Raw genomic sequence first — 113,047 nt, 5'->3', positions numbered from 1 at the left:
ACGAGCAGCGTGGTGTCGCGGCCGAGGGAGTCCACCTGGGCCTGGAAGGCGTCCCGCTCGCGGTCGTGCAGAAGGGTGAAGGCGTGGGCGCTGGTGCCGACCGTCGGGATTCCGTAGCGGAAACCGGCGGCCAGGTCGGAGGTGGAGGTGAAGCCGCCGACGTACGCGGCGCGCGAGGCGGCCACGGCGGCCAGCTCGTGCGTGCGCCGGGCGCCCATCTCGATCAGCGGGCGCTCCCCGGCGGCGCTGGCCATCCTGGAGGCGGCGGCCGCGATCGCCGAGTCGTGGTTGAGGATGGAGAGGATCACGGTCTCCAGGAGGACGCACTCGGCGAAGGTGCCCTCGACCCGCATGATCGGCGAGCCGGGGAAGTACACCTCGCCCTCCTGGTAGCCCCACACGTCCCCGCTGAAGCGGTAGCCGGCGAGCCAGTCGAGGGTCTCCGCGTTGACGACGGAGCGCTCGCGCAGGAAGCTCAGGACGCCCGGGTCGAAACGGAAGTTCTCGACCGCGTCCAGTACCCGGCCGGTGCCGGCGACCACGCCGTACCGGCGCCCCTCCGGCAACCGCCGTGTGAAGACCTCGAACACCGAACGCCGCTCGGCCGTGCCCGCCTTCAGAGCGGCCTGCAGCATCGTGAGTTCGTAGTGGTCCGTGAAGAGCGCGGTCGAGGGGACGTCGACCGGCAAACCCAGGTCCGCTGTGTTCATGGCAAGGGATCGTACTCCCATCTCGTCAATCTGACGATTTCTGGGTCGGTGATTCTCGTCTGCCCTGGTCGCGGGGGCGCATTTGTGCGGGCACCCCCCTGTGGTGGCAGCATGGGCCGTGTGACGGCAGCCGCACCCATCGAGATCGAGAAGACCGAGTCGGCGGAGGAGGTCTTCGCCGTACCCGAACCCGACGTCCCATGGGTCACGATCGTTCACAACGACCCGGTCAACCTCATGAGCTATGTGACCTATGTGTTCCAGACGTACTTCGGGTACTCGAAGGACAAGGCCACCAAACTCATGCTCGACGTCCACCACAAGGGCCGCGCGGTCGTCTCCAGCGGAACACGCGAGGAGATGGAACGCGACGTACAGGCCATGCACGGCTACGGTCTGTGGGCCACCCTCCAGCAGGACCGGAAGTAACGACGCACCTGATGCCAGGACAATTCGAACCGCTCCCCGGCGGCGGCGCGGCCGTCGCGCTCGACGAGGTCGAGATCTCCATCATCCGCTCGCTGGCGGTGCAGCTCCTGGAGCTGATCGGTCCGGGCCCCGCCGAGGACGCCTCCGCCGACCCGCTCGCCGAACTCTTCGCCGAAGGTCCGAGCGAGCCCCCCAAGGACCCCGTCCTGCTCCGCCTCTTCCCGGACGCCTACAGCGATCCCGAGGGCACCCCGACGGCCCAGGAGGCGGAGGAGCAGCGGGCGTACTCCTCGGAGTTCCGCCGCTTCACCGAGAACGACCTGCGGGCCGGCAAACGCGACAGCGCCCTCGCCGTCATCCACTCCCTGGACGGGCTGGCGGCGACCGGTGAGGGCGGGGCCGTGCTGAAGCTGTCGGCGGACGACTCCCGGCAGTGGCTCGGCTGCCTCAACGACCTGCGCCTCGCCATCGGCTCCCGGCTCGACGTCGTCGACGAGGAGGACGCCGACCTCCTCTACCGCCTCCCGGACGAGGACCCCCGCAAGCCGATGGTCATGGCCTATCTGTGGCTGGGCGGCCTCCAGGACTCGCTCGTCACGACGCTGATGTCCTGAGGCGCGAGTTCTTCGCAGTACCTCTCCGGATTCGTTTCACGTTCGCTCAGAGGACACTCAAATCCGGATAACGATCGTGTCACCGCACCCGTGAGGGATGCCCTCGCGGGTGTTCTTTGTCCACTTCTTCTTGTGCCGTGAGCCACAAAGTGGCAAGTGGATCAATGTTGCGGCCGTGTTAAATCTTCACGACCGCCCGACGGACGACACCCATGTCCGCTCGGGTGCGCCACCGAGCCGATGACCGTCGGCCAGGCACGAGCGGGCCCGCGAGGCCCGCTCAGCTCCATCACATCCGGGGGGATCGGAACCCGATCCCGGGTCGACGAACGGCTCGGATCGGCTCAGCGTGGAGAAAGGCGCACCACACATGACCTCCGCTCAGGTCAACAAGAACGGCGACGAAGCCGTGCGCGGCGAGGCTCCCGAAGAGGGGTACGAGCGCGGGCTCGGCAGCCGCCAGGTCCAGATGATCGCCATCGGCGGCGCCATCGGCGTCGGCCTCTTCCTCAACGCCGGGGCGAACATCGCCAAGGCGGGCCCCAGCCTCATCCTGATGTACGCCCTCGCCGGCGTCATCATCTTCTTCATCATGCGGGCGCTCGGCGAGCTGCTGCTCTACCGCCCCGTCTCCGGCTCCTTCGCCGAGTACTCCCGTGAGTTCCTCGGCCCGTTCTTCGGCTACTTCACCGGCTGGACCTACTGGCTGCTGTGGGTCGTCACCGGAATGGCGGAACTGACCGCCGCCGCGATCTACATCAACTACTGGTTCCCGGACGTCCCGCAGTGGGTGTCGGCCCTGGTCTTCCTGGTCGTCCTGTTCGTGGCCAACCTGATCTCGGTGAAGCTGTTCGGCGAGATCGAGTTCTGGTTCTCCATGATCAAGGTCACCGCCATCATCGGCATGATCGTGATCGGCCTCGGTGTCCTCACCTTCGGCTTCAGCGCCGCCGGCGACACCGCCGCCGTCTCCAACCTCTGGGCCTACGACGGCTTCTTCCCCAAGGGCATCGGCTCCTCCCTGATGACCCTCCAGGGCGTGATGTTCGCCTACCTCGCCGTCGAACTCGTCGGTGTCACCGCCGGTGAGTCCGAGAACCCGGAGAAGACCCTCCCCAAGGCGATCAACACCCTGCCCTGGCGCATCGCGCTGTTCTACGTCGGCGCGCTCACCGTCATCCTCTGCGTGGTGAAGTGGACCGAGTTCGCGCCCGGCGTCAGCCCCTTCGTCGCCGCCTTCGCGAAGATCGGCATCCCGGCGGGCGCCGCGATCGTCAACTTCGTGGTCCTGACCGCCGCCCTGTCCTCCTGCAACTCCGGTATGTACTCCACGGGCCGCATGCTGCGCACCCTTGCCGACAGCGGCGAGGCGCCCGGCGCGTTCAACAAGCTGTCCGCCACCAAGACGCCGGCCTTCGCCATCTCCGTCTCCGTGCTCTTCATGGGCATCGGCGTGGTCCTGAACTACATCGTCCCGGACAAGGCCTTCGAGTACGTCGTCTCCGTCGCCACCGGCGCCGGCATCTGGACCTGGCTGATGATCCTGATCAGCCACGTCCGCTACCGCCGCGCCGTCGACGCCGGCCGGCTGCCCGCCTCCTCCTTCCCGGCGCCCGGCGGCGCGGTGGGAAGCTGGATCGCCATCGTGTTCCTGCTCTTCGTCACCTGCCTCATCGCCTACGACCACGAGGCCCGCGTCAGCCTCTACGTCATGGCCGGCTGGGCGGCGGCCCTCGCCGTCGGCTGGGCCGTCCTGAAGGCCCGCAATCCGGAGGTCACCGAGCGCCGTGACCCGGAGATGGAGAAGGTCGGCTGACCGGGCGACACAAAGGCATCAAGGGCCGCAAGGGCCACAAGGCCCCTCGTCCCAGCATGTGGGCTGTTCCGTACCACCCCCCGGTACGGAACAGCCCTTCTGCTTTCCCGCCCGTCTCCCACCACCACCCCGAACGAGTGCCTCGCGCGCCTGCTTATTCTTGCGAGCATGCTGACCATCACCCAGGCCCTCGTCGACCAGATCGTCGCCCACGCGCGCAAGGACCACCCCGACGAGGCGTGCGGCGTCGTCGCGGGACCGGCGGGTTCGGACCGCCCCGAGCGCTTCATCCCGATGCTGAACGCGGCCATGTCGCCCACGTTCTACGAGTTCGACTCGGGCGACCTGCTCAAGCTCTACCGCGAGATGGACGACCGCGACGAGGAACCGGTGGTCATCTACCACTCCCACACCGCCACCGAGGCCTACCCCTCCCGCACCGACATCTCCTACGCCAACGAGCCGGGCGCCCACTACGTCCTCGTCTCCACCGCCGACACCGACGCACTCGGCGACTTCCAGTTCCGCTCGTACCGGATCGTCGAGGGCGAGGTCACCGAGGAGGAGGTACGGATCGTGGAGGCGTACTGACACATACCGGCCCCTGGGCGAGCGGCACTCGGGGCTACGGTGTCCGTGAGCCCGCGCACATACCCAACTGCCCGCGACGGAGACGGTGTTGACACGACAGACGCGACGACTGCCCGGCAGGCGCCCCACCCTCGACGACGTAGCACGCGGCTCGGGCGTGTCCAAGTCCACCGTGTCACGGGTCATCAACGGCGAGGACAAGGTGCGCGCCGAGGTCGTCGAACGCGTCCGGGAAGTGATCGCCGAGTTGGGGTACGTGCCGAACTCGGCCGCCCGCCAGCTCGTCACCCGCCGCAACAACGCCATCGCCGTCGTGGCCAGCCAGCCGCAGAACCGCCTCTTCATCGACCCCTTCTTCGACCTCCACCTCCGGGGCATCCGCAAGGAACTGGTGGCCCACGGCGCCCAGCCCGTCCTCCTCTTCCTGGAGGAGCCCGAGGAGTACCCGCGCGTCGGCGACTTCCTGGGCGGCGGCCACGTCGACGGGGCCCTGCTCTTCTCCTTACGCGCCGACGACCCGCTGCCCGGCATGATCGAACGCATCGGTCTGCCCGCCGTCTTCGGCGGCCGGCCACTGCTCCGCGCGGGCGAGCCCGTACGCGACTGCGTGTACGTCGACGCCGACAACCGGGGCGGGGCCCGCGAGGCCGTCCGCCACCTGGTCTCGCTCGGCCGGGAACGCATCGCGACGATCACCGGCCCGTGCGACCAGGAGGCCTCCGCCGTCGACCGCCTGGACGGCTACCGGGACATACTGCTCGACGCCTCGCCCGATCTCGTCGAACACTCCGACTACACCCGTCATGGCGGCGCCCACGCCATGACCGCCCTCCTCGACCGCCGCCCCGACCTGGATGCCGTCTTCGTCGCCTCCGACCTGATGGCCTCCGGCGCCCTGGAGGTGCTGCGTGAGCAGGGGCGCCGGGTACCGGACGACGTGGCCGTCGTCGGCTTCGACGACCTCGCGCCCCTCGCCGAGCACACCGACCCACCGCTGACCACCGTCCACCAGGACATCGAGGGCATGGGCCGTCTGATGGCCCGGCTGCTGTTCAGCCGTACGGAGGGGCCGGTGGGCGGCGCGACCGGCGGCGCCGCGCAGGCCGGGTCCCTGTCGTCGGTGGTCACGCCCACCCGGCTGGTGGTGCGGAAGTCGGCCTGAGCGCCGGTGCCGGAACCGGTAGTGGTGCCGGAACCGGCGGTGGCGCCGAGGGTCATCGGTGGCGCCAGGCGCCAGGCGCCAAGCGCCGGACGCAAAGGAGCCAGACGCCCAGGCATGCGGCAGCGGCTCCGGGGCGTGGGGGCCGGCAGGCCTCCCCACGTGGCCACCGGGCACGCGTCCGACCTGTGCCGTCTCACCTCCCGGCCCTCATCCGTCCGACATGTGGGATCACATTCCGGGACCCGGACCGGGAATCGATACGATGAGCGCATGGTTCTTGACGACGTGAGCGAGAAGACGCCGGGCGTACTGCTCGTGGCGCGGCTGCACGTCGACCTGTGCAGGCTTGCCAGCGCCATCTGTTGACGCCGACCCCTGCCGCCGTACGGCCGTGAGCCGCGGCGCCACCCCGTGTGTGACCCAGCACTTCGCGCTGCCGCGCGCCCACCGACCCGACCACTCCCGACAGGAGCCGCACACCATGGCCATCGAGGTCCGCATCCCCACCATCCTCCGCCAGTACACCGACGGTCAGAAGGCGGTGGAGGGAGCCGGTGACACCCTCGCCGACCTGTTCACCGACCTCGAGACCCGGCACGCCGGCATCCACGCCCGCATCGTGGACGGCGGTGAACTGCGCCGCTTCGTCAACGTCTACCTGAACGACGAGGACGTCCGCTTCCTGGAGGGCATCAACACCAAGCTGTCCGACGGCGACAACGTGACCATCCTGCCGGCCGTTGCCGGCGGCATGGCCTGACAGGTCACCGACCCCATGCGCTACGACTCCCCGCTGGCCGCGGTGGGCAACACCCCCCTGGTGTGCCTGCCGCGGCTCTCGCCGTCCGCCGACGTCCGCATCTGGGCCAAGCTGGAGGACCGCAACCCGACGGGTTCGGTCAAGGACCGCCCCGCCCTGCACATGATCGAACAGGCGGAGAAGGACGGCCGTCTGACACCCGGCTGCACGATCCTGGAGCCCACCTCCGGCAACACGGGCATCTCCCTCGCCATGGCGGCCAAGCTCAAGGGCTATCGCATCGTCTGCGTCATGCCCGAGAACACCTCCCAGGAGCGGCGCGACCTGCTCGGCATGTGGGGCGCCGAGATCATCTCCTCCCCGGCCGCAGGCGGCTCCAACACGGCCGTACGAGTGGCGAAGGAACTCTCCGCCGAGCACCCCGACTGGGTGATGCTCTACCAGTACGGCAACCCCGACAACGCGGGCGCCCACTACGCCACGACCGGCCCCGAGATCCTCGCGGACCTCCCCTCCATCACCCACTTCGTCGCCGGCCTCGGCACCACCGGCACCCTGATGGGCGTGGGCCGGTTCCTGCGCGAACAGAAGCCGGACGTCAAGATCGTCGCCGCGGAGCCCCGCTACGACGACCTCGTCTACGGCCTCCGCAACCTCGACGAGGGCTTCGTCCCCGAGCTCTACGACGCGTCGGTGCTGACGACCCGTTTCTCGGTCGGCTCGGCCGACGCGGTCACCCGCACCCGCGAGCTGCTCCAACAGGAGGGCATCTTCGCCGGCGTCTCCACCGGCGCGGCCCTCCACGCGGCGATCGGCGTCGGCAACAAGGCGGTGAAGTCCGGCGAGCCGGCCGACATCGTGTTCGTCGTCGCCGACGGCGGCTGGAAGTACCTCTCGACGGGCGTCTACACCGCCGCGACGACGCAGGAGGCCATCGAGACACTGCAGGGCCAGCTCTGGGCGTAAGGGCGCGGATGGGGGCGCCTCATGGGGTGGGGGCGCCCCATGGGGTGGGGGTGCCCCATGAGGTGGGGGCGCCTGTGCGTAGGCGAGTGCGGGTGGTGCGTGGTTGCTCGCGCAGTTCCCCGCGCCCCTCAAAAAAGCAGGGCTGCGCCCCGTGCTTTGTGCTGTTGGAGGCGCAGCCCCTCGGATGGGACGGGTAGGGGCGGCGGGGGGCGAACACCATCCGGTCACTTCGACAGATGGCGGACCTGGTCCCACAGGATCGGGTCGGCCACGCCGGCCTTACGGCGGAAGTCCCGCACCGGCACCTCCCGCAACTCCCCCGTCTCCAGAAAACTGGGCCGCCCCCGGGCGTCACCGACGGTCCCCGGCGGCAACGGGATCACCCCCGCCCTCTCGTCACGGTACCGACTGGTGATCTTGGCCACGCGCACCCGGTCCCCCCGGACGGCAAGCACGAGACACGGTCGATCCTTACCCCCGGGCCCGTCTTCGAACGGCACACTGGCCCACCAGATCTCGGACGGCCGGGGCCGAGGCACAGGCCCTCGCCCCCGCTCGGGCCGCCCCGGCGGCCGCGTACGGCCACCCGGACGCCCAGAGCGACGCGGCGGCCGCCGAGACCGCCCCCACCCGTCGACGACCGTCGCGACCAGCGCCAGCGACACCACCGCGGCGAGTGCCAACCACCAGGACGTGTCCATGGCCACGACGGTACCGGCGCACACCCCACAACGCCCGCCCCCTCGCACGCCCTCGCGCCCTTCTCCACCACCTCACCCCGGCACACACGCGCCCCGACGGCCCCACCACCAGCCGAACCGGTGACAGCACAGGTGAGTTCGCCCACAACGGCCCCTGGCGGAGGAGCGACCTACCCTTTTGCGCCTTACGCTCAACGGACCGCACCAACCCCGTTGCACGCACGTCCGTCCTTCGCAACCCCGCTGACTGCAAAACGCTCCGCAATCCGTAACGCAATCCGTAACGCACTCGCAGTCCGCGACCCGTCCGCACGTCACGACCGACCACATGACACGACTGTCACGACTTCACGCCAGCGCGGAGGTTCCAGCTCTCATGAAGCTCACCGTCGTCGGCTGCTCGGGGTCGTTCCCGTCCGCGGAATCGGCCTGCTCGAGCTACCTCGTAGAGGCCGACGGCTTCCGGCTGCTCCTCGACATGGGCAACGGTGCCCTCGGCGAGCTGCAGCGCCACTGCGGTCTCTACGACCTCGACGCGATCTTCCTCAGCCATCTGCACGCCGACCACTGCATCGACATGTGCGCGTACTTCGTCGCACGCTACTACCGCCATGACGGCGGCCGCTGCGCCCCCCTCCCGGTCTACGGACCGGAAGGCACCGAGCAGCGTCTCACCACGGCCTACGCCGACACCCCGTCGGCCTCCTCCATGAGCGAGGTCTTCGACTTCCACACGGTCAAGCCGAGCACGTTCGAGATCGGCCCCTTCACCGTCCACACCGAACGGGTCGCCCACCCCGTCGAGGCGTACGGCATCCGCATCGAGCACGGCGGCCGGGTGCTGACGTACTCCGGGGACACCGGTGTCACCGACACCCTGGACGAACTGGCCCGCGACAGCGACCTGTTCCTGTGTGAGGCCGCGTTCACCCACGGCAAGGAGAACATCCCGGACCTGCACCTCAACGGCCGCGAGGCCGGGGAGACCGCCGCGCGGGCGGGCGCCCGCCGACTGGTCCTCACCCACATCCCGCCGTGGACCGACCCGCAGATCAACCTGGCCCACGCCCGCGAGGTGTACGACGGCCCGGTGGAGCTGGCGGTGCCCAGGACGTCGTACGAGATCTGAGCCCGTACGGACGAGAAGGCCCCGGAGAACACTCCGGGGCCTTCTCCCGTGCGGGGCGGGGCGGGGCGGGGCGGGGTCGGGCGGTCCTACTTGGCCTCCGCCTTCTGCAGCTCCGCCAGCTCCTCGTCCGACTCCCGCCCGGGGGTCGGGAGGTTGAAGCGGACGATCGCGAAGCGGAAGATCACGTAGTACAGGGCGCCGAAACAGAGACCGAGCAGGAGCAGGCCCCACGGGTTGGTGGCGATGCCGAGGTTGAGGGCGAAGTCGATCGCGCCGGCCGAGAAACCGAAGCCGTCCTTCATGCCAAGTGCCCAGGTCAGGGCCATGGAGACACCGGTGAGCACAGCGTGGACCGCGTACAGGACCGGGGCGATGAACATGAACGTGAACTCGATCGGCTCCGTGACACCGGTCACGAACGAGGTCGCCGCGAGGGAGAACATCATGCCGCCGACCACCGCGCGGCGCTCGGGGCGGGCCGTGTGGTAGATCGCGAGACAGACGGCCGGCAGACCGAACATCATGATCGGGAAGAAGCCGGTCATGAACTGTCCGGCGGTCGGGTCACCGGCCAGGAAGCGCGCGATGTCACCGCTCTTGCCCTCGTACGAACCGGCCTGGAGCCACGGGAAGGAGTTGAGCAGGTGGTGCATGCCGACCGGGATCAGCGCACGGTTGGCGACACCGAAGATGCCTGCGCCGGCCGCGCCCGAACCGACCAGCCACTCACCGAAGTTGTGCAGACCCGCGCCCAGGACCGGCCAGATGTAGCCGAAGACGATGCCGATGAACAGGCCCGCGAACGCGGCCAGGATGGGCACCAGACGGCGACCGCCGAAGAAGCCGGCCCAGTCGGGCAGCTTGGTTCGGTAGAAGCGCTGGTAGAGCAGGGCGACGACCAAACCCATCACCACACCGCCGAGGACACCGGCGTTGACCGCCGCGTCCACCATCACGACCTTGCCGTCGACGACCGTGGCCACCTGGGGGAGGTGGGAGTCGGTGAAGGTGGCCAGCACCTTCTGGAAGACGAGGTAGCCGACGACCGCGGCGAGTGCGGTCGAGCCGTCCGACTTCTTCGCGAAGCCGATCGCGATACCCACCGCGAACAGCAGCGGCATGTTGTCGAGGATCGCCCCGCCACCGGCCGCCATGAAGCTCGCGAACTTGGTGATGAACCCGGGGAGCGACTCGTGCCCGAGCATGTCGTCGTTGCCGAGGCGGACGAGCAGGGCGGCCGCCGGCAGAACGGCGACCGGCAACATCAGGCTGCGGCCGATACGCTGCAGCACCGCCATCGTGCGGGAGCCCCAGCCGGGCCCCTTGTTGTCTGCGGCCGCGGGAGCGGCGCTGGCCGTTGTCACGACTTCCTCCAGTGGGCAGGGCGCCGCCCGGGACAAAGAGTGGGGGAGGGGCAGCACGGAGAGGTCTACACCAATCAGTGGTGTAGACCTGTTGTAGCACGTGGAGGGTCGGGCAAGGAACCCGCGATTTCCCGTTTTACGCCTTCGTGACGCCCGCACCCCTCTCCCTCACCGTTCCCCCGCGTTTCCGGGGTTGGCTACCGTTCACGGGGTGGTGTAGACCAGTCACGGGCAGGCCCGCGACCAAGCGGCTCGGATCAGGGAAACAGGAGAACGACCATGGCCAGCAAGGCTGAAAAGATCGTCGCCGCACTCGGCGGCCTCGACAACATCGAAGAGATCGAGGGCTGCATCACACGCCTGCGCACCGAAGTCAACGACCCCTCCCTCGTGAACGAAACCGCCCTCAAAGCCGCCGGCGCCCACGGCGTCGTCAAGATGGGCACCGCCATCCAGGTCGTCATCGGCACCGACGCCGACCCCATCGCCGCGGAGATCGAGGACATGATGTAACCGCACCCGCTCCCGGCCGGGGCTCTCTCCCAGCGCGGGAAGGGCCCCCTCCGTATGTGCCGATAGGCTCAGCGCCATGTCTCGAATCGACGGCCGCACCCCCGAACAGCTCCGCCCCGTCACCATCGAACGCGGGTGGAGCAAGCACGCCGAGGGCTCCGTCCTCGTCTCCTTCGGCGACACCAAGGTCTTCTGCACCGCCTCCGTCACCGAAGGCGTCCCCCGCTGGCGCAAAGGCAGCGGCGAGGGCTGGGTCACCGCCGAGTACTCCATGCTTCCCCGCGCCACCAACACCCGCGGCGACCGTGAATCCGTACGCGGCAAGATCGGCGGCCGCACCCACGAGATCTCCCGCCTCATCGGCCGCTCCCTGCGCGCCGTCATCGACTACAAGGCGCTCGGCGAGAACACGATCGTCCTCGACTGCGACGTCCTCCAGGCCGACGGAGGCACCCGCACCGCGGCCATCACCGGCGCCTACGTCGCCCTGGCCGACGCCGTCTCCTGGGCCCAGGGCAGGAAGCTGATCAGGGCCAACCGCCAGCCCCTCACCGGCACCGTCTCCGCGGTCTCCGTCGGGATCGTGGGTGGCGTCCCCCTCCTCGACCTCTGCTACGAGGAGGACGTCAAGGCCGACACCGACATGAACGTCGTCTGCACCGGCGACGGCCGCTTCGTCGAGGTCCAGGGCACCGCCGAGGCCGAACCGTTCGCCCGCGAGGAACTCGACTCACTGCTCGACCTCGCCGTCTCCGGCTGCACCGAGCTGGCCCTCCTGCAGCGCAAGGCACTTGATACGGTCCTCGAAAGGTAAAGGGCACCCCAAGAACGGTGATCGCCGACAGCAACCACGGCGGCCCCACCCGCGTCCTTGCACATACGGGCGCACGGCACACCACCGTGCGCCCGGCCAACACCGCAGTAGCCGTTCCAGCACGTCACCTGGGGGCCGTCAGGCCTGCAACCAGTCCAGTAGGAGGACCGTCCATGGCCGCGAGCCGCCGACGCCGTATGACCACCATCGCCGGAGCCGTAGCTGCCGTCGCCCTCACGGCCGGACTCACCACCGGCTGCGACGCCGTGAGCAAGGCCCTGGACTGCGTCCAGACCGCCGAGGCCATCGCCCAGAGCGTGGGCGACCTCCAGCAGGCCGTCGAGAACGCCGCGAACGACCCGACGCAGCTGGAGGAGTCCCTCGACTCCATCGACAAGAACCTGAACGAGATCGGCGACAAGACCGACAACACCGACGTCAACAAGGCCGTCGACGACCTCCAGAAGGCCGTCACGGACACGCGTACGGCCGTGGAGAACGGCGACGCCACCCCCGACATCAGCGGCATCACCGACGCGGCGGGCGAACTGACCAAGGTCTGCACCCCGTAACCCGCAGGAGGCGGGCGGCGGGGATCGCGATACTGGTGGGCATGACCCGCCTGATCCTCGCCACCCGCAACGCCGGCAAACTCACCGAACTCAAGGCGATCCTCGCCGACGCGGGCCTCGCCCACGAGCTCGTCGGCGCGGACGCCTACCCCGACGTCCCCGACGTCAAGGAAACCGGCGTCACCTTCGCCGAGAACGCCCTGCTGAAGGCCCACACCCTCGCCCAGGCCACGGGCTTGCCCGCCATCGCCGACGACTCCGGCCTCTGCGTCGACGTCCTCAACGGCGCCCCCGGCATCTTCTCCGCCCGCTGGGCCGGCCGCCACGGCGACGACAAGGCCAACCTGGAGCTACTGCTGGCCCAGCTCGGCGACATCGCCGACGAACACCGGGGCGCCCACTTCACCTGCGCCGCGGCCCTGGCTCTCCCGGACGGCACGGAACGCGTGGTCGAGGGCCGACTGAGAGGCACCCTCCGCCACACCCCCACCGGCACAAACGGCTTCGGCTACGACCCCGTGCTCCAGCCGGACGGAGAGTCACGAACCTGCGCCGAGCTGACAGCGGAGGAGAAGAACGCGATCAGCCACCGGGGAAAGGCGTTCCGGGCGTTGGTGCCGGTGGTGCGGGAGTTGGTGGGCTGAGGCATGTGCACGAGGAAGGTCCGGCTTGCGGAAGCCGCAAGCCGGACCCTGGAAATGAAGGTGAGTGCGGCCTGAGGGACTCGAACCCTCACGGGATTGCTCCCATCGCACCCTAAATGCGAGGCGTCTGCCCAATTCCGCCAAGGCCGCCCTGCCGCCCGTCGTCGAGCATGACGGGCGGCTGCAAGTGTACGGTGATCGGTGCCTATCCGGCGAGCGGCGTTCTGGATCTCGTTCAGATACCCAGGTCCTTGATGATCTTTGCTACGTGGCCTGTCGCGCGGACGTTGTAGAGGGCCCGTTCGACCTTGCCCTCCTCGTCGACGACGATCGTGGAGCGGATGACGCCCATGTATGTCTTGCCGTAGTTCTTCTTCTCGCCGAAGGCGCCGTACGCGTCGAGGACCGTCTTGTCGGGGTCGCCGAGGAGGGTGACCTTCAGCGACTCCTTCTCGCGGAACTTGGCCAGTTTCTCCGGGGCGTCGGGGGAGATGCCGAGGACGTCGTACCCGGCGTCCGTGAGGAGCTCCAGGTTGTCGGTGAAGTCGCAGGCCTGCTTGGTGCAGCCGGGGGTCAGGGCGGCCGGGTAGAAGTAGACGATGACCTTGCGGCCCTTGTGGTCGGACAGGGACACCTCGTTGCCGTCGGCGTCCGGGAGGGTGAAGGCGGGGGCCACATCCCCGGGCTGGAGTCGCTCGCTCATCGTTCCAGCGTAATGGCGGGGCCTGGGAGTACGGCGCCGGGTGGAGCTGACAGACTGTCCGGAGCAGAAGACTTTTGACGACGACGGAGGCAGCGCGGTGGCGGAGACCTCGGACACCAGGACCCCGGCCGAGATCGAGGCGGACATCAAGCGCCGCCGCGACACGCTCGCCGAGACGCTCGACGAGATCGGCGTCCGGGTGCACCCCAAGACCATCGTGGGCGACGCCCGGGCCAAGGTCGTCTCCAACCTCGACCACACGCTCGGCAGGGCGTATGTCTCGGTCAACCGTGTGGTCGGTGACGTCCGGGGGCAGTTCGTGACCGAGGACGGGGCGCCCAGGGTGGAGCGGATCGTGCCGGTCGCCCTGGTGGTCGTCGGGGTCGTCGGGCTCCTGGCCCTCGGGACTCGGCGTCGTAGGGCCTGACGAGGACAGGTAGGTTCGGGGCGTGAGCGAGAAGACCCAGCACGACAAGTTGCCCATCCGGATGCTGCACGACCGTGTGCTCGTGCGCCAGGACACCGCCGAGGGCGAGCGGCGTTCCGGTGGCGGCATCCTGATTCCCGCGACGGCGGCCGTCGGCCGACGCCTCGCCTGGGCCGAGGTCGTCGCGGTCGGCCAGAACGTCCGCACCGTCGAGACCGGTGACCGTGTCCTGTACGACCCCGAGGACCGCGCCGAGGTCGAGGTGCGCGGTGTGGCGTACGTCCTGATGCGTGAGCGTGATCTGCACGCCGTGGCCGCGGACCGGTTCGAGGGGGCCGAGGACTCCACGGGGCTGTATCTCTGATTCCGCGCGGAGCGCGCGGAAGGGGCTGGTGACCGTCGCGGTCACCAGCCCCTTCCACGTCAGGCCGGGCAGTCGAACAGCCGGGCGGCCAGCCGACCGCCCCGCTGTCCGGGCGCTAGGGGAACGTTCCCTCCGTTGTTCCGCCGCCTGTGGTGGCTCCGCCGTCCGTCGTGCCTCCGTCGGTCGTCGGGCCGCCGCCGGTCGATGCGGCTCCTCCGTCGGTCGTCGGGCCGCCGCCGGTCGATGCGGCTCCTCCGTCGGTCGTCGGGCCGCCGCCGGTCGATGCGGCTCCGCCGTCGGTCGTGGGGCCGCCCGTGGATGTCGTACCGCCGCCGTCGGTCGCCGCGCCGCCGGTCGTGGTCGTGGCGCCGCCGTTCGTCGGGGTGCCGCCGGTGGTGGTGCCTCCGTCGGTGCCGCCGTCCGCCGGGCCGTCGGTCTCCTCCCCGCCCGTGGTGCCGCCGCTCTCCTCGTCGCCGGTGGCGCCGGGCTCGTCGGCGGGGGTGCTGGGCGGGGTGTAGACGACATCGGCGCCGACCTGGAGGTCGAGGTCGAAGTCCTTGACCTTCTTGCCCTTCAGGGCGGCCTTGGTGAACTGGGCCCAGATCTCGGTGGGCGCACCACCGCCGTTGACGCGCTGCAGTCCCATGGCGCCGTAGAGCGGCTTGTGGGCGCCCGTCTTGGGGTCCTGGCCCATGACGGAGACCACGGTGGCGAGGTCGGGGGTGTAGCCCGCGAACCAGGCGGCCTTGTCCTCCTCGGCGGTACCGGTCTTGCCGGCGGCCGGGTGGCCGGATGCCTGCGCGGCGGTGGCGGTGCCGCCCTCGACGACGCTGCGCAGGATGGAGGTGGTGGTGTCGGCGGCCTTGCGGCTGACGGCCTGCGTGGACTGCGTGGAGGGGAGCTTGATCGCCTCGCCGTCCTTGCTGATCTTCTCGATCATCGTGTACGTGCCGTGCCTGCCGTGGTTGGCGAGCGTGGCGTAGGCCTCGGCCATGTCGAGGACGCTCGCGGTGGCGGTGCCCAGGGCGATGGACGGGTAGGGGTTCATGTCCGGGGTGTTCTTGGGCAGGCCGAGGTCGATCGCGGTCTTCTCGACCTTCTCGGGGCCGACGTCCACGGCCATCTGCGCGTACACCGAGTTCACGGAGCTGTTGGTGGCCTGGCGGACGGTGATGTTGCCGTAGTTGACGTAGTCCTCGTTCTCGGGGTCGTACGTCTCGCCGGGCCAGCCGACCACGGGGCGCTTGTTGGTGCCGTCGTAGACGGTGTTCGGGGTGATCGCCTGGCCGCTCTGGGTGTTGGAGGCGTTCTCCACGGCGGAGGTGAACACGAACGGCTTGAAGGTCGAGCCGACCTGGAAGTCGCGGCGGGTCGCGTTGTTCACGTACTGCTTGGTGTAGTCGATGCCGCCGTACATCGCGATGACCTTGCCGGACTTGGGGTCGATGGAGACGCCGCCGGCGCGGACGTAGTTGTCGACCTTGCGGTTCTTCTTGTCGAGTTTGTCCATCAGCTGGTCGTCGACGGCCTTGATGAACGCGTTCTGCATCTTGGGCTGGATGGTGGTGGTGATGCGGTAGCCGCCGCCGTTCTCCAGCGCCTCCTCATCGATGATCTTGTTGGTGATGAGGTACGACTTTATGGCCTCGACGAGATAGCCGCGCTGGCCGGAGAACGCGGTGGACGTGGTGGTCTGCTTCGGCGTCGGGAACTTCATGCCGGTGCGTTCGGACTGCTTGAGCCAGCCCTCCTTGACCATGCCGTCGAGGACGTAGTTCCAGCGGGCGACGGCCGCCTTCGTGTTCTCGGGGTGGGCGACGACGTCGTACATGCTGGGCGCGTTGACCAGCGCGGCGAGGTAGGCGCCCTGTCCGGCGGTGAGTTCGTCGGCGTCGACTCCGTAGTAGGCCTGGGCGGCGGCCTGGATGCCGTAGGCGTTGCGGCCGAAGAAGCTGGTGTTGAGGTAGCCCTCCAGGATCTCGTCCTTGGAGACCTCCCGGCCCAGCTTGATGGAGATGAAGAACTCCTTCGCCTTGCGGGTGACGGTCTGGTCCTGGGCCAGGTAGTAGTTCTTCACGTACTGCTGGGTGATCGTGGAGCCGGACTGCTTGCCCTTGCCGGTCGCGGTGTTCCAGGCGGCGCGGACCATGGCCTTGGCGTCGATGGCCGGCTCGGAGTAGAAGTCGCGGTCCTCGGCGGCCAGTACGGCGTGCTGGGCGGCCTTGGAGACCTTCGACAGGGGGACGTTCTCGCGGTTGACCTCGCCGTCGCGGGCGATCTGGGAGCCGTCCGAGTACAGGTAGACGTTGCTCTGCTTGGTCGCGATCGCGTTCGCCTTGGGGATGTGGACCAGGTTGTAGCCCAGTACGAAGGCGCCGATGATCAACATGGTCCCGATGAGGAAGGTGCCGAGCATCATGCGCCAGGTCGGGACGGCCCGCTTCCACCCGGTGCGCTTGGGCCGCTTGCCCTTCTTGCCCTTGCCGCCCTTGCCGGCCGGGTCGGGGGTGATGTCGGGCACCTCGGAGAGCGCGGCGGTGGCGGCGGCGCCGCCACCGGCGGCGGGCGTCCCGCCGGGCGTGCTCGCGCCGGTCTTCCCGGCCCGGGTGACGCCGAGCGTCATGGTGTGCTCCACGTCGGGCACCTGGCCGCCTGCCCCACCGGCCGCCGCGCCGGCGGCCGTCCGGCCGGTCCCCACGGGGGGCTTCCCGGCAGCCGCCGCACCGCCCGTTCCATCGGCCGCCGTTCCGGCGGACTTGCCGGCGGGGGTGATACCGAGCGTCATGGTGTGCTCGGCGTCCTGCATGGGCGCGGGCGCCGCAGAGCCGGGGCCGCCGTCGGGTCTGCTTCCGGCCGCCGCGCCGGGCTGTCCGCCGCGTGCGGAGCCGGAAGGCCCACCCGGTGTCGAGCCCGAAGGCCGGGCCGGTGCCGTGCCGGAAGGGCCGTCGGGCGTCGTGCGGGATGTTCCGCCGGAGGCCGCGCGGGGGGTTCCGCCGGGCGTTGCACCGGGCTGTCCGGCGGGCTTGTCGGCACGTGGGCCCCGGGGAGTGGTGGCAGGGGAGCCCTCGGGCTCGCCCCCACGGGGTCCTTCGGCCTTGCCCGCACGTGCTCCCTCGGATTTGGCCACACGTGTTCCGTCGGAGTTGGGCGTACGTGGTCGCTCGGAGTTGGCCACACGTGCTCCCTCGGGCCCGGCGGCTGGCGAGCTGTCGGCCTTGCCGGGGGCGGTGGGCCTCTCGGGCTTGCCCGTGGACGCCGAGCCGGGCCTGTTGTCGGGCGCCGAGCCGGGCCTGTCGCCGGGTGTCGCGCCCGGGGTTCCGGTGGGCCTGTCGGCGGACGCGGGCTCGGGCCTGTCGTCCGGCGTGGGCTCGGGACCTCCGGTGGTGGCCTCGGCCGCGTCTCCCGGCTTCCTCTGGGCGGCGTTGTCGCCGGGCCCGGGAGGCGCGCCCGGAGTGCGGCGCTCCGGTTCTCTCGGTGCCCAGCCCGGGCTGTTCCGCTTCGGCTGCGGCTCGTCGCTCATCGTGCTGCCGTGCTCCTGTTTTCGCGTCGTACGTTCATTTCCGTACGGCCTCGTACGCTTTGCGCCCACTCCGGGCAGGTTCTGCACCCCTGACTAAAGACTCTCGTATCGGCCAATCCGTTCCCGGTAACCGGCACGCGCCCCGCACGCCCCCCGGAGCCCCCCTCGCACCACCCCAAAACGCATGGCGCACCGTTCCGGCCGCGGACTAGGCTCGGGAGCTTCGGCCCGGATCGGGCTCGGCCTCGGCGTCTCGCCTGACTCTTCGCAGCGAATGGGGGTTTCCTCGTGGGCACAGGGCGGTTGTACGCCGCCGTCGCCGCCGGTGGTTTCAGGCGGTACGCGACATATCGGGTGGCCACCGCGGCGGGGGTGTTCACCAACACCGTCTTCGGCTTCATCCTCGCATACACCTACACGGCCCTCTGGCAGGAGAAGCCCCACCTCGGCGGCTACGACCAGGCGCAGGCCCTCACCTATGTCTGGGTCGGCCAGGCGATGTTCGCGGTGATGGTACTGGGCAGCGTCGGCTTCGAGGAGGAGCTGATCGAGCGGATCCGTACGGGCGACATCGCGGTTGACCTGTACCGGCCCGTCGACCTCCAGCTGTGGTGGCTGGCCGCCGACATGGGCCGGGCCCTGTTCCAATTGCTGGGACGGGGTGTCGCCCCCATGGTGTGCGGCGCCCTCTTCTTCGATCTGGCGCTGCCCCCGAGCCCGCTGCCCTGGCTCGCCTGCCTCGTCGCGGTCGCCCTCGGCGCCCTCGTGAGTTTCGCGATCCGCTACATCGTCGCCCTGTGGGCGTTCTGGCTCCTCGACGGCGCGGGAGCGATGCAGATCACCTGGCTCACCGGAGTCTTCTTCTCCGGGATGCTGCTCCCCCTCAACGTCTTCCCCGGCGCGCTCGGCGACCTCGCCCGCGTCCTGCCCTGGTCCGCGCTGCTCCAGGCCCCGGCGGACGTCCTGCTGGGCGAGGCCGACCCGTGGGGGACGTACGCCTTCCAGCTGGCCTGGGCGGCGGCGCTGTTGGCGGTCGGGCGGCTGATCCAGTCGGCGGCGACGCGGAAGGTGGTGGTCCAGGGTGGCTGATGTCGACGAGCGTCCGGTCGTACGGGTGAGGGAGGAGGACCCGTTCGGCGCGTACGGTCCGGTGAGCCGTGTACGGGACGGTCTGCGGGCCTACCGCATGATCGCCGCCATGTGGATCCGCTCCACGATGGCCTACCGCGCCTCCTTCGCGATGACGACCTTCGGGAACTTCGCGGCCACCTCCTTCGACTTCGTCGCGATCCTGCTGATGTTCTCGCAGGTGGACGAGTTGGGCGGCTTCTCCCTGCCCGAGATCGCCCTGCTGTACGGCACCTCCGGTGTCGCCTTCGGTCTCGCGGATCTGATGATCGGATCGATGGACCGGCTGGGGCGGCGGGTGCGCGACGGCACGCTGGACACCCTGCTCGTGCGCCCCGTCCCCGTGCTCGCCCAGGTCGCCGCCGACAAGTTCGCGCTGCGCCGCCTGGGCCGGATCACCCAGGGCCTGTTCGTCCTCGGGTACGCCCTCGTCACGCTCGACATCACCTGGACACCGGACAAGGTGTTGATGATCCCGTTGATGGTGGGCAGCGGCGGGCTGATCTTCGCGGCGGTGTTCGTCGGGGGTGCGGCCTTCCAGTTCGTGGCGCAGGACGCCTCCGAGGTGCAGAACGCCTTCACGTACGGCGGCGCGACCCTCCTGCAGTACCCGCCGGCCCTCTTCGCCAAGGACCTGCTGCGCGGTGTGACCTTCGTCCTGCCGCTCGCCTTCGTCAACTGGGTGCCCGGACTGTACGTCCTGGGCCGCCCCTATCCGCTCGACCTGCCGGCCTGGCTGGCTTTCGCGCCACCGCTGGTCGGTGTGGGCTGCTGCGCGCTGGCCGGGGTGGCGTGGCGGGCGGGGCTGCGTTCGTATCGGAGTACAGGGAGCTAGGGGAGTCTGGCGTGGCAGACGACAGTGTGTTCATCGAGCTCGACCGGGTCGAGAAGGTCTTCGACGTCCGCAAGAAGACCGGTTTCCTGCGCCGGGAGCGGCGTGAGGTGCGGGCCGTCGACTCGATCTCCTTCACCGTGGCGCGCGGTGAGATGGTCGGTTACATCGGGCCGAACGGCGCGGGGAAGTCCACCACCATCAAGATGCTGACCGGCATCCTGACCCCGAGCGGGGGCCGGTTGCGGGTCGCGGGCATCGACCCGTCCCGGGAGCGGACGCGGCTGGCCCGTCGTATCGGGGTGGTGTTCGGGCAGCGTACGACGCTGTGGTGGGACCTCCCGCTGATCGACTCGTACCGGCTGATGCACCGTATGTATCGCATCCCCGACGCCCGTTACCGCGAGAACCTCGACCGCTGTGTCGAACTCCTCGAACTGGGCGACCTGCTGGATGTTCCCGTACGGCAGCTGTCGCTCGGGCAGCGCATGCGCGGCGACATCGCGGCGGCGCTGCTGCACGATCCCGAGGTGCTGTACCTGGACGAGCCGACGATCGGGCTCGACGTCATCAGCAAGGCCAGGGTCCGCGAGTTCCTCAAGGACCTCAACACCGAGCGGGGCACCACCGTGCTCCTCACCACGCACGACCTCCAGGACATCGAGCAGTTGTGCCGCCGGGTGATGGTCATCGACCATGGGCGCCTGATGTACGACGGGCCGCTGAGCGGGCTGCACGAGGTGGGCGAGAGCGAGCGCACCCTCGTCGTCGACCTGGAGCGTGAGCTGCCCCCGATCGACGCGGCGCCCGCCCGGGTCGTACGGGTCGAGGGGCCGCGGCAGTGGCTGGCGTTCCCGGCGTCGGAGTCGGCGGCGCCGCTGGTGGCGCGGATCGCGTCGGAGTATCCGCTGGTGGATCTGTCGGTGCGGGAGCCGGACATCGAGGCCGTGATCGCCCAGATGTACGCCCAACAGGCGGAGCGGGTGGGGGAGTCGGGGCAGACCGTTCCGTAGCGTGTGCGGCGAGACGGGGCGGGCCGTTCTCGTAGCCCGGCGTGGAGGTTCCTCGTACGCTGATTCGTATGACGGACGACCTGCCGGATCTTCCGGCCGCTGCGGATCTTCGTGCCTCCGACGCCGATCGTGAACGAGTTTCCGAGCAGTTGCGGGACGCCCTCGCTGAGGGGCGGCTCGACATGGAGGAGTTCGAGGAGCGGCTGGACGCGACGTACAAGGCACGGACGTACGGCGAACTGGCGCCGATCACCCGTGACCTGCCCGGCGCGGGGGCGGTGGCGCCGCCGACCGTCTCCCTGGTGAAGAGGTCGTCGGGCGACGTCGATTGGCCGGAGCGGATCGTCGGCGGCGAGGGGTCGTCCACGTGGGGCGTGGCGGTGATGTCCGGCGTCGAGCGCAAGGGCTCCTGGACCGTGCCGAAGCGGTTCGACTGCCTCGCGTTCTGGGGCGGTGTGGAACTGGATCTGCGCGACGCGTACTTCGCCGAGCGTGAGGTCGTCATCAACTGTGTGGCCGTCATGGGCGGGGTGGACATCATCGTGCCGCCGGGCGTCGAGGTCGTCGTCCGCGGGGTCGGCATCATGGGCGGCTTCGACTTCACGGAGGACGGTGTGCCGGGTGACCCCGGGGCCCCGCGTGTCGTGGTGACCGGCTTCGCCTTCTGGGGCGGGGTGGGGGTCACCCGGAAGTTGCCGAAGGCCGAGCGGCAGCGGTTGAAGGAGGAGCGGCGGAAAGAGCGGCTGGAACGCCGTGAGGCACGACGCGAACTGCACGCGTCCCACCGTGACCACGCGCATGAGATGCGTGAGGCGCATCGGGACGCGATGGAGCAGGTGCGGGAGGCGATGCGGTCGGAGCGGGAGCGGCGGCGCAAGCGGGAGCATTAGGCCGCTTGGGTAGACCGCTTGGGCCTACGTGGGCCGACTTACGGGCGCGGGGGCGGGCCGGGGCGGGTGCCGGGATGGGCGCGGGGACGGATCGGGGCGGGCGCCGGGATGGGCGCGGGGACGGGGATGTACGGGCGCGTCGTGGTCGCTGGTTCCGCGCCCGCGTGGCGGGACCGCGGGATCGATGCGGGACCGCGGATCGATGCGGCCCCGCCCCTGGAAGTCCTACAGCTCTGCCGGAACGGCGCCCTTCAGTTCGTCCAGGTCGAAGACCTCGGCCATCCGTTCGTAGCCCTTGTCACTCGGGTGGAGGTGGTCGCCCGAGTCGTAGTCGGAGCGGAGGCGGCGGGGGTCGTAGGGGTCGCGCAGGGCCTTGTCGAAGTCGACGTAGGCGTCGAAGACGGTGCCGGAGCGGATCTGGCCGTTGATGACCTGGCGGACGGTTTCTCGCTGGTCGGAGTAGCCGCGGTGACCGTGGAAGGGCATGAGGGTGGCACCCACGACGCGCAGGCCCCGGGAGTGGGCCCGGTCGACGAGTTGGCGCAGACCGGCGGTGATGGCGTCGGGGTCGGCCCGGCCGGGGTTGCGGAGGATGTCGTTGACGCCGAGGTCGATGACGACGGCCTTGACGCCCGTACGGCCGAGCACGTCGCGCTGGAAGCGGGAGAGGCCGCTGGGGTTCTCGGCGGGGCGGCCGCGGCCGTTGTCGAGGACCCGGTTGCCGCTGATGCCCTCGTTGACGACGCTGTAGCGGGGCGTGTCCGAGGTGTCGGCGGCGGCGCGCAGGCGGCCCGCGAGGACGTCCGTCCAGCGCCGGTTCTCGCCGACCGTGGAGGAGACGCCGTCGGTGAGGGAGTCGCCGAGGACCACGACCGTGCCGTCGGACTCGTTGCTGAGGACGTCCAGGGCGGTGACGTAGCGCCAGTGCAGTGACTGTGTGGTGTACGGCTCTCCGGTGACGTCCGCCGTCCGGTCGCCCTCGGCGGTGTACGAGATCTGCCGGGCCTGCGCGTGGTAGGTCGCGGGACCCGACGGCGTGGGGGAGTAGGTGGTGATGAGGACGTCGCTGTCGTGGGGGATCGTCACCCGTACGGCGTCACTGACCACTTGCCCGCCGGCGGCGATGACGACCGTCGGGTTGCCGGCGAAGGTGAGGCGGCGCATGGTGTCGGCCGCGGCGGCCGGGCTGTTCGCCACGGCGGCGACCGCGAGCGAGGCGTGGGTGATGGTCAGCGGCTGCTGGCCGTAGAGGTTGGACAGCGTGACGCGGGCACTCGTCCCGGCGGCGGTCGTGTGCACGACGTTGCGGACCGAGCGGCCCGCGAAGCCGTTCGCCTCGGTCCCCGGCTCGGAACCGCTCGGCGAGGCGGCCCAGGCGCCGACCCACAGGCCCGTGGAGGCGGGGGCGGCCTTGTTCTGGTGCGAGCGGGCGAAGGTCTCCTGGCGCCGGGTGCCGTCGTCGATGCCGACGCCGACGTATATCGCGGCCGAGATCGTCACGATCAGGGCGGCGATGGCAGCCAAGAGTGCATAACCGTGATGCTTGGTCATGCGGGTGTTACTCCTTGGGCAATGGAGCCTCGAGGCTCCGATGTGATCACCCCATGATGCGTCATGGGATGGGGGTTGCTAGTGAGAACCCCCATCGGTTCCCCCGCCCGGACAGACGCGGGGAACTTCTGTTCCGTTCCCGGAGTAGGTGTCAGTAGGTCTATGGAGTACGTCACCAAGTGTCGAAGAGCTGAAAAGCGGACAATGTGTACGGGGGACAGGAACGGGTGGAGTGAATGGACCGTACGAGAGCGGCAGCGGCGAAAACGGCGGAAACGGCGAGGGCGGCGGACGAGCGCGCCGAGCCGAGGGTGTCGCACCGCACCATGACCACCTTCAGCGCCGCCGACGAGGAGAAGCAGCGCGGCGTCCGCCAGATGAAGCTCATCGCGGCCGGGCTGCTGCTCTTCGTGGCGCTGGTGTACGTGCTGGCCGAGTGGGCCTCGCACGAGGGCGCCGGCGCCTGGGCGGGCTATGTCGCGGCGGCCGCCGAGGCCGGCATGGTGGGCGCGCTGGCGGACTGGTTCGCCGTGACCGCCCTGTTCCGGCATCCGCTCGGGCTGCCCATCCCGCACACCGCGATCATCCCCACCAAGAAGGACCAACTGGGCGTCTCACTCGGCGAGTTCGTCGGTGAGAACTTCCTCTCCCAGGACGTCGTACGGCAGCGGCTGCGCGCCGTCGGCATCGGCAGCCGGCTCGGCGCGTGGCTCGCCGAGCCGCAGAACGCCGACCGGGTGACGGCCGAACTGGCGACCGCGCTGCGAGGCGCGCTGACGGTGCTGCGCGACTCGGACGTCCAGGCCGTGGTCGGGGAGGCGATCACCAGGCGGGCCAACGCCCAGGAGATCGCGCCCGGCATAGGAAAGATGCTGGAGAGGATCGTCACTGACGGCGGCCACAGGCGGGCCGTCGACCTGATCTGTGCCCGTGCCCACGACTGGCTGGTCCTCCACGACGCGCAGGTCATGAACGCCGTCGAGGGCGGCGCCCCCGGCTGGACCCCCCGGTTCGTGGACCGGAAGGTCGGCGAGCGGGTCTACAAGGAGCTGCTCCGCTTCACCACCGAGATGCGCGACTCGCCCACCCACCCGGCGCGCGGCGCCCTCGACCGCTTCCTCACCGACTTCGCCACCGACCTGCAGTCCGACTCCGACACCCGGGCGCGGGTGGAGCGGTTGAAGGGTGAGGTGCTCGGCCGGGGTGAGGTCCAGGACCTCATCGCCTCCGCCTGGACGGCCGTACGGTCGATGATCGTTTCCGCCGCCGAGGACGAGCGCAGCGAGCTGCGGCTGCGCGTGCGGGCCTCCCTGCTGTCGCTGGGCACCCGGATGGCCACCGAGCCGAGCGCGCAGGCCAAGGTCGACAAGTGGATCGAGGGCGCGGCCGTGCATGTCGTGACCACCTACCGCCAGGAGATCACCTCCCTGATCACCGAGACCGTCGCGAGCTGGGACGCCGAGCACACCACGAAGAAGATCGAGGCCAACATCGGCCGGGACCTGCAGTTCATCCGGATCAACGGCACGGTGGTGGGTTCACTGGCGGGGCTGCTGATCTACACGGTGTCGCGGGCGCTGGGGGCGTAGGCGGCAGTCGCGGGCGCTGCGGGCGTAGGCAGCCGGGCCGTCGGGCGTAGGCAGCCGGGTCGTCGGCGTAGGGCCGTCGGGCGTAGGCAGCCGGGTCGTCACCCGTGTGGTGTACGGGTGTTGTGGGCGGTGGCCAGGCGTAGTCGCTGCCCGGTAGGGCACTCGGGTGCGGTTCGCTCGATGTGGAGGGAGCCCCAGCCCATGGCCGTCACCGCCCCGAAGTCACCCGGATCTCCGGGATCGCAGGGACCCTCGGGATCCCGCGGACCCTCGGGATCACCCGGTGTGATCACCACCGCCGTTCCGGCGCGTCTGGACCGTCTGCCCTGGTCGCGCTGGCACTGGACGATCGTGATCGGACTCGGAACCGTGTGGATCCTCGACGGTCTGGAAGTGACCGTCGTCGGCAACATCGCGGGACGGCTCTCCGAGCAGGGCAGCGGTCTGCCGATCTCGTCCGCGCAGGTCACGGGGATCGCGGCCGCGCTGTATGTGGCGGGCGCCTGTGCGGGGGCCCTCTTCTTCGGCCATATGACCGACCGGTTCGGCCGCAAGAAGCTGTTCATGGTGACGCTGGTGGTCTATCTGGCGGCGACCGCGCTGACGGCCGTCTCCTTCTCCTCCTGGTGGTTCTTCCTCTTCCGCTTCCTGACCGGCTTCGGTATCGGCGGCGAGTACGCGGCCATCAACTCCGCGATCGACGAGCTGATCCCCTCCAAGTACCGGGGGCGCGTCGACATCGTCATCAACGGCAGCTTCTGGCTCGGCGCGATCGGTGGCTCGTTGCTGTCGATCGTGGCCCTGAACACCGACCTCTTCCCGGCGAACGTCGGCTGGCGGCTGACCTTCGCCCTCGGTGTGGTGCTGGGTCTGGTGATCCTGCTGGTCCGCCGGAACGTGCCCGAGAGCCCTCGCTGGCTGCTGATCCACGGCAGGGAACAGGAGGCCGAACGGCTGGTGGGGGAGGTGGAGGAGCAGGTCCGGGCGGAGCAGGGCCGTCCGCTGCCGTCGGCCGACCAGGAGATGACGATCCATCAGCGGGCGAGCGTCGGCTTCGGCACGATCGCCCGTACGGTCTTCTCCCGCTACCGCCGCCGCGCCGCCCTCGGCTTCTCCCTCTTCATCGGCCAGGCCTTCCTCTACAACGCGATCACCTTCGGCTTCGGCGCGATCCTCACCACGTTCTACGACGTCCCGACCTCCGACACCGGCTACTACTTCGCCTTCATCGCCGCCGGCAACTTCCTCGGCCCGCTGCTGCTCGGCAAGCTCTTCGACACCGTCGGACGCCGGATCATGATCTCGGGGACGTATCTGCTGTCCGGTGTGCTGCTCTTCGGTACGGCCTGGCTGTTCGACCGGGGCTCGCTCGACGCGGTGACCCTCACGATCTGCTGGTGCGTGGTGCTGTTCTTCGCCTCGGCCGGCGCGAGCAGCGCCTATCTGACGGTCTCCGAGGTCTTCCCCATGGAGACCCGGGCCATGGCCATCGCTTTCTTCTACGCCATCGGCACCGCCGCCGGCGGCATCAGCGGCCCGCTGATCTTCGCCAAGCTGACGGAGTCCGGCGTCGTCGCCGACACCGTCCTCGCCTTCCAGATCGGTGCGGGCCTGATGTGCGCGGCGGGGCTGGTGGCCGCGTTCCTCGCCGTGCGCGCGGAACGCCGCTCGCTGGAGGACATCGCCGAGCCGCTGTCGGCCAAGGCGGCGACCCAGGTCCCTTGACACCACCGGGAACCCCGGGCTCCGCGCGCCTGCGTGACCACACGTAACAGCCGTTGAGTACGCGGTACCGGCCCTTGAGTACGCGTACTCATGGTGGCCCGCCGCCGACCCCGGAACCCTCGTACGCATGACCGAGAAGCTGCTCCGCCCCCTGCGCACGCGCCCCTGGCCGGAACGCTGGCTGACCCGCCTGCTCGGCGCCGCCCTCGCCGCGGCCGTGTACCGCCTCTGTCTCCCGTGGGACCTGCGCAACCGTCCCGAACTGGAGGGTGCCCTCACGGAGACGACCCCCGTGACGGTCACGGGCGTCGTCGTCCTCGCCCTCGTCCTGCTGCTCCTCGCCGCGTACTTCGGTCACCGTGACGCCCTCGCCTGGCCCTTGCTCCTGGCCGCCGCCCCGCCCTCGGCCCTGATGTACGCCGCCTTCCACACCCACCCCGAGCCCTTGGACGCGGACGTCTGGCCCCTGTCCTGGGCCTTCTTCACCCTGGTCCTCGGGGCGTGGGTACTGGTGGCGGCGTCGGTGGGACGGCGGTTCAGGAAGGAGACGGCCGACGAGGAGTGGCTGATCCACAGCGCGCGTGGTGGGCCGGGAGGACGTAGCGGTCACCGAGGCCACGGAGGGCACGGCTATCAAGGCGGTTACGGGGGCCACGGCGGCCATGGCGGTTACGGCGGCCATGGCGGTCACAGCAGGGCTTAGGGCCGCTCAGCCGTGGAAGTACCGGTGTGCCTTCTGCTCGAGGTACGAGGAGAAGGCGAGGCCGATGACCGGGGTGCCCCGGTACGTGCCCACGTACTGCTGGGCGGTGTCGACCACGACAGGGCGGGACATACCGGCCCACTTCTGGCGCTGCTGGGCCTCCGCCCATCGGACGGCGGCCGGGTCCACCCGGTCGCTGACCAGCACGGGGAAGGAGGCGAGCCCGTTCTGCAGGCCGGCCGGCAGCCCGCCCTTGGTCTTCTTCGCGTACGTCATCACCTGGTCGGTGAAGGTCTCGATGGTCGGGATGGTTATCTCCGGGACCGCCGCCGCCACCGTGAACAGGTGCAGCTTCGTCGCCATCCAGCTCCACCTGAACTCGGCCCGGCGCCCGACGAGTACGGGTACTCCGGCCCAGTCCTCCCACCAGGTACGGCATTCGTCGGCGGCGAGACGGGCGGCTACGGAGGCGAGGTAGGCCTGCGAGGGCGACTGCTGTGCGTACATGGCCGGATCATGCACCCACGTGAGCGCCACTGGGAAGTCAGGCCCGCGTAACGGAACCGGGCGGGACGGTCATCAGGATCGTGACCGTCGCGCACAACGGATCGAACACGCCGACGAGCAGGGCGAGTTGTGCCAGATCCGGGACTGGCGGGGCGAGTTCGGCCAGATCCGGGACTAGCAGGGCGAGTCCGGCCAGATCCGGGACTGGCAGGGCGAGTCGGGCCAGATCCCCGACAGGCAGGGCGGGTTGGGCCAGATCCTGGACCGGCGACCGTCCGTACTCCCCGGCGGACGGCGCGAGCCCCGGAACTCCGCTACCCCTTCCGGTCGGCCACCACCCAGGAGGCGAGCGCGACGACCCCGGCAACCCCGAACACCGCAGGCCAGGCCCCCACCTTCTTCGCCAACGGATGAGACCCGGCGAACGCGGCCACATACCCCGCGGTCAGCGCCCCCGCGGCCTTCCCCCCGGCCGCCCGCTGCCACTGCTGGGCCGCCACACCCCCGGCGACGGCCAGCACCGCCCCGCCCAGCTGCCGCTTCTTCGTCCAGCGAGCCACCCCGTACCCGCCGATGAGCCCGCTCGCGGCCACCGCCGCCGTGGGAACCTTCGCCATCGCTGCCTCCTGCCGCTCCTGACCGGCGCGGACGCTCCCGACCGGTGCCCGGTCGAGGCTAGCCCCCTGACGGAACGCGTGGCCGGACTTGAGTCGCGGGTTGTCAAGTTCCCTCGTCCGCTTCGGCCTCCCGGGAGTGAACCCGCAGACCCGCACGGCCCGCGGCACCCGGCTGCACGAGGCACGCCTCACCCGCCGGGTGCCCCGAGGCCCCGAGGACTCCGACGACTCCGAGGATTCCAAGGCCCCCGAGGCCCCCGAGGCCCCCGAGTCCCCCCAGGCCCCCGTACGGCCATCGCCAGCAGCGACGCGACGAGGCAGACCGCACCGAGCGCGGCCCAGACGACGTCGTACGCGCCGAAGAGATCGCGGGCGGTGGCGCCGAGGAACGCCGATGCCCCCGCTCCGAGTTGGTGGGCGGAGTTGACCCAGCCGAAGACGATCGGCCCACGCTCCCCGTACACGCGGTCGCCGAGGGCGATGACGGGCGGGACGGTGGCGACGTCGACGAGGCCGTAGACCGCGACGAAGGCGACCATGACCAGGGTGACGTCGGCCGAGAACGCCATCGGCAGCGCCAGCAGGGTGAGCGCGCGGATCGCGAAGTACACGGTCAGCAGGCGGCTCGGGTCGAAACGGTCGGTGAGCCAGCCGGAGAGGACCGCGCCCACCGCCGAGAACACGCCGATCAGCGAGAGCAGTGACGCGGCGGCGGTGGCGCGCATGCCGTGATCGTGTGCGGCGGGTGCCCAGTTGCTCCACATGATGCCGTTGGTGGAGGCGCCGCAGATGACGAACATCCCGGCCAGCACCCAGAACGGCCCGGTGCGCGCGGCCTCGAACAGCACCTTCAGGGCGCGCCCCGCCGCCCCTGAGGCCGGCGGTGGCTTCGGCACGAACTCCGGGGCGCCGTACGGCCTCGCGCCCACGTCCGCCGGGTGGTCGCGCAGCAGGAGCAGTACGAGGGCGGCCACCGCGAGCGCCACGAACGCCAGCGTCACCACCGGCGGGCGCCAGCCATGACGGTCGATGGCCCAGGCGAGCAGCGGCAGGAAGAGCAACTGGCCCAGATGGCTGGAGGAGCTGAGCACACCGGTCACCAGCCCGCGCCGTAGCTGGAACCAGCTCCGGGTGACCCCGGCCGCGAACGTCATGGTCAGACAGCCGCTGCCGAGGCCGATCAACACCCCCCAGTACGCGGTCAGTTGCCACGGTCGCACCATCACGCTGGTCAGCAGCGCGCCGACGGTGACGAGCATCAGGGCGCCCACGACCACGCGCCGGGTGCCGACCCGGTCCATCAGGGCGGCGGCGAAGGGCGCCGTGAGACCGAACAGCACCATGTTCACCGAGACGGCGAGGGCGATCTGCCCCCGGTCCCAGGAGTAGCTCTCGTGCAGCGGGGTCACCAGCAGCCCGGGGACGGTGGTGAAGGCCCCGGCCGTGACGATGGCCGCACCGGCGGCGAGGGCGACGGCCCAGGCGCGGTGGGGGCGGCGGGGGCGGCGGGGGTGGCGGAGGCGGTTCGGCGCCGGGGGTGTCCGCTGCTCACTGCCCGGTGCGTGGGATGCCCGGTGGTCACTGCTCGGTGCGTGGGGCGCCTGACGCTCGTGGGGCGCGTGGCGCTCACTGGTCGGTGCGGTGGTGCGGGTGAACTCGGCCATGTCTTCAGCCTGGTGACCGGGTCCCGCCCCCACGAGTGGCCAGACGGACCACATGCGCAAGTATGTGGCCATGCCTGTCTTCACCCACTCCGAAGGCGACACCGGACGGCACCGCGTCGCCGTACTCGCCCGCCCACTCCTCCTTCCCCTCGAACTCGGCATCGTGCACCAGCTCTTCGGGCAGGCCAGAGAGGGCGCGACGGCGGAAGGCGAGCCGCTGTACGAGGTCGTGACGTGCGGGCTGCGGGCCGGTGCCACGCCCACGGACGGCGACTTCACGGTCAACGTCCCCTACGGCCCGGAGGCGTTGGCCGAGGCCGACACCGTCATCGTCCTCTCCTCCCACGAGGACTACGTCCAGGACACCCCCGCCCTCACGCCCCCGCTCGCGGACGCCTTCGCCCGCATCCGCCCCGGCACCCGTGTGGCCTCCATCTGCACGGGCGCCTTCGTCCTCGCCTCCGCCGGACTCCTCGACGGGCACACGGCCACCACCCACTGGCGCTACACCGACCTCTTCGCCAAGCTGTTCCCTCAGGTCGAGCTCGACCCGGACGTCCTCTACACCGACGGCCAAGACATCCTGACCTCGGCCGGCTGCGCCGCCGGCATCGACCTGTGCCTCCACATGATCCGCCGCGACCACGGCACGGCGGTGGCCGGCGACGTGGCCCGCCGCACCGTCGTACCCCCGCACCGCGAGGGCGGCCAGGTCCAGTACGTACGCCACCCCGTCCCCGCCCCCTCTGCCCCGGCCACCTCCGCCGCCCGCGACTGGGCACTGCGCCACCTCCACGAGCCCCTCACCCTGGGGCAGCTCGCGGCCAAGGAGGCGATGAGCGTGCGCAACTTCAACCGCCGCTTCCGCGACGAGGTCGGCACGACCCCGATGAACTGGCTCACCCAGCAACGCGTAGAACGTGCACGGGAGTTGCTGGAGGAGTCCGATCTGCCCGTCGACCAGATCGCGTCCCGCACGGGCCTGGGCACGGCGGCGAATCTCCGGCGCCATTTCCAAGCCGCGTTGGGAACTTCACCGAGTGCCTATCGGGTGACGTTCCGGGGGGTGTCTCGCGGGGTGCCTCGCGGGACGTTTCGCGGGACCTGTCGAGGGGGGTCTCGCGGGACGTGAGCACGGCCGCGCACCAGCGGGTGAGGAACCGGATGCCATCATCGGCTGATGGCCCCCGTCACCGGCACACTCACGACCCCGGACGGCATCCGACTCGCCTGGCACGACCACACACCGGGCCGGGGCGATGGCCGTACTCCGGGCGGCGGCCCCACTCCGCGTCGCACGCTGCTCCTCCTCCACGGCCTCGCCGGTCACCAGGGGGAGTGGGACGATCTACTGTCCCCGCTCCTCGCGGACGGCCACCGCGTCGTGACGTACGACGCCCGGGGCCACGGCGCGAGCACCCGCCGCCCGGCGGACATGAGCCGGGCGGCCTGTGTACGGGACGTGGTGACGGTGGTCCAAGGGCTCGGCCTGACCGCCCAGGAGGGGCGGCTCGGCCTGGCCGCCAAGGAGCGGCGGCAGTCACCGCTGACCCTCGTGGGCCAGTCCCTCGGCGGCCACACGGCCTTCCTCGCCGCGGCCGCCCACCCGGAACTGGTCTCCGCCCTGATCCTGATCGAGGCGGGTCCGAGCGCCCCCGACCCCACGCTGCCCGCCCACATCGCCGCGTGGATGGACAGCTGGCCCACCCCCTTCGACTCCCCCTCCCGGGCAACCGAGTTCTTCGGCCACCGGAGCTGGTCCCACAACCTCGAACAACGCCACGACGGCTGGCACCCCCGCCCCGACCGCGCCACGATGCTCGCCGCGATCGAGGAGCTCGCCCAGACGCCGTACGCCCCCGAATGGGCCTCCACCACCTGCCCCACCCTGGTCGTACGCGGCGCCCACGGCACCATGCCGGAGGCCGACGCCGTCCGGATGCCGACCAGCCGCCCCCCTGGCACCAGAACCGACCTCACCGTCATCGAGGACGCCGGCCACGACGTACACCTGGACCAGCCGCACCGTTTGCACTCGGCGATGGCCGACTTCCTCGACTCCCTCGACTCCCTCGCCGACGGCCTCCCCCGGGCAGAGCCCCCAGCAGACGCGAGGGGATGACCCCATCCCCCTCTCTCCCCGCCCGCTCTCTCTGCCGTGCCCGCTCTCTCTGCCGTGCCCGCCCGCCCGTGGTGCTGGCCCCTCACCGAAGCGGGAGAATCGCGCCATGGGGACCCCGAAGCAGCTCACCGCCCGCGCCCTCAACCGCGCCACCCTCGCCCGCCAACTGCTCCTGGCCCGGGAGCCGTTGGAGGTCACCGAGGCGGTACGTCGAGTCGTGGCGCTGCAGGCCCAGCAGCCGGCCTCCCCGTACATCGCCCTGTGGAACCGCCTGGCCCCCTTCGACCCGAGCGACCTGGACACGGCCCTCGCCGACCACCGCCTGGTGAGATCGACCCTGATGCGGATCACCGTCCACACCGTGCACGCCGACGACTACGCCCCCTTCCGCGAGGCGATGGAACCCACCCTCCGCAGCTCCCGCCTCGGCGACCCCCGCTTCAGGGCCTCCGGCCTGACCCCGTCCGACGCCGACACCTTCCTCCCACCCCTCCTGCGGTACGCCGACGGCCCCCCACGCACCGCCGCCGACCTCAGAACCTGGCTGGAGAACCACCTCGGCACGACCGCACCGAACTCCGACGCACACCGCATGCTCCGCCACTACGCCCCGCTCTGGCACGCCCCCACCGGCGGCCCGTGGTCCTTCGACACCCGCCAGTCGTACGTGGCGGCCTCCCCCCGCCCCGCACTCACCGACCCGGACGCGGCCACCGACGGACTACGCCACCTGATCCGCCGCTACCTCCAGGGCTTCGGCCCGGCGTCGGTGGCGGACATGGCCCGGTTCGCACTCGTCCAGCAGGGACGGATCAAGAAGGCGCTTGATCCACTGGCCGAGGAACTCGACGTACTCACCGCCCCCGACGGCAAGCGGATCCTCTACGACCTCCCGGACGCCCCCCGCCCCGCCGAGGACACCCCCGCCCCACCCCGCCTGATGGCGATGTGGGACAGCACCCTCCTCTCCTACGCCGACCCGGGCCGCGTCGTCCCGCCCGAGTACCGCACGTACGTCACCCGCGTGAACGGCGACGTACTCCCCACCCTCCTGGTGGACGGCCACGTCGCGGGCATCTGGCGCCCGGCCGCCGACGCGATCGAGGCCACGGCCTTCCATCCCCTGCCCGAGGACACCTGGAACGCCCTGGCGGCGGAGGCGGCGGCCCTCGCGACCTTCCTGGCCACCCGGGACCCGGCCCCCTACCGCCGCTACGACCACTGGTGGACCAAGCCCCTCCCCGCCACGGCGGAGACCCGTCCGCTCGCCGCCGGTTGAGCGGAGGACCGGCCTACAGGCCGCCAAGGTGACGCCCCGGCCGCTCAAGTACCGCCCAGGACAAGGACATCGGAGTTGGCGCCGGTCAGGGAATGAGCAAGTACGCCTTGCAGTCCGCGCACCCCTTGTGCTCACTCAGCTCGATGTCCCCGGCGTCGTTGTTCAGGGTCATTTTGCCGCTGGCGTGGTACCACTTGGTCCAACTGCCGTTGACCTTGACGCGTACCCAGGCGTGCCCCGAACACGAGCCACCCGAGTACTTCTTGGTCCAGGCGGTCCAATTGTCGGCGAAGGCGTAGTACTTGGTCCCACAACTACGCGTCCAGAAGTGGTCGTCGGAGGCCGCCGCCGGGCTCCCCGTGGCGATGACCGCACCAAAAGCAGCCGCGAGCGCGACCGCCCCGAACCTCAGTCGATTACCCATGATCTTCCGTTCCCCCTGCTTCGATTGCCTCGCTTGCTTCGACGCGATGCCACAGACAGTGGGCATGGCCGGCTTCAACGCCCTGTTACAGGGCCGCCGTCCACGGTGGCTCATTTCGGCGTCAGCCGCTCCTGGAAGGTTGCAGGTTGCGTCGATGTACTGGTTCAGGTACGCGGCCGGAGGGGACGACGACCAACGCTGGAGCGGCAGCCTGCCGCCTCTCCCCGCCGATGAGCAGAACGCTCTGCTACCCGCCGCAAGAGGTGTCGCAGCTCGGAGACTCTCCGCCGCGAAGGTCGGTGACGAGGCGGAAGCGCTCCAGGACCACGGGCGTCGCGTCGTCCACGGTGAACCCGGGGTCCCCCAGAGCCGCCCGCATCTCCTCGCTGTGCCAGAACCGCTCGTGCCCCTCCCGCCACTCGGCCACCCCGGCGTGCCCCTCCCCTTCGTCCACCACATGGGCGAGATCCACCTCCCCCAGCGGGACGACACGCACACCGGTCACCTCGATGACCGCGACCGGCCGATCGTCCGAGTCGACGACCACCGAACGGTTCCCGACCTCCGGCAGCGGCTCCCCCTCCAACTCGTAATCGACGACGAGCCCCGTCGTGGAGGTCTTGGAACCGTCCAGAATCGCCGCGACGAGCCGGTCCCGCAGCGGTCCGGGGAAGGCGAACTCCGTCCGGGGGAGCGAGGTGAGGTCCGTGGGCGCTGAGGAACTGTCAGACGTCATATGACCACGCTAACGCCCTCACTTTCCTTCGTCCGCTCGGCCGCATGCCGTGAGCCTTGGCACAACCTGCAAGGTCATAGGAACCTCTCCCGCCATTGCCTTCCAGTCTCACTGCCATCGGCTTTTCGCCTCATGAGGACGGACGAACAACTCCCGACGCAAGGTCTGCTTCTACCCGAGCTCGAGCTCGTCGTACTGCCAGCGCGACTACACGACGGTGTACGGCGGGAGCTGGGCGGTTGTCGGCGGGGAATTACCACCTGTCCAGACTCCGTTGGTGCCAGGAGCGACGGCACTTGCGACGGCGCCGCAATGCCCGGCTTCACGCCGCCGAACTCTTGTGACCAAGTCAGCACACCGGCCCTTTGCCGCCCAAGGACCGCAGGAAGGAACGCCATGTGTCACTTCGAACGGTGACCAGAGGCCCTCCTGCGATCTTGGAGTCGCGTACAAGAGCGTGGTCGCCGGTTATCGTGCACTCGACACACTCGCCTCCGGCGCCGTTGCTGTATGACGACGTGAACCATTCGAGACGGCCAGCGTTGCTGGACTCTGCCATGCTCACCTTGCGTATTCCTTCAGAACGGACTTGATCAACTGGGTGGAACGCTGAGGACTCAGGGCCGCGGCTCGCAGGCCGTCGAACGCCCTGGTGTACTCACGAACATGATGCTCGCCTTCGAGATAGACAGCATCGGTGATGCCGTCCCGGTACACCAGGTCCGGGTCTTCCGGGGCGGGGAAACCGAGCATCGTGAACGAGCCGGTGGCTGGACAGGTGCCTGAGTCGAAGGGTAGGACCTGCAGGGTTACAGAGGGCAACCGGGTCGAATCCAGGACGAGTTCAAGCTGCTCCCGCATCAGTGCCCGGTCTCCGACGACGTTGCGAACGGCACCCTCGTTCACGATGAACCAGGCATCGGGGGCGTCGGGTCGAGCCAGCATGGCCTGTCGCTCCATACGAACGCGTACGGCTCTGTCGATGTCCTGGGCGGACATGTGCGCACCCGTGGTATGGAGTTCGCGGGCGTACCCCTCGGTCTGCATGAGGCCGGGCAGCAACTCGCACTGGTACTGGCGGAGTGTGGAGGCGTCCTGCTCCAGGCCGATGTAGATGTTGAACCATTCCGGGACGCCGGCGCCGTGCACCTGCCACCAACCGCGCGTCTTGGCCTGCCGAGCCAGCGACATGAGGAATTCGCGCAGGTCGTCGCTAGTGCCGTAGAACCGGCACAGGGCATCGATGTCGGACGGCTGGACCCTGCCGCTGCCCGTCTCCATCCGGTTGACCTTGGAGCCGCTCCAGTCCAGCGCTTCGCCGACCTGGGCGCAGGTGAGCGCGCTCTTCTCGCGGAGCTTCTTCAGCTCGATCGAGAGACGGCGACGGCGCGCCGTCGGTGAACCGGCCACTTCAACCTTCTTTCAGATAGCGGACGTTCAGTCTTGCGCCAAGGGGCTGGCTTGCCAATCACTCGGAAGTGGGGATCCCGCTGTGCACATTGCATGAAGGGATGCGCGCAGTCCATCCTTCCAGTGGCGCAACTCTCTGTGAGTGCGGGCAACGCTCCGCTGATCATTGGGGTCAGGGGAGGCGAGCGACGAGAGGGGTCTTCGTGATCCGGGAAGCTTGTATGTCACGAGAGCCGTGGGATCTTCACTTTCTGGCGGAGCCCGAGAAAGTGGCAGACCTGCGGCGTGTATTGCGGATCCACCTTGGACTCTGGGGCTTGGACGAGATCGTCGACGCCGCCCAACTCTGCGTCAGCGAACTCGTCTCCAACGTGATCGCTCATGTCGGTCCCGGCACCCCCACCACCCTCGCGATCTCGATGAAGGGCACGCGTCTTCGGATCGAGGTCCATGACCCCGACACACGCGCTCTGCCCAAGCTTCTCCATGAGGACGTCAGCTCTGAATCGGGGCGAGGTATGGAGCTCATCACCTTCACTGCGGATCGTTGGGGCGTGCAAACTCCTCGCTGACCGGAAGGTGACGTGGTGCGAGCTGTCGACGAAGCCCACGTCGTCGAACGGCCATGTCGCGACACCTGATGTCATGCGAGCTGCGGCCCTGCTTGACTTCTGCCCAATGTCGGAGAGGGTGCGTGTGCCGAGCCCGGACAAGTTGAGCGTAGCGATGGCTCAGGATGCCATGGTCGGTGTCATCTCGGACTTCCTGCTCTGGCTGCGAGCGCACGGCTGTGATCCGGAGGACGTTCTGGACCAAGCTCAGAGTCACTATGAGGCACAGCTTCGTGCACGTCAGTGATCTGAGCCGATTCGGCGGCCGGCTTACGTGCCGGCCAGAGCGTCAGCGAGTGAAGAAGCCTGGCACTTGACCGTCCGGTGTCCCGACGAGGGCTGCCCGGTCGAGCAGGATGTTGTTGTTCTCGCAGCTCGTCTCGGGGAGCAGCAGACAGGCATGGCAGGCGGCCACGTTCAGGCTGTCCGCGCCGCTCGCCTCGGACTCCATGCACAGGGGGTCGTTCGAGCACCAGCTCGCTCTGTGCAGGGCGGCCCGGAGAGAGGCTTCGAGCCGGTCCGGTTCACCCTGGGCGACGACGCCACCGAGACTGCCGGCGGAGTCGCTGGTGGCCGTGTAGACGAGTACTCCCGCCATGTCACCCTCGCCGTAGATCCGCTCGCGTAGGGAGGCAGCCGGGTAGCCGCCGTCCAGGCTCCATTCGTTGATCAGTACGTGAGCCAGGGCATGCAGTAGGAGGAAGCGGGGCGTAGCGGGCGAGGGCGGAATCGGCTTGTCCGAGTCGCCGACACGTGCTGACAGCAGCCTCTCGTGATTTTCCTGGATCCGGGCGGCGCGAGCGACTTGCCCCGGTTCCTGCTCCCAGACTCGCAGCCGCTCCGGGTCGAGACGAACGAACACCCCCTCACCGCTCACTTCGAAAGCCGGCAGCCAACTCGGCTTGGCCAGCGAGATCGCGGCCTCGCGCAGAGGGGAGTCCGCCGGACTCGGTTCTTCCACGCGCCGGAACGACTGCAGTGCCCGCACCTCGCGCAGCCGCTTGACCAGCATCACCTGCGCCAGGCCATGGGACGAGCGCAGGGTTCCGATCGGGGTCGTGGGGGGCTCGCAGACAAACTCCTGGTCCTGGTCCGCGACCTCGGGATGCGGCGTGGACAAGCTCTGGTACTCGCCCTCGTAGATCTCCTGCCGGTAGTTGCGTGCGCGCTGGGCAATCTCAGTACCATCGGCCGGCTCCATCGCGGCAGCCTCCGCCGCGCGCCTCCGCTCGACCTCGGCCACCACGTCGTCCCCGGTGTACTCGGGGTGGTGACGCAGCAGCCTCTGCATGCGCACGTACGCCTTTATGGAGGGGGCGTCCTCATGTTTGAAGACTTCGTAGTACGGCGCGACGAGCTTGGCGATGCCCTGGCTCCACGGCGGGATGGAAAGAGCCGAGTACATGACCGGGAACCACATCGACGAGGAACCGCGCTGGAGGGTACGTGGTGGCTCCTGGCAACTCTCAGCCGGTCCGTCCTTCAGCCAGGGGCGACGGCCGGCGCACCGGATGCCGAGGTCCTTGAGGGCCTGCCGCCGGAACGACCCCTCCATGGACACCTCCTGCACCCCACAACTGCAACCGATCAACACGGCACGCAGTGATGCTGTCGAGCCGTCGGCCCGGAACGTCAGTTGCCCCCCGCAGGCCCCGAAGGTCGTCCGGTTGCCTCGGTGAACCCACTTCCAGTAGGGGAAGTCCTCCAGGTGGCCGTGCGTGCACGCCATCACGAAGCGGGACGGGACCAAATTCTCCTGACAGGTCGAGCACTCGGCCCGACCGGCGGGCGAGTTGAACTTGCGAAAGTGCTGCAGTTGATGGCAGTGCGGGCATGAGTACATCTCCGGGAAGCGCACTGCCCGTACGCCGTCCCGGACCTTCTCGGGATCGGGCGCCGGTGGCATCCGGAAGCCGGAGACGCCCAACTGCCGGGCCAAGCGGGGCTCTGAGATGAACGGCGCCTCGGAGATGTCCCACGAGTCGATGCCGCGAACCAGGAAGGACTCGTTCTCCACCGCGATCACGGCTCCGACACCATACGTCGTGATGAGCTGGGCCCGCCGGATCTCTCCGAGCCGGCGGACGGTACGTGCTGGTGCCGACGGGAGGCCGCGGCGACGGGTGCGGGGCGGGACGGGGCTCATGGTTCAGCGCTCCTCGAAGAAGGTTGACGAGGCGTCGACGTCTCGCAGACTCCACAGTGTCTTCCACGGAGCGGCGTCGGCCGACTCGTCGTCGAAGTTGGCCAACAAGGCGGGCACGCGAGAGCCACGCGGAGCCTCGTACACAAGGTTCGGGCTGTCCAGCGCCTCGTCCTGCCACCATCCGACGAAGTCCTCAAAGGCCGCTGTGGTGGACTCGAGTTCGGCCGGCTCGACCGCCGCCACCCGGTCCAGCAGGAGGGTACCGACCGTCTCGCGGAGGTCGATCACGAAGTCCTCCACACGTGCTGCCGCGTTGTTGTCGCGGGCGGCCGGCAGCATCAACCGAGCCAGAGCCACCACGACGGCGTGCAGCCCTCGGTCGCGGGCCCGCGCGGAGAAGGGGGTCACGCTGGTGGACTCCACCTCGCGGTACAGGGCGGAGTGGAAGCTCTGGAAGTCTTCGTAGTGTGAACGGTCCCGGGATCGCGCGGAGTTGAGCATGACCGCCACGAGACCGGGGTGTTGTCGGCCGACCCGACTCGTCGCCTGGATGTATTCGGCAGTGGTCTGCGGCTGACCCATCACTGCCATCAGGCCCAGCCGGTCGACATCGACTCCCACAGAGATCATGTTGGTGGCGAGCAGCACGTCCAGTACGTCCGGCATCGGGAGTTGTCGTTCCACGGCCTTGAGCCGACGGGAGACGTCGCTGGAATTCGCCCGGCTACTCAACTCCGTGAGGGCATCGGCGCGGCGCGCCTTGACCCCGTCCCGCACCGCGAGATGCCCCAGGCGCTCCTGGACGTCGTCGAGGACCTGGAGCTCCGCTGCCGAAAGCAGACGCAGGCTGTTGAAGTAGCCGACCAGGGTCCAATACGCGTCCTTCACTTCAGGCGGAGCGTCATGGGTGTGAGCCCGATGGAGCAGCGACGCGTAGGCCCGGATCAGCAACGTGGCCTGGCTGGTGCTGGAGGTCAGCAAACCGACGTAGCGGCGGGCCGCCTTCCGCTCCCGTGGCGTCTCCACGGCGAACCAGGAATCCCGGGAGTCGAGGCCCGCAGGCGGAAACTGCTCCACCGAACGGGCGAACAGTCGGGTGCCCTGCTCCTCGGCACGTCGGATGGTCGCGGTCGAGGCGATGACCTTGGGGCGATCCGCCAAGGCGTCCACGGCCGTCTCGTACAGGCCGGTCAGTGTGCCGAGCGGGCCCGAGATCAGATGGAGTTCATCCTGGATGATGAGCTCGGGCGGACGCACTCCGTCCACGTCCCGGTTGAACAGAGCCGCCGAAGCGGGTCGCCACGGCATCGAGGCGAACTTGTCGACCGTTGCGATGACCAAGGTCGGACGATGGGCGTAGACGGCTTCGTCGATGAGGTGTACCGGCAGTCCCCAGCGGAAGTCACACGTGTAGGACGGGCAATTGACGGTCATGCGTACGGCGCTCTCATCGACCGAGTAGTCCGCCGCGCGCAACGATTCACCGCACCAAGGGCAGTTGCGCAGTTGGACCGGGTTCTCCGTCTCCAACTGGAAACTCTCGTTGCGCGCGAGATCGGCCAGCTTGCTCGCGGCGACCGCCAGCGTGTTGGGGGTCGCCGAACGACCCACCCACATGCCGATGGAGATTTCCTCGCGCCCCAGACGTCCCGGATCGGCTGCCCTCAGGAGTTCCATCGCGCAGATGAGCGCCGCGGCGCGCTCGAACTGTTGGAGGGTGAGCAGGCGGAGCGTGTACCGCATGAGCACCGTGACGCCGCCCCCGGCCTCTCCGTCCCGTAGGCGTCTCAGGAAGGTGGTGAAGGCGATCAGTCCGAGGTATGCCTCCGTCTTGCCGCCACCCGTGGGGAACCACAGCAGGTCGGAGACCTTTCGGTCCTCGTGGTCCGGAGTGACGATCCCGGTCAGACAGAGCAGGATGAAGGAGATTTGGAAGGGCCGCCACCGCCCAGCCTGGCTATCCGGTTCGCCCGACCTGCCGCCTTTGATCCACGAGGTACGCGCCCGCTGGTCGGCCATCGCGAGGTTCGCCAGCTGGAACGCGCGCAGAATCTCCGGCCGATCGGGGTCCTCCAGCAGATCCACGCCGTCATGCATTCGACGCAGTGCTCGCTTGCAGAGCTGTACCTGATCGACCGCGATTTCGCCGTACTCCGTGCCGTGCAGCAGGCGGGCCTGACCCTCCTGGGCCTCGATCCACTGCTCGTACCCGCTGAGCAAGGTGCGAAGGGCCGATACGACATCGTGGGCCGGGTCGGTTCCCAGCTGGTACATGGTCAGTGCTGTGGCGTCGATCTCCGGGTTGGAGTCCGTCAGCAACACCTCGTGGGACGGGACGAACTCGGTTCGCAGGGCGGTGACGGTCGGAGGTTCGGTTGATACGGACCCCACTGGAGGTGGCGTCCAGTCCCAATGCGCCGCACAGCCATGGCCGGTGGCGAAGCTCGGCGCATGGCGGTACAGGAGGCGGCTCAGCGCATGTTCCGAGTCGACCGCGTCCAGAGCGGTCGGCCGTGCCACGAACACCGGACTGCTGCCGTCCTCAGCGGTGACGATCAGCTCCGGTTGGTAGAAGCAGTGCGCGTCCCGAAGGTCGAACTGGCCGACCTTCAGATTGTTGACGACCGTGGCCGTCACGGTCACCGTCCCGTCCGACTCGGACCGGGGGCGGACCAGCACACGCAGTTCCAGCCCGGGATGGAGGTCGAAGGGGTCGAGCAGACCGGGCTGTGTGACATCCACGTCGACCGGCTCGATCCGCAGGGCGGAACGACGCCAATGCTCCCGCTGTGCCTTCGTGCTTCGTGCCTCGGTCCGCTTCGCGGACACCGGATTTCCCTCGGCGTCCTCGGGATTGTAGACGGCAGTGTGTACGGTCAACCGAATCCGCGTGGACATGGTCGGGTCCACGGCGAATGTCAGACCGATGGACGACGGCATCCGGACGTTGGCCAGCGAGACGCCCAGATCACCGGGTCCTTCCTCGACGTCCCGACGGGTGCCGAGCGACACCGCGTCGAGCCCGTCCCGCTCGGACTCCAGCTCACCCCGCTCGGCCGGGCCACTCTGGGGCAGGGCACCGGACCGGTCCGGCCGCGAGCGCGGGAAGAGCACACCGACCGGGTACATGGTGATCGGCGCATCGTCGGTGAGAACCTCGTCCACACCGCCCACGGGACCGAGGAGGTCCTGCCGCAGGGCGTCGAGGAGCGAGTCGCATACCTCGTAATGCGCCTGGTGAGTCGACCCGCTCATCCTTCGGCCCCTTCCGGTTCGTCCGCGTTCCATTGGAAACGCCCCAGACCACACAACCGGGGTGCGACCCACGCGCCGTGCGTACCCAGTCCGGCGGCCTCGGTCGCCGCTGGACTGCCCGCCACGCTTTCGACGCATTCGACTCGCAGACCGGTGATCAGCGGCGGCCAGCGATCGACGCCCGAGTGCGCGGTGCGGCGCAGCATTCGGTGCAGGTCAGTGCGGAAGCGCTCCGACACCACCGCGATCCGCCGCCCGCCGACCACCACCGCGTACGGCGGGGACTGGTCGGCGGCGACGGGGATGCCGTGCAGCAGCACGAGCTCCGCCTCGGCACCGGCGGCGACGTCGGCCCGCAGGCACCGCGACACCTCCGCGGCGTCCTGGTGAATTCCCTCAGTGCCCGGAGGCTGCTCGTGGGACACGTCCGAGCCGATCAGCTCGATGCCGTTGCGGGCCCAGGTGCTGCGACCACCCAGGTACCAACGGTCGATCCTCTTGTCCTTGCGGAGGAGCCACGAGTTGGGGGCGTCCAGGACGTACAGGTCATCCCGGGCCCGGGTCATGGCCACATACAGCAGCCGGGCTTCCGCCGCCGGGTCGTAGTCGTACTTCTTCTTCCGGACTTTGGTCGGCTCCTTCAGCACGCGTGGTTCGACGATCAGGACCCGGTCGAACTCCAGGCCCTTGGCACGGTGCACGGTCGAGATCACGAGCGAGGACGGCTGCGCCGCGGTGAGCTCGTCAGGCAGCCGGCCATCGGCGAGCGCCCGGTGCAGCCCGACGACATCGACGGTGCCGCGACCGCTGCCCCGCGCTACCTTGCGCACCGACCGCCACAGCGCCTCCGGTGTGCTGCCGTCAGGGACCCGCAGGTCGACCAGCAGCTCTTCGAAGCGCTCCCGGCTCAGAGTGGACGCGCCGGTCGAGGCGAGGAGTTCGGCTATCCACATAGGGGCCGAGCGCTCGCGTGCCGATCGCTGCAGTGTGTGGTGGACATCGGCGTCGGCCAACATGCCGGACAACGTCAGTGCCTGGCCGTTGTCGCGGCAGAGGATGGTGGTGGTGTCGGGATAGTCACGCAGCGCCGCCCGCACGAACTCGTCCTCCAGGCTGCCGAAGTTCGGTGCCGAGAGCAGCAGAGCACGCAGGTCACCGTGGATACGTTCTGCCTCGGCGGCGGCCTCGGCCCGATCGCGGGGCAGCCGCTGCAACTGGGCACCGTAGGGCAGGGCCATCCGCGCGGCCTCGCTGCGGGCCCGGAAGTTGTCGCCCAGGTGGAGTTCCACGAGGTCCTCACCGAAAGTGGCACGCACCCAGGCCAGGAAACGGTCGGTCTCCTCGGCTCGCTGATCCGGATCGGACACCTGGAATCCGTACACGGCCTGAGCCGAATCACCCACCACGGTGAAGCCGCTGTTCTCCTGAAATCGGTCGAGCAGTGCCTCGACCATCTCCCGACGGACACCCACGAGGTCCTGAACCTCATCGATCACCACATGAGCGGGCAGGTACTCGCCGCCCTCGACCGCCCCCTTGTCGATCGCCTCGGTGGCGGCCTCGATGCGCTCGTCGAAGGTGTACGTCCCCCAGTCCGCGTCCGGGTAGGCGCGGTTGAGCAGGGCTGCGGCCCAGGCGTCGAAGGTCTGCACGCGAATCCGCTGCGCGGCGGCGGCATGCCGCTCGATCCGCTCGGTGAGTTCGCGCACGGCGGCACGGGAGAAGCTGAGCACCAGGATCTCCCCGGCCTCCAGTTCCTCGCGCTCCACCAACACGTCGAGCCGCCGTACGAGGGTGTGCGTCTTGCCGGAGCCGGCTCCGGCCGTGACCAGCACCCGGGCGTCCCAGGGCTGGTCCACCACAGCCTGCTGTGCGGCGGTGAGCCGATGCTCGGTAAGCGGAGTGACGGTCACTGGCCCTCGTTCCACAGGTACTCGAACTCGGTGAAGGCGAGTTCCTCACCGAAGTTCGTGATGTTGTCCCGCACGTTCAGGATCAGGCAGCTCTCCTTGCCACCGTTCTTCGGGCCGCGGAGACCGCGTCCGATCATCTGCTGATAGATGTTCGGGCTGTACGTCGGGCGGGCCACGACCACGACGCGGGTGGCCGGAGCGTCGAAGCCCTGGGTGAGCACGCCGTAGTTGGTCAGGACCTGGATACTGCCCTTGCGAAAGTCGTCGATCTGCTTACGACGTTCATTGGGGGGCGTGGTCGAGTCGATCGCGGCGGCCTTGATCTCCCGGTCACCGAGCTTCGCGGCCAGTAGCTTCGCGTGGGCCACGGAGGTGGCGAACACCAGCACCGGCCAGTCGGAGGGCATGGCGGCGATCTCGTCGACGATGCGCTGGCTGCGTCCGTGGTCCTCGGCCAGCCGCTGCTCGGCGCCCTTGGGGAGGGTAGAGAATTTCTCGGACTGGGCACGCTCGTCCGCCGTCAGCGCGATGTCGGCGCCCACCAGCTCTCGGTGCTTGACCTGGGCCAGAACACCGATCTGTTGCAATCCCTTGATGGCGACGGACAGATCGCCGTCGAAGACGCCGGTGTCGAGGCGGTTGCCGAACCGTTGCACCAGCAGCCGGGTCAGTTCTTCGTTGTTCCGGTACGGGGTCGCGGTGAGTCCGACCAGGTGACGACTGGTACGGCGGTGCGTGAGGTCAAGCTGTTCGAGCAGCCGTGTGTAGCGCGGGGACATCGCGGTGTGCGCCTCGTCGATGATGACGAGGTCGGCAGTTTCCCTCAGCCAGGCGTAGTCCTCCTTTTCCAGGCAGCTGTCCAGTTTGGCGTCGGTGGCGACGACCAGGTGCGGGCGTCCGTCGACGGGAGTCGCCTCGTTCGAGGCCCAGAGCCGGCTGATGACCAGGGGAAGCTCGGGACCCACCTTCGACCAGACGAATTTCCAGCTCTGCACGGCCTGCTCGCACAGCTCTTCGGTCTGGGCGATCCACAGGACCGGACCGGGCAGATCCTCCCGATCACGGATCCACCGGATCACTCCCTCGGCTGTGACTCGTGTCTTGCCGGATCCGGTCGGCAGGCTGAGCATGCCGCGCTGCGGCATCGAGTTCTCCAGCAGAGCGAGCAGCGCCTGCGCGAGCTCTTCCTGGTAAGGGTGCAGGGAAGGGAACTCGGACGGACCGTCGACCTCGAGGCGGGGCTCCAGCGACGGCGCCTGAGCGCCCGCGAAGGAGTCCGGGAACCCGAGGTCGGTGACGAAGCGCAAGGCCTTCGTGCTCCCGGTGAAAGAGCTGGGAGCGCGGGTGGGGAAGTCCAGAGCGAGATCCCGGGAGTGGACCCGAAGGATCGCTTCGCCGTGGGCGTTGAAGGCCATCTCGGCGATGCGCCGAAGGTTCGGTTCGGCGCCCTGCTCCTGGATCTCGCTCTCCATGAGGCCGGGCGGAAGTTCGCCACGCAGGGCCTCCTCACCGATCAGCAGAGCGATCTTGTCGATGACGCTCTCGCTCTCCCGCACAGCGCGCAGCCGCCCCAGCAGTGCCTGGTCGTGCTCCTGCCTGTCCTGGAGAGCGAGAGCCTGACTGCAGCCGGCCGCGCCGAAGCCCCACTTGAATTCCTCATCGGCGGCCTGCAGAACCTGCAGCCGGTCGAGGGAGTCCAGTACGAAAAGGGTCTGGCCCTTCCTCGCGAACTTGAGCGACTTCCGCTTGCTGCCCATGGGCGTGCGCACCACTTGCTCAAGCTCGGAACAGCGCTGGATCTTGTAGCTGCTGCCTGCCTGACCGAGACGCGCCTTGACCGTCGTGAACTCCTCGAACAGGGACACGGCCCGCCCGGTCTTGACAGGCTCGATCTCTCTGCTGATGACGTCGGAGACCTTGAGCATGCCCCATTCCTCGATCATCTCCTTCGCCGTGGCCACGTCCGCCTTGTCGGTGACCAGGAGCGCGGGGAGTCGCTCACGGACGAGTTCCTTGAACTCCAGCGCGTTCATCGCGACGGCGATCTCGTTGTCGGGGCGTCCTTCCCAGGAGGAACCGACGCGGCATCGAGTGGGAACGCCTTCGGGGAACTCGAAGCCGACCCTGTGCAGGAGGGCGTACGCGCGACCGATGAACGCGTCGTCCTCGCTCTGGAGCACGAGGTCCAGCAGCTTGCCCCAGCGCCGGGTGGGCACCTCGTCGGAGGTCGTGGGCATGTTGAGCCTTCGCGCCGCCTCCTCCGAGATCTCGGCGACAGGGAGAACAGCGCGGAACGCCTTGAGCTGCGGACCAACGGCCTCGGACACCCGGGTCAGTCCCAAGGAGGTCTTCACGAGGCCATGCTTGGAGATCATCCAGCGCAGCGGGGATATGACCGCCTTGCGGGTGCTGGCGGTGGTTCCGTACTGCATCTGCCAGTGCTGTGAGATGTCGGATGCCGGCAGAGCCGCCACGAAGGCAGCGCGGCCCTCCTCGGACAGCGCGGGCAGCAGGTGCAGCGGTCCCAACGTCGGAGCACCTTCGACGGAGAGGCGCGAGATGCTGGGGCGGGGGGCGGAGCTCGGCAAACTGCGGAGGTACTGCTCGTGAACGACCCGATGGAATTCCTCGAACCACGTCTCCTCTTGAGGCCGGTATCCGCCGGTGGGACGGTCGAACAGCCCGAGGTCGCGGAAGACAGGTCTATCGCTCTCGTGGAAATCCAGGTCGACGGCGATGGCCTTGTCGCGGCTTCCGTCGCCGGGCACCACCGGTCCGGGCAGGAGACAGTCGCGCATCGGCCTATAACGACCGTCCACGGTACGGACGCGCAGCGTCTTCAGCGGGCTGGGCACCTTGGCGCGAATGCGATCGACGTTCGCGCTACCGCCTGCGCTGCGCAGCAGGATCCAGAAGTTCGACCATGCGTTGCTGTCGTAGTTGTCGAATCCCTGATCGAGGACGCCCTCGAACCGTCCCTGTGCATCGGCGACCCTGATGCCGATGTTGTGCAGATGCCGCGCCATTTCGGGGCGCTCGGAGATCGACGGGTGGACGTAGACCATGTCATCGCGGAGGGTGTCGGCGGAGGTTCGGTGGAAGATCTCACCGGCTACGGGGGCGACGACCCCGTGCTCCTCGGTCAGCACGATCCTGGCCCTACGGGCCTCGGCGGTGAGAGCGGAGTCCCCGCGCAAGCGCGCGGCCTGATCCTTGAGCACCATCAGCGACAGGATCTCGATGGCGTGGCACGAGGCCTCCGCGGAGCCGTCGGCGACGAGTGCCTCGAGCCAGTCCTTGACGTTCTCGGGTGTCTTCCCCGCCGCGTCCAGGATGTGCATCATCTTGCCGCGGCGGAGGGCGGTGTCGGACGCGTCGACGGATGCGTGCACCCAGTTGGTGGGGCGGCCGCTGTACTCCGACCAGATCCGGACCCATTCCTTGTCAAGACCCGATGGCGTGATGAACAGGTCCCGCGGGACCTGGAGTTCGCCGTTCTGGTCAGGCAGGGAGGGGCGCTGGGCAGTCATCTCCCAGAACTGCCGGAGGAAATGCTCGTCCGCCCAGTTGAGCTTCTCCTTGGTACGGCCCGGCAGCAGCGGAAGGTATGCGGCAGGGTCCTCGGCGGGCACGAGCCGAGGCAGGGTATCGATCACCAATCGGGCCGCGACCTGCAGCAGTTCCCGGTTGAAGGGGCTGCCGTCGAGAAGGTGCTGGCGGTCCTCGTTTGTCTTCCACGGGGCATTCAGAATGCCGGTCAGGGACACCTCGTACTTCGTCGGGAAGAACGCCCAGAACGACCCCCTGCCGCCGGGCGTCGTGTACAGGCCGTTGCGGACGGTGTATTCGGGCACCGCCCAAGAGATATCGAGCACCGGCCGATTGTGCAGCTCGCCGGCACCGTCAGCGACCTCGTCGGTGGGAGAGTGGGCGACAGAGAAAACCTTCCACTGCTCGGTTGTCTGTTTGGCGCCCCGTGCCACCTCTTTGAGGGTGCGGTGGATGTTGTTGGATTCGACCGAGATCTCCCGGCGAGTGGGGGGCATGGTGCGCTCGTCGTGCAGGAGTACCTGGCCGACGTGGGAGGAGAACAGTTGGAAGTGGGCAGGGAAAGCTTCCGTCACCCGCCCGCTGCGACTCCTGTACCCGCTGATGTCCCGTCCGAGACGCTCTGCGGCACCGGGCATCAGGGGCAGGCGGACGACAGTGGTGGCCCAGCGCAGGAGCTTGTCCAGCACGTTGTCGTCGGCACGCTCCTGTTCGACATCGAGGGGCCGGGCCATACGGAGCACCGGAGTGTCCATTCCGATGTCGCCCTGTCGGCCGATGGCCTGGGCGATCTCGGCGGCGGACCAGTCCCGGTCGAAGCCGAAACCGAAGGCACCGTTCCCGCTGAAGAACTGGGGCGAGTCGCTCACGGAGAGCACGGACTTGACGCCGACGCCGAAGCGGCCGATCTGACCGCCACGCTTGCGCGAGACACTCATGCGCAGGATGGTCTCGGCGCCCTCCGGCGTGACCGGAGTGCCTTCGTTCGCGCAGTAGAGGTGGGTTTCGGTCAGGACGACGTGCAGTTTGCCGCCGGGTGATGCCGCGATCTCGTCCGCCGCGTTCTGGACGAGTTCGAGCAACTGCCTTTCGCCGTAGCCGCCCTGGGTGATACGGCGCTCACCGTTGGCGTGCTCCTGTATCAGCCCCGGGTCGACCTGATACGTCTTCAGGACCGTCGAGGACTGTCGGATCACGGTGTCGATCACGGGCGGGAGCGAGGGGTCGGCCAACTGCCGGTCGGTCATGAGGCACCTGTCTCGAACGAGAGAAACGAACCGAGGACACCGTGGGGGGAGGGGGGCGCCGGTGTGAAGCCGGCGCCCCCGGCTGAAGCAAATCAGGACAGCTTATGAGAAATGAGGGGGATCAGCTGTCGATGGTGGTGACCGTGGTGACGGTCGTGATCGTGGTGACGGTCGTCGTCACGGTCACGACCGTCGCAGTCCGCTTGGCCGAGCGGATCCTCTTGGTGCGGGTGACCTTGATCTGGTAGGTGCGGGGGCTACCGGCGCGCCGGGGGGTGGTGGGGCGACGGGTGGCACGGGACCTGCGGGGCACGGGCGGGACGAAGGGGGTGGTCGTCTGCTCCGTGGGCTTGCTCTGCGCGCGGCGGGCGAGACGCCGCCGTTCCGACGCGAGGACCTGGGGGTGGATACCGTGACACATGAGGAGCTCTGCGCGGAGATCGGGGTCCTCCGTGTTGTCGTACTCCCTGATGAACCAGGCCATCCAGGTCTCATCGTCGTTCATGTGGGTCCCCTCCCTGTGGGCGCGCGCCAACGAGCGCCCGCGACTGGATGACGCAATGCAAAGACAGCTGTAACTGGTCTGAGGACATAGCTCCGCCCCCGGAGTAAGCGCACCCTCAACGGCCGTGGCCACGTGGGGAGTCGACAGAACCGTAGCACGCAGCTTGTGTGCCGATCTGAAGATCGGAAGAAAATTCAAGCCGCCCTGCTGGCGCTCGAATCGATGGCGCACGTCTAATGAAATTTGACAGTGCCGTTTACGTCAATCTCGATGCTATGGTGACGCTGCCCGGAACCGATGGGGAAGTGGGGCTATGGAGGACGACACCGAGGACTTCGGCCTGTGGCTTGGGCGCCAGCTGCGCCGCAGCGGGATGTCGCAGGCGGAGTTCGCCAAGCGGCTGGACCTGACGCGCGCAGCGGTGTCGGCGTGGGTCACCGGCAGGGCCCAGCCGCGCGCGGAGATGATGGTCAGGATCGCCGAGATCCTGGAGACGGACGTCGCCACCCTGGTCACCAGGGACGCCGACGCCGGATCGGCCCGACCCATCGGCTGGTATCACCGGATCGCCCACCACGACGGCGGTCGGGAGTACGGCAACGCGGCTGCTTTCGCCTTCGACGCGAACCTGGCCGTGCTGGCCCGGGAGGTCACACAGAACTCCCTGGACGAGCGACTGGACCCGCGACGCCCGGTGCGGGTGCGCTTCACCCTGCACGAACTGACCGGTGAACATCTGCACTCCTTCCTCTCCGCGCTGAAGTGGGACGAGCTGGAGCCCCACTACACAGCGGCAGCACGGTCCCGGCAGAAGGTCGGCCGGGTCCTCGCCGAGGGGCTTCGGGCCTTGCGTGAGGATTCCTCTCTTCTGCTTCTCCGGGTGGACGACTACAACGCCTCGGGGCTGACCGGCCCCGAGTACGGGGACGGCCGGTACGCCGCTGTGGTTCGCCGGCAGCTCGACAGTCACAAAAGCAACGACCGGGCCGGTGGTTCGTACGGGCTGGGGAAGGCCACCCTGTGGGCAGCGAGTCGGTTGGGTCTGGTGCTGATCAACAGCACCCTGTCCGAGACGCATGAGGGGCGGACAGCCCGCCGAGTGGTCGGACGTCTCGACCTTCCCTGGCGAGAGGTCGACGGAATCGCCTACGCCGGACCTGCCTGGCTCGGTGAGTCGGACACGGAGAAAGAGCACGAAGGTGTCTCCCGCTCCTGGTGGGCGGACGAGCGTGTGGTCGCCGATCTGCGACTCGATCGGGACAGCGACGATCCGGGAACATCCTTCCTCGTCGTCGGCGCTCACGACGCGGCCGGTAACAACGACACCCTGGAGGACCTGCACGAGGCCCTCAGTCGGGCGCTGGCCGACAATTTCTGGGCCGCCATGACCTCCGGCCGTTCGACGTCGGCCATGCTGGAAGCATCGGTCCGCGCTCTTCGCAATGGTGAATTCGTGGTGCCGGAGAAGCGGGTCGATCCGCTCGATCGGCACCCGGCGCTGGCCCACGCGCTCCGGGCGTACATCGATGGCGAGACGGTCGACGAGCTCACGGCCACCGGACAGGTCGCCGCCGTGGAGGTCGCCCTTGCCGTCCCGCCGCTGCGGGCCGCCGGGCGTAGGGCTGAAGGACACAGCCACCGTGCCGTACTCCTGGTCACTCCTGCCGCCGACAAGGACGAGGAGCACAGCCGTATCACCTGCATGCGCGGGACCCGAATGACTGTTACGACCCGTCGTCCTCGCGGCTTGCGGCCCGGAGTGGATCCCTTCCAGGCCGTCCTGCTCGCCGGTTTCGCCACTGGCGACGACGGCGCGGCGACCCATGCCGCCGAGGCGTTCCTACGAGCCGCCGAGCCGCCGGAGCACGACAGGTGGGGGGCGACAGAGGAACTCACCGCCGCCTATGCCAACGCACCTCGGCGATTGACCGAGTTCAACGCGGCCATGGACGCGGCTTTGCGGGGCGTGATCGGCCGGCGGACTGCCGGTCAAGATTCGACCGGACCCGAGGTCCTTCGGAAGCTGCTGCGCCTTGACACGCCCGCCGCGGTGAGTGGTCGTCGTGGCCAGGGACACCCGTTCGTCGACCGAGTCGTCGGGAAGGTGGACCGGGACGGGGCCTGGACCTTGGACGTGACGCTGACCGTCCCGCAGCGCGACAACCGCTGGCACCTACTGCCGGTCGTCAAATTCGATGTGCGATCAGGGGGGCGTCCTTCATTGGAGTGGGCGGAGCTGTCCGCGAAGGAGAACTGCGAAATCGTCGACGGCAGGCTGCTCGTCGATCCGGACGTACGGTCGGCGCGCTTCGGCGGCGTCACGGCTGTAGGCAGCCACCCGGTCGCCGCCGCCATGGCCGGAGTGATCGTGGACATCCAGCAGGCACGGGAGGCTTCGGCGTGAGCCCCGTGTACGCGTATCCGACATTGGTAGGGAAGATCGAGGTCACCGTCCGGCGGGCGAGCATAGACGGGAAGCCGCTGCAGCTCTCGCTGATCTCCCAACGCGACCAGGTCGTCGCCCTCCATCAGATCGAGCGGGACGACTGGACCGAAGGCGTACTCGATCTCGAAGTCTCCCTGCCCATGGACGAATTGGCCGACGGCCCGTGGTCCGGAGTCACCTGCGTCGCCGTACTCTCGGAGGGAGCCACCAACACCCGCAGGGTGAGTCGTCTGGAACGCCGTCGTGACGACACCCACTGGCGAGGTGAGGTCCGAGTACGCCGCTCCACTCACGTGGCGCGCGCCGTTCTGGACGTGAGTGTGGTCGGCAGTCACGGTGGAGTCGACGGGCGGGTCCTCGGTACCAGCGATACACCCTGGATCGTGGATTTCCTTGCCCGTACTCCTACCAGACAACGCGATCTGGAGATCCTGGAGGAGGATTTCCGAGACGGTCCGCAGGAGTGGCTGCGTCCGTTCATGGATGCGCCTTGGTTGATCGACACCACCGGAGACGTGCCGGCTGTCCTGCTCAACACGTCCTTCGAGGGTCTTCCCGAGCTGCTGTCCGGTGCTCGTGGCCCGTTGGAGAAGGCGACCGCGGGACTGGTGGCCGCGCAGATCGCGGGAGAGGCCTGGGCGACGATGTTCCACTCCGCGCTGAGCGACCTCGAATTCGACGAGGACGGCACCCCGCGCCTTCCTGGTGGATGGCGGGAGTCAGTGCTGCGCTCCATGCTTCCTGAGGTGTTTCCCGGGCTGCCTCTCTCCGAGGCCCTGGGGGAGGCCCACAGCCGTCGAGGCGACGGCCGAGGGTGGGCGGAAGTCCAGTCGCGGATTCAGTTCGCAGCCGGAAGGCGCGGCCAGGTGCCCAAGAATCTGACAGCGGCCATCCGTGCCGTAACCCGTACCCAGGAAGTTAGCCGATGAGCCGACACCGCATCGAGCCCCCCGATCGGCTCGCGCTGCTCCCCGGGCACCTCGCCATGGCCTTCCTCACCCATGGGGTACGCACGGGGCAGGACGGCCTGCCGCAAGTGGCCATTCTCCGGGCGAGTACGCCGATCGAGAGCGACTCCGTCCGGTGGAGCGCGGCCCCGGTGCGGGAGATCCTCGATGAGGCGATGCACAGGTTCGATACGGCGCGGACCGACGCCGATGCCTGGCTGGCGCCTCGGCTGCACGCGACCCTGCGGATGACCCGTGCTGAGGCGGCGGCCCCCGAGCTGTGGAATTTCCTGGCGCTGGCCGTGGCACCGGACTTTGTCTTGTGGCGGCACATGCCATCCGGGGAGGCCGGTGACGGTGCGCAAAGGAAGGTCAACAGCGCCAGATTCGTAGGCACCCACTACAGTCAGGCCTTCGCCCGACTGTGGTGGGCCGCCGAGATGTTCCGCGACGGGCCCGACTACACCCCCGCGGAGATCGCCTGCCGCAATCAGGACATGACCAACACTGCGCTCCGGCTCGCTGTCATCGATCACAAACCCACCGCACTGGCCCTGGTGCGGGTCCTCAAAGGGCTGGCCGACGAGGGAGCCACGCGACTCGGGGATCGGGTCAACGCGCTCTGTACGGCAGTCAATACGGCTGGCAGCACGCTCATGTACGAGGTGATCGCTCCGGACGAGGCGCCCGACCACCACGCGCTCACCGACTGGATCGACGATGCGGAATCAGCCCCGGCTGTTCCGTGGGACCGGCTTCCCGTAGGGCCGGATGACGGCACCGCCCGGCGTTCCTCCTGCGAGGTCCTGTCGCGGATGTTCGAGCGATTCGCCGCAGAGGCGCCGTTGCGTGACCGGGCTCGGTCCGGGGTGGCGCACGCTTAGCGGGCGGTGGGCGCGATTCGATGTGCGCTCCGGCCCGCCTCCCACCATTGCGTGGGCCGAACTCGTCGGAGTGGACGGGGAGCACGCCCCGAGGATTCGGTTGAGCGCCTGACGGACCAATTCGCGGAGCTGTTCGCGGACGCGCCCGTGCGGGGAAAAGCGAGCGAGGAGGGCTCGGAGGAGGACTGATCTGAGCCCTCCGTCCTATTGGTGGGGAGGGCGCCAGGACTTCAGCGCCTTGATGGCTCGTTCCTTGCGGCTCTCGTCCAGTTCCAGTGCCATACACAGGACGTGCACGGCCAGGAGCGGCGGGATCGCGTTGCCGATCTGCTGCGCGACGTCGGTGCCTCGCCAGGGATACTCGGCCGGGAAGGTCTGCAGCAGTCCGGCCTCGCGGAACGTGAAACGGTCCTGCTCCGGACCCAGTTCAGGATCACCGTTCGCGTCGAAGCCCTTGAGGTCGTGCACCGTGTTGCGGCGCACCTTGCCGGTGACGGTGGCCGCAGGCGCGTCCGAGGCGCGGAGTCCCCGCTTCTTGGGGTCACCCCCCGACCCGTAGTTGGAGCGGACTACGAAGTCCGCGGAGCGCGAGTCCTTGAGCGCGTCGCCCATGGAAACCCATGGCTTCACTGACGGGGAGGCCTGGGCGCCGAAGAGCGGGCTCTGCCGGAGGGCGGGGATCGGGGCCTTGGGTTTCTGCGCTGCGGAGTGGCGCTTCGCCCCCTTGCGATAGCGCTGATGCGTCACCGGCGGGAACTCGACACCTCGGCCTCTGCCGTCCCCCTGGTAGCGAGCGATCAGCACCGCGCGGCGCCGTGTCTGTGGCACCCCGTACTCCTCGGTGCGCAGAATCTCGCACTCCGCGTCGTACCCGAGCTCGCGAAGGATCTCGCGGTACTTCTTCCACACGGGGAGGACGGTGGGGACCTGCTCCAGTACCACTACCTCGTAGGGATCGGACTTGAGCTTCTTCTCGACGATCCACCGAAGGGGTTGGAGAACGAGACCGGTGCGCTCGTCGGCCCATTCCAGTTCGACGGCTCTCCGCTCCACCTCCGCCCAAGCCTTCTCCAGCTTCCCGACGGTCGTGCTGTCTCCCACGAGCTGAGCCAGGTCCGTCACCTCGTCGAGGGCTTTGTGTCCCTCCCGGTTACCCGCCACCGAGTAGGTCTGGCAGGGCGGACCTCCGGTGAGAACGCGGGCAGAGCACAACTCGGGGTCGAGCGGGTTCAGTTTCGCCACGTCGCCCACCTCGGTGGTGCGGAGACCGGCGGCGTACCGGGTCGCGCGGGTTGATTTCTCCCACTCCACACCGATTGCGGGTTCACCGAGCACCTCGGCCGCGATGTCCAGGCCGCCCGGTCCCGCGAAGAGATCGACGATCACGGGTGGATCCTGGTTTGCGTTCGGGTGAGGTGCTCGGGTCATGAGATGGAAGTGTAGCCGGCCCGGGTGGCGTGTACCGTCCGTGTCAGGAGGCCCTTCGAGAGCCCGCTATTGCTGCCCTGACCAGGAAGTTTCGGTCAGGAACGGAGCGCGTGGGCGATGGCCAGGCCGAGTGCCTCGCCCACCGGCGGCGGGGAGGCGTGGCCGATCTGCCGGTAGCGGGCTGTCTTCTTTCCGGTGATCTCCCAGTCCTTCGGGAAGCTCTGGAGCATGGCTGTCTGATCCACCGTGAGCCGCACCATGCCGTCCTTGCCGAGTTCCGGCGCCCACGCGAAGTCTCGTCCGGGGATCTCGTCGCCCAGCGAGTGGGCGTTCACCCCCAGCTTCTCCCACTTCCGCTTGGTTCCGGCCGGGCCCAGGTCGGCCCCACCTCGGTTCTTCGACCCGCCGACCAGTGTCGGAGCCACGGTGGCCGCCTGGGCGGCCCAGCGGTCGGCATCCTTCCAGCCACGCGACCGCATGGAGGGCGCCAGGGCTTCGCCGGCCGACACATGATCCGTCACTGTCGGGGAGGGCGACCGAAAGGCCGAGAACCACCGCTTCTTGAGCGCCACCAGCACCCCCTGCTTGCGGTCCTGCGGCACTCCGAAATCGGCGGCGTTGAGGACGAACCAGCCGAACTCGTAACCTAGATGCTCCAGTTCGGCACGGGTGAATGCGTGGAAGTCGTGGAATCTGTCCGAGTCCGCGAGGGCGGGCACATTCTCGACGAGCATGGCCCGAGGCCTGACCGCATGGGCGAGGTAGACGGCGGCCTTCAGTAGCCGCTCCTCCTCGCCCGACTCGGCCCGGGCGGCCGTGGCGTTGGACTTCACCCGCGGTAGTCCCGCGGACAGCAGATCCACGTCGTAACTCTCCGGGTGCTCGCTAGGGTCGAAATCCAGAAGGTCCCCTTGCAGTACGTTCCAGTGCGGTCGGTTGGACCGTAGGGTTCGGCAGGCATCAGCGTCCTCGTCCAGGAGCAGCGTCGGCTCGAAGCCGGCCCGCTCCAGTCCCAGGGCCAGCCCACCGGCCCCGGAGCACACGTCCACAAAGGTCAGCCCGTTCATCGATTCGTCCCCCGTCCCCGTTGGGTCCTCCGTCGCGTCACCGCCGTTGCGACGCGCAGGGCCACATCCTCCGCCGATTCATGCTCCCAGAACCGCAGGACCTCCCACCCGGCGGCCACGAGGTGCTCGGTGGTCTCCGCGTCACGCGCCATGTTGCGGTCCAGCTTCTGGCGCCACCACTCTGCGTTCGACTTCGGCTGCGTCGCGTGTTGGGGGCAGCCGTGCCAGAAACACCCGTCGATCAGGACTGCCACCTTGACCGATGTGAAGGCCACGTCGATCCGGCGCCGGGCCATGCCCGGCACCGGGAACTCCACGCGGTAGCGCAACCCGGCAGCGTGGAGCAGACGACGAACCGCCAGCTCGGCGGCCGTGTCCTTGCTGGCTTGCCTGCTCATGCGTGCCGAGACGGCAGGCGACAACGGCTTCATCGTGCTCAAGGCGTCTGTGCCTCACGATCGTGCTCGGTCCGGTCGATTGACTGCCGAGTCCGTCCGGCCCGAGTCAATCACGGAGAGCTGCTCCGGGCTCGCTCTGGGCGCCCCGGCCCGGTGCACGTGGCGAGGTCGAACGCATCAGGGAATGGCATGGATCGATCGAGCCGTTGGACTACGGCTGCGGTTCGATTCCATCACAGGGGCGGAGGCGACCGCACCGGGTCCCGGTGACCGGGTGGCACTGGTGAATGGGGGCCACCGTTCCCGGGGGCGCCGTAGGGGCCGCCCGTTTCTTTGCAGTGGTGCTTTCACGGCCCGCGTCAAGGGTCTTCGCGTATCGCCTTCGGCGACGGCCCTGCAGGCCACCCTTGACCCGGGCCGCTCCAGGTGCGGGGGAGAAACGAGCGAGCGGCCCGGAAGGGTGGGCGGCCAGGTGGGTTCGGGTAGAGGTCGGCTGGGTTGTGGGTCGGGGCGCGGTCTCGGCTCGCGGGCACGCCGGGTTTGCTTAGCGGCTTGCGGTGGGTGGGGCCCTGCCGGGTGCTGCGGGGCTACGCGCCGTGGCACCCTTCGTACGCCTGTCCCGACCCGCACCAGCACGCCGCCCCCCGCTGCGGTGGCCAAGCCACGGCCAGCCCCCGCGCCGCCAGCGTCGTCGCGTACTGCGGCAGCAGTGTCGTGTCGTCCGGCGATGAGCCCTCCGAGGCCGCGAACGCCTCGTAAGACGGGACCGTGCCCGTGACGATGCCCAGGTTCGGGGTGCCCGAGGACGCCAGTTCGCGCAGGGAGGCCTCTATCGTCGCGAGGTGTTCCTCGTGGGAGGGGTATTCGGCGGTCAGGCCGGGGTACGCCGCCACCAGCTCCGACAGTTCGGGGGCCGGCCAGTGCAGGACCGCCACCGGGAACGGGCGGGACAGGGCCTCTCGGTACGCGCCCAACTCTGCCCGGAGGCGGGAGATTTCGGCCTGGAGTTCCGCCGGGTTGTCCGACCCCAGGGACCACACCCGCTTCGGGTCGTGCAGCTCGTCCAACGACACCGAGGAGGAGTGGAGGGTGTCGGCCACCGCGTCCCACTCGTCGTGGACCGCGCCCAGCATGCGGCGGACCCGGTGGCGGCCGAAGAGCAGCGCGCGGGTCGCGTACGGGGGCTCCGACACGTCGGTCAGGAGCAGGGTCACGGCCGACGTGAACGTGTCCTGGGCCGCTTGCAGCTCGTCGTGGGCCTCCAGGGCCTCGGCGACGATCACCCAGGGGGCCGGGTCTCGGGGGGCCGCGGCGCGGACTCCGTCGATGATCGCGCGGGCTTCGGCCTCGTGGCCGTACTCCCAGAGGTTGGAGGCCTTGAGGGCCCGTACCAGGTGGGGGTTGTCGAGAGGGGTGGAGGACGACAGGAGGCGGTCGTAGAGGGCGGTCGCGGTGGGGCGGTCGCCGGAGAGTTCCCGGTGGGCGGCTGCCTGCAGGAGCAGGTGCTCGGCGTCCTCGGGGTAGAGGTCGGCGGTCCGCTCCAGGCGTGCCGCTTCGGCGTTGTGGTCGACGTTCTCGGCAGGCGTGTCGGGGCGCATGGACGACACCGTACTGCCGATGGGGGCCGAGGTGAGGTACGGGTTGAGGTATGGGTGGGAGTGCGGGCGGGCGTGCGGGTGGCAGGGCGGAGGTGGCTTCCGCATCCGCTCGGCTCACCCGCCGTCGCGTCCTCACAGCGGGGACCCGCCCCCTCCAACGGGTGCGGGCCGAGGGGCACCCCGGCCCGCACCCTGAAGGGCTACGACCGGTGGGCGCCTAGATCGTCACCCCGTCGATCTGCAGCGTCTGCACCGCCCCCGCCGCGAACGGCACAGCCACCGACTTGCCGTTCAGGCGGGTGTCCGAGTAGGCGCGGTAGCGGTCGGTGCCGCCGGAGGTGTGGGTGTTCCAGCGGGGGACCGCGCCGTTCGTGCCGCCCGTCACCGTGGTGAAGCGGGAGAGGTCGAACGTGAAGGTCTGCGCCGAGGTGGAGGTGTTGATCGCGACGATCACGAGGCGGCGGGCCGACGCGTCGTAGGCCGCCGCCGTGTAGCTGGAGCCCGTGTCCAGGATGGTCATGCCGGGGCGGATGTGACGGCTGAACTGGGCCATGACGTAGTACTTCGTCTGGACCGTGGTCGGCTGGAGGGTGTTCTTGTCGTAGGCGATCATCGCCCAGCCCGTCGTCGGGTCCATCACCTGCCAGTAGCACCAGGCGGTGGGGTGGAGCCAGCGGAAGTCGTAGCAGAGGCTGCGGGCGAGGGTCCAGCCGCTGGCGTCGCTGTCGCCCGTCTCCGAGTTCCAGAGCTTCTTGCCGGAGGTGGTCACCACGTCTGTGTAGAGGAGGTCCCTGCGGCCGCCCGCGCCCTGGTAGCCGTGCACGTTCACCTGGCTGACCAGGGCCTTCGTGGAGGAGTTGAAGGCGCCCCAGGTGGAGCGGGCCGTGTCGTAGTTCGTCTCGTCGGAGGCCGCGATGCGGATGCTGTTCAGGCCCCGCTTGTCCAGCTCGCTGCGCATGTAGGGGAGTACGGCGGCCTGGACCGCCGGGTCCATGTGGCAGCCCTCCTGGGTGCCGGTCGCCGTCCACCACGACGACGCCGGCTCGTTGAAGGGGTCGACCGTTGCGAAGTTCACGCCCCAGTTGTTCTTGGCGCGCAGCGCCGTCGCCGCCAGGTGGGAGGCGTGCTGGCGGTAGTTCCAGGTCTGGAGGTTGTTGCCGCCGCCGGAGGCGCCCGAGGGGTTGTGGTTCTGGCACATCCACCACATCGGGGAGTTCGCGAAGAGTTCGGTGGTCGCGCCGCGCGCCACCGCCTTCGTCAGGGCCGCGCGCTGGTTCGCGTCCGCGTTCCAGTTCCAGGCGGAGGAGTTCGGGTCCTCGTTGTTCCAGTCCTGCCAGAAGCCCTCGATCTGCTTGAAATCGGGGATGTTCGGGGACTCGACCATGGTCTCGCCGCCCACGCTGTTCCAGCTGCACGCGCCGAGGTTGTAGCGGGCGATGTTCATGCCCAGGCCGGGCAGGGCCGTGCCGTTGTACGTCGTCGTCTTGGTGGTGAACCAGAGGTCGGCGAAGTCGTCCCGGGCGCCGAAGACGTTGGCCCACCAGGCGAGCGAGGTGCCCCAGCCCTCCCACGTGCCGAACTTGGTCGCGGGGTTGACGGCGACGGTCGCGTCCGCGTGGGCGGTGCCGGTGCCCAGGGCGGTGCCGACGACGGCGCCGCCGGCCGCGGCCAGGAGGGCTCTGCGGCCGAAGGCGGCCGGGCGGTGGCCGGGTGCGGCGGACGGTGTGGCTTCCGAGGTCTCTGCCGTCGGTCTCGGCCGGTCGTCGTGCGGGTTGGGGAATGGGGTCATGTCAGCTCCGGGGGATGCGGGGGCCGAGGGGAGGGAAAGGTGGGGTTGGGGAGCCGCCACCTTCCGCACTGCCAGTACTGCCAGCACTGCCAGCACTGCCAGCACTGCCAGCACTGCCAGCACTGCCAGCACTGCCAGTACTGCCAGTACTCAGTAGGGACATCGGAAGAGTCAGGGGTGAACGGTGGGGTTGTCGATAGGTATGACAGCGCTTTCTTGGATTTCTTCCAACGGTTATGAGAAGGGGAGATGAAAGGGGACACAGGGAGAGGGGCGGGCGGAGTGGGGCGCGGGCGGGGCGCCCGCGCGCTCTGGACGGCCGCCGAGTGCGCCGTCACCCTCGGCCTCGTCCTCCTCCTCTTCGTCGCCCACCAGCTCTGGTGGACCAACCGGCAGGCCCAGTCGGGCGCCGCCCGGCAGGTCGCGGAGCTGGAGAGGGAATGGGCGGTCACCACCGGGGTGCGTCCGGGGCCACGGTCGGCACCGGGACCGGGACCGGGACCGGCATCTGGACCGGCACCGGGACCTGGACTGGGACCTGGACCGGCACCGGCACCGGTACCACGCGCCGCCGCATCGCCGTCGCCGTCGCGGTCGCCGTCGCCCCGCGCCGGCCAGGCCTACGCCGTCCTCGTCGTCCCCCGTCTCCACCTCCGCGTGCCCGTCGCCGAGGGGGTCGGTCGGGCGGACGTCCTCGACAAGGGGTACGTCGGCCACTACCCGGGGACCGCGCAGCCAGGGCGGCCCGGAAACTTCGCGCTCGCCGGGCACCGCAACACCCACGGCGAGCCCTTCCGGAACCTCGACCGGCTCGAACCCGGCGACGAGGTCCGAGTCGAGACCCGGGACGCCGTCCTCACCTACGTCGTCGACCGCACGCTGCCGCAGACCACCCCCGGCGACGGCGGGGTCCTGCGGCCCGTCCCGCGCAGCGAGGTGCGGCCGTCGTACGGGTACGGCGAGCCCGGCCACTACCTCACGCTCACCACCTGCACTCCCGAGTACACCTCCACGTACCGTCTCGTGATCTGGGGGAAGCTGCGCTCGGTGCGGCTCAGATGAGAGCATGTGTGCGAGCGAGCCACACCGGAGCGAGCAGAGGGGGGATCATGGTGTTCCGCAACTGGGCCAACCCGCGTCCCGCCGCGATGCTTCTGCTGCTGCTCTTCGAGGTCGCCGTCCTCGACACCGGCACGCTCTCCGCGGCCGTCGCCTTCGCCGCGACCGCCGCGGCCGGTTCCGCGTTCGCCGCCTGCGCGCTGATCGCCTCACGCTGCGCACCCGTCGTACCCCGTACGCGGGTACGGACGGCCATCCGGGACCGTGAACGCCGTACGGCCTTCCTGCCCCAACGCGATCCCGACGCACGCGGCCGTACGCGGCCCCGGGCGCCCGGCCGTGCCCTCCTGACGGCCACCGCGTAGGGCACGCCCCCACCTGTTCCACGGCACGTGCCCCTCGCGCGGGCCGTCGCGCCGAGTCCCGTCACGGGACGCCTCTTCCCGGCACGACGAACCCCAGGAGGGCTCACACCCATGTCCGTTTTCGCCGACCTGGTCGCGCACCTCGCCGATCTGCTCCAGCCGCTGTTCCACGCCTCCGCGACGGCCGTCGCGATCGTCCTGTTCACGGCCCTCGTACGCCTGCTAGTGCACCCCCTGTCGCGGGCGGCGGCGCGGGGGCAGCGGGCGCGGATCGCGTTGCAGCCCCAGATCGCCGAGCTGCGGAAGAAGCACGCGAAGAACCCGGAGAAGCTGCAGAAGGCGGTGCTGGAGCTGCACACGAAGGAGAAGGTGTCGCCGCTGTCCGGCTGCCTGCCCAGCCTCCTCCAACTCCCAGCCTTCTTCCTCCTCTACCACCTGTTCTCCAACACGACGATCGGTGGCGAGGCCAACGCCCTCCTCACCCACCAGCTGTTCGCGGCCCCGCTCGGTGACCGCTGGGCCGACGCGCTGGGCGAGGGCGGGATGTTCGGGGCGCAGGGGCTCGTCTACGTGGCGCTGTTCGTGATCGTCGCTGGGGTCGCCGTCTTCAACTTCCGGCGGACGAAGCGGATGATGGCCGCCGGTACGGCCGGGATGCCGGCCGTGTCCGACGAGCAGGTGCCCGGGATGGCGGCGAGCATGGGGGCCGTCAGCAAGTTCATGCCGTTCATGTCCTTCTTCACGCTGATCACCGTGGCGGTGGTGCCGCTCGCGGCGGCGTTGTACGTGGTGACCAGTACGACGTGGAGCGCGGTGGAGCGGGCGGCGCTGTATCCGGTGACCCCGGCCCCGGCGGTTCCCGCCGCCACGTGACGCGGTGCCTGCCGCCGGCGCGGGGCCGTGCCCGCCGTCGGCGCGGGACCGTGCCCACGGTCGGCGCGGGCCGGTTCCACCGTCGCGCGGGGCCGTGCCCGCCGTCGGCGCGGGGGCGGTCCACTCCGTGAACGGGGTGTTGCGGAGTGGACGGTGACCTTGGAGGATCGACCAGTCCTCCGATGGCCGCACCCATCGGTCGGGCGGCGGACGATCGAGGGAGATGGACGGCCATGAAGCTGCTGCGAGTCGGTACGGCGGGCGCGGAGCGGCCCGCGCTGCTCGACGCCGAGGGGGTTCTGCGGGACCTGTCGGGGATCGTGCCGGACATCGACGGCGCGCTGCTCGCGGACGACGCGGCGCTCGCGCGGGTCAGGGAGGTGGCCGGGAGCGGTGAGCTGCCAGTCCTGGACGCGGCCGGGCTGCGGATCGGGCCGCCGCTCGCCCGTATCGGCAAGATCGTCTGCATCGGGCTCAACTACCACGACCATGCCCGCGAGACGGGGGCCGAGCCGCCGTCCGAGCCGGTGATCTTCTTCAAGGCGGCGGACACGGTCGTCGGGCCCCACGACACCGTGCTCGTGCCGCGCGGGTCGACCAAGACCGACTGGGAGGTCGAGCTCGCGGTCGTCATCGGGCGTACGGCCCGGTACGTCGAGTCGCGTGAGGCGGCGCTCGCGCATGTCGCCGGGTACGCCGTGTCGCACGACGTGTCCGAGCGGGAGTTCCAGCTCGAGCGCGGCGGGACGTGGGACAAGGGCAAGAACTGCGAGACGTTCAACCCGCTGGGGCCGTGGCTGGTGACGGCGGACGAGGTGCCGGACCCGCAGAAGCTGGGGCTCCGGCTGTGGGTCAACGGGGAGTTGAAGCAGGACGGGACGACCGCCGAGCAGATCTTCGCGGTGAGTGAGGTCGTGCGATACGTCAGCCAGTTCATGACGCTCTACCCCGGTGATGTCATCAACACGGGGACTCCCGCCGGGGTGGCGTTGGGGGAGCCGGATCCCAAGCCGTTCCTTCGAGCCGGGGACGTGGTGGAGCTGGAGATCGAGGGGCTGGGGCGGCAGCGGCAGGAGTTCAAGAACGCGTAGGCGCTCCGCTCGGGGTGCCAGGCGCCTGAAGAAGTGCGGCGTGGCTCGGCCGAAGCCGTGGAACGTCGATGACGAGCTGTGGACGGTGATCGAACCGCTGCCGTCGAAGATGGTTCGCCGAATCGCCGAAGCGCCGAGCCGCGGGGCTTGGTCACGCCCGCGCAGGAGGATGTAGGACGGCAGTGGCAGCCACAGGGCGTCCCGCACTTTTCAAGATCACCTCGAGAGCGGGTGCCGGCCCCTTCGTCGCCCGTGCGGTGGGTTCTTCCCTCCTCGCCCTCATAAGCGCTCACCTGCGTAAATGATCAAAGCGGTGCGGTCGCTGGGCTTGGCCGGATGGCCCATCTGTCCGTATGCGTGTTGCAGCCCTGACTGTCTGTCGGTTTCCTCATGAGCAGCACAACAAGGCGCCGCGCGCTCCGGCCGGCCACTGCTTCTCGGAGGAACTTCATGCGTATCAAGTGTGCGGGCGCCGGCATCGGCATCGGCATCGGTTTCGTTCTCGGTACCGTCGGCCTCTCGAGCCCAGCCGCGGCAGCCACGAACGAGCCCACCGGTGATCCGGGTATGCACATCAGCCCGAGCCACGCCACCCCAGGCTCCACCGTCACGGTCAGCACCAGGGCCTGTGGCTCGGAGATCTATGGGAAGGGCGAGTCTGAGGCAGGAGGCAAGTTCCACCTCCTCCCAGGCGACGGGGAGGGTGTACTGACCGGCGAGTTCAAGGTGCCGGACGGCACCGCGGCCGGCGGTTACACCATCACCCTGAAGTGCCCGCCGCGAGTCAAGATCACGGGCACACACTGGGTCGGCACCGGCAACCCCAGCGGCGCGGTCGACGCTGGTTTCGGGGCGGCGAACGACAAGGGCACGCAACTCGCCCTCGGTACGGTGCTGCTCGCCGGAGCCGCCGTCGGCGGCGCGATCAAGATGCGCCGCCGCCCGGTTGGCGCCCGCGTCTGACGCTCTGCCCTGCCGGCCCAGGCCCCAGGCCCCAGGCCTCAGGCCCAGGCCCAGGCCCAGCCCCAGGCCCAGGCCTAGGCCCAGCCCCAGGCCTCAGGCCCAGGCCGTGTCCGGGGCAGGGGGGCATCCCGCCTTCACTCACTTCGGCCGCGACGCGGAGGCTCCACTGCGATGGAACCGAGGTACGAGCCCGTCGATCCTTCTCCCCCGTCCGCCCCCTCCGCCAAATTTCTCGCCTACGCTCTACTGGCGGGCCTGGTGCTGGTGATCACGGCGCTCCGGGGCGAACAGCCTCCGCAACCTCCGACCGCGCAGTCCTTCTCCTCCTCCGTGCCACCCGGCCCCAGCAGCGCCGCCTCGACCCGGGATCCCTCCGGGCCGACGCTGCCCCCGTCGGCTCCGGTCCGGATGCGAATCCCCGCCATCGGCGTGAACGCCCCCATGACGGAACTGAGCCTCGACGAAACAGGAGCACTGCGCCCGCCATCGGCTGGTCTGCCCGGCTTTGCCGGGTGGTACGGCGCCGGTACACCTCCTGGCTCAGTCGGGACAGCCGTCACTGCGGGACATGTCGACACGCCGCAAGGCCCCGGAGTCTTCCACCGCCTCGGAGCACTGGCCAAGGGCGACACCATCGAGATCATCAGGGCGGACCGGCGGACAGCCGTCTTCACGGTCGACGCAGTGGAGCTCTACGACAAGGAGGCGTTTCCGGATGAGAAGGTCTACGGCAGCTCCCACCGGCCCGAACTGCGCGTGATCACCTGTGGGGGGCCATACGCCGAAGAAACCGGCTACCAGGGAAATGTCGTGGTCTACGCGACGTTGACCGCGGTGTAGAACGACGGCGGTGCCGCTGAGCAGGCCGAGGTCCGTCCGGCCTGCCTCCGACCGCACGAGCCCCTTCGACTTTGGGTCAGGCGTCGGTTGTCACAGTCGCACCGTCACGCCCTCGGCCGCCGACCTGCGCGCCGCCTCCAGTACCTCCAGCGCGGCGGCGGCCTCGTGCGCGGTCACCGGGTTGTCGCCGGTGCCGTGCAGGGCGGCGGCCACGGCGGCGTAGTACGCGGGGTAGTCGCCCGGGAGGGTCGGGACGGGGCGGCCTCCGCCGGTCAGCGGGGAGTCGCCGGCGCCGACGCGACCCCAGAGGTCCTCGGGCTCCACGCCCCAGGACGCGCCGGGCGCCGGGCGCTCGCCCTCGCGCAGGGCCGCTTCCTGGGGATCGAGGCCGTACTTCACGTAACCCGCCTCGGAGCCCAAGACCCGGAAGCGCGGGCCCAGTTGGGGGGTGACTGCGGAGGCGTAGAAGTGGGAGCGGACGCCGCTCGCGTGGGTGACGGCGATGAACGTGTCGTCGTCCGTCTCGGCACCGGGGCGGCGCAGGTCGGACTCGGCGTACACGAGGGTGGCGGGGCCGAAGAGGGTGAGGGCCTGGTCGACGACATGGCTGCCGAGGTCGTAGAGGAGACCTCCGATCTCCGCGGGGTCGCCGGACTCGCGCCAGCCGCCCTTGAGCGCGGGGCGCCAGCGTTCGAAACGGGACTCGAAGCGGCGGACCTCGCCCAGCTCGCCGGTGGCGAGGAGCTGCCGAAGGGTCAGGAAGTCGTTGTCCCAGCGGCGGTTCTGGAAGACGGAGAGGAACAGGCCCCGGGACTCGGCGAGAGCGGCCAGCTCGCGCGCCTCGGCCGCCGTACCGGCGACGGGCTTGTCGACGACGACCGCGAGACCGGCCTCCAGGGCGGCCGTCGCGAGCGGGACATGTGTCCTGTTCGGGGAGGCGACGACGACCAGGTCCAACTCCTCGGCCCGGGACCACAGCTCGTCCGCCGTGTCCGCGAACAGCGCCTGCGGGAACTCGGCGCGGGCCTGCGCCCGCCGCTCCGGGTTCGATGTGACGACCGTGTCGAGGGTCATGCCCTCGGTCGCGGCGATCAGCGGGGCGTGGAAGACGGAGCCGGCGAGGCCGTAGCCGACGACGGCGACACGGAGGGTCCTACCTGTGCTGGTGCCTGTCATTCCCCCACTTAAGCAACGCTGTTGCCAAAGTGCAAGCGCGAGGGACAATGGAGGCGTGAACGGCAACGGGATGGGCAACGGCGGCGGGCGTACCGCGGGAGTGACCGGCGTGAACCTGCTCGCCCTGCGCAGCCACAACGGGGCGCTGGTCCTCGACCTGCTGCGTATCGCCGGGGCAGCAGGGATAAGCCGCCTCGAACTGGCCGAGCGGACGGGGCTCACCCCGCAGGCCGTCAGCAAGATCACCGCCCGGCTGCGGGCGGACGGTCTCGTGACCGAGGCGGGATACCGGGCGTCCACCGGGGGCAAGCCGCGGACCGTACTGCGGCTCGTGCCCGACGCCGGGCACGCGGTCGGCCTCCACCTCGACCGCGACGAACTGACGGCCGTGCTCTGCGATCTGACCGGCGCGGTGGTGGGGGAGCGGCGGACGCCGCTGTACCTGGGCGCCGGGGCGGATGCCGTGGTCGAGGGGGCGGCGCGGGAGGTGGAGGCGCTGCTGGCGGAAGCGAGTGAGGGGCGCGGCGCCGTCACCACCGACCCCCGTGCCGCTCTCCTTCCCGTCCTGGGTGTCGGGGTCGCCCTCCCCGGCCCTCTCGATCATCTGCACGGGGTGCTGCACCGGGTGACCGGGTTCCCGGAGTGGGACGGCTTTCCGCTGCGGGCGGCGTTGGCGCGGCGGCTGGGGATGCCGGTGGTGGTGGACAAGGACACCAACGCGGCGGCGCTGGGGCTCGCGGCGGTCGCCGAGGGGCATGTCTCCTTCGCGTACCTCCATCTCGGTACGGGGCTGGGGGCCGGGCTCGTGATCGACGGCGCGGTGCACCGGGGCGCGCGGACGCGGGCCGGGGAGTTCGGGCATCAGGTCGTCCAACTCGACGGGCCGTTGTGCGAGTGCGGCAGCCGTGGGTGCATCGAGGCGTTGTGCCTCGCGGCGGTGGCGCGGGGGGACGTGGACGAGGCGGCGAGGGTGCTCGGGGCCGGGGCCGCGAACCTCGTGGGGCTGCTCGACATCGAGTTGGTGCTGCTGGGAGGGCGGACGATCGAGGCACATCCCGACGCGTTCCTGCGGGGGGTGGGGTTCGTGCTGGACGACTGGGCCCGGCGGCAGGGGGAGGACCCGGCGGTGCCGGTGAGAGTGGCCGGGGGCGGGGAGGCCGGGGTCGCGGAGGGCGCGGCGCAGTTGTTGCTGGCGCCGTTGTTCGGGCGGGAGGACGGGTGAGCGGGAGGACGGGGTGACCGGGGAGGGGCGGGTGAGCGGGAGGACGGGGTGAGCTGGGGGCGGGGTGAGTCGGGGGATGGGGTGAGCGGGAGGGCGGGTGAGAGGCCGCGTGAGAGCTCGTCGTTCCGCTGATCGAGCGGATTTGCTTGCTCTGTTCCGGTTGGCCGGGGCGTTGCGGGGTGTCTTGTCGTGGACAGATGGCTAGGTCATGTGTTCATGCGACTGTGTACGCGCCTGACCCTTGTCCTCGGCTCCACAGCCGCCCTTGTCGGTGGTCCCGCCGTGGCGCTCGGCAGTGGCGCGGTGCCCGCGCTCGCGGCGGACGATCGTCGGCCCACCTGCGCCGGTGCCGACAGCGGTGACTTCCCCATCCGGACCCGTATCCATGGCGGGCCCACCGCCTATGTCGCCGGCGGTGGCTTCCACACCTGGGCGTTGGACCTCACCAACACCACCTCCCGGACCTGCGCGAACATCCACCCGGTGGTCGTACTGGTCGACTCCGAGCGGACGCTGAGGCGGAGCCAGCCCCAGTTGGAGTTCTACGAGGACGCCAAGGGCACCACGTCCCGGCCGGTGACCTTCGAACGCACCGACTCGGACGAGCTGGTCGGCGTACTCGGCGGCGACGGGGACGGGGGTGGCACCGGATTCACGGTGCCGCCCGGCCGCACTCTCACCGTCAGGGTCCGCCTCTCCGTCACCTCCGACGCGGCAGTGCCGAACGATGTCGTGGCGAACGCGGCCGTCGTCGAGCGGCGCGGAGACGACAGCGAGTGGGTGGGCGAGTCGAACGACTACCGCTTCCGGATCACCGGCGACGAGGAGACGGAAGAAAGGGGAGAGGGGGAGGCGGAAGGCGAGGGCGAGGGCTCGGGCGAGAGCGAGGGCGCGGGCGACGGCCCTGGTGAGGGTGAGGGTGCGGGTGAGGTAGGGAAAGAGGACCCGGGCGGCAAGCGGGACAGGGGCGACGCGGAGGCCGGCGGCGACGGTGCCCGTGAAGCCGTGCCGGACGAGCGGCCGCACGCCGACGAACTGGCCGAAACGGGTATGCGGGAGGCACTGCCGTACGTCACCGGCCTCCTCCTCATGGCCGCCGGCGGCCTACTGATGGCAGCCGTCCGCGGACGCCTGAGCTGACCCGCCTCGGACCCGCCGCCCGCCCCGGGCCTGCCTGTCTGCCCCGCCCCCTCCCCGCCCTGCTCAGCGGCGGTCTCAGCGGCCAAGATCGGCCTGCTTTTTTCGGCCAGGGCTCACTAGGGTGGGGGCGGACCCGGACGTACGGCAGGAGATCGCACATGGCAGAGCGCAAGCCCATCGAGTCGTGGCTCACCGACATGGATGGTGTGCTCATCCACGAGGGCGTGCCGATCCCCGGGGCCGACGCCTTCATAAAGAAGCTGCGGGAGTCCGGGCGCCCCTTCCTCGTGCTCACCAACAACTCGATCTACACGGCACGAGACCTGCACGCCCGCCTCTCCCGCATGGGCCTGGACGTGCCGGTGGAGAACATCTGGACCTCGGCCCTCGCGACCGCCCAGTTCCTGGACGACCAGCGGCCCGGCGGCACGGCGTACGTCATCGGCGAGGCAGGGCTGACGACCGCGCTGCACGACATCGGGTACGTGCTCACCGACCACCAGCCCGACTACGTGGTCCTCGGCGAGACCCGCACGTACTCCTTCGAGGCCATGACGAAGGCGGTACGGCTGATCAACGGCGGCGCCCGGTTCATCGCCACCAACCCGGACGAGACCGGCCCCTCCACCGAGGGCCCGCTGCCCGCGACCGGCGCCGTGGCCGCGCTGATCACCAAGGCCACCGGACAGAAGCCGTACTTCGCCGGCAAGCCGAACCCGCTGATGATGCGCACGGGCCTGAACGCGATCGGCGCGCACTCCGAGACCAGTGCGATGATCGGCGACCGCATGGACACGGACGTCCTCGCCGGGATCGAGGCCGGCATGGAGACCTTCCTCGTCCTCACCGGCCTGACCACCCCCGAACAGATCGAGAAGTTCCCGTACCGCCCGTCGAAGGTCGTGAACTCGATCGCGGACCTGGTCGACCGCATCTGACCCACCGCGCCCCGGGCACAGCCCCCGAGCCTCGCGGAAACTCCTTAGAACCCTCAACACTTCTAAACCCTCCGGCACCCGAACGGAGCAGTCCAGGCCGCTCCCCGGATGCGCCCCGGCACCCGGCGGGGGAGTCTCAGGTGACTGGAGGTTCACCATGGGCTCACTGCGACTCACTCTCTGTGCCGGGGCGGTGGTCGCGGCCGCGCTGACCGGGGCCGCACCCCCGGCCCAAGTGGCCGACCCCGGGGGCGTCTCGGTGGTGCCGGCCTCGCCGGCGCCCGGCAGCGACATCCGGGTGCGGGCCGAGGGCTGCGGCGGGAGGTCGGGGACGGCCGTCTCGAAGGCGTTCGTCTCGGACGCCCGGCTCACCCAGCTCACGGGCGAGGACATCGGCACGCTCGCCGGGGAGACCCGCGTACGGTCCTCGCTCGAACCCGGCACGTACGACGTACGGATCACCTGCGACGGCAGGGAGGACAAGCTCAAGGGCACCGTCAAGGTCGGCGACAGGAAGCCCGCAGGCGCCGGGCCCCCGGCCGTCGAGCCCTCAGCCGTCGAGCCTGCAGCCGTCGGTCCCTCGGCCACCGGCTCTCCAGCCACGACAGCCACGACAGCCACGAGGCTCCCGGCCGGCGAGCCGGTCGCCTCTCCCCGGTCATCGGCCCCCGCCTCCCCGGTCGCGCCGGTGCGCGCAGGCGGCGGCGGAGCGGCGGCACGGCTCACGGCGGTCGACGCGGCTGACTCGGTGGGGACGGAGGGGGCGGTGGGGGCGGTGGGGACGGAGGGGTCCGAGGATCCAGCCAACTCGATGGACTCCCGGCACACCGGGCCCGGCACCCCGCACGCGGTCGTCGGACTGGTCCTGGCCGGGGTCGCGGCGGTGGTGGTCGTGGCGCGGGGCGCGCGCCGGGGCCGTGGCCGCCGCACGGAATGAGGGGTCAGCGTGTCAGGACGGGACTACTCCGACTACGGAAGCGGGACCGCGACCAGGTCCGGCAGCGGAACCGGCCGCGTCGTCACCGGTGTCGCCTGGGCCGTGCTGCTGCTCGGCCTGTGGCTGTGGAGCCGCGAGGTCACCGACGTGCGCCACGGCATGTCCGCGCCGACCACCGGAGACGTGGCGGCGGTCGGGCGGCCCGCACAGGCCGAACTTCCGCCTGTCGTCCCGCCGTTGACGGGAGCGCGGCCGAACCGGCTGGACATCCCCGCGATGGGGGTGCAGGCACCGGTCGTGGCGCGCGGCCTCGACCGGGACGGGGCGATCGAACCGCCGTCCTACGACCAGCCGGGCGTCGTCGGCTGGTACGCGCGCGGTACGCGACCCGGGGCGCCCGGGACCGCGCTGTTCGTGGGGCACGTCGACACCGAGACCCGGCCCGCCGTCTTCTACAAACTGAGCGCGCTGCGGATCGGCGAGAAGATCCGGGTGGCCCGCTCCGACGGCCGGATCGCCGAGTTCACCGTGGACGACGTCCAGGTCATCGACCGTGACCACTTCGACGCCCGACAGGCGTACGGCGTACGTCAGTCGGGGCGCGCCGAACTCCGCCTAGTCACCTGCGGCGGCACCTTCGACCGGACGAGCCGCACCTACACGGCGAACGTCGTCGTCTCCGCGTACCTGAGCGGAACGGGCCCCTGAACGCCGCCCATGTCGCCTGGTGACGCGGGCTTCTGATGCACCGTACGGCGATGAACCGGAGCGGTACGGGCATTCGCGGTCACCCTCGCGGTCACGAGGCGACAGGTTCTCTGCCAAGGCGACCACGACCTCGGGGCGAGGCGGGACTTATGTCAGGATTGGGGCTTTGGCACGGTGCACCCAAGGGGGAGTTGGATGTACGGCAGCAGGGGGGCCGGTTTTCGGGCGTCCGTGGCGGTGGTGGGGGTCGCGTTATGGCTCGCCGGCTGTTCCGGGGGAGACGGCGGTGGCGGCGGTGGCGGCGGGAAGGGCCGGGCTGCCTCCGGTCCCGACATCACCCAACAGCCGAACGGCACGGACCCGTTCTGGGTCAACCCGAAGGGGAACGCGGCGGCACAGGTCGCCGCCTACGAGAAGGCCGGCCAGGACAAGGACGCCGAGGCGATCCGCAAGATCGCCCAGCAGCCGACCGGTGAGTGGATCGGCCCGGAGAACCCGGAGCAGGAGGCCAAGGGCTTCACCGAGGCCGCCGAGAAGGCCGACCGGGACGCGGTGCTCGTCCTCTACAACATCCCGCACCGCGACTGCGGCCAGTACTCCGGCGGCGGCGCGGCCGACGGCGACGCCTACCGGGCGTGGATCGACGGGGTGGCCAGGGGCATCGGGGACCGTCCGGCCACGGTCGTCCTGGAGCCCGACGCGGTCCTCCACGTGGTGGACGGCTGCACACCGGGCGAGTTCCACGAGGAGCGGTACGACCTGCTCAAGGGCGCGATCGACAAGCTCGGCGCGCTGAGGAACACGAAGGTGTATCTGGACGCGGGCAACGCGGGATGGAGCGAGGCCGACGAGATCGCCGAGCCGCTCAAGTGGGCCGGGGTCGAGGACGCCGACGGGTTCGCCGTCAACGTCTCGAACTTCTACACCACCGAGGACTCCATCGAGTACGGCAAGCAGCTCTCCTCGAAGGTCGGTGACAAGCCGTTCGTCATCGACACCAGCCGCAACGGCAACGGGCCCTGGACCGAGGGCGACGAGGACGAACAGTGGTGCAACCCGCCGGGGCGGGCGCTCGGGGAGACACCTACGACCAAGACGGCGGACGCGCTGGTGGACGCGTACCTGTGGGTGAAGCGGCCGGGGGAGTCGGACGGGGAGTGCAAGGGCGGGCCCAAGGCGGGGCAGTGGTGGCCGGAGTACGCGCTGGAGTTGGCCGAGGCGTCTGAGTGAGTGGCCGGGCGCCTCATGGGGTGGGGGTGCGGAGAGTCGGGCGGCCGCGGGTCGGTTCGTGGCCGGTCGCGCAGTTCCCCGCGCCCCTGGAAAAGCAGGGGCTGTGCCCCCTGCTTTTCCACCAGCCCCCACGCATCCGAACCCGAACCCGCGCCCGAACCCGCGCCCGAACCCGCGCCCGAACCCGCGCCCGAACCCGCACCCGGCGAACGCCGGCGCAGTGCTACGGGACCTTCACCCACCGCGCCTCGCTCGGCGCCCCCGCGTCGTCCGTGACGAACAGCATGTACCACCCCGACTGCACCAGATTCCGATTCTTCGGCACGGTCACCGTGATGTCGTCACCGTCCGTCCTGAAGTCCACCTCGATCGACTTCTGGTCCACATCGGTCACATGCGTCGACGCACTGGGCCGGATCAGCCGCGCCGACTTGATCGACGACCCGTCCCGCGTACCGAACGTCGCCTTCCCGCCGCGTGCGACCGTCTTCGGCCCGCCCGACAGCGTCGGCCGCGCGTCCCGGAAGAGATACGGCGGCGTGTAGATCTCGATGCGCTGCTCGAACTCCCCCGGCTTGGTGTTGGCCTTGTCGGCGTACAGCGAGTCGGAGCCGAAGAACACCACCCGCCCGTCCGGCAGCAGGATCGACCCGGCGTGGTAGTTGCGGCCGACAAGTGGATCGGCGACCCGTCGCATCTTCCCGGTCCGCGCGTCGTACAGCCGTGCCTGAAGGATGTCGGAGTCGCCGCGGCCGCGGTAGTCCTCGGAGCCGCCGGAGACGAGAACGGTGTCGTCGGGCAGGATCGAGGCCTGCGGATAGCGCGTGCCCTTGTCCAGGCGCGGTCCGTCCACGAACCGGGGCTCCTCGGCCAGCAGGTCGATCACCCGGGTCCGCTTGCTGGACCGCTCCGACTCGCCGACCCCGCCCCCGCCGATGACCATGTACTTCTCGTCCTGCGCCGGAGGTAACAGCACCGTCCCGGCGGTCTCCAGCAGCTTGCTGTCGCTCATGCCGGGAACCTTGGTGAACTTGTTGGTCTTCAGGTCCCAGATACCGGGGTCACGGCCGATGTCGTCGGGCCCGTAGCCGGCGTTCGCGCCCGAGTAGAACAGCTTGCCGTTCTGCATCAGGGAGATCGCCGGGTAGGTCGGGAACTGCCGGATGTCCTTGGTGTACGTCCACTTCCTGGTCGCGGGGTCGTAGAACTCGTTCTTGCCGGGGACGAGCTGGCCGATCTCGTCCAGGCCGGACAGCGACAGGACCGTGCCGTCCGACAGGGTGGTGAGCGTCGGGTACCAGCGGGCCTCGTTCATCGGGTCGACCTTGATGTACTTCTCGGCGACCGGATCGAACTCGTAGGCGTCCTTGATGCCCTGGAAGTCCTTCTTGTCGAGGGCGAGCTTCTGCGCGATGCCGTAGGTGTTGCGGGCGTCGGCGCCCTCCAGGCCCACGATCCGGTAGTTGTCCTCGGTGCCGGTCTCGTACTTCTTGCCGCTCCTCTCGGCCTCGACATAGGCCCGCGCGATCCCCGGCTCGTTGCCGGTGAACTTCCCCGTGTCCGGGTCGAAGGTCTTGACGGCCTTCTTGAGTTCGACGGTGTCCTTGAGGACGAACGTCCTGCCGTTCGCCTTGCCGACGAATCTGGTCCCCGCCTTCAGCCTCATCCCCTTGTCGGGGTTCTCGTTGTGGATGATCATCAGGCCGCCGGCCTTGGTGACATCACCCTTCAGCTTCTCGTAGCGCTTGGTGCCGCCCGCGATCAGCAGATTGCCGTTGGAGAGCTGGGTGTGCCCCGTGCAGAACAGGTCGGCCGGGGTCGGCACGCGCTTGATCGTCTGCTTCACCGGGTCCCAGACGCGGGTGTCGAACTTCTTGGCGTCGAAGTTGTCGGCGTCGTTGCCGGAGCCCGCGATCAACAGCACCTTGCCGGTGTGCAACAGGGCGGCGTGGATGGTGTTCTGCCGGTACTTCTCGGGGAACTCCACGATCTGCCAGTGCCCGTTGTCGGCCTTGTACTCGGGTTGGTTGATCTTGTACTGGTGGTACTTCTCGGTGCTGAAGCGGTACACCCACGGCCCGTTCATCCCGCCGAGCGCGAGGACCACCGTCGCGCCGATCGCGAGGCGCCGGGCGCGGCGGCGGCCTGCACGGTCCTTCATTCCTTACGTCCCCCAAGTCCGCCCAGGGCGATCTGCATGGTCTGGTCGCTACCCCCGCCGCCCGACCCGGACGCCGCCCAGCTCGGCTTGTGCTGAGGAGCGTGCGGCGCGTGGGGGGCGTGCGGTGTGTGGGGTGGCGCGAAGGGCGCGGGAGCCGCCTGGGGCGGCGCCCCCCTGGACCCCTGCGGTTCGGCCGCGGCGGCGGTCTTCTTCCTGTCCTGGCTCAGCATGTAGCGCCAGGCGACGATGGGAAGGGCAGTGATCATCATGGCGAACGTGGCCCAGATGATCATCGCGGGGTGCGCGTTGCCGAAGACGAAACCGGCGGCGATCGAGGCAGCGAAGATGACGATGAAGTACCAGTGGTACCGGAAGGTGCCGAACCATCTGTCGGGGCTCGCCGAGTCGCCCTTGGGCGTGACCACGAACTTGCTCTTGCGGCGCAGGGCCGAATCGATCAGCGCCTTGGCGTAGAGCGGCGCGGACAGCGCGGACATCACCATGCCGGCCACACCGCCGGAGCCCTCCGGCTCGTGCGGGGAGACGTTGTGCCGGCGGTTCCAGACGTACAGGCCTATCTGGAGCGCGGAGGCGTTCCCGTAGAGCATCAGCCACACCACCGGGTCGATGTTCACGCCCGACGCGCCGAGGCCCAGGAACAGGGCGCAACTCAGTGCCGCGAGAATCCAGTTGAGGGCGGACATCGGGTAGAAGATGATCATCATGGTGTAGTTGAAGAGCTTGGTCGGCGGCAGCGAGTACCAGCCCTTCCAGTACTGCTTGAGGATCGTCTCGTACGTCCCCCGCGACCAGCGCATCTGCTGGGTGAAGAAGTCCGTCCAGGCGCTGGGTCCCTCACCCACCGCGAGCACGTCCGGGGTGTACACCGAGCGCCACTTCCTGCCCGTCGCCGGGTTCTTGTGGCGGTGGATCTCGAAGCCGGTCGCCATGTCCTCGGTGATCGAGTCGTACAGCCCGCCGATCTGCTTGAGCGCCTTGATCCGTACGGCGTTGGAGGTGCCGACGAACATGGGGGCGCCGTACTTGTTGCCGGCGCGCTGGATCAGCGCGTGGAACAGGAACTGCTGGGACTCGGCGGCCTTGGTGACGAAGTTGTCGTAGTTGCCGTACACCTGGGGGCCGATGACGAAGCCGATGTCCGGGTCGCGGAAGAAGCCGAGCATCCGCTCCAGGTAGTTGGGTAGCGGGATGTGGTCGGTGTCGACCGAGGCGAAGAAGTCGTAGTCGTCGCCGTGTGCGTCCAGCCAGGCGTTGTAGTTGCCGTGCTTGGTCTTGGCGCGGTGCGGGCCCTTGGGCTGGTTCCACTTCGCGATGCCCTTGCGGGAGAAGTGGTGCACGCCCAGGCGCGCGCAGACCGCCTTCACTTCCGGGTCGTCGCCCTCGTCGAGGAGCCAGATGTGCAGCAGCCCGCGGTGACGGAGCCTGACCGCGGCCTCCAAGGTCTTCGTCACCATCTCCAGTGGTTCCTTGCCGGGCACGAAGGAGGTGAGGAAGGCGACCCGGGTGCCGGTCTCGGGCACCACCGGGATCGGGTCGCGGGCGACCAGGGTGGCGTGCGCGTTCGACAGCACGTTCATGCAGCGGAAGAACTCGATCAGGCCGATCGAGACCAGCATGACCATGTCGAGGGCCGGCAGGAACTCGTACTCGACGTAGTCCCGCTTGGTCCAGTGCTCCTGCTGCAGCAGCCAGGCGAGCAGGACCAGGGAGAGCAGCGGTGCGGCGGCCAGCATCAGGGCGACGCGCAGACGGTGCGGCTCCTGGGAGATCAGGGAGCGGTACCGCACCGTGTAGGGCTTGGTCGGGTCCGGCTGGGTGAGAGGTCCGGCGAGGCGGCTGTAGTGCTCGTAGTCGTATCTGGGAAGGGTCTTCTTGAGCTTTCGGAAGGCTCCGGTCCGGTGCGACGGCACCTTGGGTCGGGTCGTCTCGGACGGGTCGTGGTGGTGCCGGGCGCCCGTCGGCGTCGACGTCATGAGTCATTCCCCCCGCACACACTTCGAGTGTGTGTTCGTCGGTCTTTCATCCGTTTGGGTCCCCCTCGACCCTTACGGACACATCAGTGGGTCATCGTCACCATGTGATCTACACCATGGAGACACGGCGCGACGAGTTTCCGGTTGCATTGAGGCCTCCCAGGCATCTGTTCGGGAACGGGTGCCTCGTAGGGGCCGACGAGGGCCTAAGATCCCCACCCCGGGGCTACGCAAAACGCCCAAGGCGCCTATTAACGGGGCATCGGTGGAGGATCCGTGAGGAGAGGGGAGTGAGGGGGCGAGGGGGGAAGCGCAGGGGGTGACGTACGCAGAGGAGAGGCCCCTCGCGATGCGTTCGCGAGGGGCCTCTCCGTATGGTGCGCCGCCAGGGACTCGAACCCCGGACCCGCTGATTAAGAGTCAGCTGCTCTAACCAACTGAGCTAGCGGCGCGCGAAGAGAACTTTACCGGAGGGGTGGGGGTGCTCCTGACCACGCGGCCCCGTCCGGCACGTGACGCGCCCCCTCCGAGGGCTGCGCCGGAGGAGCGTGACCCGCCGCCGTACATCATTCGGACCGTCAGCATGCGATATCGGAGGACAGTTGAGAAACTGGCGGGCGTGCGGAAACGTGGAATTCTTCGGTCGGTTCGCGAGGGGAATCGCATGGAGACTCCGGTATTCGAGGAGATCGATCCGGGGGGCGATTGTGAATGCCCCGGCTGTGTCCACTGGCGGCATGCCATGCCGTATTCGGCCCAGTACGCCCATCTGGGTCACCCGGCGGCCAGGACGGCCAGGAACGCGCTCGTGGTGGCCGCCGCCGGTGTCGCACTCGGCGCGGGGCACGCCGTACCGGCGGTCGCGGCGGCCCACGGCTCGGCCCACCTCCGTGGCGTTCCCACAGGTGAGTACCCCAGGACCCCGCAAGGGAAGATCGCGCCGCTGCACGGCCCGGCCGGTCGGCCGGCGCCGGGGGAGAAGCCGTCGACCACGGTGAGGACACCGCCCACCACCCGCGCCGAGATCATCCGGCGGGCCAAGGCGTGGATCGCCGCCGAGGTGCCGTACAGCATGAGCGAGTACTGGTCGGACGGTTATCGGCAGGACTGCTCGGGGTTCGTCTCGATGGCCTGGAACCTTCCCGGGAACGAATGGACGGGAAGCCTCGACAGGTTCGCTCGGCGCATTTCGAAAGACCGACTGCGGCCGGGTGACATGCTCCTCTTCCACAATCCGAAGGACCCCCGCGAGGGCTCGCACGTCGTCATTTTCGGCGGCTGGACGGACGACGCCGAGACCCACTACCTCGCCTACGAGTCGACCCGCCCGTACGCCCGCGGGCAGGCCACCCCGTACGGCTACTGGAACAACGCGAGCCGGTATGTGCCGTACCGCTACAAGGGGCTGATCGAGGACGTCGCCGGGGCGCCGGACGAGGGGCCGGAAGTCTCCGTCGACTCCGGCTCCTCCGACGGCCCGCCGCAGAGCCCGGGAGCGAAGGGCTCCGTCGGACCGTCGGGTGGTGGCCGCTTCCCCGGCGCCGGGGCCTTCGGTCCCGGCGCCAACAACGAGTACGTCACCCGGCTGGGACAGATGCTGGTGGAGCGCGGCGGGGCCCGCTTCTACACCGGCGGACCGGGACCGGTCTGGTCCGACGCCGACCGCAGGGCCACCCGGGCGTTCCAGCGGGCCCAGGGCTGGTCGGGCCCCGACGCGGACGGTATCCCGGGGCCGCTGACCTGGTCGTACCTGGTGACGGGACGCGGCAACGACATCCCACCGGCCGAGGGCCCGGGCCACCGAGGGAAGCTCCTGGCACCCGAGTCGGCGGTCGTGCACCGGCTGCCGGTGGCACCGGGCCGGTTCGGCGGGGCGGGCGGGTTCGGCGGGGCGGGCGGGTTCGGCGGGGCGGGCGGGTTCGGCGGCTCAGACGCGGCCTCCGGTACGTCCACCGGCCCGTCTTCCGGCCCGTCCTCCGGCCCGTCCGACGCATCGGGGAAGCCTCGGACATCCGACGTCTCCAGGGGGCTTGCCTCGTCCGGGAGGCCCGCCTCGTCCGGGAGGCTAGGTCGGCCCACGTCGCCACCGGCGTCGGCCTCGTCCGGGGCGTCCACCTCGCACGGTGTCCTCGGCTATCCCGGACGCGGGATGTTCCGGCCGGGGGCGAACAACGCCCATGTCACCCGGCTGGGGAAGCAGCTGGTCAAGAAGGGGTTCGGTAAGTACTACACCTCGGGGCCGGGGCCGCGCTGGGGCGAGGCGGACCGGCGGAACGTGGAGGCGTTCCAGCGGTCCCAGGGCTGGCGCGGCGGCGCGGCGGACGGCTACCCGGGCCCGGAGACCTGGCGCCGCCTCTTCTCATGACGCCGCCTCTTGTGCTGACGCGCGCAACCCCACCCCGGCCCACCACTCTCACCACGGTTCTTCCTGCGCGGAGGCATGGAGGCACGTATGAGTACGACCACCTCACACACACCGGAGCCGGAAGGGGCCGCGCGGCCCGCCAGGCTCATCCAGAACGAGGCGACGACCGAGATCCCCGTCCATCTGCTCTTCCGGGACGACCCGGACCCGGTGTCCTTGCCGGTCACGCCCGCGGTCGTGGGCCGGCGGCGGGGAACCGGGGAGCAGCCGAGGGTGCGGCGGGGCCCGGGGACGGTGAAGGCGCGGCCGACCGTGGAGGCGGACCCGGAACTGGTGGAGCGGCCGGCGCGGGTGGTGCCTGGGGCGGTGGGCGTGCTGGGCGGGGTGTGCGGGGTGGCCGGTTGTGTACTGACCTCGTGGTGGGCCGGGGTGTTGCCGGGGCTCGCGGTGCGGGCGCTCGGACTGCCGGTCGTGTACGCGGGGGCGGGACCCGGACCGGCGCACTGGGCCGCGTACGCCGGTGCGGGCGCCCTGACGCTGTTCGGGTTCGGCGGCCTCGCGCGGGGGCGGACCGGGCGGGCCTGGGTGCTCGGTCTGTTCGGGCGGTACCGGGGGACCGTCCGCCGTACCGGCCTGCTCTGGGTGAACCCGCTCGTGCTGCGCCGCCGGGCCGACGTACGGCTGCGGCACTGGCGGAGCGAGCCCATGGCGGCCGTCGACGCCGACGGGGTCGCGCTGCGGGTCGTCGTACTCGTGGTGTGGCGGGTCAAGGACACCGCACGGGCGTTGCTCGGGACCGAGGAGCATGAGCGGTATCTGCAGGAGTGCGTGGAGGCGGCGGTCTCCCGGGTGGTGTCGCGGCTGCCGGCCGACGCGGCGCCGGGCGCGCTGGTCAGGGGCACGACGCTGCGCAACACGGAGGCGGTGGGGGAGGCCCTGACCCGGCAGGTGGTGGCGGACACGGCGCCCGTCGGCCTGGAGGTGTTCTCCGTCCAGCCGACCCGGATCGAGTACGCGCCCGAGGTGGCGGAGGTGATGCAGCGCCGCCGGATCGCCGCGCTCGACGCCCGGCACCGCGACACCGTGCTCACCTCCGTCGTCGACTCGGTCGAGGACACGGTGACCCGGCTGACCATGCGCGGCCTGGTCGAACTCGACGACTACGAACGCAGGGCACTGGTGAAGGACCTGACGGTGGCCTTCTACACGGGGCGGCGCGACGTGTCCTAGTGAACCGCTGACCGGACAGGGACGCGTCCTTGTGAGCGGCTCCCCGCCCGGCCCCGCGAGTTCTGAGGATCCCTTGAGCTGTGCGGGGCCTCCACACGGGTACGTTCCCCACACGCCACCGACCAGGGCGGTCGCCGAACTCCGGGGGACTTCATGGACGTTTTCTTCTACCTGATTCCCGTGGTCATGATGACCTTCATCGCCTTCATGGCGTACCGGGTGGTGAGCCGCTGGCTGCGGATCAGAAGCGCCTGGAACAGCGGGCTGACGGCCGAGGCGCGCTGCCTGAAGACGTTCACGACGGTCAGCGAGAGCATGGGTGAGCACAGCCGCGTGCGCACCACGATCCACCACGTCTACGAGTTCAGGACCCGTGAAGGCAGCGCCATCCGCTTCGAGGAGGAGGGCGGGCCGATGACGACGGTCGAGGGCGACTTCGTGACCGTGTACTACACCGACGGCCCGAACGTGGTCGCCACGGCCCACGCGCCCGGCCGGCGGGTCAAGGAGGCCGCGGCCGGTTTCGGCCTGCTGGCCTTCCTCGGGGTGGCGTTCGCGTTCTGCGTCTTCTTCATGGTCACCGTCCACCAGTTCTCCACGGACACCTCCTTCCCGGCGCTGCCGTGACCCTCCTCAACTGACGGTGCGTCAACTAGCCTGCGCGGACATGGAGTCCACGAGGCGCACGGTCGCACAGCTCGTCGCCGACCGGTGGGACGACCACCGGCCCGGGCTGTGGTTCGAGGAACAGGTCCTGACCCATCACGAGGTCGCCGCCGAAGCCGCCGCCCGAGCGGCACTGCTGGCCGACCTCCTGCCACCGGCCGCCGAGCCCCATCTCGGTGTCCTCCTCGACAACACCCCCGAGTTCCCCCTGTGGCTGAGCGCGGCGGCCCTCGCGGGCGCCGCCGTCGCCGGGATCAACCCCACCCGCCGGGGCCCCGAACTGGCCCGCGACATCCTCCACACCGAGTGCCGGGTACTGATCACCGAGCGGACTCACCTGCCGCTCGTCGAGGGCCTCGAACTCCCGGACGTACAAATCATGGTGACCGGCACCCAGGCCTACGCCGACCTCCTCACCCCCTACCGGGGCGCCGAGCCCGACCCGACGCGGGCCACCTCCGCCCACCGCCTCCTCCTCTACTTCACCTCCGGCTCCACTGGCGCCCCCAAGGCCGCGATCTGCTCCCAGGGGCGGCTCGCGGCGGCGGGCCGGGCCTTGGTGGACCGCTTCGGGGTACGGCCGGACGACGTCCACTACCTCTGCATGCCGTTGTTCCACGGCAACGCGGTCATCGCCGACTGGGCCCCCGCCCTGGTGGCCGGCGCGGGCGTCGCCCTCCGCCGCCGCTTCTCCGCCTCCGGGTTCCTGGACGACGTACGGGCGTACCGGGCCACGTACTTCACCTACGTCGGGCGCGCCGTGCAGTACCTCCTGGCCACCGAGCCCCGCCCCGACGACCGCGACAACCCGCTGCGCATGGGCTTCGGCACCGAGGCCGGGGCAGTGGACGCGGCGGCCTTCGAGGAGCGGTTCGGGGTGCGTCTCGTGGAGGGGTACGGCTCCTCCGAGGGCGGGGCGGCGATCCAGCGGACGCCCGGGACACCGCCGGGCGCGATCGGGCGGGCGGCACCCGGCGACGACCTCGCGGTGGTCGACCCGGAGACCCGAGAGGAGTGCCCGCCGGCCCTCCTCTCCGAAGCGGGACGCCTCCTCAACGGCGCCGAGGCCATAGGGGAGTTGGTCAACCGGGGACGCAACCCCTTCGAGGGCTACTGGCGCAACCCCGAGGCGGACGCGGTCCGCCGCCACGACGGCTGGTACTGGACCGGCGACCTCTTCTACCGCGACCCGGACGGCTTCCTCTACTTCGCCGGCCGCACCGACGACCGCCTCCGCGTCGACAGCGAGAACCTCGCCGCCGCCGTCATCGAGAACATCCTCGCCCGCTACGAGGGCGCCGAGGCCGTCGCCGTCTACGCCGTCCCCGACCCCGTCGCCGGTGACCAGGTCATGGCGACCATCGCCGGCACCTTCGACCCCTGCCGCTTCGCCGCCTTCCTGCTGGACCAGCCGGACCTGGGCACCAAGATGGCACCCCGCTTCGTCCGCGTCGTCCCGTCCATGCCCGTCACCGCCACCAACAAGATCCAACGCGCCACCCTCCGCCGCGAGGGCTTCCGCTGCCCGGACCCGGTCTGGTGGCGCCCGCCGGGGAAGTGGGCGTACCACAGGTTCTCGGCGGTGGCCCTGGCGCGGCTGGTGACGGAGTACCGGGCGCACGGTCGGGAGGAGCTGCTCACGAGGTAGGGCTGGGCATACCTCCCGGACACCGCCTGCGCGTATGGCCGCCGCCCACCACCCCCGCCTACCGTGACCCCATGATCCGAACAGTCGTACGGGATGTGCCGCGCGCGGTGGCCTATCTGCTGAGCGGTGTGCTCGTCGGCGCCCCCCTGCTGGTGGTGCTCCTGGTCCTGGGCATCCTCGGCCTGGTCCTGGCCCCGGTCCTCGTGGGCCTGCCACTGCTCGCCGTGGCCGTCCTGTCGGGCATCCCCGTCGGCGCCCTCGAACGGCGGCGGCTGGCTCTCACCCGCACCCCGCCGTCGCCCGACCCGCACGCCACCCCGGCCGAGCCGGGTCTCGCCGCCTGGGCCCGGCTGCGGCTGACCGAGCGGGCGACCTGGCGGGAGCTGGCGTACACGGCCCTGCTCGCGTTCGTGCTGTGGCCGTTGGACGTGGTCGTGCTGTTCGTCGCGTTGGGCGTGCCCGGCGCGATGATCGGAGCGCCCGTGCAACTGGCGACGACCAGCAGCGCCAGCGGGGACGCGCGGATCGCCAAGCTCTGGCTGATCGACTCCTACGGCCAGGCCCTGCTGTGCACGGCCGCCGGCGTCGTCCTCCTCCTCGCGCTGCTGTGGCCCCTCGTCCGCTACGCGCGGGTCCGCGCCGCGCTCGCCCGGCTGCTGCTCGCGCCGAGCGAGGCGGAGGCGGAGCGGAGGCTGACCGAGGTGACGAGATCGCGGGCCCGGCTGGTCGCGGCCTTCGAGGCCGAGCGGCGCCGTATCGAACGCGATCTGCACGACGGGGCCCAGCAGCGCCTGGTGTCCCTGAGCATGATCCTCGGCCTGGCCCGGCTCGACGCCCCGCCCGAACTGGCCGACCGGCTCGCCGCCGCCCACCGGGAGGCCGACCAAGTCCTCGGTGAGCTGCGCGAGTTGATCCACGGCATCCATCCCCAGGTCCTCGCCGACTACGGTCTCCCGGACGCCCTCGCCGACGCGGCCGATCGGTCCGCCGTACCGGTGGAGGTGGACGTGGATCTTCCCCGGTTCGCCGAGTCCGTGGAATCGGCGGCCTACTTCGCGGTCCGGGAGGCGCTCGCCAACGTCGCCAAGCACAGCGGGGCGGGCCGGGTGTGGCTCAGCGGGCGGTACGCGGGCGGACGGCTGCGGGTGGAGGTGCGGGACGACGGCACGGGCGGTGCCGATCCCGCGCGGGGCACGGGCCTCACCGGACTCGCAGACCGGCTCGCGGTGATCGATGGGACACTGTCCGTCCACAGCCCGGTCGGCGGCCCGACCGTCCTGACTCTGGAGATCCCGTGCCCGCAGCGTTGAAGATCGTGCTCGCCGAGGACAGCGTGCTGCTGCGGGAAGGGCTCGTCGGCGTGCTGACCCGCTTCGGACACGAGGTCGTCGCGGCGGTCGGGGACGCGGAATCGCTGAGGGCGGCCGTGGCGTCGTACGGCCCCGACCTCGTCGTCACCGACGTACGCATGCCGCCCGGCCTCAGCGACGAGGGCCTGCGCGCTGCCCTCGACCTGCGGGCCGCCGACCCGGTGCTGCCCGTGCTCGTCCTCAGCCAGTACGTCCAACGGGCCTACGCCGCCGCGCTGCTGGACACCGGCGACGGCACCGGCGTCGGCTATCTCCTCAAGGACCGCATCGGCCAGGTCGAGCAGTTCGCTGAGGCGGTGGAGGGGGTCGCGGCCGGGGGTACGGTCGTCGACCCCGAGGTCGTACGGCAGCTCCTGCGCAGGCGGCGTGATCCGCTGGCGGCGCTGACCCCGCGCGAGCGGGAGGTGCTGGCGCTGGTCGCCGAGGGGAAGTCGAACGGGGCGGTCGCCCGTGAGCTGGTCGTCACCGAGGCGGCCGTCGGCAAGCACATCGGCAACATCCTGGGGAAGCTGGACCTGCCACCGGCCGAGGACACGCATCGCAGGGTGCTGGCGGTGCTGGCGTACCTGCGGGCGTGACGGCCCGCGGGCGCATGCGGAAGGCCCCTCGCCGGAGCGAGGGGCCTTCCTTCTGTGCGCCGCCAGGGACTCGAACCCCGGACCCGCTGATTAAGAGTCAGCTGCTCTAACCAACTGAGCTAGCGGCGCAGACTCTGTCGCCCTTCCGCCTTCGGCGGCTGGCGACAGAGAAAATACTACCTGGTCCGTGAGGGTGCCCTCGACCAGTTAAACGTGAGCTGGATCTCGGGAGAACTCCCCGTGGCTAGATCGCCAGGGACAGCAGCACGGGCGCCGCTCCCCGGTTCAGTGTGTTCGCCGCCGAACGGAGCCGGTGCGCGTGCTCCAGCGGGAGCGACAGCGCGAGGCAGCCGACGGAGGACCCGGCCGTGATGGGGACGGCCGCGCAGACCGTGCCCTGCGCGTACTCCTGGAGGTCGAGGACCGGGACCGTGGGGGTCTGGGCGTCGAGTTTGCTCAGCAGCACCTTCTCGTTGGTGATCGTGCGGGCGGTGAGCCGGGCCGGACGGTGGCGGGCGAGGTGGTCGCGGCGCCCGTTGAGGTCGAGCTGGCCCAGCAGCCCCTTGCCGAAGGCGGTGGCATGGGCGGAGGAGCGGAAGTCGACCCACTCGTGGACCGCGGGCATGGCCGGGCTGTCGGCCCAGCCGGTCACCTGGATCTCCCCGTCCAGATAGCGGGTGACGTAGACGGCGGCGCCCACGGAGTCGCGCAGCCGGTCGAGGGTGTGCTGGAGCTGCTCGCGCAGGGCCTGGTCATGTCCCTGCGCGGAGCCCAGCCGGGCGAGTGCGGCTCCGGTGACATAGGCGCCGTCGGTGGTCTGCTCCACGTACCCCTCGCGGCGCAGCATCCGCAGGAGCGCGGTCAACCGCTCGCTGCCGACACCGGTGCGACGGGCGATCTCGGCGTCGGTGACGCCACCTGCGTGCCGCGCCACCGTCTCCAGGACGCGGAGCGCGTCCTGGGCCGAGTGGTACGGCGCGGTCGGCTCGTGCTTGAGCGCCACGGTTTCCCCCTGCGCTTCTCGGGCCGTTTTCGGACAGCTTGCCGTGTCCCACGATACGGCCCAAGGAGCGTGCGTGGAGGGGTTGTTCGCGAGAATTTCAGGGCGCATCCGAGCCTCTCAACAGCCGGACCAGCACTCTGGCATATGCCAAAGGCATGGCACGGCGACCGGACCTCGCACGTTCCCACCCGTTCGCCCGTTCACTCGCCGTAGTCAGAGGACCGCGCCGAGGAATTCGCGCGTACGTTCGTGTGTGGGGTTGCCGAAGATCTTCTCGGGGCTGCCCGACTCGATGACCTGGCCAGAATCGAACATCAGAACCTGATCCGAGATGTCACGGGCGAAGTTCATCTCGTGCGTCACACAGAGCATCGTGATGTCGGTGGTGCGGGCGATGTCCCTGAGCAGATCGAGCACGCCCGCGACCAGCTCGGGGTCGAGCGCGGACGTCACCTCGTCGAGAAGCAGCACCTGCGGGCGCATCGCCAGCGCGCGGGCGATCGCCACCCGCTGCTGCTGCCCGCCCGAGAGCTGCGTCGGATAGGCGTCGCACTTGTCGGCGAGCCCGACCATGTCGAGCAGTTCGCGGGCGCGCGCCTCGGCCTCGTCCTTGGAGAGCCCGAGGACGGTGACGGGAGCCTCGGTGATGTTCCGCAGGACCTTCATGTTGGGGAAGAGGTTGAACTGCTGGAACACCATCCCGATGTTCTTGCGGACCTCACGGCACTGCTTCTCGCTCGCCGGGAAGAGCCGCTGACCGCCGACGGTGATCGTGCCCTCGTCGGGCTTGGCCAGCGTCATCAGCAGCCGCAGGATCGTCGTCTTGCCGGAGCCGGACGGGCCGATCAGCGTGACGTGCTTGCCGGCGTCGACGGAGAAGTCCAGCCCGTCCAGCACGGTGTTGCTGCCGAATCGTTTGGTCACGTTCTCGAAGCGGATCAGCTCGGCCCGGTCGGAGGCAGGGGCGCCGCCGGTGCCGGTTTCGGCGTCCGGTTCCTTCATCAGCGGGGTGTCAGCGGACAAGACGACGCTCCAGGGCTCGCAGGAGGAGGGAGGCGGGATAGGCGATGAGGATGAAGGCGATACCGACGGCCACGACGGGCTCGTTCATCTGGAAGCTCTGGGACCCGAACTGGCGGGCCTCGCCGAGCATCTCCAGCACACCGATGGTCATCAGCATCGGCGAGTCCTTCAGCATCGCGATGACGTAGTTGCCGAGGGCGGGCACGACCCGGCGCAGCGCCTGCGGCAGGATCACCGCGGTCCAGGTGCGCGTGCGCGGCAGGCTGAGCGCGGTGGCCGCCTCCCACTGGCCGGCGGGCACACCGTCGATGCCGGCGCGGTACACCTCGGCGGTGTACGTCGAGTAGTGCAGCCCGAGACCGAGCACGCCGGTGGCCAGCGCGGACAGGGTCAGACCCCACTCGGGCAGTACGTAGAAGAGGAAGAAGAGCTGCACGAGCAGCGGGGTGTTGCGGATGAACTCCGTGACCGCCTTGACCGGCCAGCTCACCACCTTCAGCGAGGAGCGCTGGGCGAGGGCCCAGACCAGGCCGAGGGAGAAGGCGAGCAGCGTGCCCCCGAGAAGGGCCTGGAGGGTGACCAGTACGCCGTCCCGGAAGGCGGGCAGGAAATCGCCCAGGGTGGACCAGTTCCAGTTCACGCGGCACCTCCGGGGGCGGACGTCTTGGCGGCGCCCGGGACTCCGGCACCCGCGCCGGTTCCGGCACCCGCGCCCGCCAGGTCCTGGGGGCGCCCGGCGACGGCCTTGCGCGGCTGGGGCACGCCCCCGGCCGGGGCACGGCCGACACCGGCCTTGGCCCTGCGCTCGACCTGCCGCATCACCCGGGTGATGAGGAAGGCGAGGACGAAGTACATGACGAGGATCACCGTGTAGACGGGGGCGCTCTGCCCGGTGGCGTTGCGCACCAGCTGGGCGGCGAAGGTGATGTCGGCGACGCCCAGCACGGACACCAGGGCGGTGCCCTTCAGCAGCTCGATGAGCAGGTTGTTGAAGGGCGGCACCATCTCCGGCCAGGCCTGCGGGAGCACGATCTTCCGCAGCCGCTGCGCAGGCGTGAAGCTCAGCGCCACCCCCGCCTCACGCTGCGCCGCCGGTACCGCGGCCACCGCGCCGCGCACGACCTCCGAGCCGTAGGCGCCGTACGTGCAGCCGAGCGTGAGTACGGCGGCCCACATGGGGACGAGCTGCCAGCCGAGGGTCAGCGGCACCACGAAGAACACCCAGATCATCAGGACCAGGGCGGAGGTGCCGCGGAAGATCTCGAAGTACGCGCCCGCCACGAACCGCACGATCCACAGCCGGTGTTGGCGGGCGAGCCCCACCGCGAAGGCGACGGCCGCGCCGAGGGCGGCGCTGTACACGGTCAACTGGACGGTGATCCACACGCCTCGGAGGATCAGTTCCCACAGGCCGGAACTGAAGCTGAAGTCGTCGAGGACGCCGGCGGCGTTCACCTCGTTCATGGCACTCATGCGCGGCACTTCTCCTCCGCCTTGATGTCGGTCATCTGGTCCTTCGTGAAACCGAAGGGCCGCATGACCTCCAGCAGCTCGCCGCTCCGCTTCATCTTGTGCAGCTCGCGGTTGAAGGCGTCCCGCAGGTTCCGCTCGGGCATCCGAAACGCGAAGCCCCCGACGTCCACGACCGGTTCACCGTCCACATACGGGGTGACCTCGTCGGTCGCCTCCACCTTCGTGCTCCCGGTCTGCTCGACCACGTTCCGCACGGTGACCGCGGTGCCCGCGAACACGTCGACGCGACCCTGTTCGACGGCGAGGAGACCGGCCAGTTGGTCCGGCAGGGTGTCGATCTTCTTCACCCCGGCCTCTTCGGCGTAGTCGATCTCCGCGTAGCCGATACCGGTCGCCATGCTCGCCCCGGTCCGGGCGATGTCGGCGTAGGTTCGCAGCTTCTTCGGATTCCCCCTGGGCACGATGAAGGCGTCCTTCATCTGGTACTCGGGATCCGCGAACAGCACCTGCTCACAGCGCTCCGGGTTGATGTACATACCGGCGGCGACCACGTCGAACTGCAGGGAGTTCAGCCCGAAGATCAGCGAACCGAACTCCGTCGGGAACGGTTCGACGCGGTCGATCCCGAGTCTGCGGAAGATCCGCGTGGCGATGGCCGGGGCGGAGCCGGTGATCTCGCCGTCCTTGCCTATGTATCCGTACGGCTGCTCACCCGCGATGCCCAGACGTACGGTCCCCCGCGCCCGCAACTGCTCCAGCAGATGCCCGCCGTCCCCGGTGTCGGCGGTGGCGACACGGCTGCACCCGCTGCTCGCCCCGACCATCGCGCCCGTGGTGACCAGGGCGGCGGTGCCGGTGAGCAGCGTGCGGCGGGGTATGCCGGGTCTGCCCGATCGTCGGCTTTTCTCGTCGTGTGCGTGCACTCGAACCATGGCCGCGCGGCTACCCGACACGGCAACGGCTATGCCAGTTCTTTTCCGGTCCTTCACGGGTCCGGCCGGGCCCGGTGTCCAGAGGGGGAGAAGGAACACCGGGCCCGGCCGGGCCGAGGGGGAGGCGGGCGGAGGGGGGAGGCCGGCCGGGCCGAGGGGGGAGGCGGGCCGCGGCCGTTCAGGCCCCGCGCACTCCGGCCCTCAGTACTTCACGCAGGCCCGTGCCTCGCTGCGGTACTGCGGTTGCTCGGCCAGCGGATAGTTCCAGGTGCCGATCATGCAGATCTTCTGCGTGCCCTTCGGGTTGCCGAGCTTGAGCGTCTTCGACGTCACGGTCTTGCCGCCACGCTGCCGCTTGGTCGTCGACTTCAGCTTGTCGTTGTTGACGCTGAGCAGACCGACGAGGATATGGGTCGACCCGTACTCGCAGGTGGCCCGCGCATAGCCGGACGCGGTCTTCTTCGTCACGCTGACGACCGCGTGGGCCCGGCACCCGGGCAGCTTGCCCTTGATCCGAATCACCTTGCCCTTGGCGGCGGCGACCTTGGGGGCGGTGACCTTGGGGGCGGTGACCGCCCGGTCGGAGGCCTGATCGGAGGCCTGAGCGGGGCCCACGGCGAAGGCGCTCAGCGCGATGCCGGTGGCGGTGAGGGCGCCGATGGTGCGTGTCGTACGAGAAGGCATTCTCTCTCCTTCTGGAGCAGGTGTGGGGGGAATTCGCCATTCACCACTTCATGCTGATGGCGGTGCCCTTCCGGTAAGGCATGGTGAGGGTCAGCTTTCCCTTGGGCATGTTCTTGCAGGTGAACGTCTTCGGTGTCTTCCATTTCTCGCGGATTTCACCGAAGCACTTGATCTTTCCCTTGTGGCGGATGTCCCAGCCGTAGAGCATCGCGCCGTCACCGCTGTTGTCGACCGTGACCTTGACCGTCCCCTTGGCCGGGTGGTACTTGGTCAGTTTGCAGTTGCCGGGCCCGCCGCCGCACTTCTTGCTCACGGTCGCGGCCTGCGCGGGCGAAAACGCTCCGCACACCATTCCGACGCTGAGCGAGACCGCGAGAATTCCGAGTGCGGACCTTTTCCTGGCCATGCCGATATCCCTCCTCCGATGGGCGGTCCGATGGGTGGTTCGAAAATTGTTCGCACCGTTTCGGAGCGCATGCAATCGCCTCTTCGGGAGGTGTACGAAAGTGCGACGCACGGGCCCGGTTGAATCGAGTGAGGCCGGGCAGGCGCGGTGGGAGGAGCAGATGACGGACGTACTGCGAGGAGGCGTCGTCCATGGCGGAACGGCATATCGAGGTCGCGCTCGACCGGCGCGGGGTTCGCTGCACGGCCCGGTTGCTCGACGAGCGCGCGCCGATCACCTGCGCGGCGGTGTGGGACGCCCTGCCCCTGGCCGGCGACGTCTACCACGCCAAGTACGCCCGCAACGAGATCTACGCCCTCTTCCCGCCCTTCGCCGCCCACGAACCGCCCCTGGAGAACCCGACGGTCACACCCATCCCGGGTGACCTCTGCTACTTCTCCTTCGCCGGCACGGAACTGGCCACGAACGCCTACGGCTACGACGACGAAGTCCGCCCCGGCACGACCCTCGTCGACCTGGCCCTTTTCTACGAGCGCAACAACCTGCTGCTCAACGGGGATGTGGGCTGGGTGCCGGGAATCGTGTGGGGGCAGGTGGTCGAGGGCCTGGGGGACATGGCCGAGGCGTGCAACGACTTGTGGCGAACGGGGGCAGCGGGGGAGACGCTACGGTTCCGCCGGGCGTAGAGCGCCTGACGGCTGGTAGCGCAGTTCCCCGCGCCCCTTTTCAGGGGCGCGGGGAACTGCGCGAGGAACCACACGCCACCCGCATCCGAAGAACAAACCGACGCGGGGTCGAAGGGGCGCAGCCCCTGGGATGGGACGGGTAGGGGCGGCGGGGGCGAGAACTCAGAGGCGAGCCGGAGCCACCCCCGCGACCCCGGCCTCGTACAACGCATGCCCCACCCGAAGCACCAGCTCATCCCGATGCCGGGCCGCGACCACCTGAAGCCCCACCGGCAACCCGTCCCCGTCCACCCCCACGGGAACACTCGCCGCCGGCTGCTGCGTCAGGTTGAAGGGGTAAGTGAACGGCGTCCACCCCGTCCACCGCCGATACCCCGCCCCCCGAGGCACCTCCACCCCCGCCTCGAACGCCGTAACGGGCAACGTGGGCGTGACGAGGACGTCGTACCGCTCATGGAACGCACCCATCCGCCGCCCGAGGTCCATCCGCACATCCACCGCCGCCAGATAGTCCAACGCGGACAGCCGCGCCCCGATCTCCCGGATCTCCCGCAACCCGGGATCCAGCAATGCCCGCTGCTCCGCCCTCAGCCGCTGCGTCACCCGCGCCGCCCCGCTGAACCACAGCGTGTGGAACGCCTCCACGGGATCGGAGAAGTCGGGGTCGGCCTCGCTGACGTACGCCCCCAGCCCGGCGAGCCCCTCCACGGCCCGCCGCACCGCGAGGGCGACGCCCGGCTGCACGGCGACCTGCCCGCCCAGCGACGCCGAGTACGCGACCCGCAGCCCTCGCACCCCACCCGCGAGCGCGTCCACGAAGGACCCGGGCGCCGGCCCGAGCGCCGACCAGTCCCGCGCGTCGGACCCCCCGATGACGTCCAGCAGCAGAGCCGCGTCCGCCGCGTCCCTGGTCAGCGGCCCCACATGGGCCAGCGTGCCGAACGCGCTCGCGGGATACAGCGGCACCCTCCCGTACGTCGGCTTGAGCCCGAACACCCCGCAGAAGGCGGCCGGGATACGCACGCTGCCACCCCCGTCCGTGCCCAGCGCCAGCGGCCCCGCCCCCAGCGCGACGGCCGCCGCCGCACCCCCGCTGGACCCCCCGGCCGTACGCGAGAGGTCATGCGGATTGCGCGTCACCCCGCTCAGCGGCGAGTCGGTGACGCCCTTCCAGCCGAACTCCGGCGTCGTGGTCTTCCCCAGGAAGACGGCCCCCTGCTCCCGCAGCCGGGCCACGGACGGCGCGTCCTCGTCCCAACTCCCCTGCACGGAAATGGTCCTGGAGCCCTTCAGGGTCGGCGCGCCCCGCATCAGCAGGATGTCCTTCACCGTGACCGGCACCCCGTCGACCGCCCCGACCGGCTCCCCACGCCGCCAGCGTTCCTCCGACTCCCGGGCCCGCGCGAGGGCCGCCTCGGCGTCGATCCGCACGAACGCGTTCACCTCCGGCTGCACCCGCTCGGCCCGCTCCAGCGCCGCCCGCGCCACCTCCACGGGGCTGAACTGGCCCTTGCGGTATCCCTCGACCAGTCGTACGGCGGAAAGCTCCGTCAGCTGCGTCAGCTCTGTCGGTTGCGTCGGCTCCGGCATGCGCCCCTCCAGGGGAGTTCAGTGCCCGGGCACGTACCCGCGCTGCTTGTCGACGACGTTGGGCAGCGGCTTGCCCGCCTCCCACAGCTCGAACAACTCCACGAACTGGGCGCCGAGTTCGTCCCGCCACCCCACCGTGTCCCCGCTCATGTGCGGGGAGACGATCAGCCCGGGCACCTCCCACAGCGGGTCGTCGGGGTCCAACGGCTCGCGCTCGAAGACATCCAGTGCCGCCCCCGCGATCCACCGCCTGCGCAGCGCCTCGACGAGCGCGTCCTCCACCACGAGCTGCCCACGCCCCACATTGACGAACCGCGCGGACGGCTGCATCACCCCGAACCGCCGGGCGTCGAACATGCCGTACGTCGCCTCCGTCAGTGGCGCGGCGGCGATCACCCAGTCGGCGCGGGCCAGCAGCCGGTCGAGATCCTCCGGACCGTGGACACCGGCACGGGCGACCCGCCCGACCAGGGCCGTGTGGAGGCCCAGGGTCTTCAGACAGCGCGCGATCGCCCGCCCGATCGGCCCCGAGCCCACCACGCAGGCCCGGCCGCCCGCCACCCGCAGCGTCTCCCGGTGCCGCCACTCCCGGCGGCCCTGCAGCTCCCAGGTGTGCGGCAGATCCTTGGCCATGGCAAGGACGAGCGCGGCGACGTACTCGGCGATCGGGGCCTCGAAGACGCCCCGCGCGTTGGTGACCACCGTGCCCTCGGCGGCGGCGATCTCGGGGCACAGCAGATGGTCCACGCCCGCGCTCGCCGTGTGCACCCAGCGCGGCCGGGGCCCCTCGCCCGGCCACGCCTTCCGTACCGCGTGGGAGGTGAAGTCCCACACCAGCAGCACATCGGCGGACGGCAGCCGCTCGGCCAGCGTCGAGGCGTCGGCGTACTCGATCGAGGCCCGGCCCGTGAGCCGCCCGAGCCGGGGGCGTGGCTCGGCGTCGAGGACGAGGAGGGTGGGTCGGGGAGTCGAGGTCATGGCGAAGGCAACCCCTCACAATCGGAAGCGGCTCTACCGGCCCCACGAGATGCGTGTGACATGCACTGATTGACCACGCTCGCACCCGAACCTACCTTCGTCAACACGGACTTGCGCACGGTCTGTCGTCCGCACATCTCTCTCCGTGAGGCCGGTGGCTGTCATGAACGTCTCCTTCCTCGGTGGACCCCGGCCGCAACGCGGCGTCGGTGTCATCGCCCCGTTCGACTTCGCCCTCGACCGCGAGCTGTGGCGGTGGGTCCCGGACGACGTCTCCCTGCACCTCACCCGGACCCCGTACGTCCCGGTCGAGGTGAGCCTGGACCTGGCCCGCCTGGTCTCCGAGCACGAGACGCTCCACGAGGCGGTACGGGCCCTGAACGAGGTCGCGCCCGAGATCGTGGCCTACGCCTGCACCAGCGGCAGCTTCGTCGGCGGGGTCGCGGGGGAGCGCGCGATGGGCGAGGCGATGATCCGGGCGGGCGCCGCGCACGCGGTCACCACCTCGGGTGCGATGCTCGCCGCCCTGGCCGAACTGAGCGCCCGCCGTATCGCCCTGGTCACCCCCTACACCGCCTCGGTGACCCAGTCCCTGGAGGAGTACCTGGCCGAGGCGGGCATCCTGGTCACCGGGCGCGCCTCGCTCGGCCTGGTCCGGCACATCTGGAAGGTCCCGTACCACGATGTGGTCGCCATGGCCCACCGCGCGGTCCGCACGACGACGCCGGACGCCCTCTTCATCTCCTGCACCAACCTCCCCACGTACGACGTCATCCCTCAGTTGGAAGCGGAACTGCGTATGCCCGTCATCTCGGCCAACCAGGTGACGATTTGGGCGGCACTGCGTCATCTGGGTACCCGGGCGGTGGGTCCGTACCAGGCTCTGCTCGACGAGTCGGCCAGGCAGACGTTCGGTGCGGGCGCCGTTCCGCCACCGCCGGTACTGCCGGAAGAACAGGAAGGTTGGGCATGACCGCACTCGGTTTCCTCTACCCGGGCCACTCCGCCGAGGACGACTATCCGCGTATAGAACAACTGCTCGGCAGTGACATCCGGGTGGACGTGGTGCACACCGACATCGGCGAGGACGCGCACCGCGTGGACGCCCTGCGGGAGATGGGCGCCCCCGAACGCCTGGCCGCCGGCTGCGAGGCCCTCCGCCTGTCCGGCGCGGAGGCCGTCGTCTGGGCCTGTACCAGCGGCAGCTTCGTCCACGGCTACGAAGGCGCCCAGGACCAGGTCCGCACCCTCGCCCGCGCCGCCGGCCTGCCGGCCTCCTCCACCTCCTTCGCCTTCGCCCACGCGGCCCGCGAGATCGGCGCCACCCGCGTCGCCGTCGCGGCCACCTACCCCGACGACGTCGCCCGCCTCTTCGTCGACTTCCTGGCGGCGGCGGGTGTGGAGGTCCTCTCCGTACGAGGGGCCGGCATCATCACGGCGGCCGAGGTGGGCACCTGGACCCTCGACGACACCCTCGCCCTCGCCCGCTCCGCCGACCACCCCGACGCCGACGCCCTCCTGCTCCCGGACACGGCCCTCCACACCGCCTCCCACATCCCCACCCTGGAGAAGGAACTGGACAAGCCGGTCCTCACCGCCAACCAGGTCTCCGTCTGGGAGGCCCTGAGGCTGACGGACAGGAGGGTCAACGCCCCCGAGCTGGGCGCCCTGTTCACCCGAGAGCCGATCGTGCAGGTCTGACCACCGGCCCACTCCCCGCGCCCCCAAGGGGCGCGGGGACCCTTGCGGCCCGCCGAGCGCCGTCTTCCTCGGCGACCCCCCGCAGCGAGTGCTTCCCCGAGCCCGACTCCGTCACCGCCCGGCGCGATGCCGTGAAAAGCGGTCCTGTGGATGGCGCTAGCCGTCACCGGGCGTTTCCGTGGGCCTGCCGAGCGGCCTCGTGGGAGCGCGTACCCCCATCCAGGCGCATCAGGACGATGCCGTAGGCGACGACCCAGATGACCCACAGGAGCCAGCCGGCGAGACCGAGGAGGCCCAGCGGGCTGGTTCGGCCGATCAGCAGAGGCGTGAGTGTGGCCGAGGTGAACAGCAGGGCTGCCGAGAGCAGCCCCAGGACGTGATGCCAGGGCCTGATGATCCCGGCGTGCCGACCTCCGACGGACAGGCCGACGAGGGCGAGGGCCAGGAAGGTGCCGTTGAGAGTGAAGAGCGCGTCGTGCAGAGCCCACAGCCCCGCGGACCCCTCGGTGCCGTCCGCGGCCGTCGACGCCAGGGCGAGACGAATCGCGATGACTCCGGCGAAAGCGGAGTTCTGCAGGATGAGGCCGGTGAACCCGAGCAGCGACCACGCCTCGTGACGGGCCCGCTCGGAGCGCCACAGCGCGCGGACCGCGCCCGCACCGAACAGCGTGGCCAGGACCCAGGCGGCGGGCGTGAGCATGGATGCGAGGCCGACCAGATGGCCCTCCGTGCGGAAGAACGCGTCGACGGAATCGACATGGGCGCCGGTGCGCGGCAGACCGGCGGGTACCACGATCACGTTGCCCATGACGATCAGGAAGGCGAAGCCGAGTGCGGCGATTCCACTGAGGCGGAGGAAGCCCGGGGTGGGGATGACCGACCAAGGTGATTGACGTAACATATATTCACTATAAGCATCGTAAGCCCAATGGGAAGGTGGCCTGTCGTTGTGAGCGATGAGCCGGTCCGGCGCCGCTACGACTCGTTGCGCCGGACAGCGCAGGCGCAGCAGACACGCGCGGACATCGCCCGTGCCGCACGGCGGCTGTTCGTCACCCGGGGCTGGGCGGCGACGACCGTTCGGGATGTGGCACGTGAGGCCGGGGTCTCCGTACCGACCGTCTACGCGACGTACGGGAACAAGACAGGACTGACCCGGGCGCTGGCCGACGCGGCGGACCTGTCGGCCGACGTGGCGCAACTGGTCGCGGAACTGGAGGACCCGGCTGCCGACCCCGCTTGCCAGCTGGCGGCGATGGCCGCCTTCGACAGGCGGCTGTTCCAACGCGCGGGCGACGTCATCGCCCTGGTGCGCGAGGCGGGGCGCAGCGAACCGGAGCTCGCGACCTTCTACCGCGACAGCCGCAGGCGTGCTGACGAGGCCCGGGTCCAGGTGTTCTCCTCCTGGCCGGCCGGGGTCCTTCAGCAGGGCCTGGACGTGGGGTTCGCCGCGGACGTCTACGGGGCCTTGTGCAACATCGACGTCTACACCGAGCTCACGGCCGTACGCGGCTGGTCCCCCGACCGCGTCGAGCAGTGGTGGGGAGGAGCGCTGGCCCGCGAACTCCTGAACTGACCCCGCCCTCCCGCTCGTGCCGACGGGGCCGCCTGGAGCGGCTGGTCCACTGCCGGCACGGCGCAGTGCCAGACCTGAGTGGTCGAGCATGTGCCCTGCGGACCTCCACGGCCCAACAGTGAGAAGGTCGGCAGGGCGCATGAGCGACAGGCCACCACGTCGAGGTCGAGGTCGGGAGCCCGAAGGGCGGCCTGGGGACGGGGCGGGTACGGGTAGGGGCGACGGGGGCGAGGAATAACCGGAGCCACCCTCCTGTTACCCCACTCGTACCCACCACCGCACGCAGCGCAGGAGGCCCCGCCGTGACCGCAGACGAGATACGAGGCGAAGCCAGGGGCACCGCCCCGGCCCCCCTCTCCGTCCTGGACCTCGTCACGGTGGGCGCCGGCCGCACGGCCACGGACGCCCTCCGCACCAGCGTCACCCTCGCCCGCCAGTCGGAACACCGCGGCTTCCACCGCTACTGGGTGGCCGAACACCACTCCATGCCCGGCGTGGCCTCCTCCTCCCCGGCCGTGATCCTCGCCCACCTCGCCGCCCACACCACCCGCATCCGCCTCGGCTCGGGCGGCGTGATGCTCCCCAACCACGCCCCCCTGGTCATCGCGGAGCAGTTCGGCACCCTCGAAGCCATGGCCCCCGGACGCGTCGACCTCGGCCTCGGCCGGGCCCCCGGCACCGACGGTGCCACCGCCGCCGCCCTGCGCCGCTCGTCGCGCCTCCACGAGGGCGCCGACGACTTCCCGGAACAGCTCGCGGAGCTGACCCGCTTCCTGGACGACGACTTCCCCGACGGCCACCCCTACCGCCGTGTCCACGCGGTCCCCGGCCCGATCCAGGCCACCTCGCCCGGCGGCGTCCAGTCCCCGCACCGCCCCCCGGTCTGGCTGCTCGGCTCCTCCGGCTTCAGCGCCCGCCTGGCCGGCTCCCTCGGCCTCCCCTTCGCCTTCGCCCACCACTTCTCCGCGCGCAACACCATCCCGGCCCTGGACCTGTACCGCGAGTCGTTCCGCCCCTCGCCGGTCCTCGACGCCCCCTACGCGCTGATCGGAGTCTCGGCCCTCGCCGCCGACGAGGAGAAGGAGGCCCGCCGCCAGGTCAGGGCCGCCGCGCTCAACATGGTCCGCCTGCGCACCGGTCGCCCCGGTCTCGTCCCGACGCCGGAGGAGGCGGAGGCGCACGCTTTCAGCGTGATCGAACAGGACTTCATCGACTCCTGGAACGCGGACGTCGCTCACGGCACCGTCGACGAGGTCCGCACCCGCCTCGACGACCTGCGCAAGCGCACCGGCGCCGACGAGTTGATGCTCACCACCCACGCCCACAGCGCCGAGCTGCGCCTGCGCTCCTACGAACTGATCGCGGACGCCTACGACCTGCCGCGCATCCCCCGTGACGAGGGCGCCCCTCAGGCCTGAGGACAGGCCGCGGCGCCCAGCAGCTCCGCGATCCGCTCCGGCGACACCGCGCGGGAGTACAGCCACCCCTGCCCGGTGTCGCAGCCGAGCCGGCGCAGCCGGGAGGCCTGCGCGTCGGTCTCCACGCCCTCCGCCGTGACGGTCAGCCCCAGCCGATGGGCGAGCTGGACCAGCGCCTCGACGATGATCTCGTCGGCGGGGTTGGGCTGCCCGGCGTCCGCGACGGTGGCGCCGACGGGAGCGCCGGTGGGAGCCACGGGAGCGCCGGTGGGGGCCCCGGCGGGGGCCCCGTTCTCCTCACCGCCGTCGTACTGGAACCCCCGTACGAACGCCCCGTCCAGCTTCAGCACCGACACCGGCAGCCGGCTGAGGTACGCGAGGTTGGAGTAGCCGGTGCCGAAGTCGTCGATGGCGATACGGACGCCCATGTCGCTGAGGGCCTGGAGGGCTTGGAGGGGACGGCCGGCGGAGCCCATCAGCGCGGACTCGGTGAGCTCCACCTGGAGCAGGTGCGGGGCGAGACCGGTCTCCGCGAGGATCTCGGCGACGTCGGCGACCAGGTCGGAGTCCCAGACCTGGCGGACGGCCACGTTCACGCTGACGAAGATCGGGGGCCGGTCCGGGTGGTCGACCTGCCAGCGGCGGGCCTGCCGGCAGGCGGTGGCCAGGATCCATCGCCCGAGCTGGACGATCGAGCCGTCCTCCTCGGCCAGTGAGATGAACCGATTCGGCGTCAACAGGCCGAACTGGGGGTGATGCCAGCGCACCAGCGCCTCGACCCCGCGCACCTCACCGTCCGCCATGCCCACGAGCGGCTGGTACTCCAGGACGAACTCGCCCCGCCCGACGGCCGCCCGCAGGGTGGAGGACAGGGCCTGACGGGTCATCCGGTGGGCGTTGCGCTCCGGGTCGAACAGGGTCCACCGGGCCTTGCCGTCGGCCTTGGCCCAGTACAGCGTGGTGTCGGCGGCCTGCATCAGTCCGGTCGCCGTCGTGCTCGCCGACTGCCGTTCGACCACCCCGATCGAGGCGGAGACGGAGAGCCGTTGGCCGGCCAGGTCGAAGGGCGCCTGCAGCGCCTTGAGGACGGAGTCGGCCAGGTCGGCGAGTTGTTCCGTGCCGGTGGAGTCCTCCACGAGCAGCGCGAACTCGTCGCCGCCGAGTCTGGCCACCAGTGGCGCCCCGGCCGCCGTGCCCGCGGTGCGGTGCAGGGCGGCCGCGTCGGCGCATTCGGTGAGCCGCTCGGCGACGGCCGCGAGGAGCCGGTCGCCGACGCGGTGGCCGAGCGTGTCGTTGACCGCCTTGAAACCGTCCAGGTCCAGATAGACCAGACCGATCCGGCCGGTGCCGGCCTCGTCGTCGTAGGCCTCCCGTTCCAGGGCGGCGGAGAGCTGTTCGAAGAAGAGCGTGCGGTTGGGGAGGCGGGTCACCGGGTCGTGCATCTGCAGGTGGCGGAGCCGGGCCTGGAGTTGGCGGTTGGCGCTGATGTCGTCGACCGAGAGGAGCACCGCCCGCTCCTCCTCGGGCAGCGGTGCCACCGACACCTGGACCCACAACCAGGTCCCGTCGGGCTGTTTGAGCCGGCGTGTGCAGCGCAGCCGGGCCTGCCGCCCGTTCAGCACCTCGCGGTACGCGTGCCAGGTACGGATGTCCGAGGCCAGGTCCACCAACTCGGCGGCGACCCGCCCCACCAGTGTCTCCGCGCCCGCTCCGAGCAGCGTCCCCATCGCCCCGTTGGCGGTGAGGACCAGCCCGTCCCGGTCGACGACGGCCATGGCGAGCGGCGCGACGGAGAACGCGGCCGGTGTCGAGGGACTCTCCTCACCCGACGGAGCCGTGGCGTTGACGTGACGCTCTGTAATCGTCGGCCGGGCGAGGTCTGCCGCGGGCGCCGGCCCTTGGGACGTTCCGCTCACCGTTCGCTCCCGCAGTGCACTCGTTTTCGTACGGATCTCATCTGTGTCGTCGGAGCGGCCGAACAAGTACGTCGGGGCGCTCAAGCCGTGTCCGTGCAGGAAAGTGTGCCGATCATAGAGGCTGACCCCGGGCCCTTCTAGCCACTCCCCAGTCTCCCTGAACAACGACCTGATCTGACAGATCGTTTCTGCCGCGAGCTGATCGGCTTGCCCGCTGCGTCGATCGGTCGTGACGTTCCGTGAGTATTTCGGGCTGTCGGCCACTCGGGTCATCCGGCCTCCTCCTCGCCCTCCCCTCACCCTTCTGGTGTAGGCGAACAGGGCAAAGTACTACGAATTCCGAAAATCTGGATGCGGTGTCCCCAAGATCCGCATCCGGAGGTCTCCGTGCAGCGTCCGCTCCCCTGGAAGGAACTCCTCGGCGACCGGGCGCCCAGTGTGCGTAGTGCGGCGGCCATGCTCACCTCCCTCACCGCGCTCGCGGCGACCTCCCTGATCGCGGCCCCCTCGGTCGCCGTACCGCTGTCGGAGGCGTGCACGCTGCGGCGCACCCAGGCGCATCACTCGGAGGGCCTCGACACCTGGAACTCCGCGTATCCACGCCCCACCCGCGACCTCGACGCCGTACTCGTGTTCTTGTCATTCCCGGACGCGGCCCCGCTCACCACTCCGACCGAGCTGACCGCGGATCACTTTCCGGCCACCAGTGAGTTCTTCGAACGCGCCTCGTACGGAAAGTTCTCGCTCCACCCGCACCCGCGCCGCGAGTGGCTGGAGATGCCGAGATCCTCGACGGCGTACGCCATACGGCGTGACTGGAACTCCGAACACCGGGCCGCCTACCTCCGCGACGCGCTTGCCACGGCCGACCCGCACGTCGACTTCTCCCGCTACGACATCGTCTACTTCGTCGCCGACCCCCACGCCCCCGGCGTCGACTCGGACGCGACGAAGGTGGTCAACCTCGAATCCCCGGTGGAGGTCGACGGCACGGGCCTCCGCCGGGTCGTCACGGTGTTCGAACGTCATCCCCCGGACCGTCTCGTCCTCGCCCACGAGACCGGCCATGTCTTCGACCTCCCCGACCTCTACCACCGCCCCGCCGACGGCAAGGGCGACTGGGACACCCACGTCGGCGACTGGGACCTCATGGGCAGCCAGTTCGCCCTGGCCCCGGACCTGTTCGCCTGGCACAAGTGGAAACTCGGCTGGCTCGAACCGCGCCAGGTGACGTGCGTACGGGGGACAGGGAGCACGCGACTGACGCTGGAGGCGGTGGGGGCGGGACCGGCGGACGGGTACGAGGAGGAGGGCGGCGAGTTCGGCGACGCCGGCGAGGGAGCCGGTGCGGGGGGCGATGTCCGTGTCGGTGCTGTCTCCGGTGCCGGTGCGGGTGCCGGTGCCGGGGCTGCTTCCGGTGCCCGGGGCGGTGTCGGTGGTGGTGGCGGTGTGGACTCCGGTGGCGGCGTCGCCGGGGTGGCGGCCGGGGCGCGGGCCCTGGGTTCCGGGCGGGGTGCGAAGCTGGCGGTGGTGCGTACGGGTCCCGACAGCGCCCTCGGTATCGAGGCGCGCGGGGCGGTCGGCAACGACGCCTCGCTCTGCACCCAGGGCGTTCTCGTCTACCGCATCCGTGGCGGTACGGAGTCCGGCGGCGGCCCCATCGAGGTCCTGGACGCCCACCCCCGCACCGAGGCCTGCTGGGAGGACTCCGTCTACCCGCCCCTCGCGGACGCCCCGGTGGGCGTGGGCGAGAGCTTCGCGGTGCCGGGGGAGGCCGTACGGGTGGCGGTGGAGGGACGCACGGCGTCGGGGGCGTGGACGGTGAGGATCACGACGGGGGACGGGCGGCCGACGGCGTGACGTACCGGAGCACGGAAGAAGCCCCCCGCTTCCGCGAGGGGCTTCTTCCGTGTCGTGCGCCGCCAGGGACTCGAACCCCGGACCCGCTGATTAAGAGTCAGCTGCTCTAACCAACTGAGCTAGCGGCGCCTGCTGACATCGTAGACCTTAGCACCCTGATCGGCGGGAGGAAAAATCGATATCCGCACGGTCGCGGAGGTGCTCGCACGGGCTGCTCGCACGGCCGCCCAGAGCAGTACCTCGGGCCCCGGAAGCCAAGGTCGACGGGTGTCCGGCGCGACGAGCCAGCGGGACCCGGGCCCGGCGGTACCGGCTGTTTCCGCCGTGCCGCCACCGTCGCCGCGGTCGCTCTCGACACCCTCGGCGGCGGCGAACACGGCCGGGACGGTCACGGCGTCCCCGGCGCCGTGACACAGGACGGGCGGGACGGCCCCGGTGCGGCCGGGCGACCCCCACTCCTCCCACTCCAGCAGGGTGGGGAGCCGGTGCGCGGTGCCGGGCGAGGCGAACAGCAGCATCCGCCCGCGGTACACGGCGACCGGTCCGGAGCCGGGCCCCTCCTCCCACAACCGGTCGAGCATCCGCCGCCCGAAGACCGCCGGCACGTTGACGACGTCGAACACGGTGCCGCACGGCAGTACCACGGGCGCGGTCGGCCGCTCCTCCCACAACGTCAACGCACTGCGCGGATACGTTCCTGCCGAGGCCAGCCAAGCCGCCCCCTCCGCCGTGACCCCCGCGACGTCGCCCCCGTCCCGCGGGTGCCTGCCCGACTCCACTCCAGCGCTCATACATCTAGGTCTACCGGCCGTAACCGCCCGACCCCGAGCGGTTGCCGGAAACTGATACGCGAGAGGGGCAAGTGGGGTATCTTGCCCACCCTGCATATGCCAGGGGCGTTTCACTTCCCACACGGCCCCCTCGCGCCCACCCGCGCCGAAAGCCCACCGCCAACCCGGCCGAGGCCGGCCCCGCGACACCGCGAGCACACCCGACCCCCCGGCCCAGCCCGACCACCGGCTCACTCACCCCGGCCGCTGACCCGCCGTTCAGATGGATTCCGGCCCACTCACATCCCGCCCCCGCTGAAGATCCCGCCCGAACTCGACCATCTTCTTCGCGTAGTCCTCGGTCCACTCGGCCCGCTCCGCGATGTCCGCCGGGGTCAGCCGATCGAACCGCCGGGGATCCGCAAGCTGCGCCGCCGCGATCGCCTGGAACTCCACGGCCCGGTCCGCGGCCGCCCGGAACGCCTGCGCCAACTCCGTCGCCCGCGACAGCAACGCCCGCGGATCGTCGATCGACTCCAGGTCGAAGAAGTGCTCGGGATCGCCGGCCGCCTCCGCCGGCTCGAAGAGCAGGGGCGCGGGGCGTAGCCGCGGTTCGTGCCGACGCGGCGTGGGCTCCGCCATGTCTTCTCCTCCTCGTACGACGGTTCGGTGGGCCACCCCCCGGGACGTCCGGGAGGAGGGCCACGTTCCATTGTCGCGTGACCGCGCAAGTGGGCATCGAAAGCGCCCGCCGCCCCGAGCGCCGCCCCTCCCACACCCGCGCCCCCCGAAGGCGCCACACCACCCGGAAGGCCCCCGGCCCTCTCACTCGGCCGCAGCCCGGCCCTCTCACTCGGCCGCAGCCCCCGGCCCCCTCGCTCGGCGCCCTGCCCGAACCGCTCGCCCCAGCGCCCTAGAAGATCTTCATGAGTCTTCTAGGGCCGCCAGGCCACCCGGTGCTCCCCCAGTTCCGCCAGCACCGCGTGGTTCGCCTCCCAGCCGTCCGGGAACTGCACGGTGACTCCCAGTTGGACCGGCTCGGTGGAGGGATGGTCGTCGAGGAGCTCGGGCACACCCGCCCGGCACACCACGACGCACGCGTGCCGGTGCCGGGAGGCGAGGACGCAGAGGCGTCCGGTCTCCAGGTGGAACGCCGTCGCGTCAGGGCGGCCGGAGAGGGGGTGCAGGACGACGGTGACGTCGTACTCCCGCCCCTGGAGCCGGTTGGCCGTGTCCACGACCACGTCCACGACCCCCAGCTCCGCCAGCGCGGAACGCACCGCGGCGGCCTGGTCGCGGTGGGCCGTGCCGACGGCGATCCGGTCGGCGGTCAGCGGCACGGGCGACTCGGACCGCTCGGAGGTCGCCGCCCCACCCCGGTCAAGCAGCCGCCGTACGACCTGCGCGACCGCCCGTACCGCCTCGGGATCGGTGCGGGGCGTGTGCCGGGCCGGCAGTTCCAGCAGGCCCCACCCCGACTCGGCCGCCTCGTCGATCACCCGGTCGGGCCCCGAACCGTCCGACGGCACCGCGAAGCCGAGCGTGCGGTCCCCGTGCCCCGTACCGCTGCGGAAGGGTGTGAAGGGATAGAACGCGTCGGAGACGAGCGGCGCGGCCGACGCGGGGAGCCGCCACGACACCGGCAGCCGGTGCTGCGGCAGCTCGGGGTTGTGGGCCAGCAGCGTCGTCACCGCCGACGCCGACGGGTCGTACGACAGCCCCGCCCACTGCTCGCTGCCCACGATCGCGAACGGGTCGAGCTGCCCGGGATCACCCACGAACAGTGCCCGCTCGAACAGCCCGGCCACGGCCAGCAACGCGTCCGACCGCATCTGGTAGGCCTCGTCGACGATCGCGTGCCGCCAGGGCTCGACCCCCTGCACATGCGCCCACTTCGCGGCCGTCGAGATGACGACGTCGAGCCCGGCCAGCTCGGCCGCCTTCGTCGACTTCCGTACGTTCGCCAGCGCGTCCAGCGCCTTGTCGTACGGGTCGCTGTCACTGCTGTGCAGCCGGCCGACCGGGAGGTCCGGGTCCTTCTCCGCGAGCCGGATCACCAGATCGTCGACCTGCGCGTTCGTCTGCGCGATGATCATCAACGGGCGCCCGGCGGAGGCGAGTTCCAGCGCGGCCCGGACGACGAGCGTCGACTTGCCGGCTCCGGGCGGCGAGTCGACCACGACACCACGCGCCTGCCCGTGCAGCGTGTCGCGCAGGATCGCGTCGGTGGCCCGGCCGGCGGCGGCCCCGGGGTCGAGTACGGCCTCGGCGCCGGTCACAGCACGTCCTCCTCGGTCACCGGGTCGGGCAGCGGTACGGCGTCGGACTCACCCGGCGGCCCGCCGTGCGTCCACGGTGTCTCCTCGGGGTCCGGCAGCTTCGCCCCGCCCCGCTGGTCGTGCTCGAAGAGGGTGAAGCAGAGCCGGTCCCCCTTCTCGGGCACGGACCCGGCCTCCGGTTCCTTGCCGCGCCCCATCCTGTCCATGATCCGCAGTACCAGAAGGCCCTCTTCCTCGGACGCCACGAACTCGGCCGTCTGCGGCTTCCCGCCCAGCGAGCGGTACACCTTCGCGCGCTCCGACAGATGCGGCCGGTCCTGGGTGCGTACGGTGATCAGTGGCCGTGGGCTGGGCCGCTTGCTCTCGCTGTACGCCATGACGACGTCCGTGACCTCACCGGCGAACGCCTCGCCGGCCAGGCGTCGCCCGGCCATGACGAGCGGGTCGTCGAGAGCCTCCTGGGCGTCGAGGCGGGCCTGCTCCCGCTCGCGCGCGGCGAGCTTGTTCGCGGCGGTGACCGCGTCGTCGATACGCGGCTGCGGGGGCTCCCCGGCGACGATCCGGTCCCGGTGGCCGGTGAAGGACCAGCGGTCGCGGGTCCACCGGTCGGCCGCGTGGGCGCCCTCCGGCAGGGTGCGCAACAGGTCGAGGCCGTGCCAGACCGCGTCCCAGGTGGGCCGGGTGCGGCTCTCGACGAGGGCGCGGATCTCGCGCTCGGCGGCGGTCAGCGCACCGAACCGGTCGTCGGCCTCCAGACCGTCCACGGCGGCGGCCAGGGCGAGCCGCGCCCGGTCGTACCGCTCGATGGCCGGGGCCAGCAGCTTGTTGTCGAACGCCGGGTCGGTCGCGGGCCCGGCGGGCGGGCACAGCAACTGGCCCTCGGCGTCCCGTGCCAGCTCGGCCCGCCGTGCCGCCGCCTCACCCGATTCCCCCGCCGGGGGGTCGATCCAGGCGAGCAGCGACCCCAGGTGCTGGTCCTCCACCCCGGACTGCCCGGTCGCCCAGTGCCGCGCCAGCAGATCGGTGAGCGCGAGCAGCAGCGAGGAGCCCGGCACCCGCGCCCGCTCCCCGAAGTGGGTGAGCCACCGCCCGAGCAACGGCACCCTCGGCGGCGCCGGATGGGGCGCCTCCGGGTCCTGCTCTGCGGTACGCCGGAACCGCATGGAGCGCCCGAGGAGCCGTACGAGGTCGATGCCCGACCGGCTGGGCACGAGCAACTGCGGGGCGTCCGCGCACAGTTCGACCTCCACCTTGACCCGCTTGCCGGTCTCCGGGTCGGTCTCGCTGCGTTCGGCGGCCTCCACGACCTCGGCGTAGGCGTCCACGTACGGCAGGACGATGTCCGCCAGTTCGGCCAGGAACGCGAACCGCAGGTCACGGTCGCGGGGCTGGGGCACCACGAGCAGCCGGGGTGCGTCCCGGTCGGTGCCGACGAGCGCGCCGAGCGGAGCGCCGGCCTCACCGGCGGTGATGAGCGGCACGAGGACGAGGGGCCGGGCGGAGAGGTGCCGGTGCAGGACCGTGGCCGCGGGCTGGGCGCGGCCCGAACTGACGGCTTCCAGACGGGCGAGGGTGGCGATCAGCGACACGCGGCACCCTCCGGGGGCGTGACCGTGAGGCCTTCACGGGACTCGGCGCCTACGGTTGCCCGGTGCTCGACGGGGATTCCCAGCGCCTCCGCGCGCAGCTCCGCCGCCCTGCGCAGGGCAGCCACCGCGGGGTCGTCCGGGTCGCCGGCCCTGCCGTGGGCCGCCGCGAGGACGTCCTCGACCGTCGTGAGGCCGCCCAACTCGGCCCGTGCGGCCCGCCCCAGGGACGTCACCGCGCCCTCCGTACGGGAGCGGGCCCGGCAGTGGAAGGCCAGCTCGCAGGCGGCCAGGCACTCGGGGGCGTAGGTCGCGGAAAGCTTCTCGACGGCGGCCGTCAGCTGTTCCCGGGGGAGTTCTGGGGCGAAACACGTGCCCTCGGGGAGCGCGTCCGCGATCTCCTCGATACGCGTCAGCCGTGTCAACTGGCGGCGGGTCACCGCCCGTTGTTTACGGATGTCCACAGCGGCGGCCGTCGGGAGGTTGGTGAAGTCCTTCGGACAGACCAGCAGCACCCGGTGGTGGACCTCGGGCGCGGGATGGAGCCGGGCGGCTACCTCCTCCAGCGCGAGCACGTAGACCGCGGACTGGCGGGCCGCCGCGCCCACCTTCGCCGGGTCCGCCGAACCGTCCAGCATCGGGAAGGACTTGATCTCGACGACCGACCAGGTGCCGTCCGGGTGGACCACCACCGCGTCCGGTTCCAGGAACGCGGGGGAACCGGCGACGTCGAGCGCGAGCATGGGGTGGTCGAGCAGCGCCCAGCCGCCCGCGTCCGTGGCCTCGCGGAGCGCCAGCGCCGTACGGGCGGCGCGGCCCTCGGGGCCGACGGCGGCGAGGTCGGGGACGGAGACGGGTGACGCGGCGGGTGGCTCGGCGGCGGGGTCCAGTCTCTCGTGCACCAGCCGCAGCAACTCCGCGCCGCCGTCCGCCTTGACCCGGGCCTCGAAGGCATTGCCCCGCATGAAGGCGAACTGGGACTGGCCGAAGGCGGAGGGCGAGCCGAGCGCGCCCGCCAGCACCGCCTTGTTCACGCCCGCGCCGTCCAGCAGAGCGCGGCGCTCACAGCCCGGGTTCGCCGCGAGCGCGGCCAGGGCGCGGGCGTCCAGCGCCTTGGGTGGGACCTCGGGTCCGCGCAGCTCAGCGAGCCGCTGCCGCAGCGCTGCCCCCCGCTTCCGAGGGGGCGGCACCCGGCTCGGGTTCGGTGATCCGCTGCCGTGGAATTCGCTCACCCGGGGAAGTCTGGCATCCAGCACTGACAATCGGGGAAACCGAGCCCGGGGAGGCGGCCGTGCCGGGAGCGACGACAGGGGTGCGAGCGGCGGGAGCGGCGGGCGTACCGGCGAAGCGGCCGCCCCCGGCCGTCGCCGCTCCGAGCCCGAGCGCGACCCGGCACCGGTCCACGGTCCGCATCACCAGCGGTGTGAGCAGCAGGCCGACGCCCATCACGGCGGCGCCGGCCACCGCGTCGAGGAAGTAGTGGTTCGCGGTGCCCATCACCACGATCGTGGTGATCAGCGGGTACGCGATCGCGGCCGTCCGCACGAGGCGCGAGCCGCCGCCGAAGCGCCAGAGGATCACACCGCACCACAGGGCCCAGCCGACGTGCAGGCTGGGCATCGCCGCGTACTGGTTCGTCATGCCGCCCAGGCCCCGGGGCGCGCTGGCCTGACCGCCCCACCAGCCCCAGGCGCTGTAGTGGGCCATGGTGTCGACGAACCCGTGGGACGGGTCGAGCAGCCGGGGCGGGCAGGTCGGGAGCAGGGTGAAGCCGATGAGGCCGATGAAGGTGGAGGTCATCAGCCAGGTGCGGGCCGCGCGGTAGCGCACGGTGCGGGACCTGAAGAGCCAGACCAGGAGCAGGGGCGTGACCAGGTAGTGCAGGGACGCGTACCAGAAGTCGGCGGGTATCCCTATCCAGGGTTCACGGGTGAACAGACGGTTGAGCGGATGCTCGGCGTTGAGCCACAGGGCCTTCTCGAAGCGCAGGATCCCCAGGCCGTGGTCGACGGCCGTGGAGGTGTCGCCCCGGGCGAGCAGCCGTCCGGCCGAGTACGCCCCGTACACCAGCAGGATCAGCGGCAGCTCGGTCCACCAGCGGGGCCGTGGGTTCGGCGCCGCCTCGGTAACCGGTGCGCCGGTCGCTCTCGTCACCGGTGCCTCGGTCGCCTCGGTCTGCGGCATCCGAAAGTCCTCCCCCGTCTGTGTGTCGGTGTTCACCTGTGTGTGGTGCTGGTGTGGCCCCTGTGCAAGACGTTGTCCAAGACGCTGAGATCGCCTCCCGGGTTGCCCTCGGACAGCGTGAGCGATGATGGACGTGTCCGTCTCATGATTTTCCCTTCTCCCGGAGGGCTCCCGAAAGGTCGCTCATGGCACCGCGCATCCTGCTGGCCCGGCACGGACAGACGGAATGGTCCCTGCTCGGGAAGCACACCGGCAGGACGGACATCCCCCTCCTCGACGAGGGCCGACGCGGTGCCAAGCTCCTCGGGGAGCGCCTGCACCGGGCGCCCCTGGACGGGCTGCCCGGTGCCGACGTCCGTACGAGTCCCCTCGTGCGGGCGCGTGAGACCTGCGAACTCGCCGGCTTCGCAGACCGGGCCACCGAGTGGGACGCGCTCATGGAGGTGGACTACGGGGCGTACGAGGGGCTCACACCCGCCGAGATCCAGGCCTTCCGGCCGGGCTGGCTGATGTGGCGTGACGGTGTCCCCGAGGGGGAGACCCTTCAGCAGCTCTCCGGGCGCGCGGACGAGGTGGTCGCGTGGGCGCGGTCCGCCGAGCGCGACGTGCTCGTCTTCGCCCACGGCCACATCCTGCGCTCCATAGCCGCCCGCTGGCTGGGCCTGGACCTCGCCTTCGCCGCCCGAGTCCGCCTCAACCCGACGTCCCTGTCGGTGCTGGGCTGGGCCTACGGCGACCCGGCGATCGAGTCCTGGAACGACACGGGTCACCTGACACCCTGACCGAACACCCCGACCGAGCCACACCCCCGCCTGAGCCGTCCTGCCCGGCCGGCCAGGCTGCCCCGCCGGCCCGGGGCCCTTCTGATGGACCCTGTCCGCGGGCAGTCGTGCCACTGGGGCGATGGGGCGCTGGGGCGCTGGGGGCGCCTCCCGCTCGAGCGAAGCCGTGAGTGGGGGAGGGGGGCGCGGCGGCACCCGGCGAGCGCCGGTTGGCGAGACCCGGCCCCGCCCAGCCCCGCCCAGCCGCGACCGCCGGGCGCCCCTCGACTACGCGGTCCGCGCGACCCCCGCGTGCCGCTCCAGGAACGCCGACACCCCCGAGGCCCGCCGATGCGGCAGCAACACCCGCGCCGTGCCCGCCAGCATCTGCTGCACCCGTGAGGACTGCACCTCGTCCAGCAGGTCGAGCACCCGCATCCCCGCCGCCGCGGCCTCGTCGGGACGCCCCCCGCGCGCGAGGTCGTCGGCGAGCTCGGCCGTGTAGAGCGCGATGTTGCGTGTGAAGTGCGGGTTCTGCAGCCCGGCGGCGCGGCGCGCGTGCCGGGCCGCCCGGGGCCAGTCGCCCAGCGTGGACCAGCACTGCGCCTCGAGGCCCTCCAACTCGGCCTCCCCGTAGAAGCTCATCCACTCCGGATCGGCCTCGGACGCCCCCCGCCCGAACAGGGCGTGCGCGCGGGCCAGCGCCTGCTCGCAGCCCGTGCGGTCGGCGAGCCCGGCCCAGCCGCCCGCCTCCCGCAGCGCCAGCAGGGACATCAGCCGAGGGGAGCCCAGCGGCCGGGCGACCCGCTGCGCGGCCTGCGCCGCCCGTACCGCCTCGCGCGGCCGGCCCGCGTCCCGGGCGAGGAAGGCCGTGTTGCAGAACGCGTGCGCCTCCAGGCCCGGGTCCCCCGACATCCGGGCCGTGGCCAGCGCCTCCGCGTAGTGCGAGCGGGCGTCGTCGAACCGCCCCGAGTCATGGGCCAGCCAGCCCACGGAGATGGCCAGTTCCCCCGCCCCCGCGTACAGCCGGTCGGCGGTGGTCTGCCGGGTGGTGCCCGCGTCGAGCAGCGCGTACGCGGCCCGCAGCGGCGCCGAGGCCCTGCGGTACAGCCCGTCGGCTCCGTGCCGGTCGTCGAGCAGCCGGATCTTGCGTACGGCTGCTTCGAGGGCGCCCGCCTCCCCCGTGCCCGCCCGGTGCACGGGCCGGGTCGCGGCCGCGGCCGAGGCCGCGCCGCCGAGGGTGAAGGGGCCGAAGGAGGCGGCCGCCATCGCGGCGGTACCTCCGGTCATGAACGCGCGACGCTGCACGTCGCTCTCCTCGTCGTTCTGGTACGCCTGGTGCGTGCCCCGCCGGCCGCGCGCATAGCCCGTGTCGCCCCGCGGGTCCTGCATGTCGTACATCTCTTGCGTGTCATACGGGTCGTGCGCCCCTTCGGTCTCACCCCCCGTTCCGTGTGAGGAGTGCGAGCGGCTCTTGTTGCGAGGGGAGGGCGCCTCGTCGGTGGGACGCGCCCCCCGACCGCGTACCTCCGCGCGGGGCGCGAAACCCAGGTCGGTCAGCGTTCGGCCGGGAAACATATGCAGGAACACCCGTTCGTACGCGTAGTTGGGGCAGCGGATCTCGCCCGCCTCGACCCGTCCGACGTACCGCGCGTCGCAGCTCACCCGCTCGCCGATCTCACGCGCGGCCCGGCGTACCGCCGCGGCGAACTCACCGGGCGACCGCTGTCCGCGCAGTTGCCGGAAGGCGAGGTTCGGCCGCTGTGGACGGGGGGACTGGGACGAGGTCACCGATGACGACGTCATGGCCGGGCCCTCTCTCGCGAACCGTCGAACCATGCCGGAACCAGTCGGACTCGTGTGCGTGCTGCACGGTTGGTTCCACTGCGTCCGGCGGGGCAAGAACGTACCCGCCCCGTCGATGCCCCCACGCGAGGTTTGGCTACAAACCGGATATCTCATCCTGGATCTGCCATGAACTGCCATCCTTTGCGGCGCAGTTTCGCCGTAGCCGTTGACGGGGAGGCGCGTTGGGCAGGGGGCTGGTAGGCGTGGGAGGCCCGGATGAAGAACCTCGAACCCCGTTCCGATTGCGACCTGGTGACCGTGCCCGCGCGGCAGGGGCTGGAGGCGGTCGACATCCTTCGCCGGGGCGCCCTCGACGCGGTGGGTCCCGTCATGACGGTCGGGCCCGTTCTGCATGACGTCATGTGCGACACGCTCGGTTTCCTGGTGCCGCCCGGTACGGCGGACGCGTGGGACGTGCCGGGGAGCACGTGCACGCACAGCGACGGGCGGGGGGCCGTGCTGGTGCCCGCCGAGGGGGCGGACTGGTTGTTGCCGCCGGGCGAGGTGGATCTGGCGACCGATCCGACGGTGTTGCGGGCGGCACTGGACGAGGCGGCGCGGTTGATCGAGGCGGCGGACAACTGTCGGTAGAGCCGATAATGAGGGAGTGGGCAGGTCGAAGAAGGGGCAGGGGCGGCGTGGTCAGGGGGCCGACGTCGTGGTCGAGGAGGTCGACGGAGGGCTCGCGGAGCTCGTGCCGGACCGGGACCGGGGGCGGGCGTGGACGTTGCTGGTCGACGGGGCGCCGCAGTCGCACGTCGATCTGGATGACCCGGCGTATCTGTCCTTCGAGTACCAGCGGCGGCTCGGGCATGTCATCGATCTCGTCGCTGCGGCCGGGCGGCCCGTGCACGCCGTGCACCTCGGCGGGGGCGCTTTCACCCTCGCCCGCTATGTCGCCGCCACCCGGCCCCGCTCCACCCAGCAGGTCGTCGAGCGGGACGCCGCACTGGTCCAACTCGTCCGCCGGGAACTGCCGTTGGATTCGAACGCCCGGATACGGGTGCGGTCGACGGACGCCCGTGAAGGGCTCGCCAAGGTGCCGGACGGATGGGCGGACCTGGTGATCGCGGACGTGTTCAGCGCGGCGCGCACCCCGGCGCATCTGACATCCACGGAATTCCTCGCGGACGTACGGCGGGTGGTGAAGCCCGGCGGGCTCTACGCCGCCAACCTCGCCGACGGCCCTCCGCTGGCCCATCTGCGCGGCCAGATCGCCACCGCGGCCGCGGTCTTCCCGGAACTGGCGCTGGTCGCCGACCCGACCGTGCTGCGGGGCAGGCGATTCGGCAACGCGGTCCTCGTCGCCTCCGACCGGCCGCTGCCCGTCGCCGAACTGACCCGCCGCGCCGCCTCCGACCCGCACCCCGGCCGTGTCGAACACGGCAGGGCGCTCACCGACTTCACCGGGGGCGCGGTGCCGGTGACGGACGCGGCGGCGGTGGCCTCACCGGCTCCGCCGTCGTCCGTGTTCCGCTGAGGCGTGGCACCCGCAGAAGTTCCGGACGTCCACCCGGGGCGAGCCGGCCGCCGCCCTGGACGCCCTCCTCGGCGGTCCTCCGGCGGCGGGGGGGTACCGCGTTCGCGGTCGACGTTCACAACGGTGAGGACGCCGTGATCGTTCTCGTCTCCGACGCGGGTTCCGGGATCGCCGACCCGGAGGGCGCGACGGCCCGTGGCCGTGGCCCAGGCGGTGACGGCTCCACCGGTCTCGGCCTCGACATCGTGCGCCGACTCGCCGAGTCGACCGGCGGCGATGTGCGCCTCGGTCCGTCGGTGCCCGGGTGGTACCGAGGTACGATCCCGATCCAGCTCGACGGGGGAGTGGCGGGGGAGTGGCGGGGCACGGAAGGGCGTGGGCCCGGCGGGACATCGGGGCGCTTCCCTGCGCCGCCGCAAACACACCAGGGCGCCCTCCGCCCTCGGACGGGCCGCGCCCGGAACCGTGAGCGAGGTTGTGCGGTCGCGGGGTCCCCGTATATGGGCCCCTGTCCGCGGGTGTTGTAGATCACGTGTGTGACGGTCACGTTTCGACAACCAGGGATTA

General features: G+C 70.3%; 99 protein-coding genes, 4 tRNA genes and 3 pseudogenes (1 of these 106 cut by a window edge). 58 read left to right on the top strand and 48 right to left on the bottom strand.

The features are described from left to right. A protein-coding gene (locus tag ACFY9I_RS05075; protein WP_390996778.1) for a nicotinate phosphoribosyltransferase crosses the window boundary here: on the bottom strand, positions 1-710 show its 5' portion. The gene continues 619 nt to the left of window position 1, outside the view; 710 of the gene's 1,329 nt are visible here — the first part of the coding sequence; the start codon lies at positions 708-710; the stop codon falls past the left edge of the window. A gap of 111 nt (positions 711-821) precedes the next feature. On the opposite strand from ACFY9I_RS05075, the gene clpS reads away from it, so the two are divergent. The 8 genes from clpS (at position 822) to ACFY9I_RS05035 (ending at position 7,048) form a co-directional block, all read left to right on the top strand. After that, positions 822-1,139, top strand: coding sequence for an ATP-dependent Clp protease adapter ClpS (clpS, locus tag ACFY9I_RS05070; RefSeq protein WP_390996776.1), 318 nt, complete (start codon positions 822-824; stop codon positions 1,137-1,139). An 11-nt stretch (positions 1,140-1,150) separates the two neighbouring features. Further along, positions 1,151-1,753 (top strand): DUF2017 family protein, encoded by a 603-nt coding sequence (locus ACFY9I_RS05065; RefSeq protein ID WP_390996774.1) that lies wholly within the window; start codon positions 1,151-1,153, stop codon positions 1,751-1,753. Positions 1,754-2,123: 370 nt separating this feature from the next. Continuing rightward, entirely contained in the window at positions 2,124-3,569 is a 1,446-nt protein-coding gene (locus tag ACFY9I_RS05060) for an amino acid permease (RefSeq protein WP_390996772.1), read from the top strand. A gap of 168 nt (positions 3,570-3,737) precedes the next feature. Continuing rightward, entirely contained in the window at positions 3,738-4,160 is a 423-nt protein-coding gene (locus ACFY9I_RS05055) for a Mov34/MPN/PAD-1 family protein (RefSeq protein WP_390996770.1), read from the top strand. Positions 4,161-4,248: 88 nt separating this feature from the next. Continuing rightward, the gene (locus ACFY9I_RS05050) at positions 4,249-5,322 is read left to right on the top strand and encodes a substrate-binding domain-containing protein (protein WP_390996767.1); all 1,074 of its coding nucleotides are present in this window, start codon (positions 4,249-4,251) and stop codon (positions 5,320-5,322) included. Positions 5,323-5,592: 270 nt separating this feature from the next. After that, the gene (locus ACFY9I_RS05045; RefSeq protein ID WP_338898029.1) at positions 5,593-5,688 is read left to right on the top strand and encodes a putative leader peptide; all 96 of its coding nucleotides are present in this window, start codon (positions 5,593-5,595) and stop codon (positions 5,686-5,688) included. Positions 5,689-5,803: 115 nt separating this feature from the next. Beyond that, entirely contained in the window at positions 5,804-6,082 is a 279-nt protein-coding gene (locus tag ACFY9I_RS05040) for a MoaD/ThiS family protein (protein WP_390996764.1), read from the top strand. A gap of 15 nt (positions 6,083-6,097) precedes the next feature. Further along, positions 6,098-7,048, top strand: a complete 951-nt coding sequence (locus ACFY9I_RS05035; RefSeq protein WP_390996762.1) for a cysteine synthase — start codon at positions 6,098-6,100, stop codon at positions 7,046-7,048. Positions 7,049-7,272: 224 nt separating this feature from the next. On the opposite strand, the gene ACFY9I_RS05030 is transcribed toward ACFY9I_RS05035, so the two are convergent. Next, positions 7,273-7,749 (bottom strand): type II toxin-antitoxin system PemK/MazF family toxin, encoded by a 477-nt coding sequence (locus ACFY9I_RS05030; protein ID WP_390996759.1) that lies wholly within the window; start codon positions 7,747-7,749, stop codon positions 7,273-7,275. Positions 7,750-8,125: 376 nt separating this feature from the next. Between ACFY9I_RS05030 and ACFY9I_RS05025 the strand changes: the two genes are divergently transcribed. Then, positions 8,126-8,878, top strand: a complete 753-nt coding sequence (locus tag ACFY9I_RS05025; RefSeq protein ID WP_390996757.1) for an MBL fold metallo-hydrolase — start codon at positions 8,126-8,128, stop codon at positions 8,876-8,878. An 86-nt stretch (positions 8,879-8,964) separates the two neighbouring features. Here ACFY9I_RS05025 and ACFY9I_RS05020 read toward each other — a convergent pair whose 3' ends face one another. After that, positions 8,965-10,242, bottom strand: coding sequence for a PTS transporter subunit EIIC (locus tag ACFY9I_RS05020; RefSeq protein WP_390996754.1), 1,278 nt, complete (start codon positions 10,240-10,242; stop codon positions 8,965-8,967). Positions 10,243-10,521: 279 nt separating this feature from the next. Here ACFY9I_RS05020 and ACFY9I_RS05015 point away from each other — a divergent pair, with 279 nt between their 5' ends. The 4 genes from ACFY9I_RS05015 to rdgB all read left to right on the top strand — a co-directional run bounded on the left by ACFY9I_RS05015 (position 10,522) and on the right by rdgB (position 12,785). Then, positions 10,522-10,755, top strand: a complete 234-nt coding sequence (locus tag ACFY9I_RS05015; RefSeq protein WP_390996752.1) for a glucose PTS transporter subunit EIIB — start codon at positions 10,522-10,524, stop codon at positions 10,753-10,755. 76 nt (positions 10,756-10,831) lie between these two features. After that, positions 10,832-11,569, top strand: coding sequence for a ribonuclease PH (rph, locus tag ACFY9I_RS05010; RefSeq protein WP_390996749.1), 738 nt, complete (start codon positions 10,832-10,834; stop codon positions 11,567-11,569). Positions 11,570-11,742: 173 nt separating this feature from the next. After that, on the top strand, positions 11,743-12,141 hold the full coding sequence (locus ACFY9I_RS05005; RefSeq protein ID WP_390996747.1) for a hypothetical protein: 399 nt from the start codon (positions 11,743-11,745) through the stop codon (positions 12,139-12,141). A gap of 41 nt (positions 12,142-12,182) precedes the next feature. Beyond that, positions 12,183-12,785: an RdgB/HAM1 family non-canonical purine NTP pyrophosphatase gene (gene rdgB, locus ACFY9I_RS05000; protein ID WP_390996744.1), complete on the top strand. Its 603-nt coding sequence runs from the start codon at positions 12,183-12,185 to the stop codon at positions 12,783-12,785. A gap of 65 nt (positions 12,786-12,850) precedes the next feature. On the opposite strand, the gene ACFY9I_RS04995 is transcribed toward rdgB, so the two are convergent. Then, positions 12,851-12,935: transfer RNA gene (locus ACFY9I_RS04995), tRNA-Leu, on the bottom strand. Positions 12,936-13,020: 85 nt separating this feature from the next. Next, positions 13,021-13,488, bottom strand: coding sequence for a thioredoxin-dependent thiol peroxidase (gene bcp, locus ACFY9I_RS04990; protein ID WP_390996743.1), 468 nt, complete (start codon positions 13,486-13,488; stop codon positions 13,021-13,023). A 97-nt stretch (positions 13,489-13,585) separates the two neighbouring features. Here bcp and ACFY9I_RS04985 point away from each other — a divergent pair, with 97 nt between their 5' ends. Continuing rightward, entirely contained in the window at positions 13,586-13,915 is a 330-nt protein-coding gene (locus tag ACFY9I_RS04985; protein ID WP_390997036.1) for a DUF3618 domain-containing protein, read from the top strand. Between the two features lie 22 nt (positions 13,916-13,937). Next, complete coding sequence (locus ACFY9I_RS04980; protein WP_390996740.1) at positions 13,938-14,279, top strand: GroES family chaperonin; 342 nt, start codon at positions 13,938-13,940, stop codon at positions 14,277-14,279. 115 nt (positions 14,280-14,394) lie between these two features. Here ACFY9I_RS04980 and ACFY9I_RS04975 read toward each other — a convergent pair whose 3' ends face one another. After that, complete coding sequence (locus ACFY9I_RS04975; protein ID WP_390997033.1) at positions 14,395-16,902, bottom strand: transglycosylase domain-containing protein; 2,508 nt, start codon at positions 16,900-16,902, stop codon at positions 14,395-14,397. Between the two features lie 1,185 nt (positions 16,903-18,087). Here ACFY9I_RS04975 and ACFY9I_RS04970 point away from each other — a divergent pair. From ACFY9I_RS04970 to ACFY9I_RS04955, 4 genes are all read left to right on the top strand, one after another. Beyond that, the gene (locus ACFY9I_RS04970) at positions 18,088-18,888 is read left to right on the top strand and encodes an ABC-2 family transporter protein (protein ID WP_390996738.1); all 801 of its coding nucleotides are present in this window, start codon (positions 18,088-18,090) and stop codon (positions 18,886-18,888) included. A gap of 25 nt (positions 18,889-18,913) precedes the next feature. After that, positions 18,914-19,762 (top strand): ABC-2 family transporter protein, encoded by an 849-nt coding sequence (locus ACFY9I_RS04965; protein WP_390997031.1) that lies wholly within the window; start codon positions 18,914-18,916, stop codon positions 19,760-19,762. An 11-nt stretch (positions 19,763-19,773) separates the two neighbouring features. Further along, a complete protein-coding gene (locus ACFY9I_RS04960) occupies positions 19,774-20,772 on the top strand; it encodes an ATP-binding cassette domain-containing protein (RefSeq protein ID WP_390996735.1) in 999 nt (332 codons plus the stop codon). A 68-nt stretch (positions 20,773-20,840) separates the two neighbouring features. After that, positions 20,841-21,662: a DUF1707 domain-containing protein gene (locus ACFY9I_RS04955; RefSeq protein WP_390996732.1), complete on the top strand. Its 822-nt coding sequence runs from the start codon at positions 20,841-20,843 to the stop codon at positions 21,660-21,662. A 225-nt stretch (positions 21,663-21,887) separates the two neighbouring features. Here the strand turns inward: ACFY9I_RS04955 and ACFY9I_RS04950 are convergent, their stop codons facing one another. Beyond that, positions 21,888-23,213 (bottom strand): GDSL-type esterase/lipase family protein, encoded by a 1,326-nt coding sequence (locus tag ACFY9I_RS04950; RefSeq protein ID WP_390996730.1) that lies wholly within the window; start codon positions 23,211-23,213, stop codon positions 21,888-21,890. Positions 23,214-23,449: 236 nt separating this feature from the next. Between ACFY9I_RS04950 and ACFY9I_RS04945 the strand changes: the two genes are divergently transcribed. From ACFY9I_RS04945 to ACFY9I_RS04935, 3 genes and pseudogenes are all read left to right on the top strand, one after another. Beyond that, positions 23,450-24,802: a DUF445 family protein gene (locus ACFY9I_RS04945; protein ID WP_390996728.1), complete on the top strand. Its 1,353-nt coding sequence runs from the start codon at positions 23,450-23,452 to the stop codon at positions 24,800-24,802. Positions 24,803-25,003: 201 nt separating this feature from the next. Further along, complete coding sequence (locus ACFY9I_RS04940; protein ID WP_390996726.1) at positions 25,004-26,527, top strand: MFS transporter; 1,524 nt, start codon at positions 25,004-25,006, stop codon at positions 26,525-26,527. A 127-nt stretch (positions 26,528-26,654) separates the two neighbouring features. Further along, positions 26,655-27,104: pseudogene (locus ACFY9I_RS04935) on the top strand (hypothetical protein); the annotation flags it as partial. Positions 27,105-27,236: 132 nt separating this feature from the next. Here the strand turns inward: ACFY9I_RS04935 and ACFY9I_RS04930 are convergent. After that, entirely contained in the window at positions 27,237-27,737 is a 501-nt protein-coding gene (locus ACFY9I_RS04930; RefSeq protein WP_390996724.1) for a levansucrase, read from the bottom strand. A 19-nt stretch (positions 27,738-27,756) separates the two neighbouring features. Between ACFY9I_RS04930 and ACFY9I_RS04925 the strand changes: the two genes are divergently transcribed. Next, positions 27,757-27,915: a hypothetical protein gene (locus tag ACFY9I_RS04925; protein WP_390996722.1), complete on the top strand. Its 159-nt coding sequence runs from the start codon at positions 27,757-27,759 to the stop codon at positions 27,913-27,915. A 136-nt stretch (positions 27,916-28,051) separates the two neighbouring features. Here ACFY9I_RS04925 and ACFY9I_RS04920 read toward each other — a convergent pair whose 3' ends face one another. Both ACFY9I_RS04920 and ACFY9I_RS04915 read right to left on the bottom strand, forming a co-directional pair. After that, positions 28,052-28,354, bottom strand: a complete 303-nt coding sequence (locus tag ACFY9I_RS04920; RefSeq protein WP_390996720.1) for a hypothetical protein — start codon at positions 28,352-28,354, stop codon at positions 28,052-28,054. Between the two features lie 188 nt (positions 28,355-28,542). Further along, positions 28,543-30,018 (bottom strand): MFS transporter, encoded by a 1,476-nt coding sequence (locus ACFY9I_RS04915; RefSeq protein WP_390996719.1) that lies wholly within the window; start codon positions 30,016-30,018, stop codon positions 28,543-28,545. A 70-nt stretch (positions 30,019-30,088) separates the two neighbouring features. Between ACFY9I_RS04915 and ACFY9I_RS04910 the strand changes: the two genes are divergently transcribed. The 3 genes from ACFY9I_RS04910 to ACFY9I_RS04900 all read left to right on the top strand — a co-directional run bounded on the left by ACFY9I_RS04910 (position 30,089) and on the right by ACFY9I_RS04900 (position 33,419). Continuing rightward, entirely contained in the window at positions 30,089-31,150 is a 1,062-nt protein-coding gene (locus tag ACFY9I_RS04910) for a helix-turn-helix domain-containing protein (RefSeq protein ID WP_390996717.1), read from the top strand. A gap of 48 nt (positions 31,151-31,198) precedes the next feature. Beyond that, the gene (locus ACFY9I_RS04905; protein WP_390996716.1) at positions 31,199-32,140 is read left to right on the top strand and encodes an alpha/beta fold hydrolase; all 942 of its coding nucleotides are present in this window, start codon (positions 31,199-31,201) and stop codon (positions 32,138-32,140) included. Between the two features lie 106 nt (positions 32,141-32,246). Beyond that, positions 32,247-33,419, top strand: coding sequence for a DNA glycosylase AlkZ-like family protein (locus ACFY9I_RS04900; protein ID WP_390996714.1), 1,173 nt, complete (start codon positions 32,247-32,249; stop codon positions 33,417-33,419). A gap of 85 nt (positions 33,420-33,504) precedes the next feature. Here the strand turns inward: ACFY9I_RS04900 and ACFY9I_RS04895 are convergent, their stop codons facing one another. The 4 genes from ACFY9I_RS04895 to ACFY9I_RS04880 form a co-directional block, all read right to left on the bottom strand. Then, a complete protein-coding gene (locus tag ACFY9I_RS04895; RefSeq protein ID WP_390996713.1) occupies positions 33,505-33,843 on the bottom strand; it encodes a hypothetical protein in 339 nt (112 codons plus the stop codon). Positions 33,844-34,090: 247 nt separating this feature from the next. Continuing rightward, the gene (locus tag ACFY9I_RS04890; RefSeq protein ID WP_390996712.1) at positions 34,091-34,579 is read right to left on the bottom strand and encodes an ASCH domain-containing protein; all 489 of its coding nucleotides are present in this window, start codon (positions 34,577-34,579) and stop codon (positions 34,091-34,093) included. Positions 34,580-34,928: 349 nt separating this feature from the next. Beyond that, positions 34,929-35,138 carry a DUF397 domain-containing protein gene (locus tag ACFY9I_RS04885; protein WP_390997028.1) on the bottom strand — a complete coding sequence of 70 codons (210 nt, stop codon included), beginning with the start codon at positions 35,136-35,138 and terminating at the stop codon, positions 34,929-34,931. 2 nt (positions 35,139-35,140) lie between these two features. Continuing rightward, the gene (locus tag ACFY9I_RS04880) at positions 35,141-35,989 is read right to left on the bottom strand and encodes a Scr1 family TA system antitoxin-like transcriptional regulator (protein ID WP_390996710.1); all 849 of its coding nucleotides are present in this window, start codon (positions 35,987-35,989) and stop codon (positions 35,141-35,143) included. Positions 35,990-36,210: 221 nt separating this feature from the next. Between ACFY9I_RS04880 and ACFY9I_RS04875 the strand changes: the two are divergent. Next, positions 36,211-36,847, top strand: a pseudogene (locus ACFY9I_RS04875) (ATP-binding protein). Between the two features lie 42 nt (positions 36,848-36,889). Here the strand turns inward: ACFY9I_RS04875 and drmB are convergent. The 5 genes from drmB to ACFY9I_RS04850 form a co-directional block, all read right to left on the bottom strand. After that, positions 36,890-38,746 (bottom strand): DrmB family protein, encoded by a 1,857-nt coding sequence (gene drmB / locus ACFY9I_RS04870; RefSeq protein ID WP_390996708.1) that lies wholly within the window; start codon positions 38,744-38,746, stop codon positions 36,890-36,892. 3 nt (positions 38,747-38,749) lie between these two features. Then, the gene (locus ACFY9I_RS04865; protein ID WP_390996706.1) at positions 38,750-42,001 is read right to left on the bottom strand and encodes a helicase-related protein; all 3,252 of its coding nucleotides are present in this window, start codon (positions 41,999-42,001) and stop codon (positions 38,750-38,752) included. Further along, a complete protein-coding gene (locus tag ACFY9I_RS04860) occupies positions 41,998-43,914 on the bottom strand; it encodes a UvrD-helicase domain-containing protein (protein WP_390996705.1) in 1,917 nt (638 codons plus the stop codon). The genes ACFY9I_RS04865 and ACFY9I_RS04860 overlap by 4 nt, the downstream gene beginning before the upstream one ends. Then, positions 43,911-48,710 (bottom strand): DEAD/DEAH box helicase family protein, encoded by a 4,800-nt coding sequence (locus tag ACFY9I_RS04855; RefSeq protein WP_390996703.1) that lies wholly within the window; start codon positions 48,708-48,710, stop codon positions 43,911-43,913. Before ACFY9I_RS04855 ends, ACFY9I_RS04860 begins: the two co-directional genes overlap by 4 nt. 121 nt (positions 48,711-48,831) lie before the next feature. Further along, positions 48,832-49,215, bottom strand: a complete 384-nt coding sequence (locus ACFY9I_RS04850; RefSeq protein ID WP_390996701.1) for a hypothetical protein — start codon at positions 49,213-49,215, stop codon at positions 48,832-48,834. 313 nt (positions 49,216-49,528) lie between these two features. Here ACFY9I_RS04850 and ACFY9I_RS04845 point away from each other — a divergent pair, with 313 nt between their 5' ends. From ACFY9I_RS04845 to ACFY9I_RS04835, 3 genes are read left to right on the top strand one after another with little or no spacing between them, the layout of a single operon-like run. Further along, on the top strand, positions 49,529-51,619 hold the full coding sequence (locus tag ACFY9I_RS04845; RefSeq protein WP_390996699.1) for a helix-turn-helix domain-containing protein: 2,091 nt from the start codon (positions 49,529-49,531) through the stop codon (positions 51,617-51,619). Beyond that, positions 51,616-52,590: a hypothetical protein gene (locus ACFY9I_RS04840; RefSeq protein WP_390996696.1), complete on the top strand. Its 975-nt coding sequence runs from the start codon at positions 51,616-51,618 to the stop codon at positions 52,588-52,590. The genes ACFY9I_RS04845 and ACFY9I_RS04840 overlap by 4 nt, the downstream gene beginning before the upstream one ends. A gap of 56 nt (positions 52,591-52,646) precedes the next feature. Next, positions 52,647-53,492: a DUF6339 family protein gene (locus ACFY9I_RS04835; RefSeq protein WP_390996694.1), complete on the top strand. Its 846-nt coding sequence runs from the start codon at positions 52,647-52,649 to the stop codon at positions 53,490-53,492. 204 nt (positions 53,493-53,696) lie between these two features. Here the strand turns inward: ACFY9I_RS04835 and ACFY9I_RS04830 are convergent, their stop codons facing one another. The 5 genes from ACFY9I_RS04830 to ACFY9I_RS04810 all read right to left on the bottom strand — a co-directional run bounded on the left by ACFY9I_RS04830 (position 53,697) and on the right by ACFY9I_RS04810 (position 59,772). After that, positions 53,697-54,878 carry a DNA cytosine methyltransferase gene (locus ACFY9I_RS04830; RefSeq protein WP_390996691.1) on the bottom strand — a complete coding sequence of 394 codons (1,182 nt, stop codon included), beginning with the start codon at positions 54,876-54,878 and terminating at the stop codon, positions 53,697-53,699. A gap of 137 nt (positions 54,879-55,015) precedes the next feature. Beyond that, complete coding sequence (locus ACFY9I_RS04825; RefSeq protein WP_390996689.1) at positions 55,016-55,987, bottom strand: DNA cytosine methyltransferase; 972 nt, start codon at positions 55,985-55,987, stop codon at positions 55,016-55,018. Continuing rightward, the gene (locus ACFY9I_RS04820) at positions 55,984-56,385 is read right to left on the bottom strand and encodes a DNA mismatch endonuclease Vsr (RefSeq protein WP_390996686.1); all 402 of its coding nucleotides are present in this window, start codon (positions 56,383-56,385) and stop codon (positions 55,984-55,986) included. Before ACFY9I_RS04820 ends, ACFY9I_RS04825 begins: the two co-directional genes overlap by 4 nt. Positions 56,386-56,972: 587 nt before the next feature. After that, entirely contained in the window at positions 56,973-57,983 is a 1,011-nt protein-coding gene (locus ACFY9I_RS04815; RefSeq protein ID WP_390996684.1) for an SEC-C domain-containing protein, read from the bottom strand. Between the two features lie 217 nt (positions 57,984-58,200). Next, complete coding sequence (locus ACFY9I_RS04810; RefSeq protein WP_390996682.1) at positions 58,201-59,772, bottom strand: beta-1,6-galactanase; 1,572 nt, start codon at positions 59,770-59,772, stop codon at positions 58,201-58,203. Positions 59,773-60,021: 249 nt separating this feature from the next. Here ACFY9I_RS04810 and ACFY9I_RS04805 point away from each other — a divergent pair, with 249 nt between their 5' ends. The 6 genes from ACFY9I_RS04805 to ACFY9I_RS04780 all read left to right on the top strand — a co-directional run bounded on the left by ACFY9I_RS04805 (position 60,022) and on the right by ACFY9I_RS04780 (position 64,963). Further along, positions 60,022-60,834, top strand: a complete 813-nt coding sequence (locus ACFY9I_RS04805) for a class E sortase (protein WP_390996679.1) — start codon at positions 60,022-60,024, stop codon at positions 60,832-60,834. Positions 60,835-60,881: 47 nt separating this feature from the next. Continuing rightward, positions 60,882-61,196, top strand: coding sequence for a DUF6412 domain-containing protein (locus tag ACFY9I_RS04800; protein ID WP_390996678.1), 315 nt, complete (start codon positions 60,882-60,884; stop codon positions 61,194-61,196). A gap of 111 nt (positions 61,197-61,307) precedes the next feature. Further along, positions 61,308-62,069: a membrane protein insertase YidC gene (locus ACFY9I_RS04795; protein ID WP_390996676.1), complete on the top strand. Its 762-nt coding sequence runs from the start codon at positions 61,308-61,310 to the stop codon at positions 62,067-62,069. A 233-nt stretch (positions 62,070-62,302) separates the two neighbouring features. Then, positions 62,303-63,160 carry a fumarylacetoacetate hydrolase family protein gene (locus ACFY9I_RS04790; protein ID WP_390996674.1) on the top strand — a complete coding sequence of 286 codons (858 nt, stop codon included), beginning with the start codon at positions 62,303-62,305 and terminating at the stop codon, positions 63,158-63,160. Between the two features lie 450 nt (positions 63,161-63,610). After that, a complete protein-coding gene (locus tag ACFY9I_RS04785; RefSeq protein ID WP_390996671.1) occupies positions 63,611-64,123 on the top strand; it encodes a sortase in 513 nt (170 codons plus the stop codon). 171 nt (positions 64,124-64,294) lie between these two features. Then, a complete protein-coding gene (locus ACFY9I_RS04780; RefSeq protein ID WP_390996668.1) occupies positions 64,295-64,963 on the top strand; it encodes a class F sortase in 669 nt (222 codons plus the stop codon). 90 nt (positions 64,964-65,053) lie between these two features. Here the strand turns inward: ACFY9I_RS04780 and ACFY9I_RS04775 are convergent, their stop codons facing one another. Continuing rightward, on the bottom strand, positions 65,054-66,139 hold the full coding sequence (locus tag ACFY9I_RS04775) for a Gfo/Idh/MocA family oxidoreductase (protein ID WP_390996662.1): 1,086 nt from the start codon (positions 66,137-66,139) through the stop codon (positions 65,054-65,056). 70 nt (positions 66,140-66,209) lie between these two features. Between ACFY9I_RS04775 and ACFY9I_RS04770 the strand changes: the two genes are divergently transcribed. From ACFY9I_RS04770 to ACFY9I_RS04745, 6 genes are all read left to right on the top strand, one after another. Then, a complete protein-coding gene (locus ACFY9I_RS04770; RefSeq protein WP_390997025.1) occupies positions 66,210-67,361 on the top strand; it encodes an ROK family protein in 1,152 nt (383 codons plus the stop codon). Between the two features lie 216 nt (positions 67,362-67,577). Next, entirely contained in the window at positions 67,578-68,501 is a 924-nt protein-coding gene (locus ACFY9I_RS04765; protein WP_390996659.1) for a cell wall protein, read from the top strand. A 158-nt stretch (positions 68,502-68,659) separates the two neighbouring features. Next, positions 68,660-69,439, top strand: coding sequence for an HAD-IIA family hydrolase (locus ACFY9I_RS04760; RefSeq protein WP_390996657.1), 780 nt, complete (start codon positions 68,660-68,662; stop codon positions 69,437-69,439). Positions 69,440-69,596: 157 nt separating this feature from the next. Continuing rightward, positions 69,597-70,376, top strand: coding sequence for a hypothetical protein (locus tag ACFY9I_RS04755; protein WP_390996655.1), 780 nt, complete (start codon positions 69,597-69,599; stop codon positions 70,374-70,376). 9 nt (positions 70,377-70,385) lie between these two features. Further along, entirely contained in the window at positions 70,386-71,084 is a 699-nt protein-coding gene (locus tag ACFY9I_RS04750; protein ID WP_390996652.1) for a class F sortase, read from the top strand. Between the two features lie 195 nt (positions 71,085-71,279). Then, positions 71,280-72,314 (top strand): glycoside hydrolase family 6 protein, encoded by a 1,035-nt coding sequence (locus ACFY9I_RS04745; RefSeq protein ID WP_390996649.1) that lies wholly within the window; start codon positions 71,280-71,282, stop codon positions 72,312-72,314. A 223-nt stretch (positions 72,315-72,537) separates the two neighbouring features. Here the strand turns inward: ACFY9I_RS04745 and ACFY9I_RS04740 are convergent, their stop codons facing one another. From ACFY9I_RS04740 to ACFY9I_RS04730, 3 genes are all read right to left on the bottom strand, one after another. After that, positions 72,538-74,475, bottom strand: coding sequence for a galactose oxidase-like domain-containing protein (locus tag ACFY9I_RS04740; RefSeq protein WP_390996646.1), 1,938 nt, complete (start codon positions 74,473-74,475; stop codon positions 72,538-72,540). Then, positions 74,472-76,469, bottom strand: coding sequence for a glycosyltransferase family 2 protein (locus tag ACFY9I_RS04735; RefSeq protein WP_390996643.1), 1,998 nt, complete (start codon positions 76,467-76,469; stop codon positions 74,472-74,474). The genes ACFY9I_RS04740 and ACFY9I_RS04735 overlap by 4 nt, the downstream gene beginning before the upstream one ends. Positions 76,470-76,844: 375 nt before the next feature. Beyond that, positions 76,845-76,921 (bottom strand) — tRNA-Lys (locus ACFY9I_RS04730). Between the two features lie 212 nt (positions 76,922-77,133). Here ACFY9I_RS04730 and ACFY9I_RS04725 point away from each other — a divergent pair. The 6 genes from ACFY9I_RS04725 (at position 77,134) to ACFY9I_RS04700 (ending at position 84,326) form a co-directional block, all read left to right on the top strand. Further along, a complete protein-coding gene (locus ACFY9I_RS04725; protein ID WP_390996641.1) occupies positions 77,134-78,834 on the top strand; it encodes a peptidoglycan-binding protein in 1,701 nt (566 codons plus the stop codon). A gap of 87 nt (positions 78,835-78,921) precedes the next feature. Beyond that, on the top strand, positions 78,922-80,064 hold the full coding sequence (locus ACFY9I_RS04720) for an SPFH domain-containing protein (RefSeq protein ID WP_390996638.1): 1,143 nt from the start codon (positions 78,922-78,924) through the stop codon (positions 80,062-80,064). A 153-nt stretch (positions 80,065-80,217) separates the two neighbouring features. Continuing rightward, the gene (locus ACFY9I_RS04715; RefSeq protein WP_390996637.1) at positions 80,218-80,691 is read left to right on the top strand and encodes a hypothetical protein; all 474 of its coding nucleotides are present in this window, start codon (positions 80,218-80,220) and stop codon (positions 80,689-80,691) included. Positions 80,692-80,731: 40 nt separating this feature from the next. Then, positions 80,732-82,378 (top strand): AMP-binding protein, encoded by a 1,647-nt coding sequence (locus ACFY9I_RS04710; protein WP_390996635.1) that lies wholly within the window; start codon positions 80,732-80,734, stop codon positions 82,376-82,378. A gap of 71 nt (positions 82,379-82,449) precedes the next feature. Then, entirely contained in the window at positions 82,450-83,688 is a 1,239-nt protein-coding gene (locus ACFY9I_RS04705) for a sensor domain-containing protein (protein WP_390996632.1), read from the top strand. Beyond that, positions 83,673-84,326, top strand: a complete 654-nt coding sequence (locus ACFY9I_RS04700) for a response regulator (RefSeq protein WP_390996629.1) — start codon at positions 83,673-83,675, stop codon at positions 84,324-84,326. Before ACFY9I_RS04705 ends, ACFY9I_RS04700 begins: the two co-directional genes overlap by 16 nt. Before the next feature lie 55 nt (positions 84,327-84,381). On the opposite strand, the gene ACFY9I_RS04695 is transcribed toward ACFY9I_RS04700, so the two are convergent. From ACFY9I_RS04695 to ACFY9I_RS04660, 8 genes are all read right to left on the bottom strand, one after another. Beyond that, positions 84,382-84,455: transfer RNA gene (locus ACFY9I_RS04695), tRNA-Lys, on the bottom strand. Positions 84,456-84,570: 115 nt separating this feature from the next. Next, a complete protein-coding gene (locus ACFY9I_RS04690; protein ID WP_390996627.1) occupies positions 84,571-85,329 on the bottom strand; it encodes an IclR family transcriptional regulator C-terminal domain-containing protein in 759 nt (252 codons plus the stop codon). 213 nt (positions 85,330-85,542) lie between these two features. After that, on the bottom strand, positions 85,543-86,331 hold the full coding sequence (ehuA, locus tag ACFY9I_RS04685; protein WP_390997022.1) for an ectoine/hydroxyectoine ABC transporter ATP-binding protein EhuA: 789 nt from the start codon (positions 86,329-86,331) through the stop codon (positions 85,543-85,545). A gap of 10 nt (positions 86,332-86,341) precedes the next feature. Continuing rightward, positions 86,342-86,992 (bottom strand): ectoine/hydroxyectoine ABC transporter permease subunit EhuD, encoded by a 651-nt coding sequence (gene ehuD, locus ACFY9I_RS04680; RefSeq protein WP_390996625.1) that lies wholly within the window; start codon positions 86,990-86,992, stop codon positions 86,342-86,344. Beyond that, positions 86,989-87,825, bottom strand: a complete 837-nt coding sequence (gene ehuC, locus ACFY9I_RS04675; protein WP_390996622.1) for an ectoine/hydroxyectoine ABC transporter permease subunit EhuC — start codon at positions 87,823-87,825, stop codon at positions 86,989-86,991. The genes ehuD and ehuC overlap by 4 nt, the downstream gene beginning before the upstream one ends. Beyond that, positions 87,822-88,757 (bottom strand): ectoine/hydroxyectoine ABC transporter substrate-binding protein EhuB, encoded by a 936-nt coding sequence (gene ehuB, locus ACFY9I_RS04670; RefSeq protein ID WP_390996620.1) that lies wholly within the window; start codon positions 88,755-88,757, stop codon positions 87,822-87,824. The genes ehuC and ehuB overlap by 4 nt, the downstream gene beginning before the upstream one ends. 201 nt (positions 88,758-88,958) lie before the next feature. Further along, positions 88,959-89,441: a hypothetical protein gene (locus tag ACFY9I_RS04665; protein WP_390996617.1), complete on the bottom strand. Its 483-nt coding sequence runs from the start codon at positions 89,439-89,441 to the stop codon at positions 88,959-88,961. Positions 89,442-89,481: 40 nt separating this feature from the next. Next, complete coding sequence (locus ACFY9I_RS04660) at positions 89,482-89,847, bottom strand: hypothetical protein (RefSeq protein WP_390996615.1); 366 nt, start codon at positions 89,845-89,847, stop codon at positions 89,482-89,484. Positions 89,848-90,038: 191 nt separating this feature from the next. Between ACFY9I_RS04660 and ACFY9I_RS04655 the strand changes: the two genes are divergently transcribed. Further along, positions 90,039-90,533, top strand: a complete 495-nt coding sequence (locus tag ACFY9I_RS04655) for a DUF3830 family protein (RefSeq protein WP_390996612.1) — start codon at positions 90,039-90,041, stop codon at positions 90,531-90,533. Between the two features lie 162 nt (positions 90,534-90,695). Here the strand turns inward: ACFY9I_RS04655 and ACFY9I_RS04650 are convergent, their stop codons facing one another. Together ACFY9I_RS04650 and ACFY9I_RS04645 are read right to left on the bottom strand one after the other, a co-directional pair. Next, complete coding sequence (locus tag ACFY9I_RS04650) at positions 90,696-92,096, bottom strand: amidase (RefSeq protein WP_390997020.1); 1,401 nt, start codon at positions 92,094-92,096, stop codon at positions 90,696-90,698. A 45-nt stretch (positions 92,097-92,141) separates the two neighbouring features. Continuing rightward, the gene (locus tag ACFY9I_RS04645; RefSeq protein WP_390996609.1) at positions 92,142-93,101 is read right to left on the bottom strand and encodes an NAD(P)-dependent oxidoreductase; all 960 of its coding nucleotides are present in this window, start codon (positions 93,099-93,101) and stop codon (positions 92,142-92,144) included. Positions 93,102-93,264: 163 nt separating this feature from the next. On the opposite strand from ACFY9I_RS04645, the gene ACFY9I_RS04640 reads away from it, so the two are divergent. Both ACFY9I_RS04640 and ACFY9I_RS04635 read left to right on the top strand, forming a co-directional pair. Next, complete coding sequence (locus ACFY9I_RS04640) at positions 93,265-94,074, top strand: decarboxylase (protein WP_390996607.1); 810 nt, start codon at positions 93,265-93,267, stop codon at positions 94,072-94,074. After that, entirely contained in the window at positions 94,071-94,802 is a 732-nt protein-coding gene (locus ACFY9I_RS04635; RefSeq protein WP_390996604.1) for a decarboxylase, read from the top strand. Before ACFY9I_RS04640 ends, ACFY9I_RS04635 begins: the two co-directional genes overlap by 4 nt. Positions 94,803-94,965: 163 nt before the next feature. Here the strand turns inward: ACFY9I_RS04635 and ACFY9I_RS04630 are convergent, their stop codons facing one another. Then, positions 94,966-95,703 (bottom strand): 2-oxoglutarate/malate transporter, encoded by a 738-nt coding sequence (locus ACFY9I_RS04630; protein WP_390996601.1) that lies wholly within the window; start codon positions 95,701-95,703, stop codon positions 94,966-94,968. Positions 95,704-95,751: 48 nt separating this feature from the next. Between ACFY9I_RS04630 and ACFY9I_RS04625 the strand changes: the two genes are divergently transcribed. Both ACFY9I_RS04625 and ACFY9I_RS04620 read left to right on the top strand, forming a co-directional pair. Next, entirely contained in the window at positions 95,752-96,378 is a 627-nt protein-coding gene (locus tag ACFY9I_RS04625; RefSeq protein ID WP_390996598.1) for a TetR family transcriptional regulator, read from the top strand. A 302-nt stretch (positions 96,379-96,680) separates the two neighbouring features. Then, positions 96,681-97,796: an MsnO8 family LLM class oxidoreductase gene (locus ACFY9I_RS04620; protein ID WP_390996595.1), complete on the top strand. Its 1,116-nt coding sequence runs from the start codon at positions 96,681-96,683 to the stop codon at positions 97,794-97,796. Here the strand turns inward: ACFY9I_RS04620 and ACFY9I_RS04615 are convergent. Further along, complete coding sequence (locus tag ACFY9I_RS04615) at positions 97,787-99,712, bottom strand: EAL domain-containing protein (protein WP_390996592.1); 1,926 nt, start codon at positions 99,710-99,712, stop codon at positions 97,787-97,789. The genes ACFY9I_RS04620 and ACFY9I_RS04615 overlap by 10 nt on opposite strands. 387 nt (positions 99,713-100,099) lie before the next feature. Between ACFY9I_RS04615 and ACFY9I_RS04610 the strand changes: the two genes are divergently transcribed. Then, positions 100,100-101,572 (top strand): M6 family metalloprotease domain-containing protein, encoded by a 1,473-nt coding sequence (locus ACFY9I_RS04610; RefSeq protein ID WP_390996589.1) that lies wholly within the window; start codon positions 100,100-100,102, stop codon positions 101,570-101,572. Positions 101,573-101,627: 55 nt separating this feature from the next. On the opposite strand, the gene ACFY9I_RS04605 is transcribed toward ACFY9I_RS04610, so the two are convergent. The 7 genes from ACFY9I_RS04605 to ACFY9I_RS04575 all read right to left on the bottom strand — a co-directional run bounded on the left by ACFY9I_RS04605 (position 101,628) and on the right by ACFY9I_RS04575 (position 108,391). Next, positions 101,628-101,701, bottom strand: a tRNA-Lys gene (locus ACFY9I_RS04605). Continuing rightward, positions 101,692-102,363 (bottom strand): bifunctional DNA primase/polymerase, encoded by a 672-nt coding sequence (locus tag ACFY9I_RS04600; RefSeq protein ID WP_390996586.1) that lies wholly within the window; start codon positions 102,361-102,363, stop codon positions 101,692-101,694. Before ACFY9I_RS04600 ends, ACFY9I_RS04605 begins: the two co-directional genes overlap by 10 nt. A 258-nt stretch (positions 102,364-102,621) precedes the next feature. Continuing rightward, positions 102,622-102,984: a hypothetical protein gene (locus ACFY9I_RS04595; RefSeq protein ID WP_390996583.1), complete on the bottom strand. Its 363-nt coding sequence runs from the start codon at positions 102,982-102,984 to the stop codon at positions 102,622-102,624. Positions 102,985-103,277: 293 nt separating this feature from the next. After that, positions 103,278-104,621 carry an AAA domain-containing protein gene (locus ACFY9I_RS04590; protein ID WP_390996581.1) on the bottom strand — a complete coding sequence of 448 codons (1,344 nt, stop codon included), beginning with the start codon at positions 104,619-104,621 and terminating at the stop codon, positions 103,278-103,280. Next, complete coding sequence (locus ACFY9I_RS04585; RefSeq protein ID WP_390996579.1) at positions 104,618-106,210, bottom strand: hypothetical protein; 1,593 nt, start codon at positions 106,208-106,210, stop codon at positions 104,618-104,620. Before ACFY9I_RS04585 ends, ACFY9I_RS04590 begins: the two co-directional genes overlap by 4 nt. After that, positions 106,201-107,397 carry a hypothetical protein gene (locus ACFY9I_RS04580; protein WP_390997018.1) on the bottom strand — a complete coding sequence of 399 codons (1,197 nt, stop codon included), beginning with the start codon at positions 107,395-107,397 and terminating at the stop codon, positions 106,201-106,203. The genes ACFY9I_RS04585 and ACFY9I_RS04580 overlap by 10 nt, the downstream gene beginning before the upstream one ends. Further along, positions 107,348-108,391 carry a phosphatase PAP2 family protein gene (locus tag ACFY9I_RS04575; protein WP_390996576.1) on the bottom strand — a complete coding sequence of 348 codons (1,044 nt, stop codon included), beginning with the start codon at positions 108,389-108,391 and terminating at the stop codon, positions 107,348-107,350. Before ACFY9I_RS04575 ends, ACFY9I_RS04580 begins: the two co-directional genes overlap by 50 nt. Positions 108,392-108,576: 185 nt before the next feature. On the opposite strand from ACFY9I_RS04575, the gene ACFY9I_RS04570 reads away from it, so the two are divergent. After that, the gene (locus ACFY9I_RS04570) at positions 108,577-109,173 is read left to right on the top strand and encodes a histidine phosphatase family protein (protein WP_390996573.1); all 597 of its coding nucleotides are present in this window, start codon (positions 108,577-108,579) and stop codon (positions 109,171-109,173) included. 267 nt (positions 109,174-109,440) lie between these two features. On the opposite strand, the gene ACFY9I_RS04565 is transcribed toward ACFY9I_RS04570, so the two are convergent. Continuing rightward, entirely contained in the window at positions 109,441-110,958 is a 1,518-nt protein-coding gene (locus tag ACFY9I_RS04565; RefSeq protein WP_390996570.1) for a hypothetical protein, read from the bottom strand. A gap of 258 nt (positions 110,959-111,216) precedes the next feature. Here ACFY9I_RS04565 and ACFY9I_RS04560 point away from each other — a divergent pair, with 258 nt between their 5' ends. The 3 genes and pseudogenes from ACFY9I_RS04560 to ACFY9I_RS04550 form a co-directional block, all read left to right on the top strand. Further along, on the top strand, positions 111,217-111,591 hold the full coding sequence (locus tag ACFY9I_RS04560) for a hypothetical protein (RefSeq protein WP_390996568.1): 375 nt from the start codon (positions 111,217-111,219) through the stop codon (positions 111,589-111,591). A gap of 16 nt (positions 111,592-111,607) precedes the next feature. Beyond that, a complete protein-coding gene (locus ACFY9I_RS04555) occupies positions 111,608-112,480 on the top strand; it encodes a fused MFS/spermidine synthase (protein WP_390996565.1) in 873 nt (290 codons plus the stop codon). A gap of 34 nt (positions 112,481-112,514) precedes the next feature. After that, a pseudogene (locus tag ACFY9I_RS04550) lies at positions 112,515-113,007 on the top strand (ATP-binding protein); the annotation flags it as partial. Positions 113,008-113,047: the final 40 nt, after the last annotated feature.

This window comes from Streptomyces sp. NPDC012510 (assembly GCF_042955065.1).
GTDB lineage: Bacteria > Actinomycetota > Actinomycetes > Streptomycetales > Streptomycetaceae > Streptomyces.
This window is presented reverse-complemented; position numbering and strand designations above follow the sequence as displayed.

Bases quoted from the DNA above. Each gene is read 5' to 3' on its own strand.
- ACFY9I_RS04600 (WP_390996586.1), bottom strand. From the start codon at position 102,363: ATGAGCGCTGGAGTGGAGTCGGGCAGGCACCCGCGGGACGGGGGCGAC.
- ACFY9I_RS04655 (WP_390996612.1), top strand. From the start codon at position 90,039: ATGGCGGAACGGCATATCGAGGTCGCGCTCGACCGGCGCGGGGTTCGC.
- ACFY9I_RS05005 (WP_390996747.1), top strand. From the start codon at position 11,743: ATGGCCGCGAGCCGCCGACGCCGTATGACCACCATCGCCGGAGCCGTA.
- ACFY9I_RS04565 (WP_390996570.1), bottom strand. From the start codon at position 110,958: ATGACGTCGTCATCGGTGACCTCGTCCCAGTCCCCCCGTCCACAGCGG.
- clpS (WP_390996776.1), top strand. From the start codon at position 822: ATGGGCCGTGTGACGGCAGCCGCACCCATCGAGATCGAGAAGACCGAG.
- ACFY9I_RS04770 (WP_390997025.1), top strand. From the start codon at position 66,210: ATGGGCAACGGCGGCGGGCGTACCGCGGGAGTGACCGGCGTGAACCTG.
- ehuC (WP_390996622.1), bottom strand. From the start codon at position 87,825: ATGAGTGCCATGAACGAGGTGAACGCCGCCGGCGTCCTCGACGACTTC.
- ACFY9I_RS04790 (WP_390996674.1), top strand. From the start codon at position 62,303: ATGAAGCTGCTGCGAGTCGGTACGGCGGGCGCGGAGCGGCCCGCGCTG.
- ACFY9I_RS04805 (WP_390996679.1), top strand. From the start codon at position 60,022: ATGAAAGGGGACACAGGGAGAGGGGCGGGCGGAGTGGGGCGCGGGCGG.
- ACFY9I_RS04905 (WP_390996716.1), top strand. From the start codon at position 31,199: ATGGCCCCCGTCACCGGCACACTCACGACCCCGGACGGCATCCGACTC.
- ACFY9I_RS04885 (WP_390997028.1), bottom strand. From the start codon at position 35,138: ATGGCAGAGTCCAGCAACGCTGGCCGTCTCGAATGGTTCACGTCGTCA.
- ACFY9I_RS04930 (WP_390996724.1), bottom strand. From the start codon at position 27,737: ATGTACGCACAGCAGTCGCCCTCGCAGGCCTACCTCGCCTCCGTAGCC.
- rph (WP_390996749.1), top strand. From the start codon at position 10,832: ATGTCTCGAATCGACGGCCGCACCCCCGAACAGCTCCGCCCCGTCACC.
- ACFY9I_RS04740 (WP_390996646.1), bottom strand. From the start codon at position 74,475: ATGAAGGACCGTGCAGGCCGCCGCCGCGCCCGGCGCCTCGCGATCGGC.
- ACFY9I_RS04630 (WP_390996601.1), bottom strand. From the start codon at position 95,703: ATGTTACGTCAATCACCTTGGTCGGTCATCCCCACCCCGGGCTTCCTC.
- bcp (WP_390996743.1), bottom strand. From the start codon at position 13,488: ATGAGCGAGCGACTCCAGCCCGGGGATGTGGCCCCCGCCTTCACCCTC.
- ACFY9I_RS05040 (WP_390996764.1), top strand. From the start codon at position 5,804: ATGGCCATCGAGGTCCGCATCCCCACCATCCTCCGCCAGTACACCGAC.
- ACFY9I_RS04635 (WP_390996604.1), top strand. From the start codon at position 94,071: ATGACCGCACTCGGTTTCCTCTACCCGGGCCACTCCGCCGAGGACGAC.
- ACFY9I_RS04900 (WP_390996714.1), top strand. From the start codon at position 32,247: ATGGGGACCCCGAAGCAGCTCACCGCCCGCGCCCTCAACCGCGCCACC.
- ACFY9I_RS04775 (WP_390996662.1), bottom strand. From the start codon at position 66,139: ATGACAGGCACCAGCACAGGTAGGACCCTCCGTGTCGCCGTCGTCGGC.
- ACFY9I_RS04595 (WP_390996583.1), bottom strand. From the start codon at position 102,984: ATGGCGGAGCCCACGCCGCGTCGGCACGAACCGCGGCTACGCCCCGCG.
- ACFY9I_RS04725 (WP_390996641.1), top strand. From the start codon at position 77,134: ATGGAGACTCCGGTATTCGAGGAGATCGATCCGGGGGGCGATTGTGAA.
- ACFY9I_RS04890 (WP_390996712.1), bottom strand. From the start codon at position 34,579: ATGACGTCTGACAGTTCCTCAGCGCCCACGGACCTCACCTCGCTCCCC.
- ACFY9I_RS05055 (WP_390996770.1), top strand. From the start codon at position 3,738: ATGCTGACCATCACCCAGGCCCTCGTCGACCAGATCGTCGCCCACGCG.
- rdgB (WP_390996744.1), top strand. From the start codon at position 12,183: ATGACCCGCCTGATCCTCGCCACCCGCAACGCCGGCAAACTCACCGAA.
- ACFY9I_RS05030 (WP_390996759.1), bottom strand. From the start codon at position 7,749: ATGGACACGTCCTGGTGGTTGGCACTCGCCGCGGTGGTGTCGCTGGCG.
- ACFY9I_RS04855 (WP_390996703.1), bottom strand. From the start codon at position 48,710: ATGACCGACCGGCAGTTGGCCGACCCCTCGCTCCCGCCCGTGATCGAC.
- ACFY9I_RS04865 (WP_390996706.1), bottom strand. From the start codon at position 42,001: ATGAGCGGGTCGACTCACCAGGCGCATTACGAGGTATGCGACTCGCTC.
- ACFY9I_RS04795 (WP_390996676.1), top strand. From the start codon at position 61,308: ATGTCCGTTTTCGCCGACCTGGTCGCGCACCTCGCCGATCTGCTCCAG.
- ACFY9I_RS04735 (WP_390996643.1), bottom strand. From the start codon at position 76,469: ATGACGTCGACGCCGACGGGCGCCCGGCACCACCACGACCCGTCCGAG.
- ACFY9I_RS04825 (WP_390996689.1), bottom strand. From the start codon at position 55,987: ATGAACGGGCTGACCTTTGTGGACGTGTGCTCCGGGGCCGGTGGGCTG.
- ACFY9I_RS04570 (WP_390996573.1), top strand. From the start codon at position 108,577: ATGGCACCGCGCATCCTGCTGGCCCGGCACGGACAGACGGAATGGTCC.
- ACFY9I_RS04640 (WP_390996607.1), top strand. From the start codon at position 93,265: ATGAACGTCTCCTTCCTCGGTGGACCCCGGCCGCAACGCGGCGTCGGT.
- ehuA (WP_390997022.1), bottom strand. From the start codon at position 86,331: ATGAAGGAACCGGACGCCGAAACCGGCACCGGCGGCGCCCCTGCCTCC.
- ACFY9I_RS04955 (WP_390996732.1), top strand. From the start codon at position 20,841: ATGACGGACGACCTGCCGGATCTTCCGGCCGCTGCGGATCTTCGTGCC.
- ACFY9I_RS04780 (WP_390996668.1), top strand. From the start codon at position 64,295: ATGGAACCGAGGTACGAGCCCGTCGATCCTTCTCCCCCGTCCGCCCCC.
- ACFY9I_RS05025 (WP_390996757.1), top strand. From the start codon at position 8,126: ATGAAGCTCACCGTCGTCGGCTGCTCGGGGTCGTTCCCGTCCGCGGAA.
- ACFY9I_RS04575 (WP_390996576.1), bottom strand. From the start codon at position 108,391: ATGCCGCAGACCGAGGCGACCGAGGCACCGGTGACGAGAGCGACCGGC.
- ACFY9I_RS04845 (WP_390996699.1), top strand. From the start codon at position 49,529: ATGGAGGACGACACCGAGGACTTCGGCCTGTGGCTTGGGCGCCAGCTG.
- ehuB (WP_390996620.1), bottom strand. From the start codon at position 88,757: ATGGTTCGAGTGCACGCACACGACGAGAAAAGCCGACGATCGGGCAGA.
- ACFY9I_RS04560 (WP_390996568.1), top strand. From the start codon at position 111,217: ATGAAGAACCTCGAACCCCGTTCCGATTGCGACCTGGTGACCGTGCCC.
- ACFY9I_RS04660 (WP_390996615.1), bottom strand. From the start codon at position 89,847: ATGGCCAGGAAAAGGTCCGCACTCGGAATTCTCGCGGTCTCGCTCAGC.
- ACFY9I_RS05015 (WP_390996752.1), top strand. From the start codon at position 10,522: ATGGCCAGCAAGGCTGAAAAGATCGTCGCCGCACTCGGCGGCCTCGAC.
- ACFY9I_RS04785 (WP_390996671.1), top strand. From the start codon at position 63,611: ATGCGTATCAAGTGTGCGGGCGCCGGCATCGGCATCGGCATCGGTTTC.
- ACFY9I_RS04715 (WP_390996637.1), top strand. From the start codon at position 80,218: ATGGACGTTTTCTTCTACCTGATTCCCGTGGTCATGATGACCTTCATC.
- ACFY9I_RS04895 (WP_390996713.1), bottom strand. From the start codon at position 33,843: ATGGGTAATCGACTGAGGTTCGGGGCGGTCGCGCTCGCGGCTGCTTTT.
- ACFY9I_RS05035 (WP_390996762.1), top strand. From the start codon at position 6,098: ATGCGCTACGACTCCCCGCTGGCCGCGGTGGGCAACACCCCCCTGGTG.
- drmB (WP_390996708.1), bottom strand. From the start codon at position 38,746: ATGAGCCCCGTCCCGCCCCGCACCCGTCGCCGCGGCCTCCCGTCGGCA.
- ACFY9I_RS04940 (WP_390996726.1), top strand. From the start codon at position 25,004: ATGGCCGTCACCGCCCCGAAGTCACCCGGATCTCCGGGATCGCAGGGA.
- ACFY9I_RS04810 (WP_390996682.1), bottom strand. From the start codon at position 59,772: ATGACCCCATTCCCCAACCCGCACGACGACCGGCCGAGACCGACGGCA.
- ACFY9I_RS04755 (WP_390996655.1), top strand. From the start codon at position 69,597: ATGGGCTCACTGCGACTCACTCTCTGTGCCGGGGCGGTGGTCGCGGCC.
- ACFY9I_RS04850 (WP_390996701.1), bottom strand. From the start codon at position 49,215: ATGAACGACGATGAGACCTGGATGGCCTGGTTCATCAGGGAGTACGAC.
- ACFY9I_RS04975 (WP_390997033.1), bottom strand. From the start codon at position 16,902: ATGACGCTCGGCGTCACCCGGGCCGGGAAGACCGGCGCGAGCACGCCC.
- ACFY9I_RS04950 (WP_390996730.1), bottom strand. From the start codon at position 23,213: ATGACCAAGCATCACGGTTATGCACTCTTGGCTGCCATCGCCGCCCTG.
- ACFY9I_RS05045 (WP_338898029.1), top strand. From the start codon at position 5,593: ATGGTTCTTGACGACGTGAGCGAGAAGACGCCGGGCGTACTGCTCGTG.
- ACFY9I_RS04760 (WP_390996657.1), top strand. From the start codon at position 68,660: ATGGCAGAGCGCAAGCCCATCGAGTCGTGGCTCACCGACATGGATGGT.
- ACFY9I_RS04710 (WP_390996635.1), top strand. From the start codon at position 80,732: ATGGAGTCCACGAGGCGCACGGTCGCACAGCTCGTCGCCGACCGGTGG.
- ACFY9I_RS05065 (WP_390996774.1), top strand. From the start codon at position 1,151: ATGCCAGGACAATTCGAACCGCTCCCCGGCGGCGGCGCGGCCGTCGCG.
- ACFY9I_RS05060 (WP_390996772.1), top strand. From the start codon at position 2,124: ATGACCTCCGCTCAGGTCAACAAGAACGGCGACGAAGCCGTGCGCGGC.
- ACFY9I_RS04945 (WP_390996728.1), top strand. From the start codon at position 23,450: ATGGACCGTACGAGAGCGGCAGCGGCGAAAACGGCGGAAACGGCGAGG.
- ACFY9I_RS04800 (WP_390996678.1), top strand. From the start codon at position 60,882: ATGGTGTTCCGCAACTGGGCCAACCCGCGTCCCGCCGCGATGCTTCTG.
- ACFY9I_RS04720 (WP_390996638.1), top strand. From the start codon at position 78,922: ATGAGTACGACCACCTCACACACACCGGAGCCGGAAGGGGCCGCGCGG.
- ACFY9I_RS04920 (WP_390996720.1), bottom strand. From the start codon at position 28,354: ATGGCGAAGGTTCCCACGGCGGCGGTGGCCGCGAGCGGGCTCATCGGC.
- ACFY9I_RS04665 (WP_390996617.1), bottom strand. From the start codon at position 89,441: ATGCCTTCTCGTACGACACGCACCATCGGCGCCCTCACCGCCACCGGC.
- ACFY9I_RS04815 (WP_390996684.1), bottom strand. From the start codon at position 57,983: ATGCGCCCCGACACGCCTGCCGAGAACGTCGACCACAACGCCGAAGCG.
- ACFY9I_RS04835 (WP_390996694.1), top strand. From the start codon at position 52,647: ATGGCCTTCCTCACCCATGGGGTACGCACGGGGCAGGACGGCCTGCCG.
- ACFY9I_RS04765 (WP_390996659.1), top strand. From the start codon at position 67,578: ATGCGACTGTGTACGCGCCTGACCCTTGTCCTCGGCTCCACAGCCGCC.
- ACFY9I_RS04645 (WP_390996609.1), bottom strand. From the start codon at position 93,101: ATGACCTCGACTCCCCGACCCACCCTCCTCGTCCTCGACGCCGAGCCA.
- ACFY9I_RS04820 (WP_390996686.1), bottom strand. From the start codon at position 56,385: ATGAGCAGGCAAGCCAGCAAGGACACGGCCGCCGAGCTGGCGGTTCGT.
- ACFY9I_RS04745 (WP_390996649.1), top strand. From the start codon at position 71,280: ATGTACGGCAGCAGGGGGGCCGGTTTTCGGGCGTCCGTGGCGGTGGTG.
- ACFY9I_RS04910 (WP_390996717.1), top strand. From the start codon at position 30,089: ATGCCTGTCTTCACCCACTCCGAAGGCGACACCGGACGGCACCGCGTC.
- ACFY9I_RS04915 (WP_390996719.1), bottom strand. From the start codon at position 30,018: ATGGCCGAGTTCACCCGCACCACCGCACCGACCAGTGAGCGCCACGCG.
- ACFY9I_RS04705 (WP_390996632.1), top strand. From the start codon at position 82,450: ATGATCCGAACAGTCGTACGGGATGTGCCGCGCGCGGTGGCCTATCTG.